This window comes from Fibrobacter sp. UWB5, assembly GCF_002210295.1.
Classification (GTDB): domain Bacteria; phylum Fibrobacterota; class Fibrobacteria; order Fibrobacterales; family Fibrobacteraceae; genus Fibrobacter.
The window spans coordinates 115,343-230,685 of sequence record NZ_MWQH01000004.1 but is presented as its reverse complement, the minus strand read 5'-3'; the positions used below and the strand labels follow the sequence as shown (position 1 = coordinate 230,685).

Below are 115,343 nucleotides of genomic sequence, written 5' to 3'. Positions count from 1 at the left end.
TTTTGAATTTTAGACCTTTTTTTCTATATTCCTCACTATGCTGGACCTCTATAACATTGTGGCGGAATTGTGTTCCGATATTGTAAGCTCCTGCTCGGAGAAATTTTTTGTTGAATACAGCTGTGTTTCTCCGGCCGAAAAATCCCGCATCGCAAAAGTCGTCCAGGCAGAAATTCCCGCGCTGTTTCAGGAATCCGACAATGGGGTGGGCGTTCGCGAACTTTCCTCCGAAAACCTAACCACGGAATTTCTTGAAAACTTGAAATCGCTCGTCAATCGGTTGAAAGCCGACCGCGATTATTACGCGCTACTGGGTCTTTTGCAAATTTTGGACCAGGCGATGGCTTCGCTGTTGAATCTGGCTATAGCGGAATTTGAACAGGAAAAATTTTCAATCGTACTGAATACCAACCGCGAATCGGTGGGGGTCGGGCTTTTGCCGCGTTGCTCTTGCATATGGGAACGCAAACACCGCCTGATTCACCGCTACAACAACCTCGAAAGTTTCCTGTACAATATCCTGCTCATCGAAAACTCGGTGCTCGGCGAACTGATTGACAAACATTACTTTTTGAAAGACGAATTGTTCCCGCATTTTAAGGAACGCAAAGCCGTAAAGATTGCGGCAACCCCTTTAAGGTTAGAACGGAATTTTAAAGTCCAGTTGACTGACAAGGATAAAATCCAGTACTTCAATATCGCTTACGAAAATCCTTCGTTTGAATCGGACAACGAACTCGTCTGGAAAAAGATTTGGACCGCCGCCGAAAACGAAAGCGATATCGTCGTGTTCCCGGAACTCCTCGGAAACGTGGAGACTACGGATTATGTGGCGAACAAAATCAAGTCGCTTTCGCCTGATGACGCCGCCAAAATTCCGTCGCTCATTGTGCTGCCCTCTTACTGGGAAAAGAACCGCAATGTCGTCACGGTCATGGACAAGTTTGGCAACGTGATTTGCAAACAGAACAAGCAAAACCCGTTCCGCAAGGAATTCAATGGTGTCGGCTACCTGGAACAAATCAGTTCCAATCTCGTGGTGAACATTTTGCACTACGAAGGCATTGGCCGCATCGCGATCATGGTCTGCCGCGATTTCTTGGAAACCGAGTACATGCAGCAACTCATGCGCTGCTTCAAGCTCACGCTGATAATCGTGCCGTCATTCTCGACAGGCTCCTACGATTTCCGCCGTTCGTTCGATTTGTGCGCCCACGAAGACTGCAACGTGGTCTGGGTCAATACCTGTGCCGCACTCATCAAAGGCAAAGAGGCAAACTTCCAAGACGTTGGCTACGTGCGCAAGCGAATCTCGCGCAACGAAGACGAAGCGCAAATGCTTTACAAGATGCCCATCTGCAGTGGCGCCTTCCATGGCGACTGCAAGCACGACTGCATTTACTACGAAACCATACAAAGGGTGTGATTATGGAATTTGAATCGATCGAAAAAATCCACCAGGGCAAATTCATTACCCGCTACGACATTCACTATAAAACCGTCAGCGGCAAGCCCAAGACTTACGAAATGATCAGCCGCAATCCCGACATTACGGGCCTCAAGGACATGCTTGAAAAGAAACCGCATGCGGTCGTCATGATTATGCACGACTGCACTGGCCAAAAACTCTTGCTTTGCAAGGAATACCGTATGGCCGTGGGCGAGAGCATCTACAATTTCCCGGCTGGATTGATTGATCCGGGCGAAACCTACGAAGAGGCGGCTGCCCGCGAACTCCGCGAAGAAACGGGCCTTTCTCTCATGCGCATCGACGAAGTCTGGAAACCGAGCTATTCCGCCGTCGGATTTTCCAACGAAAGAAATGTGGTCGTGGTAGGCGTTGCCGGCGGTGAAATCCGCCCCAGCGATTCCGAACTCGAAGAAATTCAGGCGCAGTGGTTCGACAAGAAACAAATTCGTGAAATCCTGAAAGACGAACGCCTCTCCGCCCGCACGCAGACCTATTGCGCCCTCTGGAGTAGACAATAGAAAGTGGTTAGTGATGAGTGATCTGGAATGTGAGATGTGAAATGTGGGATGAGTGATTATTCATTTCTCATTTGTCATTTCACATTACACATTGTTATGTATTTTCCTCTAAAACATAACCTTCGCTCTCATCGCCGCATGCAGCGGGTGCAACTCCTCATCAGCGGTTCGCCTGAATGTAACCGCCAACGATAACTGCAAAAAGTCATTCCCGACTTCGGCGCTGCTGCGTAATTGGATTTCACGTTTAGGCGCCCCCTTTGGAATCGTGACAGCAATGCCTGCGCTGTTGGCAGCATCCTGTGCGTAAGCGATTCCGGCTTCGTAAAGGGGCGTGCCAAATCCTTCGTCTCGCGTGTGCCTTGCGCGAACCTTTCCCGAAAATACCAGCTGCTCGCGGTCGACATTCCACGAAGACCTGATTTTTAGCGCCAAGTCATTTTGCCTGCAATGCTCTTCTGCCGAAAGGCAAGTGACGCTTGTGGCTGTCCTTAAAACGCCTGGGCCCGATTCTGCGCTCGCCTTGAGCCGAGTCTTACTTGTATCGCCTTCAAGCGGAATCATCGTCCGCGCATTGAGCGTCCATTTGCTTTTCCACGCATCGTGCGCCGTAACGCCAACGGTCTGGCTTCCCCAAAGTTTACTCTTTGCAATCGTCGCACTCAAGCGCGATTCCTCCGGCAACGAATCCCCATGTACGTAAGCGTCCGTCTTCCATGCAATTGTCGCATACTCCATCTTTTCGCGGTGCTGCAATTGCAATTTCATCAAGGGCAAATCGCCTGCATTTTCCGGGATCCACCAAACCGCAAAATTTCCCCAACTGCCTTTGGCCTGCGCCGAAACAGAATGCCTCTCCACGCTGTCGGCCGGGTGCCTGTGATTCCAGTAGGCAAGTTCCATTTCAAAGTCTTTTTCTTTTTTTGGTCCGCGGAAAGGCGTGAAGGCGAAACTCGGGCGGATCGTTTTCGCGGTATCCAGGAGTCCTCCAAATCGGAAGATTCCTATCGGGCTGTAAAGTGGATAGAATAAGGCGGTACCCCACAAGGTGTCAAGCGGAATCACGCTATGCAATTCCTTGGTCGAAATCTGGCCGAAGTGCGCTTCGCTGCCTTCATTCCGGTAAGTCAAGAGCGACTGCGTCCCAAGCCGTAAAGAATAGCGGTAAAAATTCAAGCGCAATTCCGTACGCCCGCTTTCCAAGCGCCCAAGCGAATCGGCGCGGCCTCGCCATTCAATATACCCATGCGGAACAAGGCTCGGCCGCGATTCCTTTTTCGTTTTTTTCTGTCGTGATTTCGCTTCCTTGCGCTTCGCTTTCTTCGGCTTGGGAACTTCTTCGCTCGCGCAACTTTCAAGCGCATACACCTCGGCGAGCATGCAGGCTTCTTGCTCGTTGCCTTCTTCAAGCAGGTCCAAGATTTCGCGGGCTTCGTCGCCGTCAATGATCCCGTCGTCCCACCATTCAAAAACTTGCGCCTCGGTAAGTCCATGCGCAGAGCCCGCATAGGCGGGCGTCAAATTTAAGGCGAACAGGATTAAGAAAACCGTTTGGTATGGGCGGTATAGAATTCTCATTTTTTTGGGGTCCTCTATATCTATACGCCAGATTCGCCGAAACTGTGAAAAATTGCCCCTAAAAAATTCTATTTTTGTTTTTATGGCAAACAACTGGTCTAAAAAGCCCTTCTCGAAGGCTCCTTCCCGCAATGCGTCCGCTGCCGGCCGCGACTTCGTGCCGCACCTCAAGGCTCCCCGTACCGACTTCCCGCTCTTTAACGGCAAGCGTGTCACGCCATCGCTCGCGGGCCTCGACAAGTTGCTGCATTACTACGGCGTAGAACTCCAGCCCGAAACCCTCAAGCAGATTTGGGAATTCCACCAGCTGTTGCGCGCCAATAACGACGACCAGGATCTGACGCGCCTCAATGCGTTTGAAACGATGGTAGAACGCCATTATGCCGACTGCACGCTCATCAATGCGTACGTGCCCAAGTGGCCCGCTCGCATGATCGATGTCGGTAGCGGCGCCGGTTTCCCCGGACTCCCGCTCAAAATCGTGAACCCTTCCATTCGACTCACGCTGTGCGAACCGCGCCCCAACCGAATCAACTTCTTGAATATGGTCATCGAAAAAATGGGCCTCAAGGGTATCGATGTGTTCGGCCACAAGGTCACTAGTCGCAGCATGACCATTCCGGTTGACGGCGTCATCAGCCGCGCCTTTGAACTGATGGAAAAGACGCTCCCGCGCATCGCCAATTCGCTGAAGGTGGGCGGCCGCGTGTTTTTCATGAAAGGCCCCGCCGTTGCCGACGAACTCAAGACTTTCCATCCCGAAGATTTCGGCTACAAGTTCGTGGGCAAGCATTTCTACACGATCCCGAACAGCACGCAAGAACGTGCCCTGATTATCCTCGAACGCGTAGAGTAGTTTTTTACAAAAATGCAAAAGAAAAAAGTCAGGCTTTTTCGCCTGACTTTAATATTTGTCGGATTGCGTTTTCACGCCTTGTGTGCGAACCTCTCCTAGAACTTGAACAGCATGCCAAAGCGCATCTGGCCGTCGCGAACGCCGTCGTTGTCGCCTACGTCCTTGATGGTGGCAAAGTCAAACTGCAACACGTCAGAGAGCATAAAGCCAAAGCCGAGATCGACTTCGTTACGCTTACCGGTCTGGTCGTAAAGGTAACCGGCGCGCAGTGCAATCGTATTGGCGTATACGAATTCAGTACCCAGGTTGAACACGCCCTGCATAATGGATTCCTTGACCTTGTTGCCGTCTCTTTCGGGGTGGATCAAGGACTTCCAGCTTGCAATGTAGAACGGTTCCGGATTACCCTTTTCGTCATCATAAACCACTTCGCGGTTGTAGTCGGCAACTACGGTCCACTTGTAATCAGCGAGGCTCAAAATTTCATAAGAAAGTCCCAAGCGCCATGTCAGCGGAATCGGGTCTTCGATCGTCTTGTCCACGTAGTAGACGCTCGGACCGATGTTGGTGAGAACCAAGGCGAAATTTAATTTGTCTATAAACAAGTTCTTCTTGAGCACGCCGATATCGAAAGCGTAACCGAAGGTAGTTGCTTCTTCTTCGCCTGCGGCCGCGCCGGAACTCAGGTCAGAATAAAAGAACTTGATCGAGAGGCCCAGGCCCCAGTCGTTCGGGAAGCGGGTGCCGTAGCTGAAGCCGCCCACGATTTCAGAACTGTTATAGGCAACCAAATCGTCGGCGTCCACATCGCCCGAGGCGACGGTCGAACCGAAGCTCACGAAGTTCACGAAGAATCCCAGCGTTCCCCAGTCATTCAGCGGAACCGTCATGCCTGCAAAAAGGTGGTACAGGTCCGGAATGTTCAGAATCGGCAAGAGCTTTTCGTAGAAGGCGGTAATCTGGTAGTCGGCATCCTTGAACTGCTCCATGCCGTTCGCGGTGCTGAACCAGACGTCGTTTCCTTGCGGGAGTACGGCCCAAACCTTGTTGGTGCTGAGGCCGTTACCGCTGTGGTAATGCACCCATTCGTCTTCGCTCTTGGTGGAACCTTCTTCTTCGGCGGCGGTACGTTCAAGTTCTGCCTTGCGGCCGCTTGCGGTGGCGTAGTCCGGCAGGTGGCGCCATACGCCCTTGTCGGTTGCAATCCAGATGCCGCCACGCTGGTCCACAGAAATGTCGTTCACCTTGTTGTCGGCGAACTGCACCTGTTCCCACTTGCGCAGCGTAAAGTGCGAAAGGCCTCCGTTGTGGGCGGCCCATACATGGCCCGAACTGTCGACGGCGAGTGCGGTCGGGTTCAAGTCCATAATGCCGTCTTCCTGGTTGAACAGGCTCCAACGGTCCTTGTCATTCACGCTCTTTTTCGGGATAAGTCTTGCAATGCCTGCGCCTTCGACCGCCACATAAAGTTCCTTGCGGTTTTCGGACCACACAAGTGCGCGGACCTTCTGGCTCGGGAGCACTTTACCTTTCTGTTCGAATTGACCGTTGCGGTAAACGAACAAGCCATCTTCGGTACCGATCCAGATCGAGGCGCCCTGGCTTTCGAGGGCGGTAATGCGGTGGTTGCCGAGTTCCTGGTCGTAGTTCTTCCAGGCCTTGCCGTCAAAACGGTACAGCGACTTGGGAGTACCCACCCAGAGCTTTTCGGTGCGGCTTTCGTAAAGGACTGCCGTAATGGTATCCTTCACGATCAAGTTCCAGGGCATCTTGACTTCGACCACGTGCTTTTCGTCGTCGGCGTTCTTGATGTCGTTGAATTTCTTCACCTGGCGGACGTATTCGTCGAGGCCATGTTCGGTGCCTACGTAAACCTTGACGGCATCGCGGACCTTGGCATTACCCTGCAGCGTAATGGAGTGGTAGTCGACCCACTGTTCGCCGTCGAATTTCTGGATGCCGTTGGCGGTACCTGCCCAAAGTTCGCTCTTGCTAAAGAAGCCGTCCTTGGAACGCGAAGCCATGCTCGTGAAGTAGGGGGCGTTCTTGGAATCGGCGGGGAAGCTCATGCGCCATTCGTCAGCCAGGGGGCCAAAGGCGAGACCTGCCGGGTTGTAGTACATGGCAGTCGGGTCGTCGGCGAGGGCGGCACCGGCTTCGCCCATACCCAGCTGGCGGGCGCCAACGGGCATTTCGAGCGTGATAATGGCAGAGCCAGCCGCAAAAGACAATGCGGGCGCAAAAACGAGAGCTGTAAGTAGAGATTTACGCAAGTTGCCTCCAATCGGGGACGTCGTAGTGGCTACCGTGCGAGGGCACAACTGCCTTCCAACCGGACTTGCTGGGGTTTTCCCAGGGTTGCTTGGGCAACAGCTTGCAATCGCAGCCTAAACAATAGGGCGGGAGAATTTCCGCGTGATTGCGGATCTGCTCGCGGGTAATAAAATTTTCGTCGCTCACGAACTTCACGTATTGCTTGCCCTTGGGGCCGAGCTCGATTCGGTAGGTGGCGGTGCCGTTCTTGTCGCCTTCGTCAATGGTGCGGATCGTTTCTTCCATGGTGGCGTTCCACCGGGCGATCAGTTCTTCCTTCTTTTCGGCGGTCAGGTCTTGAGTGTCGAGCCAGGACCTAAGGGAGGCTTCGGAAGGCTTTACGGCGTTGAGAGATTCGCGTGCGGGGCGGACTACTACGGCGTACTGGCCCGAAACGTCGATTACGCGCTTGGGCTCGTCCTTTTCGTCGGAACTGTGAATAATCACGTACGCGCCGATGGCGGCGAGTATCACGGACAACACAATTATCGCTATGACAATAATGACTGATAGCATATTTTATTCCATTTGGAATTATTCGTTACTCTCAAAAACTAGCATTTTCTAAATTGTGGGACAGGAGATTTTATGTTAAAATTGAAGATTTTTCTTGTATTGCTGATGTGTAGTGCCTGTTTTGCCATCCCCTTCAAGGTGGAAACGGTGAAGGAAGGCTCTGGAGACCCCATTAAGGCGGGTCAGCTCATCAGGGTGCATTACAAGAGCTATGTGTATTTGGACAGCGCTAGAATCTTGGCCGAAAAGGCACGCCTGGCCGATTCGCTCCGCATCGCAGATTCTTTGAGACTTGCTAACGACTACAATTCCGACCAGGTTGCCGGCGTGACGAAAGTTGACACGACTGCACTCCTGGACAAGTCTGCCAAAAACAAGAAGAAAAAGTCCAAGGACAAAAAGGAATCCAAAGCCGCAGTCGATACAGTGGCCGCAGCCCCTGTCGCAGAACCGGTAGCGCTTGCGACCTTCGTCGATTCAATTTCTCCGCTCCCGTTCGACAATCGATTCAGGATGTTCTCGGAATCCTATTCCGGCGGCGAACCGCTTGAATTCACGCTTGGCATGGGCCTTGTCATTGCAGGCTGGGAAAAGGGTCTTGTCGGCATGAAGCCGGGCGAAATCCGCAAACTCTACGTGCCCTATCAGATGGGCTACGGCGAAAATTCTCTCGAAGGCGTTCCTGAATATTCCGACTTATTCTTTATCGTAGAACTCGTCAGCGCCGACAAGCCGATGGAACCGGATGTATTCCCCAAGAATGTGGAAGGTCTCAAGTGGCGCGAAGCGGCCAAGGGCCTCAAGGTCTACGACGAAAAGGTCGGCACCGGCAAACCCGCCATGGTGGGCTCCGTGCTCAAGACGCATTACACGGGCTGGCTCCTTTCGGGCCGCAAGTTCGGTTCCTCTAAAGATATGGGTAAGCCGCTCTCGGTCGTGATGGGCGCCGGCAAAATGATCAAGGGCTGGGAAGTCGGTCTCGAAGGCATGCGCGAAGGCGGCGTGCGCTGGTTCCGCGTGTCTCCGGCCATGGGTTACGGCGCAACGGCCTACTCCATGATTCCTTCGAATTCGACATTGGTCTTCCGCGTGGAACTCGTCTCTTCCGAAGTAGACGACTCCGTTATCGCCAACATGGATTTCTTCCCCGATACCGCAACGCTTACGTTTGAAAACGGCCCCGAAGGTCTCCGCTATGCAATCATCAAGCAGGGCGAAGGCGAACCCGCCCAAAAGGGTAACGTGGCCAAGGTGCATTACACCGGCTGGCTCACCAACGGCTACAAGTTCGACAGCTCCCGTGACCGCGGCCAGGTCTTTGGCTTTACGCTGGGTGCGGGTCGCGTGATTCGCGGCTGGGAACTCGGCGTGCAGGGCATGCTCCCCGGCGAAAAGAGAATTCTGGTGGTCCCGCCCGGACTCGGTTACGGTGCTCGCGGTGCAGGACCTATCCCTGGCGGTTCAACTCTGATCTTTGCGGTTGAATATCTCGGAGAGTAATTAGTTATTATTTACCGGTACGAATAAAACTGGAGTTTTTTATGCAAATCAAATGGCTTAATCCCGATGCAAAATTTGACCGCCTCGTTCTGGCGGGCGATATTGGTGGTACCAACACGAACCTTGGCCTGGTGGGTTACAAAGACGGTAAGTTCACGCTGATTCTTGAAACCGATTGCCCGTCCAAGGATATTGATGGCCTGGATGCCCCGATTCGCGAAACGCTCAAAATCGCAGTCGAAAATCGCGCCGACTTGAAGCCCTCCCACATTTGCATTAGTGCCGCAGGTCCCGTGGCAAACAACAAGTGCGTCATGACGAACCTCCCGTGGAGTGTCGATGGCGATGCCTTGACTTCTGCTACTGGAATCCCGACGCTCGTCATTAACGACTTCATGGCCATCAGCTACGGCATTCCGACTCTCGATGTCGACGATCCGGCCCAGATTCACAAACTCGTGCATACCGACGGTAGCACGCCTGCTCCGCAGAAGACCACCAAGGCCGTGATTGGCCCGGGTACCGGCATGGGTGTCGGTTTCCTCGCTTTCGACGGTCAGAAGTACATTCCGGCATGCTCCGAAGGTGGCCACTCCACGTTTGCTCCGTTTGACAAGGATTCCCAGGAATTCCACGACTACATGGAAAAGAAGATTGGTACCGTGCCCGGCGTTGAACCGCTCGTTTCTGGCATGGGCCTTCGCAACATGTACGAATGGTGGAAGGAAACTCGCGGCGTTCCCGATAACGAAGCCTTCAAGAAGATCGAAGAAACTGAACCGAATGACCGCCCGAAGTACATCAGCCGCGCCAGCGATACCGATCCGGTCGCTGCCGAAATGATGCGCCTGTTCGTGAAGATGCTTGCCCGCTTTGCAAGCGACGCCGCAACGCTGTTCTTGCCGCTCGGTGGTTTCTACCTGGCCGGCGGTACCGTGCAGAAGGACCTTCGCTGGCTCGAACGCGACAACCTGTTCATGAAGTATTTCGAAAAGAACTACAATCCGAACATCCGTCCGCTCCTGAACAAGATTCCGGTGTACGTGATCAAGGATTACAGCATCAGCCTGTATGGCGCTGCCAACGCAAGCCTGAACTTGCAGAAGTGATGCCCATTCGACAAGCTCAGGGCTGGCTCCGCGTCATCCTGAGCTAAACGAAAAAAAACTCCGCCAAAGCGGAGTTTTTTTGATATCCATATTCTCGAGACTTATTCCCAGTCGTCGAAGTTGTCTGCGGCCGGAGCTGCAGGGGCGGGAGCCGGTGCCGGGGCGGGTTCAGGTGCCGGAGCAGGAGCCGGTTCGGGTGCCGGGGCAGGAGCAGGCTCAGGTGCAGGAGCGGGAGCCGGTTCGGGTGCCGGGGCAGGAGCAGGCTCAGGTGCAGGAGCCGGTTCCGGTTCAGGTGCGGGGGCCGGTGCCGGAGCGGGTTCGGGCTCGGGTGCCTGGGCCGGTTCATTATAAGTATTGGAATTAGAGTAAGAATTGTTCGAATAGTATTCGTCGCCGCCGGGGTTACCCACGTCGTCGTTCTTGCTCTTGTCTACCCACCAAGCGAAGTTGAGCGGGGTAAGGACTTGCTTGCCGTATTCCTGGGCGTTTGCGCTAGATTCGAAATAGCCCACGCGAATGCGGTAGTAGGTACCTTCGAGTTCGCCCGGGTTTTCCACTTCGGCAATGTATGCCTTCACGTTATTTTCGGCGAGTTTCTTCACGATGCCGTCGGCTGCCCTCTTGGAGGACTGGATGCTCACCTGGACGACGTATTCGCCCTTGGAAAGCGGCTGGATACCGCCAGCGAGTGCCGGCGCGGCGTTCTTTGCAGGTTCTTCGACCGCGGCGTCCTTGGAGTCGGCGTTTCCGGAAAGGGACTGGATCGGAACGAGTTCCGGTTCGTCGGCCTTGGCCTGTTCGGCGGGCTGTTCTGCGGGTTGTTCGGCAGGAGCCTGGGCGGTGGGCTTAGGCTGTTCCATCTTCGGAACCATTTCTTCATCTTCATTGCAGGCGACAAGCAGGGAGCTTGCGAGGGCAATGGCGCTCAGAGACAAGATTGATTTTTTCATCCAATTCTCCAATTTTTTAGAAAATAAGACAACAAAAGCGGTCTTTTATAACAAAAATATACATAAGTCTTTGATAAACCGCAAGTTAAATTGTAAAATTTATTCAAAAAAGGCGGGAAAACGGGCTTTTTATTATACCCTTGACGAATTTCCGTCAATTAAATATATTTGGCTATCCAAAAACGAATTTCTAATTTAACCAAAGGATAATCGTGATCGGCGTAATTGTTAAGTCCAACGAACCTTTTGAACGCGCTCTCAAGCGTTTCACCAAGTCCTGCGAAAAGAATGGCATCATTTCCGATGTCAAGAAGCGTCAGCGCTTCGAAAAGCCTTCTGAAGAAAAGAAGCGCATCGAAACTGCTGCTCGTCGCAAGCGCTTGAAGGAAATCGCTGACCAGAACCGTAAGCGCCTCTACTAATTTGCTCCCGGTTTCCGGGTCAAATTGGCAGTCGCCATCAAGGCATCGATTTTTGTAATGAGTCGTCGGTCTATGACCGGTGGCTCGTTGCGTGTTTCTAGAGAATTCCAACCGCGGATATGTCCGCAAAGGGTAAAACCATGAGCAGTGCATTGCTGACTAAGATTAAGGATGATATCAAGGCCGCCATGAAGGCGCACGATTCCGAAACTCTCGGAACGCTCCGTACCCTCCATTCCGACATCAAGAACGAAGCCATGAAGAACGGTGCCACTCCGGCCCAGATCGAAGAAACGATCACCGACGAAATGTGCGTCGACGTTCTTGCCCGTAGTGTCAAGCAGAAGCAGGAAGCCATCGACATCCTCACGAAGGGTGGCTTCATGGATAAGATTCCGGCCGAAGAAGCAATCATTGCACTGTACCGCAAGTACATGCCCGCCGAAATGACCGAAGACGAAGTCAAGGCCCTCATTGCAGAAATCAAGGCCGCGACGGGTGCTTCTAGCCCCAAGGACATGGGTAAGATCATGAAGGAACTTTCCCCGAAGGTCAAGGGCCGTTTCGACGCCAAGCGCGCCTCCGCTCTCGTGCAGGAAGCGCTGAAGTAAGAAGCCGCAACCTTGTGATTAAGGAGTCTTCCCCGACTTGGTCGGGGGACTCCTTTTTTATATCAAACAAAATGTTATATTGGTAATATGCTAAAAAGGTTAGGACTTCTTTTCATGTTCGTCTTTATGTCGTATGCTTCGGCGTCCGGCATTTCCTGGAAAACGGTTGACGTCAAAGTCGGGCCCTTCATTGGGGGCTGGAACGATGTCTCGACAACGATGACAGGCTTGTCGCTTTCGGTGGTGAAACCGGTAACGTCTTTCATCGGTGTTGGTGTTGTGGCCGAATTTGGAACATCGGCTTCGGAATGCGAAGATTGCATGGAATATGAGTTCAAAGAACTTTCCGAAGGGGTTCTTGTCAACTTTAATTACCCCATCTGGGGAGGCTTCACCATTGTCACGAACTTTATGTTCCTGGTTGATTTTCAGGACGGAACTTATGCCGGTATAGATGGTACCGTTAGGACCGAAGCCTTTGATGAAGAAGGAAATCGTTTCGAGGCATACCAATATGAGTATGACGAAGGGGATTATTACCGCGAATCCTTTATGTTCCGCTCGAGTTTGGGCTTTGCCTGGCGTACCAAGAAGAATGTTTTCGGATTGGAATTTTACCCGGTAAACTATGCCATAACAGAATATGATGCCTGTTTGGCTTTTGCGTTGAATGCGGTTTTCCGGATTTTTTAGGAGATAATCTTGCCTACCTCGCAATCCAAAATCCAGGAACTGGAACTGCTCTACAAGATCAGTTCCATTCTGAACCAGACGCTTGATTTCGAAAGCGTCGCGCATCCGATTTTGGAGGTGGTGGAATCTACGATGGGCGTGGAACACGCGACCCTCACGCTGTACAACCGCCATACCGGTGAAATCTCCATTGAAATTGCAGAAGGCCTTTCGAGCCGTCAGGCGCGCAAGGGCCGCTACAAGGTGGGTGAAGGTATTACCGGCCGCGTCGTGGAAACCGGTAAGCCGATTATCATTCCCTCGGTGGCAAAAGACCCGGACTTCTTGGATCGTACAGGGCGCGGTAAGACCGAAGACAAGGCCTTCCTTTGCGTGCCCGTGATTATGGAACACCAGGTGATTGGCGCCTTCAGTGCCGACGTCCAGAATCCGGTCGAAGAAGAACTCCCTGAAAAGCTCCGCCTGCTTGAAATTATCGCACAGATGCTTGCGGCGGCAGTGAAGCTCCGTCGCGAAGCCCGCGAAGAAAATGAACTCTTGAAGGCCGAAAACGAACGCTTGACCTTGGAGCTCAAGGACCGTTTTCATCCGGATAATATCATCGGTCGCTCTAGCGAAATGCAGCGCGTGTATGCGCAGATTGACCAGGTGTCCCGCAGCCCCCTGCCTGCGCTTATCGTGGGCGAGGTCGGTACGGGCAAGGGGCTCGTGGCCGAAGCTATCCATTACCGTTCCGACCGCAACATGGGCCCGTTCGTCCGCGTCCATTGCGCCTCGATGCCGGAATCCGTTTTGGACCGCGAGCTCTTCGGTAGCGAACGTGGCGCCTTGGTGGGTGTCATTTCCGAGACGCCCGGCCGCGTAGAACAGGCCGAAGGCGGCACGCTCTTCCTCGACGAAGTGGGCGAACTTTCGCCGAACCTTCAGGTGAAACTTTTGCGCTTGCTTCAGCATGGCGAAGTCGAGCGTATTGGCGCCCGCATTTCAAAGAAGGTGAACGTGCGCGTGATTGCGGCCACCACCAAGAACCTGCAGCAGATGGTCGAAGAAGGAACCTTCCGCGAAGACCTATATTACCAGCTGCATATCTTCCCGATTTACGTGCCGCCGCTTCGCAACCGCAAAACCGACATCGTGCTCCTGGCGGACCACTTCGTCGAACATTACTGCCGCATTGTGGGCAAGAACGTGCGCCGTCTCGCTCGTACGACCATCAACATGCTCATGAGCTACCCGTGGCCCGGAAATGTGCGTGAACTCGAAAACGGAATCGAGCGCGCTATCCTTGTGGCTGACGAAGACGTCATTTACCCGCACCATTTCCCGACCACGCTCCAGACCGCCGAAACCAGCGGCACTCCTGTGAACGGCAACCTGAAACTCATGGTGGAGGCCTACGAGAAAGACATCATCTGCGATGCCCTCAAGAGCAGCAAGGGAAAGATTGCTGCCGCCGCCCGCAGCCTTTCCACGACTCCGCGCATTCTTACATATAAAATAAACCAGCTTGGCATAGACCTCGCTGGTTTCGGCAAATAGTTTTGCGGGGCTACAGCCCCGTTTTTTAGTTGTATGTCGCGGAAAACCTTAGACTGATGGAAAGCGAAGATTCTCTAGCGTCGGCGAGATTTGTTTCAAAGCCGTACAAAAGTGCTGCTGTCGCACCGATGCCCCAGTTGTCGCTGACCCACCATTCCTTACCGGCTGCAATCTGGAATGCAAATCCGCTGCGGGAATATTTGTCTGGGTTAGTGACTACACGGGCATGGAAGGTAGAAATGTCGTCATAGACGCGGAATTGTCCAATGCCAAGGGATGCAGAAGCAAGATAGTTTCCCGGGAAATAGAGGGTGGTGCCGATGCCCAGCAGCGACAGGTTCGCTTTGACTTCGTTGTCATCGCGTCCTTCTCCAACGCTTTCTGTGGGGGTGTCTCCGGTTAAGGTGATGTGTACGGCAACCATGTCTGTTACGCTACAGCCGAGCTTTACATCAATATCGGTAGCAAGACCGGAATGACCGTAAGTGTCTTCGTCATAATTGTATGTAGTGTAGTCCATAGACTGGTAGCCCATGCCCATGGCGAAGTTCAAAAAGAACCCGTCGTGGACATGCGGTTCCGATGTAGCGAAAGAAAGTGATGCCGCAAGGGCTGTCAACATGAAGAGCTTTTTCATTTCGTTCTCCTTGAAAGGCTTATGTGTAATTAGTTGAATGTGAACGTGGCGCTAAGCGAGAACATGTTGGTGGTCGCTTCGTTCTTTTCGTTATCGTATTCGCCTTCAGCCGAGGTGTAGGTGTACGAGAATGCGATGCCGAGGCCAAGTTCTTCGTGAATCCACCATTCCTTACCGATTGTTGCGATGATTCCAAAACCGGAATCAAGATTCAGAAAATCGGCGGATTGGTTTCCGAAGGTTACGCTGTAAGTGGTGACACCGGCCGATGCGCCGAGGAATACGTTGCTTCCGCCAGGAATATAGAAGGTTGCGCCGCCGCCCATAAAAAGAATGTCGAAACCATCGTGCGACAAGCGGTCGTCTCTGCCGGTCTTGCTGGTGGCTTCCAAATCAGGATAGAGCTGGTTCATGGCGAATGTTGCATGAATGATAAGCCCATTAACAATGGCTCCGCCGATTTTGATAGAAGCTTCTGCTTGAAAACCGTTGGATTCAATTTGGGCAAAACCATCATCAATGTCGTCATTGAATGTTCCGTAACCTAGTCCGGAAGTGACGCTGAAAAAGAATCCGTCATGGGTGAAAGGAGCCGATACGGCAAAAGAGAGGGAGGCCGCAAAGGCGATTAGCGCAAATAGCTTTTTCATAGAGTTCTCCTTTAAACGGCAAAAAAGATAGAAATATGTTTTTCTATATTTGATTTTTGTAAAACAAAAGGAAATAAAATGCAATTCCGTCCTGTAAAAGAACAGCTTGATATTTTGATGCGCGGTGTTATTGACGTTGTGCCGCAAGATGAACTTGAAAAGAAACTTCAGAAGTCTTATGATACCGGTGTTCCTCTCCGTGTCAAGATGGGTGTGGACCCGACCGCCCCGGATGTGCATTTTGGTCATACGGTCGTGATGCGCAAGCTCCGTCAGTTCCAGGACCTCGGTCATACCGTCGTCCTCATCGTGGGTGACTACACGGCTCAGATTGGTGACCCGAGCGGCCGCAACAAGGCCCGTCCGCGTCTCAGCCATGAACAGGTTCTCGAAAACGCCAAGGAATACCAGGAACAGTTCTTCAAGGTGGTCCGCCGCGACCAGGTGGAAATCCACTACAATGGCGAATGGTTCTCCAAGCTCCCGTTCAGCAAGGTGACCGAACTCATGGGCCAGTTTACCGTGGCTCAGATGCTTGAACGCGAAGACTTCCACAACCGCTATGCCGCCAATACGCCGATCAGCCTACACGAATTCATGTACCCCATGATGCAGGGTTACGATTCCGTCGCCATCAACAGCGACGTGGAACTCGGCGGTACCGACCAGAAGTTCAACGTGCTTCGCGGTCGCGACTTGCAGCTTTTCGAAGGCATGGAACCGCAGATCGGTCTCTTCATGCCCATCCTCCTCGGTACCGACGGCAAGGTCAAGATGTCCAAGTCCATCGGTAACTACGTGGGCCTCAACGAACCGGCCGACGTGATGTACCACAAGATTTACAGCCTCGCCGACAGCATCGTCGAAAACTGGTTTGAACTCCTCACCAACATCCCGCTTGCAGAAATCAAGCAGATGATGGCCGACATTGCCGCAGGCAAGATGAACCCCAACGATGCCAAGCACCGCCTCGCTATTGACATCGTGACGCAGTACTACGGCGCAGAAGCCGCCGAGGCCGCCGCTGCCAAGGAACGCGAAATCCACAGCGGTAACGCTATCCCGAGCGATGCTGCCGAGTGTAATCTTGAACCGGGGAAATATGGCGTACTAGACCTGCTGGTAAAGATTAAGGCTTTTGCATCCAAGGGCGAAGCTCGTCGTATGGTCCAGAATGGAGGTGTTACCTCTATGGGCGAAGTCTTAATTCTCTTGGGAGATGGAGCTGTCGTAAATACTGAAGTGGTACCGATAGATTCTTTTGGAAATATTGATCCTTATCGAAATATGAAAGTTGTTAATAATGGAATTGAATGGAAAGTTGATGACTTGCAGGCTCAATTGGTTGTTGAAAAAGGATCTCAACTTGTTGTGAAGGTGGGCAAGCGCAAGTTCTTCAAGGTGAATTTCTAGGAAAGCCATGTCCCAGGAAGTCCTCATATTAGGTTTGAATCCCGCGTGGCAGCGCTTGTTCTATCTGGACAAGTTCACGCCCGGCGAGGTTCATCGCATCGAGCGCGTCGAAGAGTATGGTTCCGGCAAGGGAATCAACTGCGCCCTCGTGCTCCGCCTTTTGGGCGGATCCCCTCTGATGATGCATTTCTTGGGCTCTGAACACGGCTCCCGCATCTTTGATGAAATCTCCGCTTACGGTATTCAGCAGGCTCCTGTCTGGATCAAGGAACCGACGCGCATTTGCACGACGATTGTTTCTGGCGGCGATTCTACGGAACTCATCGAACCCTCGCCGGACCTCACGGAATACGAGAACGAAGATTTTATCCAGACCCTGAATGACTACTGGAGTTCGACCCAGTGTGTGGCTCTTTGCGGTACATTCCCGCAGGGCTTTAACATAGACCAGTTGAACGCCCTCGACTTTACGGGTAAAAAGATTTTTGTCGATGCCATCGAAGGTATCGATACTTGGCTCGAAAAGGGTGTTGAACTCTTGAAGATCAACATGCAGGAATACTGCAAGCTGCTCACGCGTCTTGGCCTTCCCATTGTCCTGTCGAGCCCGCAGTTCTGGAAAATGACTGCCACGGCGGTCCTTGAACGCTTGCCGATCAAGGCGCTTGTGGTAACCGACGAAGACGCTCCGGTTCGCGCTTTCCGCCTTGTCGAAAAGAAATTCCAGGGCGTGCAGATTCAGCCGCCCCAGATTCAGGTGAACAACCGTATCGGAGCGGGGGATTCCTTCTTTGCCGGCTGGCTTTATGCCGATGGCATGGGCATGGATTTTGAACAGTGCCTTATCAAGGCGACTGCGGTTGCGACGGCCCGTTGCGAAGTCGACCGCCCCTGTAACCTTAAGCTTGAACGCGTCGCCGAAGTGGAGGCGATGCTTGTTGATGCGGTGGAAAAACTGGAGTAAACCGTGCTTTTCCCCGACAAGAATAATTTGTTCGCGTTTGCAACGCCAATGGAATTTATTTCTTGTTTCCCGGAATACGCCGGTACTGCCGACAATATCACTTCAGACAAACTAATCGAACTCTCGGAAAACCGAGGCTACGCCTGCATTCTCGGAATGGGAATCTTGAGTTTTTCGACGAATTTGACCTACCTGATCAGCTCTGCCAAGCAGCAGGGAATTCATTTTACGGCAGTGTATATTCTCGGTGTCTGTGGGGCTTATCCCGGCCGCGGAATCGATGTCCTCGACGTTGTCCGTGTCGATTCCGAAAGCGTGGGGGATATGGGCTATCAAGAAAAGGACGGCTCCTTTTTCCCGTTCCCAAGTACCGTTCGCGCCACAGCCGCAGAACACGCTCCAACCCATTTGCAAAAGCTGAAATCGGCCGTAGGCCTTACGGTAAATTGCTGCACGGGCACAGAAGAGTTTGCCCTTTTGCGTTCCAAGACATTTGATGCCGATATCGAGAATATGGAAGGTGCGGCCGGAATTGCGGCCTGTATGGCCCACAACATGCCTGTTTTCGAAATTCGCGCCGTTTGCAATATGGCAACCACCCGCGACCGCGCTTCCTGGAAATTCCAAGAAGCCCTCTCGGCCCTTCGCAAAACGATTTTTGGGTAATTTCATGCGTCTCAAACTCGGAATTTCCACTTGCCCCAATGACACCTACATTTACGAAGCTCTTGTCCAGGGGCTTGAAAATTCGCCCTTTGAATGGGATGTCCACTTTGCCGACGTGCAAACGCTCAACGAAATGGTGCGTCGCGGTGAGCTCGATGTGGCCAAGGTAAGCGCCCAGGTATACCCCAAAATCGAAGCGGAATACGCCTGTCTTGGCTGTGGTGGCGCTATCGGGTATGGTTGCGGCCCGTTGTTGCTTTCGTCCGTGGGCAACGCTTTTTGCCCCGAAAAACCGGTCGTTTTGCCCGGTGCGGACACGACTGCTGCCCTTTTATTCAAGTTTTGGCATAAAAAAACGGGCCAATCCGAGCAGAAAATCGAATATGCCCTGTTTGACCAGGTGTATCGTTCCTTGCGCTCCAAAGAGGCCGTTCAAGGCGTTGTCATACACGAACACCGTTTTACCTGGAAACGTGACGGCCTTTATTTATTGCAAGATTTAGGCGCTTTCTGGGAAGAGAATACGGGTACGCCGATTCCGCTTGGAATCGCTGTAGCAAAGAAAACTCTTGGTGTCAACACCATTTTCCAGATCGAAGACGAAATCCGGAAAAGTCTAAATATTGCCCGCAAACGCGAAAATTTGGTCACTCCTTTTATCGATAAATTGGCCCAAATTGACGACCCGAATGTCATGGAAGCGCACATCCGGATGTTCGTAAATGACTTTTCCGAAGAGGTCGGAGAACGGGGTCGGGCCTCTCTCAGGTACCTTTGGACCCTTGTCAAGGGCTAAAATCGTGTTAAATTTTGGCAAAATAGGCGATTTTTGGCCTATTTTGAACATTTTTTTACAAAACGGCTAAATTTTAGGAATAACTTTAATTTATTTTCCATACTGCATATCTTTATATGGAGTTTGCTTATGAGCTTAGTGAACGATCTTGAACTGGAAGTCGAGAACTTCAAGCGCGAGTACGAAAAGTTCGAGCGCGGTAACAAGTCTGCTGGCACCCGTGCCCGCAAGGTTCTGCAGGACATCAAAAAGACCTGCCAAGAAATTCGCGTGTCTATTCAAGGCGCGAAAAAGGAAGAGGAAAAGGCCGAACCGGCATCCGCCGATTGACCTCGAATGGGCTAATAATACCTCGATGAACCGATTTATTCGACATTTTCTCAATAATTTTGGCATTTTTTGCGAAAAGCGTTTGACTAATGCCGTTTTTAGAGGTATATTCCCACTTGAATTTTGCATTTGCCGTTTTGGCAGGTGTATAGGTTTTAATTTCAAAGTGTTCTATGATTGGAGAAACGTAGCAGTATGACCCTAAAGAAACTGGTCTTAATCACGGCCGGGGCGATGCTTCTTTCTGGAACCGCCATGGCAAAGAATATCAATGTTCCTGGCGACTATCAGAAAATTGCAGACGCACTCGGTAATGCGGACGCCGGGGATACCATCCTTGTCAAACGCGGAACTTATAACGAAAACATCACCTTGATCATGGGTGTTGTTCTTAAGGGCGAGGATCCCCATACTACCATCATTGATGGTGGCCGCAGAGGTCCGACCGTCATGGGTACTTCGGGCGCCGAAATGTCGCACTTCACTGTGAAGAACGGTCTCGAAGGTATCCTTTGCGAAAACGCAGCCCCTTACATTCACCATTGCTACGTGCTTGATAACCACGCCACCGGTATCGGTGCGTTTATCTCGCTCCCGCATCTCCGCAACAACGTGGTGTACGGCAACCGCTGGTCCGGTATTCTCGCCTGGGGTGCAAAGTCCCTTGACGCCTTTATCGAACACAACGTCGTCCTCCGCAACGGCTACTCTGGCCTTGCATTGAAGGGACCGACCAACGTGACCGCACGCAACAACATCTTCATGGAAAACCACTACTACGGTGTGTTCGCCGACCCCGCTGCCGGCCAGACCAAGGTGGAATACAACAACATCTACAAGAACTACTATCCGTTCAACCAGTTCATCAAGGTGAACCGCACGAACGTTTCGCTCGACCCGAAGTTCATCAATCCTTCGCTGTCGCAGCCGAACTTCTACTGCCAGTCCACCTCGCCGATGCTCAAGCGCGGTAAGGGCAAGGCAGACATCGGTCTGACTGCCGCCGAACTGGTGAAGGAAGAAGAAGTGGTCGAAGAAACCCGTAACCCGGATACCGATGGCGATGGCCTTTGCGATCCGTGGGTTTCCGAAGAAGGCGTTTCCGACAAGTACGCAAGCGTCTGCACCGGCCTCGACAACTGCCCCGAAGAAGCTGAAGACTTCGACGGTTACCAGGATGACGATGGCTGCCCGGATGCCGACAACGACCGCGACGGTCTCTGCGACCCGTGGGTTGAAGCTAAGGGTATGCTCGCAACGTTCGCTCACATTTGTAAGGGCGTTGACCTCTGCCCGGAACAGGCAGAAACTCTCAACAGCTATAAGGATGAAGATGGTTGCCCGGACGAAGTCCCGCAGCCGCCTAAGAAAGTCTTCGTGTTGGAAGGCGTGAACTTCGAATCCGGTAAGGCTACGATTACTCAGGATTCCTACGTCTCTCTCATGAAGGTGGTAGACATTATGGAAACCTTCCAGGAAGCAACCTTCGAAATTGTCGGTCACACTGACAACGTCGGTAGAAAAGAATCGAACATGCAGCTCTCTGCAGACCGCGCCGCTTCCGTGAAGAACTTCCTCGTGGAAAAGGGCATCAACGAAAGCCGCATCGTTACGAGCGGTAAGGGTGACACCGAACCGGTTGCCACGAACAAGACCCCTGAAGGTCGTGCCCAGAACCGTCGTATCGAGTTTATCCGTACGGATATCAAGTAAAGGAGTAAGTGATGCGTACTAGTGTTATTAAAACAGCAGTCCTTGGACTCACGGTAGCCAGCACTTCCTTGTTTGCAGAAGCCACTTATTCTCCGCATAAGTATCAGCAGAATGACTGGTTTGCAGAATTTGGTGGCAATACTGCCATGTATGTGAACCCCGCAGGAATTTCTGAAACTGACCAGTTGGAATTCAGCGCCGCGTTCTTTAGCTCTATTAGTGGTGAAGCTAGCCAGGAATACGTTAGCTTGACTTTCCCGATGGATTACAAGCACACTCTCGGTTTCTCGTTCTTCGAAAACGGTGCTTCCATTGACGGTGGTAAGTCTTACGGCGAATACGCCTTCTTGCTCGGTTATGCCTACAGGCTCATGCATTGCATCGCCTTGGGTATCGACGTGTCCGTGCTCTACATCAACCAGTTCGACGATGTGAAGCAGGTGACGGTCGGTTCCGACGTGGGCTTGAGCTGGAACCCGCTCAACTCTTCTAAGTTCGGTTACCTCTTGGTGGGCGTTGCCCTCCAGAACATCGCTCAGCCGGGCGTTAGCATGGAAGATGACGGTGGCTTCGTTGCTCCGGGCTTCTTCGGCGGTGACCGCGATGACGCTTACAACATTCCGTCCAACTTGAACTTCTCCCTCTTCTGGCGTGGTTTCAACCGCGTGATCGAAGCTAAGGCAGAACTTTCTCTCATCGACGTGTTCCATTCCGACACCGAAGGTGGCGACGGTTTGAATCCGGAAATGAGCTTCACCTTGACCTACTACCTCTCTCCGCACCTTGGTGTCCGCCTCCGCTTCACGAAGGAAGGTTACCCGGTTGCCGGCGCTACGGTTAACGTCAAGGACGTGAGCATCTTCCGTTACCTCGCTCTCGACCTCGAAATGTCTCACGATGACCTTTACGCCAAGAAGAACCGTGGCTTCATCTGGGCTGTCAAGCTCACCAGCCGCTTCGGTGACACTCGTGAAGAAAAGATTGGTGAAGAACGTTATCGTCGTTTGAAGATCGAACCTGAAAACGACTACCGCGCCGCTATGCGTCTCTACTTGAACCGTCAGTTCTTGGAAGCTGCATACGCCTTCGGTAAGGTTCAGACCAAGTACCCGGCATTCCACCTTGTGGACCAGGCCGCCTTCTATAAGGCAAAGTCTTTCGAAAACCTCCGCATGCACAAGGCTGCAAAGTCTGTGTACGAAGACGCTATCAAGCGCTATCCGCAGAGTGACCAGCGCGCCAAGTACCACTTCCAGTTGATGAACATCGACTATAAGGAAGGCAAGTACATCGACGCTATGGCCAAGTACCAGAACATTGCTCAGAAGTTCGGTGAAAGCGACGTGAAGGCTGACGCTGACTACGTTGCCGGCCAGATCAAGTTCGAACAGGGCCTCTACCAGGAATCTGTCGACCTGCTCGCCGCCATCCTTCCGGGTAACGCCAACTATTTCTACGCCCGCTATACCATGGGTATCGCTTACAGCCGTCTCGGCAAGTTCGACGAAGCTGAAAACTGCTTCCGCGACATTACCGAACAGCCAGTGTCCAACCAGTCCGAACGTGACTTGCAGGACGCTGCCAAGGTGAAGCTCGGCCACATCTACTTCTCTGGCGAAAAGGCCGACATTCCGGCTGCCGCCCAGATGTATGGCCAGGTCCAGCCCGGTTCTCCGGTGTACGACGAAGCTATGCTCGGTATCGCTTGGTCCTTCCTCAAGGTGAACAAGCCTGATGAAGCTATCAAGCCGGCACAGTGGATTATTAAGAATATGCCTGAATCCTTCCTCGTGTCTGAAGCGTACCTCGTTCAGGGTTACTGCTACTTCATCAAGAAGGACTACAACAACGCTGTCAAGTCTCTGGAACAGGCTGAAAAGCGTACCGAACAGCCGGTCGTGACCGTCGCTGCTCGCGACAGTGCCCGTCAGGCCTTCGACGCCATGCAGGACGAATTCGACTCCGTGCAGGTGAAGGCTCTCGACCTCGCTCGCCAGCTCCCGACTCCGCGTGTGCAGAGCAAGCGCGAAGCCTTGCAGCCGAGCTTCGACAAGGCTAACGCCGCTATCGAAGACTACGCCGCCTTCACTCAGAAGGCTATCCAGAGTGACCGATTCGAATCCAACCGCAAGCGTATTTTGGATGACGCAGGCTTTACCTTGGCAACCGTCAAGACCAAGATGGGTCAGGGCGCTGCTAGCTCCGAAGCCGCTCAGGAACTTGAAAGCTTGGATGACGACTTAGACGAATTGGAATAAACAAAGAATAAAGTTAGACCTGGCTTTTAAAACCAGGTCTTCCCCTTTTTTATCTTAATAGGTGGAAAGAGAAAAATGAAAAAATTTTTGCTTGTTGGTGCAATCGTCTGCTCGCTCGTAGGCTCCTCCTTTGCAGCGTCGGATCCTTGTAAAGACAAAGTCAATGAAGCCAAGAAATTGGCGGCCAAGTGTAAGGCCATGCCGAAGGGCCCGGAAAAGACCCAGTGCGCAGGCTCCTACAAGGTTCTCAAGAACCAGGCCGAACAGGCTTGCCGTTCCGGCGGCCTCGATGAAAAGGGCATGGAAGATGCCATTCGTCAGTGGGAAAAGCAGGTAAATAACTGTAAGGGCAAGCAGAACAAGCGTTGCGCATCTGCTCTCCAGCAGTTGGGTCATTACCAGTTCCAGCTCGAAGAAAAGCACTTCCTCGATAAGAACGCCCAGTACGAAGAAGATGTAGCATGGTGCGCCGACCGCGACAACAAGCCGGCAAAGTGCGCCAACATCGACCAGCTCCCGAAGGCAGACCACCAGAAGTCTCTCGGTTACTTCCTTGAATATATCGACAAGTACCCGAAGGAAGACAAGACTCCGACCGTGATCTACCAGGCTGCCGCCGTGCAGGAAGCTAGCGGTGAAGACGACAAGGCATACAAGCTCCGTATGCGCCTCGTCGAAAACTTCCCGGACAACGGTCTCGTTCCGAAGGCTTGGCTCCGTATTGCGGAATACCACTTCATGAACCGTAAGTTCCGCGACGCTATCAAGGCGTACAAGAAGGTGACCGGTTTCGAATCCCTCACGGGTAAGGAAGCCGCACTCGCCATGTACCACTTGGCTGAATCTTACTACAACATTGCTGAATACGAAACTGCTGCTGTCAAGTACTACGAATACATCATCGGTGCTGACAAGGGTAAATATCCTGCAGACTTGCGCGCAGAAGCTATGGACTTCATGGCAGCCTCCTTCTCCGACCTCGAAGGTGGTGGTGTTGCCGAAGCTGAAGCATTCTTGAAGGACAAGAAGGTTCCGTTCAAGGATTCTGTGTACTATCGTATCGGTATGAAGAACAAGGACCACGACCGTAACGAAGAAGCCGTGCAATCCTTCAAGCGCTTGATGTCTATCAACCCGGACTACATCGATGCTCCGCTGGCTGACATTGCGATGATCGAAATCCTCATCATCCAGCAGAAGTTCGAAGAAGCCCAACAGCACCGCTACACTGTGGTGAAGCGTTATGACCGTAACTCTTCTTGGTACAAGAAGAACCAGAAGTATCCGGAATCTGTGAAGAACGCTGAAACCGCTATCCGTGGCGCTATGCTCGACATTCCGCAGTATCACCACGCTCGCGCAGCCAAGCTCACCAAGGAAGGTGACCTTGAAGCCGGTAAGAAGCAGTATGCCGAAGCTATCAAGGCTTACGAAGCATTCCTGAAGCGCTATGCCAAGGAACCGACCTGGGACGAATACAAGGTTCACATCAACCTCGCTCTCGTGTACCAGGAAATGGGCCAGTTTGCTAACGCTGCCAAGATGTTCAACTGGATCGTCGATACTGATACCACTCGTTACGGCCGTCGCCCGATGGGCTCCGAAGCTCTCCTGAAGAAGGAAGAAGCTGCATATAACGCCGTGCTCATGATGGACCAGTCTCGCGAAAAGGCCAAGAAGACCAAGTATGGCGATGACGCTGTCAAGGCTTATAAGTCCGAAGAAACCAAGGCTTACTTCGAACAAGTTAATAGGTACATGTCCAAGTACGGACAGAACAAGGAAGCTGCAGAACTTGCATACAACGCCGCTATCGTTCATTACGAAGCCAAGCAGTTCAAGGTGGCTGTGGGCGTGCTCCGCAAGCTGAAGCAGGATTTCCCGAAGCATCAGTACATTTTGCTCATCAGCCGTATGCTTGCCCAGTCTCTCTTGGAATCTGGCCAGTATGACGAATCCCTCACCGAATTCGAATGGCTGTACAAGCAGTATACCCAGGTCAAGGAAACTCGTAACGACTCCATGGCCAAGGAAATCGAAAAGGCTATCGCCTACGTGCTCTTCCAGATGGCTGAACAGTCCGTTAAGCAGGGCCAGTACCAGAAGGGTGCAGAAGCTTACCTCGCTCTCGTGAAGCGCTACCCGCTCATCGACATTGCTGACAAGGCCGTGTTCGAAGCCGGTGCCGCCTATGAAAAGGATCAGCAGTACATCAAGGCTGCCGAAACCTTCATGATCCTCCCCAAGCAGTACTCCAAGTCTCCGCTCACCATCAAGGGTATCGTCCGTGCGGGTGACGCTCACAAGAAGGCTGCTAACGCCAAGAAGAGCGACAAGAACTTCTACGAACAGGAATACCGCGAAGCTGCTCAGACCTACTTGTTCATCACGAACAACTTCCCGCAGGATTCCATGGCCTTCATGGCTATCGGTTCTGCAGCCCAGGTCTATGACACCATCGCCGACAAGAAGTCTGCTGCTGTGACCTATGAACTTGCTTACAAGCGTTATCCGAAGGATGAACGTACTCCGGGCTATCTCTATAGCGCCTGCTTGAGCTACGATGAAGCCAAGATGACCGACGAAGCAATCCGTTGTAACAAGGACCTCGTCCGCGACTACCCGAAGAGCTCCTACGCTCTCGACGCTGCATTCTCTATCCCGATGGCTTACGGTAACGCTAAGAAGTGGGATATCGCTGCTACGGAATACCACAACTTCATCAAGGCTTACGGTAACGATGACAAGGAAAAGCTGATTGCTGCCTACATCGGTGCTGCCCGTGCCTACATGGAACTTAAGGAAGAAGACAAGGCTGTCGAAGACTACCGCAAGACTCTCGAAGCCTACGACAAGTACGGTCTTCAGATCAAGAATGCTGACCCGGGTGTTCCGGCTGAAGCTGCCTTCTACCTCGGTGAATACGAATACCACAAGATGGATCCGTATGTTCTGAAGGGCAAGGAAAAGGAAAAGGCCAAGACCATCAAGACCTTGGTTGACATCCTCCAGAAGGCTATGAGCCAGTACTCCAAGTCTGCTACCTACGCATCTGAACGTTGGACCTTCAAGGCCACCAACAAGATGGGTATGCTCTTCGTGACCATGGCCGCCAAGATCCGTGAACAGGAACTGAACGGCAAGAAGGAAGAAGAAAAGTTTGCTGAACGTATCGGTATCGTGCAGCAGCTCCCGAGCTACTATGAACAGGCTCGTCCGATCTTCCAGAAGAACATCGACCTCGCTCGCGACCAGGGCTTCTACAACCAGGATGTGATCGAAGCTGAAGAAGGCTACATCGAAATGTACTACCAGGGTTGCGCTGTGTTCGTCGAAGTGGCTGACGCATTCGCTAACTCTCCGCTGCCGGACTCCGCTTCTATCGTGAAGGAATACGTCGAATACGAAGGCATGGCCAAGGAAGACGCTATCGAAGCTGTCCACGAAGACTTGGAAGCTTACCGCGAAGAATTGACCAACCGTTCTAACGGTGCTAAGGAACTCGCTATCCCGCAGTGCGCAACCGGTATTAAGGCTGCTGCTCACTACGGTATCGAAAACCAGTGGACCGAAAAGCTCTTCGAACTCCTCAAGAGCCTCGATGAAAACAATGAGACCTTGAACACCAAGATCGAAAAGTTTGACCCGTCCACCTTGTTCTCTGACCCGGCTTACTTCAAGACCAAGGCTCGCTTGGAACAGATTGCTAAGTCCGAAGTCATGACTCCGGAAGAACAGATCACGACCTACCGCGAAATCATCAAGGACGCCAAGGCTGAAAACGAAAAGCTGAAGGCTGAACTTGCTGACCTCCAGAAGCAGCTCGCTGGCGGTGCCGTCTCTACGTCCTCTTCTGCTGGCTCTTCTATGGATGAAGCCGACGACTCCGCTGAACCGGAAGCCGCCCCGGCTCCTGCCCCGAAGGCTAAGAAGAAGGCCGCTAAGAAGAAAGGCAAGAAGAAATAGCGGTAAAAACAATTTTACGGGGAACCTAGTTCATAGGGTTCCCCTATTCTATAAGGGTAAAAATGGCGTTTTTTGAGTAGTAAACAAGATTTTACCGGCTCGACTACACAATTTTGCCCTAAAAAAGATTAAATATGAACAAAGATTTTTCAAAATAAACCAAAACACTCAATCAAGGAGTACTCTAATGTCTAAAATGCTTCAATCCTTCAGCCCGGAATCTGATGGTTACCAGTTCATGTGGATCATCCTCGTGGTGTTCATGATTGGCCTCGGCTTCTCTGTTGAACGCTTCCTTTACATCATGGTGAAGAGCGCTAAGGGCCGTAAGGATTTCTTGGCCAAGTTCGGCACTCACATCTCTGCTCAGCGCTATGATGAAGCTCTCAGCTATGCCAACGCAACCAAGCTCCCGATCGCTCGCGTGATGGCTGCAATCGTTGCTGCCCGTAACGGTGGTCGCGAAACCATGTCCGCTGCTTGCGACGCAGTGTTCCTGACCGAAGCTCCTCGTCTTACTCGTTATATCAGCATCATTCAGGTTATGGCTTCCATCTCCACGTTGCTTGGACTTATGGGCACCATTTACGGTCTGATCTACACCTTCGATGCCGTGGCTAACAAGCCGGCTGCTGAACGTGCCAAGGCCCTTTCCGATGGTATTGCTATCGCTATGGGTACTACGCTCCTCGGCCTTCTCTCCGCTGTGCCTCTTCTGGTCATCGTCGGCCTCCTCAACATGAACTCCGAACGCCTCATCCAGGAAATGGAAGAAAAGGGCCTCAAGATTATCAACTCCCTCGCTTAATCGAAGATAGAGAGATAATTTTAACGGAGTTATAAAACATGGCAAGACAACTTAAGAAACCAGCCAAGCCTGAAGAACCGGACCTGTTGCCGGCGATGGGCTTGTTCACAATCCTGATTCCTATGCTGTTGTCTATGACCGCCTTCTCTAAGCTCGCTATCGTCGAAATCAACATGCCGGAACGCAGCATGATGAATATGGATAACGAGACTCCTCCGGAACCGGACCAGCAGGCTCTTAACCTCTCGCTCGCTATTACCAGTGAATATCTGGTGATCGGTGCCCGCGGTGGTTTCCAGCCGAACGTTTACTTCAAGGAAATGTGGACGTTCCGTTGCAAGTCCGATGCGCAGCTCATTACGTATGCGCCCGAAGATGTGAAGTCGGCCGTGGAAAGCGGTCATGGTCCCAAGTGCAAAGACGGATCCGAAATGGATAAAGAAAAGTATCTTTATGAAATCGAATCCATCGAACTCTGGGCCATCAACAAGGAATCCGAAGAAGACCCGGGCCGCGTGATTTGGGCCGTGTATTCTTCTCAGTCCGAAAATGTGCCTGACAGCGCATACGTGGACGGTAACAACGCATTCCTCGCTGCTCCTGGCGAAGGCGCTATGGGTCTGACCCCGCCGCCGATGCTCAAGAAGCCGAGCGCAGGCGCTGTGCTTGCAACCCTCACTCCGAACTCGGCTCGTACGCTGAAACCGGATGTGGCTGCAAAGAACATCATCTACCCGCTGTCTGCTTACGACTTGATTGCTAAGGACCTGATTCAGATCCATACGCAGTTCATTGACCTCGAAGACGTCGATAACATCATTATCGTTGCTAACGACGACACCCAGTTCGATAAGATCATTCAACTTATGGACCGCGCTAAAGAAGCCGGTTTCAGCAAGATCAACCTTGCTAAGCTGGGAGGTTAATCATGGCTAGAAGAACTCGTAAATTTAGCGAAGACGTACCTTTCTCTTTGACGTCCATGATGGACATGATGACCATTATTCTGGTGTTCATGATCAAGAACTTGGACGCTGAAGGTCAGCTTTTGACCCAGGCCGAAAACCTCATCCTTCCGGTGTCTACCTCCAAGGTGCAGCCGAAGGAAGTGGCTCTGACGGTCGTGGTCGATAACAACTACGTTGTGGTCGATAACGCAAAGATCGTTCCTACCGAAGACGTCTTGAAGCAAGAAGATCTTCTTGTGACCAAGGTGGACTCCGTTCTTAAGGAACGCCGCGCAACGGAACAGGAACACGCCCTCAAGATGGGTCTTCCTGCTGACGAAGCCGGTAACATCATTGTGCAGATCGACAAGAACATCCCTTACGATGCAATGTATAAGGTCATGGCCACTTGTGGCTTCTCTGGCTACACGCACATTGCATTCGCCGTTATGCAGAAGAACGGAGGGGAGGAATAATTATGGCTAAAAAGAATACTCCCGAAATGGATCCGTTAGTAGCGTCCCTGATGCCGGAATCCGACAAGAAGATGGGTGCTATTGCCGGTATCTCTTTAGTCGTAGCTTTGGCTATCTGCCTTTGGGCTTCCATGTACGAACAGGTGGTGGACGAAGTCGTGTTCGACGACTCTGCCGCTGCTGATCTTACTGCTTCTATGACCATCGATGAAAAGAAGGAAGAGAAGAAGGAAGAGAAGAAGAAGGAAGAACCCAAGAAGCCTCGTAAGAAGGCTGGTGGTGGTGGCAAGCCGCGTGGTAAGGGTCAGCCCAACGCTCCCCAGACTCGTGGTGTGCTTAAGCTCTTGACTGCTCAGACCAAGAATGCCTCTGCAGGCGCCTATGACCTCATGAAGAACCAGAAGTTCTCCAAGGACATCGACAAGGTGCTGAAGGACGTGGCTGGCCTCCAGACGACGGGTAAGACCGTTCTCGGTGGTCGTCGCGGTAAGGCTGATGGTGGCTTTAACGAAGGTTATGCCGAAGGTGGTTCCGGTGGTATCGGTGACGGCCTGGCAGGTCTTCTCGGCGGCGGTGGCGGTGGTATCGCTACCAAGGCTAAGGGCTCCATCAGGACTCCGTCTGAACGCGATATCGACATGGGTGCCGGTGGTGGATCTCGTTCCGCTGCAGACATCATGAAGGTTGTGCGTCAGCGTACTCCGGGTCTGCGCCACATCTACAACAAGTTCCTGAAGAAGAAACCGGGCTTCCAGGGTAAGGTTACCTTGAAGTTCACGATCGCTCCGGGTGGCGAAATCATCAGCATCTCCATTGCTTCTTCTACGACCGGTTACGGCGAATTTGACGGCGAAGTCAAGACCGCTGTGAGCCGCTGGAAGTTCAGCAAGGTGAAGTCTGGTAACACCACTGTTACGATCCCGTTCACCTTCTCCGAATAATTCGGCGAAAACTTGAAAAAAGACCGGACTACCAAGTCCGGCCTTTTTGTTATACGTAAACAACGAAATACGGGAACTCCAAAAGGATTAGTCAGTCGTTGTTTACCCTTCGCTCCGACAACAGGCTACAGGCCTGTTGCCTCTGCTCGGCCTTTTTTTGTATAAAAAAGTTGGCTTTTGTTTAAAATTTTGTTGCGTTTTTCGTTTAATTAAACTAACTTTAAAGCAGAAATTTCAATAGGAGTTTTCCAATGAACTTAAGAACAGCTGCCGCGGTTGGAGCCGCATTCGGTATTCTTGGCGTGGGTTCTGCTTTTGCAACCTTTGCACGTGTTGAATCCATGGGCAAGAACTCTACTTACATCATGGACGATGTGAGCATCTTCGATAACCCCGCAAACGTAAACCTTTACTCCAACTATTTGATCGGTGGCTTCGGTGCCTATACCGACAACAATATGTCTGCTGGCGGCAACGTTGATCCGCAGCACCCGACTTTTGGTGGCATCTTTGCAATCTCCTTCGGTGACGACAACAATCCCGATCCGAAGTTCTCGATCGGTGGTCTCTTTGGCCGCGTCAACGAAGACCTTGCCATGTACCTGCCTGACTACGTGCAGACCGGCAAGAGCACCTATGCCGTCGTTCCTGAAACGGTAACGAACTTTGACGGCTTCTTGGGCGGCACGTTCTCTAGCGGCGACGCTTGGGGCTTGCACATCTATATCGCTCACCAGGATGGTGGCGATCTCGATGAAAGCGGCACTTACCAGACCGACGACGACGCCTATGCATCTATCGTCCAGTTGGACGGTGGTTTGAACTTCCAGACGGGCAGCGGCACCTCTTACGAAGTGTCCGGCGGTATCGCCCGTGTGCAGTACGGCCCGGATCGCCACAGCTTCTTTGACGATGGCGACTTCACTATTCTAGCCAAGGCTCGCGCCTTCTTCACCATGGAAGCTATCGATGGTGAATTGGTCCCGGCTGCTTCTATCAAGCTTGCTCAGGCTCCTGGTATCGAAGACAAGCACGCTCAGGCTGGTATGGGCCTTAACGTCGCTATGGATCGCGGTTTCTTCTGGCTGGGTCTTGACTTCATCTGGAATCAGAAGAAGGCTCACGACTGGTTCTACGACAAGACCGTGAACGGTGGCGCATGGGTCTATGATTCCCGTGACGACGAAGATCCGCACTGGGACAAGCGTTCCGACGTTGGTGGCAAGATCAGCTTCGGTATCGAACGTAACATCTGGTGGGATTGGTTCGTTATCCGCGTGGGTGGCCAGAAGTCCATTCTCTATACCGATTGCGACGTGAATTCCAAGAACAACTACACCGATTCCCGCTATGGCATTTGCAAGGACGACGGTACGTTCTTCTCTACCAACCCGCTGGCTGACGGCACTGCCGACGACCACGTTGGATTCGGTTTCGGTATCAACATCGAAGAACGTCTGAAGATCGACGTGACCGTTGCTGAAGACCTGCTGTTCCGCAACCCGTTCCAGGGTGAAGGCCGCATCTTCTCTCGCCTCGATGCTACCTACTCGTTCTAATTCTTTTAGAATTGTTCGGACTTGAATACGAAGACGCCCCTCTTGGAGGGGCGTTTTTGTTGCTTTAGGCGCGCCGTTTTCTTGCGGCCGATTTTTCTACTTTATGGGTATGAGATTGCTTGTTTGTGTATTGGCATTTGCGGCCTTGCTTGTGGGCTGTTCCGAACCGACGGAACGAATTGAGAACAAATTAACAGACTACCTGCAGGATGACTTGAAGTTCATGGTGGCAGAAACCATGAAGGCTTCTAAATCGCGCGAAGTGCTCTTGGATACGCCTTACTACCGGGTCAAGGATTTCAGGCTTTTCGATGGCGCGGAGGCCCGCATTTACGCGGCCTATGCCGAGGTGGATTTCTTTATCTACAAAGACATCGCCATGCACGAGAAACGCAAGTATCGCTACGACGTGAACACGCGCGGTTGGGACCGCTACAAGAAAGAATGGAAGTTCGGCGCGGACACGTTGAAATGAAATAATCTATATTTTTTTACGGAAGTTAAATCTTAAAAAAGGATTGGATCTTGTTCGGCCTCTTTTCTTGCGATATCGGTATTGACCTCGGCACAGCGAATACGTTGGTCCATGTGGCAGGTCAGGGAATTGTCATTAATGAACCTACGGTTATTGCGGTGGACAGCAAAAATAACCGTGTTTCTGCCATCGGTTTCGAAGCGAAAAAGATGCTTGGCCGTACGCCTGGCGAAAGCCGTGCCGTGCGCCCGATGCGTGATGGCGTGATTGCCGATTTCGAACTGGTTGAAAACCTTTTGCAGACATTCATCAAGCGCGTGCAGAAGTACCCGCTGTGGATGGTGAAACCCCGCGTGGTGGTCGGTGTCCCGTCCGGAATTACCGAAGTGGAAAAGCGCGCCGTGATCGATGCTGCCAAGCAGGCCGGTGCCAAGGAAGTCCACCTGGTGCACGAACCCATGGCTGCCGCTATCGGTATGGGTATCCCTGTGGAAGACCCTGTGGGTAACATGATCGTGGATATTGGCGGTGGTACCTCCGATATCGCCGTGATCGCCTTGAACGGCACTGTCTGTAACGCCTCTGTGCGCGTGGGCGGTGACGAAATGGACGAAGCGATTGTCCGTTACTTGCGCACCATGTACAACCTTTGCGTGGGCGATAGCACTGCAGAACAGATCAAGATCCAGATTGGCTCTGCCAGCCCGCTTGAAGAAGAATTGACCATGGAAGTGAAGGGCCATGATTTCTTGGCCGGTATGCCGCGTACCACGACCATTAACAGCGCCGAAATCCGCGAAGCCTTGAACGAACCTGTGACGGCCATTATCGAAGCCGTGAAGCAGGCCTTGAGCATTACGCCGCCGGAACTCTCTGCCGATATTTACGACAAGGGTATCATCATGACGGGTGGCGGTTCTCAGCTGCGTGGCTTCGATGAACGTATCCGCAAGGAAACGGGTCTTTCGGTGAACGTGATTGATGAAGCTCTGACCTGCGTCTGCAAGGGTGCTGCTCGCATTCTCGAAGACTTGGATAAATATCGCCCGGTTTTGATTGCATCTTCGAACTAATTTGACAGGGCTCGATGCTTAGGGCGATTCGCTTTATTGTCGACTTGTTTACGCAAAGGCACGGTATCGTTGCCTTTGTCTTTTTCTTGGCTCTCGGCCTTTTGATGAGGCAGGCGCCGAACACGATTCGCGAGAGCATTGTCTCGTCGGCGGTGTCGACGCTGTATTTCCCGGCGCAGCGCATTGTGTCTGCAGTGGGGCATTACAAGGCTGTAGCGCTCGAAAACGAACAACTGAAAGAAGAAAACGCACGCTTGAGGCAAGAAACCTACCATGCCCGCGAAGGCTTGCAGGAACTCGCCCGACTGCACACGCTAGTCCGATTTGACGATAAATGGGATTTCCCGATTGTGACTGCCCGCGTGATAGGCCACAATCCCGGAAGGTTCCTTACGACGATGGTAATCAACCGCGGTACGGAACATGGCGTGAAAGAAAACATGCCTGTGTTTTCGATGAACGGCTTGGTCGGAAAAATTTCGAAAGCGAGCATGAGCCATTCGCGCGTGCAGCTGCTTGTAGACCCGAATCTTAAGTTGTCTGTAATGGATCGCCGCACTCGCGTGGTGGGCTTTTTGGAATCGATGGATGGCGTTCGCTTGACGGCGCTTGTTCCGACCCATGCGGGTGTGCACGCGGGCGATACGCTTGTGACTTCTGGCTTGGGCGGCATTTTCCCGAAGGGCATTCCCGTGGGTACCGTAAAAGAAGTCCGCAAGTCCGATCTCGATGTGATGCGCCAGATGGAAGTGAATCCGTTCCAGGATTTCTCGATTCTTGAAGAAGTGTTTGTGATGGAAAAGGAACCGGATTGGATAATCCAGGAGCTGCTCGATGAATAACTTGGGGTGGCTGAAATCGCTTTTTTTGTTTGTAATCGTATTTGCTTTGCAAATGACGGTTGCTGATTGGCTCAGTTTCTTTGACGTGGCGCCCGATTTCGTAATGATTTTCATTGTGGCGATGGCCATTAGAAGGGGGCCTACGGCTGGATGTTTTTGGGGCTTTGTTGCCGGCTTTACGCAAGATGTGTATGCGCCTGTGGAATGGCTCGGGGCAAATACGATTGCCATGACTGTGGTAGGCTATGCGGTGGGGCAGCTTGAAGAACGATTCCTTTCGCTCAATTTGCCTGCCAAAGTCGGCGTGCTTGGCCTTGGCTTTTTTGTGAGCGACATGATTTACTTTGCGATCACGGGCCTTTCTAAAGACGTTGTCACGAATTTATTCCTTACGAAATCGCTGCCCGAATGCATTTACACGATGCTGATTGGCGGCATATTCTTCTACCTGGATTTGGGCAGCAAAAAGAAGAAGCATGCTTAAGGGAATGTCCGAAAACGAGACCCTGCAAAACAGGAACTGGAATGTACTTGTTTACATGACAGGTGTCGTGGTCATGTTCTTCGTTCTTATTTTGCGATTGTTTTCGCTGCAGTTCACCCATTACGACGAAAACCTGCAACGTTCCGAAAATAACCGCCTGCGCAAAGTGGTCCTGGTTGCCGAACGCGGATACATTTATGATCGCAACGGCGAAGTGCTGGTGCGTAACCGCCCCTCTTACCAGATTGCCTTGACGGCAATCACCATGCCCCGCAAGAAAACGGAACGCGATTCCTTGTTCATGAGGTTGCTCGGCATCAAGGATGCTTCGGGCGAGCGTCTGTTCGATTCCCTTTCGCTGGATACGGCGTTCCAGCGTTCCCGCTGGATCAAGAACAGGCCGATTCGCTTGCTTGAAGATGCGACTGCCGAACAGGTCGCCATTATCGAAGAACGTTCCGAAGACTTGCCCGGTATCATCACGGTGATTGAATCGCGTCGCGAATATCCTTACGGTACGCTGGCCTCGCATGCGCTGGGTTACACCAGCGAAATTTCGGAAGAGCAGCTCAAGTTGCCGGAATACGAAGGCTATACGCAAGGCGACCGAATCGGGCAAAAGGGACTGGAACAGTTTTACGACAAGGAGTTCCGTGGCGTTAACGGCATGAAGCTTGTGGAAGTGAATGCCTCTGGCCGCGAAGTGGGCTCGCTTGACGGTGTCGAGGGCACGGAACCCGTGCCGGGACTTCGCCTGGTGTCGACGATTGATTTGCGCCTGCAGAAGGTGGCCGAAGAGGCGATTCCCGATTCGGCGAAGGGCGCGCTTGTGGCGATCGACCCGCGCAACGGTGAAATTTTGGCGATGGTTTCTTCGCCGCGACTGGACCCGAATATTTTCTCGCTGAAAAAGCGCGAGCGTAACAAGGGCTGGGCGCATGTGGCGCTCGATTCCATGAGACCGCTTACGAACCGTGCGATTTCGGGTACGTATCCGCCGGCATCTGTTTTTAAACTGGTGACGGCGGGCGCTGGCCTTGAAAGCGGAATTTTGACCGAGAACAAGTATTATTCCAAGCCCTGTACGGGTGGCTACCAGTACGGGGCGCGCTACCAGAAATGCTGGGGCACGCATGGCAGCTTGAATGTGGTGAATGCGATTCGCCTGAGCTGTGACGTGTTCTTTTACCAGGCCGGTCTCGATATCGACATGGCCCGCATTAATGAATTCGGCCGTCGTTTTGGCTTGGGCGAAAAACCGCTTGGAATCGACATTCCTGGTGAAAAGGGCGGCTGGCTCCCGGATTCGGCATCGTTTAACCAGAAGAACAAGCGCTTGGGCTGGCGCTGGGCTCGCGGCTTGATTTTGAACCTTTCGATTGGCCAGGGACAGATTGTAACGCCTTTGCAGCAGGCAACCCTGATTGGATCGCTTGCGACAGGGCGCGGCGTTTACAGACCGCACTTTATGAAAGAGCTCCGCGATATTGACGGGAACGTCGTTCGTCGTTACGAGCCCGAAATCGTGCGCCCGGGCAACATGAAACCGTATACACACCGTATTTTGCTTGCCGCCATGGATTCCGTGGTCAACCATCCGGGTGGAACGGGTAAGCGTGGTGCAATTCCTGGAATTCGCGTGGGCGCAAAGACCGGTTCCGGTGAATGGAAGAAGGGCGAAAAGACGCACGCTTGGTATGCCGCGGTGGCGCCGCTTTATGACCCGGAAATTGCCGTGGCCGTGATTATGGAAGCGGCCGGTGGCGGTGGCGCTGTTTCTGGCCCGATTGCCAAAAAGGTGATGGAAGCCTATTTTGAAAACAAGGAAAAGGAGGCGGGAAAGAATGAAACCAAATCGACTCCTTAGCCGTTCGCTTCGCTTTGACTGGATGTTCATCGCGCTTACGCTTGCCTTGATGAGCGTGGGTGTCGCCCTTGTGTATTCGGCAACGATTGCTGAAGATGCATCTGTGGTGGAATTGTTCTGGTTCAAGCAGATTATTTACTTTGTTTTCGGTAGCGTCTTTGCCGTGGCATTGATTTTTGTGCGTATTGACTGGTTGAAACGTGCTGCAATCCCGTTGTATGTGCTTGCGCTAGTGTTGCTTGTTGTGGTGCTGTTCTTTGCCGGCGATGTGGTGAAAGGGGCCGGTCGTTGGATCGACTTGGGTGTTTTCAAGTTGCAGCCTTCGGAATTTGCAAAGATTGCCTACTTGCTCATCATTTCGTATTGGCTCTCGAAACATCCGGTCAGCTTGTATAAACTGAAATCTTTCATCGTTCCGTTCTTCTTGTTCATTGTGCCTTTTGCCTTGGTGCTTAAGCAGCCTGACTTGAGTACGGCTCTCGTGTTTATCGCCGTGACCATGGTGGGATTCTTTTTTGCGGGTCTTACCCTGACTGACATGTTCCTGATCGTGAGCCCGGTGCTTTCGGTGTTTTTCTCCCATTCGCAGGCACTTTTGTTTGAAATCCTTTGGGGCCTTTTGATTTGCGTGGTGGTGTTTGCGCTGTTCCGCAGGAGACTCCCGAAGGTGTTGACGGCCTTGATCCTGATGGCGAACATTTTTGCGGGCTATGCAAGTTCCATGGCGTGGAATATGCTTGAACCGCACCAGCAAAAGCGCGTGAATACCTTCCTGGACCCGATGAGCGATCCCTTGGGCGATGGTTACCAGGTGCTGCAGTCCTTGACGGCTATTGGTTCGGGTGGCCTTGCCGGAAAAGGCTTTGGAAACGGTTCGCAGACAAACCTTGCCTTTTTGCCCGAAGAACATACGGACTTTATCTTTAGCGTGCTCGGCGAACAGTTCGGCTTTTTGGGTTGTGCCTTTGTGCTGACTCTTTATGCCTTGTTCTTGTGGCGCGCCACATCGATTTGCAGGCTGTCTTCTGACCCGTTCGTGACGCTCATGGTCATGGGGGCTTCGACGATTTTCTTGTTCCACATTATGGTGAACATCGCGATGACGGTTGGCCTTATGCCGGTAACGGGTTTGCCTTTGCCGTTCCTGTCTTATGGCGGTTCGTTCGCGCTGACTTGCATGGTGCTGGTCGGATTCTTGCTTTGCCTGCATTTCCAGGCTCGTCGCCGCTAGTCAAAGCGTCGTTGTCAGGGATCGATTTTCCCATTTTTCAGAAATCTGGCGTATAGATAAAGAGGGCCCTTTGCCTGGGCTCCGAGGAGTCTATATGCGCTGGATAGAAAATGTGGAACGTTTTGTTTTTGGGGCCGAGTGCTTGGGGTGCGGAAGCCCTTCGGGAACCTTGGACCCATGGCTTTGCCCGGAGTGTGTCAAGGAACTGGAACGTGAATCGACCATAGACGTGACTCCCGGGCCGGATACCTATAGTTTGTACCCCATGCGACCTTTGACGCGGCGTCTGGTGCATGCGCTCAAGTATAGGGGAATTTCCGGAATGGCAACGTATTTGGTCAAGCATTCGGCGTCGGTTCGGTGTGGGCTGGTGCGCGAGGAAATGTCCCTGTTTCCGAAGCCGCTTTACTTTGTTCCTGTACCGCTCCACAGGGCCAGGTATAGGGAACGTGGCTACAACCAGGCCGAAAAGATTTCGGTGGCGCTTTCGCTTGCCCTGGGCGGTAAAGTTTGCCGATGGTTGAAGCGAAAGACATTTGTGGTTTCGCAGACGAAACTTTCCAAGGAAGAACGAGAGCGCAATGTGGCGTTTGCGTTCGGCTGCGTGTTGAAAAAGCCTCCTTCATCGGGGACGGTTATCATTGTAGACGATGTCTTTACGACGGGGGCGACCACTTCGGCATGCCTAGCTGCTTTCGGGCGGGATTTCCCGCTCCCGGTCAAGGTGTGCACATTGCTTTACGACGAGCCTGCCTCGGCTGTTGCCGATTTTGTCGCCGACAACCGGATGGAGTGGGACGTTAAATAGATGTGGAATGTGTAATGTGAAATGAGGGGGAGGACAATAAAAAAAGCTCCCCAGAGGAAGCTTTTTCGCGGAGGAAGAGGGACTCGAACCCCCAAGCCTTACGGCGGCGGTTTTCAAGACCGCTGACTTACCAATTAGCCTATTCCTCCAAGGCTTCCCAAGGATAGAAAAATTCGTCTAATTCTGTCAAGCATAGTTGAGAATAATACAAGGTTTATCTAAATTTTACATAGTATGACGGAACTGGACGAAAGACAGGTTGTAGAATCCCAAAGGATACTGGAGCTGTTGTTCGCTTACATGCCGAAGATTGCGGCAGAGCGAAAGATGGACGGCTTGCTTATTCTGATGGCTGATTTGGGACGCTCCATTGTGGCGGCGGACCGCTGCTCCCTGTGGCTTGTCGATAACGATCGTGGCGAATTATGGACCAAGGTCGCACATGGCGTGAGCGAACTTCGCATTCCGCATGACGCTGGCTTTGTGGGCTATTCTGTCAAGACGGGCGAACCGCTCTTGATCAAGGATGCCTACCAAGACCCGAGGTTCGACCGTCGATCTGACGAAAAGACGCATTATCGAACAACGTCTGTAATGACCGTTCCGCTCATGAATTCGGCCGGCAACGTGATGGGTGTGTTCCAGGCGATCAACAAGCAGGGAACCAACGAACAGGGCGAAGCCGCCGTATTCTCGATACAGGACTTGGAACGCCTGAGCCTTACGGCTGTCTATTCTGCAAAGACGGTCGAATCCGCCATGTTGAACATGGAACTGGAAGCGACCCAGCGCGAAATCATCCACATTCTGGGTGAAGTTTCGGAATACCGCAGCCAGGAAACGGGCGACCACATCCAACGTGTCGCCGAGATTTCTTACATGCTGGCGAAGTTCCTGGGACTCCCGGAAGTCGAAGTGGAACGAATCCGCCTGGCCGCTCCGATGCACGATTTGGGCAAGGTCGGCATTCCCGATGCCATTTTGAACAAGCCCGGCCGCTTTACGGACGACGAATACGCCATTATGAAGACGCATTCCGAAATCGGCTACAACATGCTCCACAATTCCAAGCGCCAGTTGCTTCGCTTTGCTGCTGAGATTTCCCGTTCCCATCACGAACGCTGGGATGGCCGCGGCTACCCGAGAGGGATCGCCGGCGAAGAAATCCCCCTGGCAGGCCGCATTTGTTCCGTTGCCGACGTTCTGGATGCCCTTTCTAGCCCGCGTTGCTACAAGCAGCCCTGGCCCGAAGAAAAGGTCAAGGAAGAATTCCTGAAACAGCGTGGCGCCCAGTTCCAGCCGGAACTCGTGGACGTGCTGATGGAACACTGGGACGAGATTTACAGCCTTTATCGCCGCAATTCCGATTAAATTTTTCTAAACACACTGCGCTTTTGCTGCGCGTTTGAAAACAAAAATTAAAAAAGACCTCAAAATCGAGGTCTTTTTTTCGTGGCACCGGTCAGAGTTGAACTGACGACACGCGGATTTTCAGTCCGCTGCTCTACCAACTGAGCTACAGCGCCGACTTGGTAGGCCAAATATAGAACACTATGTGATACTTGTCAAGGGTAAATAGAATATTACTGATATTTTTCCCTTTTTTTTGAATAATCTTCTAAATTTAGTATCTGGGTGCTAAAGAATATGGCCCTGGAAAGTGGGATTTCCTGGGAAACGTTTTTAATAGGATAGCAGTGTGTACATATTCAACAAAGTAAATAGTCTTGCTTTGATGGGCGGACTAAGTTTGGTTTTTTCGGGCTTGGTTGCCTGTAACGACGACTCTGCATCGCATAGCCGTGCAAATGACGATCCTCCTGTAAAGATTGATACGGTGAAAAAGGTTGATTCGATTACCGGCGATACGATTACTCAAATTGTAGAAACCCCCGGGCAGAAGGAAACTGTTCGTACGATTGACCCGGTCTCTGGCGACACTGTGTACGAAGATAGGATTATCTATGTTCCGGCCGATACGACGGTTCGTTGGGTGGGTAACTCTTCTCTGGTGATTACCGAAATTTCTCCGGTGAATTTGGACTGGCTCGATGAAAACGGTGATGATCCGGGTTGGATTGAAATCTACAATGCCGGTGATGTCGCTGCTAACCTCATGGGCTATGCGCTTGTTGAAAACTTGGAAAAGCCGCGCAAGTGGGTCTTTGGCGATGAACTGATTGCTCCGCACTCTTTCCGTACCGTATTCTGCGACAAGAACGACGTGAACGCTGTGGCACCCTCTGCAGACACGACCGTGTATAAGTCGCGTACCCATACCAACTGGAAATTGAATAAGGATGGTGGAACGGTCTACCTGATTGACCAGTATTATTCTATCCGCGACTCGGTCCAGTACCCGGCACTTAGCGCTGGCATGAGCTGGGGCATTATCGATGGCGGTGCCTGGAAGTTCTTTGAAAAGCCGACTCCCGAACAGCCGAACAATGTGTCCGATGGCTATGAAGGTGTTTCTCCTTCTATCAGCTTCGGTGAACATGGCGGTGGATTCTACAATGGTTCTGTGACCTTGAACAAGCCGAACGTTCCGGAAGGCGTGTCCGTGCGTTGCACCAAGGACGGCTCTGTTCCGACCAAGAATTCCGAAAAGTTCGAATCGGACATGAAGATTGAAACGACCACGGTTCTCCGCTGCGCCGCATTCAAGGACGGGCTCCTTACGAAGGACATCACGACCAACACCTACTTTATCGATGAAACGGCCAACATGCCTGTGGTGGCTGTGAGCGTGGATCCGAGCTTCTTTGAAAAGTATTACAAGAAGACGAATGGTGGCGAACCTGATATGAAACACGATCAGATGTACGCTCCGAACGAATCTTATCCGAATGACTCTGGCGAACTCCCGGTTCACGTGGAATACTACGAAAAGGGCAGAAGCAGCAAGGGTAAAGCCTGGGAAGCCGATGGCGGCATTTCCTTGATGGGTGGCTGGAGCCGCATGGAACGCAAGAAGTCCGTCGCTATCGTGATGCGCGAAGAATATGGTGGAACGTGGTTGAAAGACTACCCGTTGTTCGAAACTCGCAAGGGTGTGAATGACAAGTACAAGGGCTTTAACCTGCGTAACAATGGTAACCGTTTTGTGAGCGACTACTTTGCCGATGCCGTTGGTGGCGCTATTCTTGAAGGTAGTGGCGTGGATTACCAGCGTAGCCGCCAGGTGGTGGTGTTCTACAATGGTAAGTATTATGGCATTCACGATATGCGTGAACGTTTCAACAAGAACTTTGTAGAAACGAATTACGGTATCGATGCTTCGTCGGTCACGTTCCTCAAGCATTTGGGTGTAAACGTCGAAGCAAGCAACGGTACTCCTGACGAATACCTTGCCATGCTGGAATATGCCGCTGCACACGATTTTGCTACGGACAATGATGCCTATACCTACATGACGCAGCTTATGGATATGGGCAACTTTGCCAATTACATGCTTGCCGAAATGTACGTTCATAACGGTGACTGGCCGAACAATAACGTGCGCGTCTGGAAGTCTCCGGAATCTCCGCTCTGGAAGTTCATGATCTATGACCTTGACCATGGCTTTGACTGGGAATGGGGCGTGTCTGGCTTTAGCGATGGCACGAATATGTTCAAGTGGGTTAAGCAGGGTGGCCGCGGTGATGATGGTGCTAAATGCCATACCAGCAGCAGCAAGGAATTCACTGGCGACAAGGCCCATTGCTTCCATGTGCTTTACACGAAGTTGGTCGAAAACCCCAATTTCAAGCGACTCTTCCTCAACCATGCCGCCGTGATGCTGCAGTCTTACTTGAACGCAGAAAACGTCAAGGCAAAGGCTAAGTTCCTTGCCGGCATGCTGAATTCCGAAGACGTTGCTAGGGATATGGACGTGGAAGCCTATAAGGAAAGAAGAGGCCAGTATGCACATAGCTTCGATGCATATGGCGAAAGGCTTGGCCCCTGGGCAGAAGAACGCGATGGCAAGTTCCTGTCTGAAATTCAGGAAGAATTTGGTGTCGGAAGCATGACTTCGGTCTCGATTACCGCCAACGGCAAGGGCTCCATCGTTATGGATGGCATGACGCTGCCGAGTGCAAATTATAAGGCCAAGTTCTTTGCTGGAAACGCAATGGTGCTGACGGCCGTTCCCGAAGCCGGTTCCGTATTCGGTGGATGGACGGGTTGCGAACCTGTGGCTGGCACGCCGGAAACGTGTGTTGCGACGGTTGCAGAAGGCCTGTCTATTACGGCATCCTTCAAGTAGTTGCAATTTGTAAGCATTTGGAAAGGAGCCTGTGGCTTGAAGCCTAGGCTCCTTTTTCTATATTTGGCGCCATGATAAGCCCTGTGCGCAAGATGTTCGACGAGATTGCCAGTCGCTATGATTTTTTAAATCATACGCTCAGTTGCTTTCAGGACATTTTGTGGCGCCGCAGTTGCTGTCGCGAACTGAAAAAGGTAAAGCCCGGCAAACGTCTCTTGGATTTGTGCGGAGGCACGGGCGATTTTGCGGTTACTTACGAAAAATTCAATGGCAAGCCCGATATCGCCGTTTTGGGCGATTTTTCTTATGGAATGCTGAAGGGCGCTGCAGGGAAGACGATGACGGCTATCCCCGTGCAGCTCGATGCCATGAAAATGCCTTTTGGCGACGCCTCGTTCGATGTGGTTCTGAACGGATTTGGAATGCGTAACTTGCCCGATGCCGAAGGCGGCTTGAAGGAATCAGCCCGCGTGCTCTCGAATGGGGGATACCTGCAGGTGTTGGAATTCTTTTCGCCGAGAAACGCATTCAACAAGTTTTTCTATAAGAGACTTGCACCGCTTTTTATTCCGGTGCTGGGGGCCTTTTTTAGCAAGCGGGAAGCTTACGAATACTTGGTGAATTCGGTGCTCCGTTTTTTGCCGGTGGCGGACTTTGTCAAGTTGGCGGAGTCAAACGGCTTTGAATTGGTGCACGTGAAGCCTTGCTTTTTCGGCGTAGCGTACCGCGTATTACTGAGGAGACGGACATGAGGTTCATTTTGGGGGTAACCGGTGCGAGCGGCGCCATTTATGCGACAAGGACCGCGATGCATTTGAAACGCTTGGGGCACCATGTGACAGCTTTGGTGACGCCGCCGGGCAGGGGCGTGGTGGCCTACGAAGGCCAGGACGAATTGTTCGATTACGTGGACGAAGCTCCCGACGTGAAAAACTTCTTTGCCGAATGCGCCAGCGGCTCTGCCGACTATGCCGGCATGGTTGTGGTGCCTTGTTCCATGGGAACAATTGGCCGCATTGCCGGCGGAACGTCGGACAACCTGTTGATTCGCGCTGCCGATGTCTGCCTCAAGGAACGCCGCCCCTTGATTGTGGTGCCGCGCGAGACTCCTTACAACTTGATCCACTTGGACAACATGACCCGTTTGACTCGCCAGGGCGGGATCGTGATTCCGGCATCGCCGCATTTTTATGATCACCCGAAGTCCATTGAAGAATTGGTCGATACGGTGGTCGCAAAAATCCTGATGCATTTGGGTGCGATGAGGGATGCCGCCGACATCGTGAAGCCATGGAAGGGAATTTCGATTCCTAAGGCGACAAAACAGAAGACTCCTTCTGTGAAGCACTTGGCCAAGGTGAGAGCGAAAAAGAAATAGGTATGCTTAAAAAGGTTCTTGAATTCGGGCACATGGTGCGCTTTAGTCATTCGCTTTTCGCGATGCCTTTTGCGATTGGCTCCATGTGGGTCGCGGCGGGCGGTTTCCGCGGCATGGCTGCCGCGGAGGCGGTCAAGATGATTGCGCTTATTGTGGGCTGTATGGTGACCGCCCGTAACAGCGCCATGAGTTTCAATCGCATTGCCGATGCCGATATCGACGCCAAGAACCCGCGTACTGCAAAGCGTCATCTGCCTGCAGGGCGCCTGAGCAAGGCGTCGGTGATCGCCTTCCTTGCCGTGAACGGTGTGCTGTTCGTGCTGTTCGCGGCGCTGTTACAACCGCTCGCCGGCTTGCTTGCATTACCCGTGTGGCTCCTGTTGCTTTCGTATTCTTACTGGAAACGCTTTAGCTGGCTTTGCCATTGGTTCCTGGGCTTTGCGATCGGCATGAGCCCGCTGGGCGCCTGGATTGCCATTCGCGGCGAGTTTGCCGTGTTCCCGATTTTCTTACTCGTGATTCTGATGCTCTGGATGGGCGGCTTCGATATTATTTATGCGACCCAGGACGAAGAAATAGACCGCCAGATGGGACTGCATTCGGTGCCTGCCCGTTTTGGCCGCAAACGCGCCTTGCAAATCGCTTTCTGGAGCCATGTCGCCATGCTTGCCTTGTGTGTGGTTTTCGGCGTGTTCTGGGGCATGGGAATCCCTTGGTGGGTGGTAACGGGCCTAATGACTGCCGCAATCCTCTACATCCATTTATTTCGCAAATCCGATGACCTCGATGCCATGAACCGCGATTTCTTTTTGGCGAACGTCGCCATTAGCGTACTCGTGATGGCGGGGCTCATCGTGTGGATTTGCTTGGGAGGCGATGTCAATGCCCTTTACTAACGGTCCGTTCAAGAAGCCCTTCACCATCGAAGATAAAATCAAGATGTTTGACCGCATGGGCGCTACCGCAGCCGTCATTGCGCTGATCATTATTATGCTCATTGAGTCGGGGCATGTGGGCGAGTACAAGAACCTCGCCGACATGGGCCTTACGGCGATGATCGTGGTGCTTGCCGTTTCGCTTGTGGGCAGCTTGTTCTACAAGACGAAAAGAAAATAGTCTTTCTCTAAATCTCTAGGTCGGCGCTGAATACGGTTTCGGTGGTGCCGTCGTCGCATTTGAATAACAGGCTTCCGTCTTCTTGCATGTCGAGGATGGTGCCTGTTTTTTTGATAGCGCCTGCGCCGCTGTCGCGGTTTTGGTCGGTGCAGTGGTTGTTGACTACGATGGTGCCGCGTGCGCCGATGAACTGGTCCATGCGTTTCCAGGCGGCAACCCACGGGCGAATGCCGAAAGCGCGGAATTGTCCGATGGCACGCTCGAGGTTTGCGATAAGCATTTGCAAGAGCTTTTCGCGATTGATCTTTTGACCGCAAATGTCTTTGAGCGTCGTGACGGGGCGGCCCAAGTACGCGTAATCGAGCGGACTGCTGTTGACGTTGATTCCCACACCCATGCTGACCGCTGGTTTCGGCGCCCCTGATGCAGACGGTGCGTATACAATCTCCGCCAAAATTCCGCAGAACTTGCTTTTGCCGCAAAGAATGTCGTTGGGCCACTTGACTGTGATTTTTCCGACGCGTTGGTTTCCGAGTCCTTGTGCGTTGGATTCGTCTTGCAGGCTCTTGAAAACTTCGGCAAAGGTGAGGGCCGCGACCTGCGTGACTTGCGGAGCCGATGCAAGCGGGATTCCGTCTAGCGGAATCAGGATGTTAAAGTAAAGGTTTAACCCAGAGGGGGATGCCCAGGTGCGTTCATGACGGCCACGCCCTGCTGTTTGCGTGTCGGCGACAAACAAGGTGCCAGGCTCGATTTCGCCGGCTGAGGCGCGCGCCTTCATTAAACTGTGAGTGCTTTCAATGCTGTCAAAAAGAATGGCGGGTGCGTTTCCGAATCCGCTTAGCTTCCAGTCGTTAAAGGTTCTTTCTTTGGAGAACATTTATTGGTCTTTTTGCGCGTCTTCGATCATCTTCAAGGCTTCTTCGGGGAAGATGGCGAAGTATTGCTTCTTCTTGTCTTCGAAGAGTTGCAGCAAACGTTCCTGTTCGAACTGTTCGCGGTCGATGTTCTGCATAAAGAATTCGTCGCGGGCGAAGTCGCGGGTGGTCATCTGTTTCTTGATGTCTTCGGAAAGGTCGACGTCGTCCCACAGAATGTAGTACGACCCGACAATTCCGTCGGCAAAGATGTCCACGTTCAAGGTGACGGAATTGCTCTTGGTCGAATCGACCAACTGCACTTTGGTGTCGCGCTTTTCGGGGCGGAACACTTCAACATCGTTCACGGGTTTGTCCAAATCCTGCGACCAGCAGAAAGCTGCTGCGCACAACAAGAACATCACCTTATGCTTGAACGAAAAAATCATAGCTACAATATACAATGAAAACGCCCCAAATAAAAGGGGCGAGCAAAAAAGCGTGATAAAAAGTGGCTTAAAACTTGAATTTGCGGCATTTGGGATCAAACCACGCCGTATTGTTTCCACTTACCGCCGCGCCAACGGATGTAGTTGACAATGGAGCGGTAGAATTCGTCGGAGGCCATGCCGAGCCAGATGCCCACGAGGCCGAGGTTGAGGCCGAAGGCGAGCAGGAGGGCGGTGCCCAGGCCGCAGGTCCACATCATGGCCGAGCCTACGATGGCGGGGAACTTGGAATCACCTGAGGCGCGGAGGGCCGAGGTGATGACCATGTTCGCGGCCTTGAACGGTTGCAGAATCACGTCGCACCACAGGCAGAGCCTGCCGAGGCGAATGACTTCGGGGTCGCTGGTGTAGAACGAAAGCAACTGGGTGCCAAAGAAGGCCACAATAATCGCCACAACGAGTCCGCTTGCGCTTCCGGCGATCAGGCTCTGGTGGAGCCGGCGGTTCGCCTTGTCGAAGTCGTGGGCGCCTACGAGGTGGGCCACGAGAATCTGGTTTCCGCTGCTCAGGCCCACGCTCAAGATGACGGCGAGCATGGCGAAATTCGCACTGAAGATGCGGGCGGTCATGGCGATAATGCCCAAGTGCACCACGATGGCTGTCAGCACCACCTGGAAAATCTGGAAGCTCACGGGCTCGACGGCGGCGGGGAATCCGATGCGGATCCAGTCCGGCAGAATCACGCGGGAACGCTTGAAGTCGGTACGGCGAATCTTATGGTGGACTTTGACGCGCAAGATGACGAACAGGATGCTTGCGGCAATCAGCCACGAAAGCATGGTGGCAAGCGCTACGCCCTTCACGCCCATCTGCGGGAACCCGAGGTATCCGTTCAAGAAGATCACGTTCATGATGGCGTTCGAAATAATCGTGATGATGTTTCCGAACAGGTTCCATACGGTAAGACCGTGGGTCGCGATCAAGGACGTGAGGGTGGATTGCAGGGCACGGAACGCAAAACCGATAGAGACGATATGCAAGAAGTCGCGGGCGTGGTGGGCGGCATCGCCGGTAAGCCCCATCCAGCTTACAATCTGGTTGTTTAGGGGGATTATAACCAGCGTGATTGCAATGCCTAACAAGAAGCTACCCAACAACACCATAGTCTGGGTGGTGCCTGCTTGCCTGGGGCGTTCTGCCCCAATGAATTGCGAGGCGATGCTCGCCCCTGCCTGGGCGAATGCGTTGATGGCCATAAAGAGCGCGCCCAGCACGGGCATTAATGCCCCCACGCCCGCCGCTGCCGATTCCGACGTACGCGACAGGAACCAGCTGTCCATCATGGGCTGGCACGTGGCGATGCCGAAGGTAATGAACAGCGGCCACGAAAGGCTTAATAGGGAACGGTCCTTGACTTGCACCTGCATACGGCGCCAATGTTAGAAAAGCCCCAACCTAAAGGCTAGGGTTTTGAAATTATTTCTGTATACAACTGTATCGGATGAATCACTTTTTAGGGTGACTTTGCCGGATTTTACTCCCCACGGTTCTTGGCGGCAACGTCCTTATACTTGTTGTGGTCGGCCAAGTTGGAGCTAAAGAAATGCGTCATGGAACCGTCGTCTTTTGCAACAAAGTAAAGGGCGTCGGTCGTGGCCGGGAACAGCGCAGCTTCAATTGCCTTGCGGCCCGGGTTCGAAATCGGACCCGGCATGAGTCCCTTGAATTTGCGGGTGTTGTAGGGGCTGTTGCTGTTCAGCTGGCTCTTGTAAATTGGGCCGGTCAGGTTCCTGAAAATGAACCGCACCGTGGGGTCTGCCCCGAGCGGCATGCCAATGCGCAGGCGGTTGTGGAACACCCCTGCAATCAGCGGGCGTTCTTCGGGAATGCCGGTTTCTTCTTCGACCACGCTTGCAAGCGTGAGCACCTTGTGCCAGCTGCCGAGGGTCTTCCACATGGAGCCCGGGCGCTTTTCCATTTCGTCGCGGACCTTGAGGTTCGCGGCCACCATGTGCTTCAGGATGGTCTCTTCGTCGGCGTCAATCGGGAAGGGGTAGGTGTCGGGGAGCAGGTAGCCTTCCAGGGAGTTGGCCTCGACTCCGAGCGAGCGGGCGAACTTCGGGTCTTGGACGAGCTTGTTCCAGCGGTTCTCGTCAAAGTCGGGGTAGGCCTTCTTTATATAGGCCGGGATTTCCCACGAGGCGCGACCCTCGGGAATGGTCACGCGGCGTACGGCGACCTTGCCGCTTTCGATAATGGCGAGTACCTGTGGCAGCGTGAGGCCTGCGGGAATTTCGAACCAACCGGCCTTGAGGCTCGGGTTCAACCTTTTCATGGTCAACCGGAAGGCGAGGTCGTCGCTCCAAATTCCATTCTGTTTTAGGATCTGGAAAACTTTAGAGGGGGAGCTCCCTTTGGGGACCTCGATGAGGGCTGTTTGGGCGTTTTCAGCCGTTGCACCCATCCTGGACTTGAGGTTTGCGGTCAAAAAAGTGCCCAAAAGTGCCAAAATGATGGCCAAAATAAGTAAAATCTTCTTCATATCGCAAAAATTTAAAAGAAATTGTGACGAAAGTCAAAAATAAAAGGTATATTCGTACTTGCATTGTCAAGTTTTTAACCTGTTTCTGAGGAAAGATATGAAAAAGGTGCTCTTAATTGCTCTTGCTCTCATGGTTAGCGTTTCTTTCGCTGCTGGCAAGAAGGTGAAATCCAAGATCGGTGACGTGGACCTGACCAAGGAAAAAGATGGCGGTTCCGTTGTTTGCACGGCTGGTTTCAATGATGAACTTACGATCCTTAAGGATGGCGAAACTGAAGTGCTCGTGAAGGGTCCTTGCGGACAGGGTTGGGTACAGAAGTCTAAGATTGAATACGTTGCACAGGCTGCAGGCGACAAGTCCATGAAACTCGATCAGGTGGACGTGGTCGGCTGGCTCGATAACCCGAGCGCCGTGTTCGTGTTGGAAAACGATGACCTCGACCTCGATGGCGTGAACATCGACCGTGACTTCAAGGAATACTTGCAGCACACGATGGACCGCGAACAGATGGAAATGCACAACAACGAAAACTAATTCGTTTCGCGACATCTCGCTTTCTAGTTGCCTGGCCTAAAAGCCGGGCTTCTTTTTTTTGCGGAACTTGTTGTGCCGCATTTGCGGTGATTAGTCTACATGCGTAAACATTATCAATTTGTTATGTGCGAGAAATCACGTGTAAAATAAGGCCTAATAATCTAAATTTGGTTGCGAAAATTGGTGTATCAGAGGATATATGGCAATCAGATTTAGTGCAAAAATGCTTGGCTTGAGTGTGCTCGCTGCAGGTCTTATTTCTACCTCATTCGCAGTGGCTCCGACTCGTGTGGGTCCGGTGAGCCAGTACGGTCAGTTGCAGACCGGCAAGAACTCGAATGGTCATGGCCGTATTTATGGCTCTTGTCCGACTTATAGTACATCTGGAAACGAAGTCCAGGTCAAGGGCATGAGCCTTTATTGGAGTTCTGCAGATGCCTCCGCTACGGATTTTTATACGGAGACAGCAATCAATACGATGGTGAAGGAGATGAAAATTGAAATCGTCCGCTTTGCTATGGGTATTAGCGAATCGTGGGATTATGGTAGGGGCTATCTGACAGGTGCAGCTGAAAATCAAAAGAAAATGTTGAAAGCCGTGGTAGAGGCGGCTGTCAAGAATGATATCTATGTGATTATCGACTGGCATTCTCATCAGGCTGAAAATGAGAATCAAAAGAGTAAAGCCGTTGACTTTTTTGGTTGGGCTGCGCAAACTTATGGCGGCTACGACAATGTGATTTTTGAGATTTACAACGAACCGATTGGCAGTTGGGGTGAAGGCTCCGCGTCTTCATATTGGCCGTCGATCAAAAACTATGCGGAAAATGTTGTTAAGGCTATCCGTAAGTATTCCGATAACCTGATTGTTGTGGGTACCCCCTATTACGATCAATATCCGAATGTGGTGACTCCCATTGATGACTCTAACGTTGCTTATACCTTCCATTATTATGCGGGGAGCCATTCTGTGTATACAGAAGGTGGTAATGCGGATAAGGCTATGCAAAAGGGCCTCTCTGTTTTCGTTACCGAATGGGGCACTGGAACTGCTGATGGAAAAGGCACTCCTAATGAGGGCTCGAATAGCCCTTGGCAACAATGGATGAACAATAATAAGCTTTCGTGGGCAAACTGGTCTGCATCAAGAATTAGCGAAGGCTCTGCTGCATTCAGTGGTGGAAGCTCCGCTGGAAACCTTGGCTATACGGACTCGGGTAGAATGGTGAAGGGCTATCTTGCTTCGAATCCGAGCTCCTACAAGGCCTGCGCTGCAACGCCTGCGTCGTCTAGTTCCATTCAGTCCTCGTCGAGTGAGGCGTCTAGCAGCTCTGTAGTTTCTTCGAGCTCTGTCGCTTCGTCTTCAAGCGTTGCTTCTTCTTCCAGCATCGTATCTTCTAGCTCTGTCGCGTCCTCAAGTTCTATTCTGTCTTCCAGCTCTGAGGTTGTGTCCTCTAGTTCTGAAACGCCGTCTTCCAGTTCTGTTGAATCTAGTTCTAGCGAAGAATCTAGCAGCAGTGAAGTGGTGGTGGAAAGTTCTTCCAGTGTCGAATCCTCCAGCTCCGAAGACGTTTCTTCAAGCTCTGTCGAATCTAGTTCTAGCGAAGCATCTTCTTCTAGTGAAGAAATCTCTAGCTCTAGTGTTGAAGATTCCAGCAGCTCCGAAGAATCCAGCAGTAGCGAAGAGGTGTTGGAAAGTTCTTCCAGCGTAGAATCTTCTAGCTCTGAACCGGAATCGTCGAACAGCAGTGTCGAATCTAGCTCTAGCGCTGAATCCAGCTCCAGTTCCGAAGAACCGATGGAGTCTAGCTCTAGCGCATCGTCTGTCGTAAGCAGCAGCTCCGTAGAATCTAGCAGCAGCGAAGCGGTTGTAGAAAGTTCGTCTAGTGTAGAATCCTCTAGCTCTGAGGTGCTTGTTTCTTCAAGTTCCGAAGAGGTGCCGAGCAGTTCGTCTGCAGTACCCGCAGTCATTGTGGTGGGTGAATTGATTCAGCAGGTTGTCCAGGGCGGTGACTTTGAAATGGTTACCTTCAATGATGTCGTCTCTTACGTCCGCAAGAGTTGGAATCTCCACTTCTTGAAGATGGAACAGTCGGGCAACCAGGTGACGATTTCGGGTTCTGTACCGAGTTACATTCAGCCCGGTTCCTACAGCGAAACTATTGAACTCAATGGCGAAAAGTATGAAATCAAGCTCACGGTTGAAAATACCACAACCGTGATGGCGCCTGTGTCGAATTCGATCTTGCTTTCTGTCGAAGGTCGCGTGCTCCATGTGGGCGGTGCAACTCTGGCCGATGTCAATGTGTTCGATATGCAGGGCCGACCGGTTGTTGGCTTTAAGCAGGTGAGCGGCTCTGTCGCACTCGACATGCTTCGTCAGGGCAACTACATCGTGCGTGTGCGTTCGGGCTCCAATAGCTTGACCCGCCAGATTTCGATCAAGTAATTAGACTCCTGTAGTGTTGAAGCCCCGCCTTATGGCGGGGTTTCTGTTTTGTATGCATAAATTTATATATCTGCATAATTTTGCCTTAAAGTTTTTCTATATTTGCGCCCATGAAATTTTCAAATGGTGTAAAAGACGGACTTCCGATTGGGCTCGGCTACTTTGCCGTGTCCTTCTCGTTCGGAATTGCCGGCTCCAAGTTGCTTTCTTGGCCGCTGGTCACCTTTATTTCGATGACGAACTTGACCTCGGCGGGGCAGTTTGCAGGATTGCAGATCATGTCCGAAGCCGCGGGTACTTTTATCGAGATGGCGATTGCCACGTTTTTTATCAATTTGCGTTATAGTCTGATGGCGATTTCTTTGTCGCAAAAGGTGGCGCCGTCTTTCGGCACCTTCAAGCGCCTGATGCTGGCAACGGGAATCACCGACGAAATCTATGCGCTTGCTGTAAGCCAGAGTGAACCTGTGACGGCGCGTTATTTTGCTGGCCTCATGGTTCTCCCGTATATTGGCTGGTCTTCGGGTACTTTGTGCGGTGCCATTTGTGGCGAAATTTTGCCTGGCGTTGTGACGAATGCTTTAGGCGTTGCCTTGTACGGAATGTTTGTGGCTATCGTGGTGCCGCAAATGAAGGCGCACCGCCCGACTTTGGTCGCCGTGTTGATTGCAATTGCTTGCAGCCTTGCGTTCAAGTACGTTCCTGCGCTGAGCGGTGTGACGGTCGGCTTTGCGATTATTATTTGTGCACTCGTAGCTTCGCTTTTGGGTGCGGCATTCTTCCCGGTTAAAGACGAGGAGGAATCATGCACTTAAGAGATTACTTCTTGTTCCTGCTCGTGATGGCAGGCGTAACCTACTTGCTGCGTGCGGTGCCGTTCGTACTCTTGAAGGGTAAAATCAAGAGCCGTTTCTGGCGATCCTTCTTGGCGTATGTGCCGTACACGGTGCTTGCCGCGATGACCGTGCCTGCGATTCTCTATTCGACCGACAGCAAGCTTTCGGGTGCGTGCGCCCTGGTGGCGGCAGTCGTCGCTTCGCTCCTTGGCCTTGGGCTGGTGGGCGTTGCCGTGGTTGCCTGCGTGACTGTCCTCGGCGTCGACGGCATTATGCTGTTGGTGTAATTTCTACATTTGCGCTATGCAGCCCGAATTGTGGAAAAAAATCCAGGACGTCTGCGATAAGTTGTCCAAGGTCACCTACGAGAACCTGACGAAGATTATCCGTCTGGAAGCTACGGGGAGTTCCTCTGCCGCGCAAAAGCTGGACGACAGTTTTCAGAATGATGTAGATGCCTGGATGGGCGGCGGCACCTGCTTTAGCATGACATGGCACTTGTATCAGGTGTTCAGGGACATGGGGCTAAATCCGCGTCTCGTCATGGGCCACAAGCGCAAGGAAAAGAACATTCACTGCGCCCTAATTCTCCCCGATCCGGATTCTCACTCGTCTCTCGTCTGTAGCGAGTTTACGAGCGTCCTCTCGGCGACAGAATATCTTTTCGACCCCGGTTACCTGATTTTTGATCCGCTCCCGATTCCCTTGCCGCCTCCGCAAGGCACGGGAACAGCCTTTTTCCCGCTGGTCCCGAATACGGTAAGGCTGGACCGCCCGACAATGGACAGCATGGCCTTGTGGACGGGCGGTGCGGGAGCTCCCATGAAGCTCCGCTTCGAATATCCTGTCGAGGGCGTGTCGGTCGAAGAATTCAAACTGCACTGGAACGAAAGTTTTTACCGCGAAATGATGACGTACCCTGTGCTAAACCGCCTGGACCGCGAGCGTGGCGTGCAGTATTATTACCAGAAGGGGAATCTCGTTACCCGCGATGCGAACGGTTCCCGTATCGAAAAAATCGAGGAATCGGCACGTGTCGAGACCCTGAGCCGCGTTTTTGACCTAAAACCCGAGCTCATTGAGCGTGCAATGCGCATTTTACATAAATAAATTATATATTAAAGGGCGGAATACTGGCGTTGCCCCTTGCAATGCCGAAAGGAGAAAACATGAAGAAACTTGCCCTTATGGCCCTTGTCTCGTTTTCGCTTGCCTTTATGGCCTGCGGCCCTTCCAAGCTCGAAATCCAGGAAGCTTCGTCTCAAAGCGACATTATGTTCGAAGTGCGCCAGGTGCTGAACGACTCCATTAGTTTGTTCGTGGGCAATGTCTTCTACTTGAACTCCAAACAGGCTGTTGCCGACAATATGTACCCGTTGCTGGTAAGCACGCGCGATCCGTCGGAACTTGAAAAGCCGACCGCGACCGACATCATCAATAGCGACGAAGACCTGTTGAATTACCTGCGCCGCAAATCTCCCGACATGGTGAATATCGGGCTTGTCATTGGCGAAACCGCCTACAACGAAATCGGTTTCGAAGAAGCCGATGCCGTTGCAAAGCTTACGGCCATATTCAAGAAAATGGAAGGTGGCTCGCTGGTGCTTTTCCATGAAAAGGGCGGTGAACTGACTGACATGAAGAAGTTGTACTAATAGGGACTTTTATAAAACGGGAAAAGATGTAACAGATGTTACATCTTTTTGCATTTTGGATTATTTTGTAAATAATAACTTGCGTTATGTAAGTTTTTCATATATATTTAGCGTGTTCATTATTGGATAATTAGGAGGTCCGTATGAAAAGATGTTTGTCTGTTATGGCTTGTGCCGCTTTGGCGTGTTCTGCGGCATGGGCTGGTCAAAAGCATTTCTTTATGTTGGTTCCACCCGATATGGAAGAATGGGTGGCATCGGCTCCCATGATCAGTACCGATGGTGGTGTAACCGGTAAGCCGATGACGGCTTACGGATATCTGTGCGGCTGGTACGAGTACACGTTTGCCGACAATGAAGCTACTGATAACGTGGTGATTTTCCGCGATGATGATGCAACGCGCGAAGATATGCTCGGTGTGAACGGCAACTGGGAAACTGGTTCGGCGGCAACCCCGATTTCTTTGAAAACGATCTTTAGTATGGTTGATTCTCTGTTTTTTGTGCCGGATGAATCACAAAAGACCAATGCAGACGGTTTCTATTATAACGTAAGCGAAGTGACTTCGATAGAGGGTATCTGTTCGTATGAATTGTCTTGGATTGTATACGATTCCGATGCCAAGTTGCACCCGGCATTCTCTTGCTATTCGGCCGGTGGTGAAGGTTGCCAGTTTGGTGCACAGGATGTCGATACGACGGCAGCTGTTAAGGCTGTGAACGATTGTATTGGAGTGACTCCGGGAATCGTGGAATCGACGCTTGATGCGACGACTAAGAAACCGAAATTGACTGCAGAAGGCAAGAAATGCTTTATTGACGAAAAGTATTTTAACCAGCTGTTCAATTATACTGAAAATGTGAACGAAATGAGCTGCTACGACATGCCTATTTTGCACATGGAACGTGGCGGTTGGTGGGAATTCAGCTCCGATTACTATATAGCTCCCGGAACACAGGCTCTCGGTGGATTCTTCCCGGTAGAAACAACGACGGATGAGACTGTGAAACTTGCCGGCCCGGACCAAACTCCTGTTGCGGCAGCCCGTACCAAGCGTGATGCCGAGGGTCCGGTGTTCTACGGTCCTTCGCTCAGAAAACTCGACTCTCTGGAAGGCGTTCCTGTAATGGATTTGTTGTGCAATGGCCCAGGTTGGAACAAGGGACTTGACTGTGAAGGCATGTTTGCCGATGGTGGAACCACCGAAGCATTTGTCCAAACGGCCTTTAATTTGCCGAAAACGTATCCGGACAATTGCGTACTTGGTTGGAGCTGCCCCGACGCAGCTCCTGAAGGTTGGCCATTCTTTGAATATGGAACAGATAAACAGGTGCAGAAAGGGGCGATACAATCAGAATACCGCTGGGTATCCATGGTTAAAACCGATGGAACTGGTGGACGCAACCATCATTTCTGCTATGAAACACATGCCAAGTTTACCTACAAGCCGGGACTTCGCTTAGCTCTTCGCGGTAGCGATGACATTTGGGCGTTCATCGACAATAAGCTTGCAATTGATTTGGGCGGTGTCCACCTGGATGCTCCGGGTTACGTGAGCCTTGATGCGTTCAAGGGCGCGAGCGGAACGCTTGTGGATGGTAATATGTATGACGTAGATATTTTCGCTTGCGACCGTCGTACTACCATGAGCAACCTCCAGATTAGAACGAATATGTTCATGCAATCCTTGAACGATGTTGCTATTCAAATCAAGTCTGCCAAGAACGCGGAAAAGCCGGCGGAATCGGAATATGCCATCTGCTATACAAAGATGACTGGACCGTGCGGCATCAGTGGAGAACCGGAGACAATTTGCATTGACACTTCCACGGTTCATAAGTTCACTCAGGTTTCCTACACGCTTGTCAATGGAGTTTCTCTGACGGATTCGATTGTTGATGGCTTTAAGGATCTCTCTACTCCAGGCGTCTATCACGGAGGTATTGACCTTACGAATCTTACGTCGCCTGTAGTTGACAAGTCCAAGATTAATCTGCCTGCAGGTCGCTACACCTTGTTTGTCAATATTGAAGGCAAATCGGCAAAGATTATGACTTTCCGTGTGGGAACCGAAGATGACAGCGCCATCAAGCCTGTTGCCCGTATTGCTGGCGCAAGCTTTACCGTGAAGAACAGTCTGCCGCAGGCCCTTACGATTACCGTGACCCAGTCGGCTCCGGCCAAGTTTGCGGTTATGGATTTGCAGGGACGTGTGGTGCGCCAGGGCGCGCTCGCTGGTGCTGAAACGGTGGTGCCGAACCTCAAACCTGGTTCATACATCGTGAAGGTCGCCCGCGAAACCCGCCGCGTAAATGTCCGTTAATGCAGTTTCTTTAGTTCATGCCAAAGCATGGCCAACCCAATGAAAGCCGCACCTGTGTCGGCAATGGGCTGCGCCATGAATACGCCCTTGAGTTCAAAGAAGTGGGGCAGTATCAGCAAGAACGGAATAAGTAAAATCACTTGACGACAAGCGTTCAGGAACATAGCTCTGAACGCTTTTCCTGTACCTTGGAAAAAGTTCCCCGACACCATGCCGAAGGGAATCATAAAGAAGGCTGCCGCAAAAATGCGCATGGCCCAGGCCGACAGCTTGATGAGTTCAGGATCGTTCGGTGCGAACGGTGCAACGAAGGTTTCTGCCTGCCACATGAGAATGCCCCAAGTCACGAACATGAATCCGCCCGCGTAAATGAAGGCGAACTTGAGCGTTGCCTTGACGCGGTTGTTCAGGCGTGCGCCGTAGTTGTAGCCGATAATTGGCTGCGTGCCGTGAACGAATCCGAGAAGCGGCAAAATGATAATCGAAATAATGCTGTTGGTGATTCCGAAAGCGGAAATTGCCATGTCGCCTCCGGAAAGCGCACCCGTCGTCTTGACGCTGATGTTTCCGTAGGTGGTCAGGCTCCAGGCGAGTATCGCGTTCATCAGGCTGTTGCAAATCTGCATCATGGAAGGCGGTAAACCGAGAATATAAATCTTACGCACGTAGGCGGCGTGCAACTTCATATGGCGCCAGCGAATCTTGATCGGCGATGATTTCTTGACAAAGAACTGCGTAATGAGAGCCGATGCTACCAGCTGCGATGCGATGGTTGCCCAGGCGGCACCCTCGATACCCCAGTGGAATTTCATGATAAAGAGGTAGTCGAGGATGATGTTCGTGACAGCACCCGCGATTTCGCGGAACATGGCCGTTTTCGGGTGCCCCATCGAACGGATAAAGTGGTTCATGCCCGGGGCGATTGTCTGGAAGATTGCCCCGCACAAAATGATGCGCATGTAGCTGCTGGCCACAGGCAAGGTTTGCTCGCTTGCACCGAACAACTTTAGCAGGGGCTCCATGAAGATTTCGCCCAGCGTGAATGCTCCAATCGCCATCAGGATTAACAGCGAAAAGGAGTTGTTCAGAATGATGCTTGCCTGGATGTACTTCTTTTGCCCGAGGCGGATGGCGAAAAGCGTGTTGCCGCCCACGCCCACCATCATGGACATGGCCATCATGAACAGGAAAATCGGAAAACAGAGCGTAATGCCTGCAATGCCGAGACTGCCCACACCCTGGCCCACAAAGAAACGGTCCACTACGTTGTAGAGGGCGTTTACCAGCATGCTGATAATCGCGGGGACCGAGAACTGCAAGACCAGTTTCGGGATACTTGCAGAACCAAAGGAATTAAGGCGCTCGGAATTCAAACTTGACATTTCGGCGCCCAATTTAGAAATTTTCTTTACAATTTAAAAGGCTACCTGATTGCGGCCGCCTTCTTTGGCGACGTAGAGCAGGCGGTCGCATTCGGCAATCAAATCCTCGATTTTGCCGATATTTTCGCCCTGACGGCTAGCAAGCCCCAAGGAAATCGTTACCGGGATAATCGTGTCTTTCCATGAAAAACGGTGGCTTTCCACTGCCGAACGCAGGCGTTCGGCGCTCTTTTTGGCGTCTTCGGGCCCGATTCCGCCCAAAAGCAGCACGAATTCTTCGCCGCCGTAACGGGCGAGCAGGTCGGATTCACGCTTTTCTTCTTTGAGAATGCGGGCGATTTCTTTAAGCACCATGTCGCCGCACTGGTGACCCCAGGTGTCGTTCACGCGCTTGAAGTGGTCGGCGTCGACCATGATGGCGTGAACGTAATAGTTGTTGCGGCGGGCCAGGGCCAGTTCGCCGAGGCTTCGGTCTATAAATGTACGGCGGTTGCTGATCTTGGTGAGCGGATCCATGGTCGCGGCTTCGTACAGCTCGCGGTCAAAAGCTTCTTCGCTTGCATCCTTGAAGTCGATTTTCAGGACCATCTTGCCAATTTGCAGGCGGTTGTGGTCCTCGAGCTTGCTGTCGCTTACGGGGGAGCCGTCGACAAAGGTGCCGTTGGTGCTACCCAGGTCCTTGACGGTGACATCGACGCCGTCAAAAGTCAAGGCGCAGTGCCTGCGGCTTACCAGTTCGTCATCCAGGCGGATGTCCGCATCTTGCCCACGGCCCAGCACCACAGTCCCTTTTTCCAGGGGAATCTGCTTGAATAGGTGTTGCGGGTACAGCACGATCAGGTGGGGCCTCATCTGGGCGATGGGCAACTTGATGGTGTTTCCGCTGGCAATTGTTCGGTCCATGTCCTGCATAAGCACTCCGTGTTGCCCTAAAATGTAATAAAAAACAAGCCCGCCTTGTCCATGCATTTTTGCGTGATTTGCATATCGGTTTTTTGCCTGTTTTTGAAGGGCCTTTTTGGTAAACGTCTGTTAACAAAAGTACCCGAAATGGCGAAATTCGGCAATTTTAAGGAGGTTTTTCGCTTGTCTGCAACATTACGGGCCGTGAAATGAAAAAAAAAGTAAAAAATGTGCTTTTTTGTAAAGAAAAGGATATTTTTACGTAGGTTGTGGTGTCCCAAAAAGGCCGGTCTTTTTGGTGTACCCAGCTTTAAGGAAGTCATATGAAGAGAGATACACAATTTTCTTTGTGGAAAATGTCGTTGTGGAAATATGCCCTGGGCTGTTGCCTGCTCTTTGCGGGGGTGCAAGGGGTTTGGGCTCAAGGGCAACAGAGCCAGAACCCGATCACCTGTAAAGGTACGGTGTACTTTAAGGCTCCGGATGACTGGACTACAGCTTATATTGGCGGTAAAAATGTCCAGTTTACTCGAAAAATGACATTGAATGCCGATGGTTTCTATGAATATGACCTGGAAGGACTGGGTATCACGGATAACCAAAGCCCCTTTTTCGCTATAGGAAATCAGGCTTCGGTGAATGCAACTTTTCAAGGTGTTACCAGTACTGCGTTTGCTGTTACGCCGCTGAATACAAACGATAACAGTTGGTTTATCAATAACGCCTCTCTCCGTTGCCCCGGTGAAGGCGAACATGTATATGTGACCGAAAATCCCAATAGCCCGGGCAAAACCTTTACCGGAAAGTATCCTCCTGGTGCAAAGTATTTCTTCGTGATGATTCCGCCTGAAATGGAAGACTGGATGTCTGCCGTTCCGATGATCAGTTTTGATGGGGGCTTGACCGGCTCTCCCATGACGGCTGTGAACGATATGTGCGGTTGGTATTCCTATGTGTTTGTGGGTCAGGATATTTCTGACAATGTGGTGCTTTATCGCGATGATGACCTTGAACGTGCAGATATGATTGGTGTGAACGGCAACTGGGAAGAAGAGGATCAGGCCCAGCCGATACCTTTGGGATTCCTTTTGAACATGGTTGACTCCTTGTTCTTTGTTCCGGACGAAGAACAGAAAGGCGATAGCCCGGATGGCTATTTCTATAGTAAGGCTGAAGTCGGCGGTATCGAAGGAACTTGCTCCTATACCATGGCTGCTATTATTTACGACTCCGATGCCAGCTTGCACCCGGCCTTCTCTTGCTACAAGGATGGTGGTGGCGAAGGTTGCCAGAATGGCGCCTTGGGCATTGCTGCGACGACGGCTCAGCAACTTGTAAACGCCTGTATTGGCGTGACTTCGGGGCTTGTCGAAAGCAAACTTGATCCGTCGGTTCCGCAGTCCCAGAGAAAGCCCAAATTGAGTACGAAGGGTAAGAACTGCTTTATCGATGACTCTTACTTTGGCATGCTGTTCAACTATACTCCGGGAGTGAACGAAAAGAGCTGCTTTGACATGCCGTTCAAGCGAGCAAAGGATGGCAAGTGGGAATTCGACTCTGACTATTATACCAGCCCGGGACTTACCGTGCCGGGAGGTTTCTACCCGGTAGAAAATACGACGGATGCGTCCATTCTTTTGGCTGACCCGAATCAGGTGCCCGTGGCTGCTGCCCGTACCAAGCGTACGGCCGAAGGCCCGGTGTTCTATTCTTCGCCCCTTCGTAAAATTAATGCGGCGGAAGATATGCCGGAAATCGATATTCTTTGCAATGGCCCGGGTTGGAACAAGGGCAGGGATTGCGAAACCCTCTTTGCGGATGGTACCGGAACGGATGCGGAACTTTCGCCTAAGTTTGGCCAATGCATTTTTGGTTGGAGCTGCAAGGCAGATGCTCCTGAAGACTGGGCCTTCTTTGTGAGTGGAACAGAAACTCCGGCTGCAAGAAGTGATGCCAATGAACCTCGTTGGAAATCTGTAGAAACGGCGAACGGCAAGGGAGGCCGTAACCAGCAGTTCTGCTTTGAATCGCATGCCAAGTTTACATTTAAGCCGGGCTTGAAGTTCAACTTCCGCGGTGACGATGACATTTGGGTGTTTATCGACAATACCTTGGCTGTGGACTTGGGCGGTACGCATTTGGCTGCTCCGGGTTATGTGGACCTAGACAGCTTCAAGGGCTATAATGGCCAGAATTTGGTGGTTGGCAACACGTATGACTTGGATATCTTCTTCTGCGACCGTCGTACGACCATGAGTAACGTGCGTATCAAGACGAACATGTACATCATGCAGAAGACCGCTATCGAAGTGAAGGGTAAAAAGAATCCGACGAATCCCGCCGAAACGATTTACGACCACCTTTGCTTTACGGTGACAAGCGACGGTTCTTGCGCCGCTGCCATGACGGGTACCGAAGACGGTGCCACCTATTGCGGTATCGAAATTCTTGAATCGGGTAGAATTCCCTCTTACACGCTCGTGAACGGTAAGAAGATTACCGAAAACGTTGTCCCCGGCTTTGAAAATGTCAATGTCCAGGGCGTGTACAAGTGCGGTATCGACTTGACGAACCTTGTAGAACCGAAGGTTGACAAGTCCAGCACCTGCTTGCCGGGCGGCTATTACACCTTGTTCGTGACCATCGATGGCAAGTCCCAGAAGGTCATGAGTTTCAAGACCACCGGTGAAGTGGATGTGCTCTACAAGAATGGTAACGCCATTTCTGTGGATGAAGAAACCGGCGACGTCGTTCAGAAGGGTAAGTACAATGTGGAAACCATTGCCATGGGTGGCGAAATGATTCCGATCTATGTGTCGAACGTCGCTCCTGGTACCGATTCCGATGACCTCGAAATCTTCCCGGATGACGCTGCCGGCATGGAATATACGCTTGCCTATAACAATATGATGACCGTGTACAGAAAGGTTGTCGATCCGACTACGGGTGCAGAAGCATACCAGAAGCTCCATTCCGGCGAAAAGCAGACGATTGGCCCTGCCGGTATCGATACGCTTTATGCGACGGTTGATATGGAAAACCTGCAGCAACCGATTACGCCGTTCGAAATCAGCGTTTCTGGCAGACCGACTCCGCTGACACTCTACTTCTACCTGCCGCAGATTACGTTCATCGAGAGTATTCCGGAAACCGAAGACGAAGTCGCAGTCCCTGTCAAGGGCCAGACTCCGAAGGCTGACGGTTCTTACGATGAAAACTGGGTCGGTACCATTTACGATATGTACTTGGCAATCCTGGTCCCGGATTTGGATGGAACCTACAGCATTTGTACTGAAAAGTGCAATGGTGTCGCCATCCATAAGGGCTCTGAGACCTCCCCGAAGATTGACTTTATGTGGGATGAAGGACAGACAGAAGCATACTTTGTAAATGGTTATACCAAGATATCGATTCGCTCGGTGACCAAGTACCGCTGGGATACGGATCCGTCAATCCACAGCCCGGCATCGATCGTGGCTGAATACAATGACTTCGTGAAGGCCGTGTATAGCCCGATGTACTTCCGCGATCCGCCGGTACCGTTCCCGGTCTTGGCAGACGTGTTCGATGCCCGCGGTTCATTGCCGACCTTGGAACATGCTATTCCGTCTCCGTACTTTAGCATGCAGCAGGAATACCTGGATGGTATCGGCGACTCCGTGGCCATTTACTACGACCGCCGTATTCACAAGGACTCCTTGCCGTCCAAGATTTGCGTGATGTGGGATTCCACTACGGCTGAATTCCATAACCCGTACCAAGAAAAGATTTCGACGATGCCGAAGGATTCCGCTATTACCTGTAACGCACTCGTGTCGCTTGATGCAAGCAACATTGACTGTTCTGCACCGTCTGATAGCGGTTACTGCACCAATATTATTATGGTGGGCGGCTTGACCCTGTCCGAAAAGGTGAAGACGTCCGGTATTGGCATGGTCCATTCTTTCGCGGCATTCGAAGACAAGGGTAAGGCGGTGAAGCAGGGCTTTAGCGGTAAACTTACGGACCGTATGGCGCCTGTGCCGCTGCGTGCCGAAGTACGTACCCTTAAGAACGGTGACGACTTGACCGACTACGATAGCCTTGTGGTGGTGATGTCTGAACCGGTTAAGTTGGTAACGTCTTCCAACAAGAAGCAGGCTTTGGACTTCTACTTGAATTCTGCCATTGAACTGGCCGAATCGAACCGCTATGTATCTGCCTTGGGCGACGGCTCTTCTGTGGTGACTGCCCAGAGTGATCCGGCTTTGGGCACTGATGCCAAGACGGGTGAAGGCCGTATCAAGTATATGTACCTGCGTGGCAGCGTTTCTCCGCATGTGGGTGACTATGTGCGCCTGGCTGGTGATATGTCGAATGTCTTCTGGTCTGATACGACTGACATCAACGCGCTTGCCGCCGATGCCGCTTCGATGCGCTCTGCCGATGACGCTGGATACCATTGGAATTCTCCGACGGCATACAACGAAACCAAGCGCGTGCCCTCGATGTGGGTTCCGGTGGTTGGCGATGCCGAAATCGCCGTGGACGAAATCAAGTATGCTTCTACAGCAAACGTCCCGAGCAGCGAAAAGACTCCGGCCGTGTCTGTGAACGTTTACCGCACGACCAAGACCAAGGCTGAAATTTGGGCTGAAGAAGGTGGTAGGCCCGGTCACTTGGTCAAGGCAGATATGTATGCCTTGTACAATGGCCTTACTCCGGAAGAACGTGCCTCGATCTTGCCGCAGGATGTGTTCTTCTACTTTGAAGTCCAGTACTATACCAACCTGGGTAACTTTGTAGCGAGCAAGACCGCGAAGATTTACTGCGATGACAATAAGAATACCGAAATCAATCCGGAAACGGGTGAACGTATCCAGTACTTCGGTGGCGGACTTTGTACCGATGCCGGTAACGACCGTAACTTCTACATTGGTTGGAACATGCGTTCTGACAATGGTCGCCAGGTGGGTACGGGTGCTTACATCGTGAAACTCAAGTCTTACGTGAGACTCGGTTCTGCCGGTAAGCGTGCTAAGCAAGAAAGTACATCCGTGTGGGGCGTCAGACGTTCGCCGAAACCCGATACGGGATACATGAAGGCTGTTGCCGAATAAATTAATCGATTTATGGCTAATAAAAGGAATGGAACGAATCCATTCCTTTTTTATATGGATCAGGCTTGAAACCCGTGTGTTGAAAACATAATTTTACACTAGCTGTTTTTCTTGTGACAAAACTCACGCTGTTTCGTTTTTATAAGTTTTTGTACACAAAAGGAACTAAAAATTCACAAAAAATCAGAAAAAATAAATTGGCTTTTTCCGCAAAAAAGAGTAAATTTGAGGGCGGTCTATGGCATTTCAAAAAAGGATTGCCTTTTTGCCATTCTATGTTGGAAGGAAAACCATCGATGGAAACTAAAATGAAAATGAACAAAATGAACCTCCTGGTCAAGTGGGCGTTGGGTGTTTGTCTGCTTTTCGCTGGAGTGCAGAGCGCATTTGCGTTGAACGGTCAGGTTTGTGCCGAAGGTACCGTTTATTTGCAAGCCCCTGCATCTTGGACAGAAGCTTATGCCGCCGGTGGTGGCAAGTTTGTTCCCTTTAAAAAACAAGCCGATGGCTGGTGGACGGTTTCGTCCTCCCTTATTGCTCAGGGACAAGACACCACATTCTTTATTGCCTCGGCAAACAACGACTACTGCCAGAAGCCAGGCATTACGGGCATTGAATACGACAAGGCTAGCTGTACTCAGAATGCCGGTATTCCTTGTAGCAAGACGGGCGACCTTTACATCTTCCCGAATCCGACGGATCCGGAAAAGCCCGTGATTAGCGAAAACCCGCCTGACGCAAAATATTTCTTTATAATGATTCCGCCTGACTACGAAGAGTGGATGTCTGCCGTGCCGATGCTCAGTACGGATGGCGGCCAGACCGGTAAGCCGATGAAGGCCGTGGATGGCATGTGCGGATGGTATTCCTACGTGTTCTTCAACGAAGAAATCACGGACAACGTGGTGCTCTTCCGTGATGATGATACTGATCGCGAAGACATGATTGGCGTGAACGGCAACTGGGAAACCGCTGCCACGGCCCAGCCGATTGCCTTGAACATGATTTTTAACATGGTGGACTCCTTGTTCTTTGTCCCGGACGAAGAACAGAAGACCAATGACGACGGTTACTACTATAGCGCCGCCGAAGTGGATGGCATTGAAGGCAACTGCTCTTACACCATGGCTGCTATTATTTACGATACCGATGCGGATTTGCATCCGGCATTCTCTTGTTGGTCTCAGGGTGGCGAAGGCTGCCAGGCTATGAGTGGTACTGCTGCTCAGGGCGTTGACAAGACGACCGCTATTGCGGCTATTAACGCTTGTATTGGTGTAACTCCGGGTATTGTGGAATCAACTCTTGATGAAACGGTTCCGCAGTCTATGAGAAAGCCGAAATTGACTACGGCAGGTAAGAAGTGCTTTATGGATGACAAGTACTTTAACCAGTTGTTCAACTACACTCAGGGCGTGAACGAAAAGAGCTGCTTCGATATGCCGTTCCATCGTTCTTCTGATGGTAAGTGGGAATTCGACTCTGACTACTACACCAGTCCGGGACTTTCGGTTCAGGGTGGTTTCTACCCGGTCGAAGCTACGGATGATGCTTCTATTCTCGCTGCGGACCCGACTCAGACTCCGGTTGCCAAGGCACGTACCAAGCGTACGGCTGAAGGTCCGGTGTTCTATGGTCCGGTTCTCCGTGCCGATGATCCTGACGAAGGTATTCCTGCAATTGATGTTCTTTGCAGTGGTCCGGGTTGGGATGGCGGTATCAAGTGTGATGGCCTCTTTGCTGATGGTGAAGGAACTGAAACTGTTGTTAGGGAACACTTTAGTATGGCGGCCCCGAACGATTGTGTTTTCGGATGGAGCTGCCCGAACGACGCCCCGAAGGGCTGGGCATTCTTTAGTGATGGAACAGAAAGTGCCCCTCCTGCAAATCAACAAGGCTCTCCGCGTTGGACGTCTAAGGAAACTGCGAATGGTAAAGGTGGCCGTAACCAGCAGTTCTGCTTTGAATCTCACGCTAAGTTCACTCATAAGCCGGGTCTGAAGTTCAATTTCCGCGGCGACGATGACATTTGGGTGTTCATTGATAACCAGTTGGCTGTGGACCTGGGTGGTACTCACTTGGCCGCTCCGGGGTATGTGAACCTGGATAAGTTCAAGGGCAAGAGCGGCGAACTTGTTGCCGGTAACCAGTATGACCTCGATATCTTCTTCTGCGACCGCCGTACCACCATGAGTAACGTGCGTATCAAGACGAACATGTACATTATGCAGAAGACCGCTATCGACGTGAAGGGTACCAAGAACAAGCAGAATCCGGCCGAAACGTCTTACAATATCTGCTACACCAAGTCGGGTGACGGCTCTTGCGCTGCTGCCATGACGGGTGACGACAAGGAAGAAACCTATTGCGGCGACAAGATGATTTCTGAAGGAAACCTGAGCATTTCCTATACCCTTGTGAACGGAAACCTTCCTTCTTCTGAACCGGTGCCGGGCTTTGAAAATGTCTCTACTCCGGGAGTGTACAAGTGCGGTGTCGACCTGACCTCTATCACTGCCCCGAAGGTGGACAAGGATAAGATGTGCTTGGGTGGCGGCCGTTACACTTTGTTCGTAAACATCGATGGTAAGTCCAAGAAGGTGGCAACCTTCCGTATGAGTGGCGAAGTCGACGTGATTTACGCAAACGGTGTCGCCAAGGATACGAACGGTGTCGATATTCCGGGCGGTAAGTACAACCTGCAGACCACCGCTATGGCTGGCGAATATATTCCGGTCTATGTGTCTTCTGTGGCTCCTGGCGAAGGCAATACGAAGGGTGTCGAAATCTTCCCGCAGGATGCTGCCGGTGTTGAATACACGCTCTCCTACGACAAGGTGCTGGAACTCTACTACGATTCTACCTTGGCCGATGGCTCTACGGCTCGCGTAAGACTCACCTCTGGTCAGAAGCGTGTTATCGGTGAATCCGGTGTCGATACTCTCTATGCGACGATTGACATGGACAACATGACCAATTCGATCCAGACCTTCAAGGTGGGTGTGACTGGCCGTGAAAATACCGTGTCGATTAGCTTCTATCTGCCGCAGATCACGTTCATTGAACAGATTCCGGAAGAAGGTGCTAACGCCAAGTCCGTCAAGGGCCAGACTCCGAATTCGGACGGCGCTTACGATGAACTTTGGGTCGGCTCTGTGTATGACTTGTACCTCGCCGTGTTGAAGCCCAATGAAGACGGTAGCTATAGCGCTTGCTTGACTGAATGCGATGGCCTCGCGATCCACATGGGGTCTCAGACCTCTCCGAAGATTCAGTTCATCGACAGTGTTTACACCTTTGAAGGTGGCTATGCCACGATTTCTGTGCGTGCGCTGACCAAGTATCGTTGGGATACGGATCCTTCTATCAACAGCCCCGCAACGATCGTTGCCGAATACAACGACTTTGTGCAGGCCGTTTACAACCCGATCTACTTCCGCGATCCTCCGGTTCCGTATCCGGTCTTGGCTGACGTGTTCGACGTGAAGGGAAAGACTCCCTCTCTGGAACTCAAGATTCCGGACCCGTACTTCAGCATGTCTCAGGAATACCTCGATGGTATCGGCGACTCCATTGCGATTTACTATGACCGTCCGATCCACAAGGACTCCTTGCCGACCAAGCTTTGCGTGATGTGGGATTCTGCTTCGGCTGAAAACCATAACCCGTATAAGGAAGGCTATTCTACCATTACGAAGGATACCGCCATTACCTGTAACCAGTTGATGGAAGTGTCTACGGACAATATCGATTGCTCTAACCCGGTTGAATACAACGGTAAGGGCGGCTACTGCACCAACTTGATTACGATTGGTGGCCTCACGCTCTCCGAAGCCGTCAAGACGGCTGGTGTGGGTAAGGTTCATTCTTACGCTGTCTTCGAAGATAAGGGTAAGAACATGAAGCAGGGCTTTGCCGGTGCTTTGACCGACCGTATTGCTCCGGTGCCGCTGCGTGCTGAAGTGCGAACCATTAAGAATGGTGACGACCTGACAGACTACGACAGCCTCGTGATCATTATGTCTGAACCGGTCAAGCTCGTTACGACCTCTAACAGGAAGGACGCTCTGGACTTCTACTTGAATTCTGCAATCGACCTGCCGGAATCCAACCGCTTCGTGTCTGCTTTGGGCAATACCTCTGCCAAGGTGACTGCTCAGAACGAACCTGCTTTGGGCTCTGCCAAGGGCGAAGGCCGTATCAAGTACATGTACTTGCGCGGCGACATTTCTCCGCACGTGGGTGACTATGTCCGCTTGGGTGGCGACCTGTCCAACATCTTCTGGTCCGATACGACTGACCTGACGAACTTGGGTGGTGACACGCTCCGTGCTGTTTCCGATGCGGCTTACTACTGGAACTCTCCGACGAGTTACAACGAAACGAAGAGACTCCCGTCTATGTGGGTGCCGGTCACGGGTGACGCTGAAATCGCCGTGATTGAAAACAAGTTCGCTTCTACGGCTAACGGCCCGTCTGGCGACAAGGTGCCGGCTGTGACTGTGAACGCCTACCGTACGACTATGACCAAGAACGAAGTCATGGCTGCTGAAGGTGGCAAGCCTGGTCACTTTGTCAAGGCTGACATGTACGCTCTGTTCAACGGTCTCGACGAAGAAGAACGCAAGAAAATTGAACCTGGTGACATCTTCTTCTACTACGAAGTCCAGTACTACACGAACCTCGGTGGCTTCGTGGCTGGCCAGAGCCAGAAGATCTACTGCGACGACAGCAAGAACTCTGAAAAGTACTTCAACGGTGGACTTTGCACCGATGCTGGCAACGACCGTAACTTCTTCATCGGCTGGAACATGCGTTCCGACAAGGGCCGCATGGTGGGTACCGGTGCTTACATCGTCAAGCTCAATTCTTACGTGAAGCTCGGTTCTGCCGGTAAGGAAGCTAAGCAGGAAAGCACATCTGTCTGGGGCATCAAGCGCTCGCCGAAGCCTGTGACGGATTACCTGAAGGCTTCTAGCAACTAGGAATCTGACGAACAGATTTGAAAAAAGGAACGGATAAAATCCGTTCCTTTTTTTATATTTAGGACATGCGAAAGATTTTAGCTGTTATTTGTTTTTGCGCTTTGGCCTTTGCCGCCGAACCGACCGATTTGGATACCCTTTTCCGCGGCAAGGAATACAAACCTGTTTTGAACGCCTCCCTGCGCGATAGCGCTAGCACCAAGAATGATGCTATGCCGAAGGCCGCTGCCAAGGCTTCCAAGTCTGACGGCTACTACATGCTCCAGTTTGAATCGGTGGCTGATTTCGATGCCGCCCAGCGTCGCCGCGCCCAGCTTTCTGCAAGCACTGGCTATGCGGTCCAGGTGGTGTTCGACGCCCCGTTCTACAAGCTCCGTGGCGGTGGCTGGGGTAACAAGAAAGCCGCCGAAGACAAGGCTCGCGAACTGTCCGCCTACAACATTACCGCTTTCGTCGTGAAGGTGAAGTAATTACAATGTGGGATGTGAGATGTGTAATTTCACATTTCACACTTCACATTACACATTGCGGCGAAGCCGCACGCACATTTCACATTATTCTAACAGTCCCATTGCCTGCTTGATGGCGTGTTCATCCATACTCTGCGGCATGAGGGAGCGTTCTTCGGGCGCCACGTAAGCGAGCTTGCGTTCAAAGTCCGGACGGTTTGCGCGGTTGCGTGCCACCGGTTCCTTGGCCTTGAGCGAGTAGTAGAACGGTCCGGTCTTGATAAAGCGCTTCTTCTGCAAGCCTTGGAGGATCGCTTCGGTAAGTGCCTTCTGGAGCACAGGGCCCGCTCTGTCGACATGGTGCAGTTCCAGAACGCGCTGCTTCAGGATTTCTTCGTGAATCGGGGCTTCCGAGTCTACGTAGAACTTGAGCTGCGTAATGAGTGCTGCAGTCGGGAGTTCCGCAATGGGCTTGTCGTGGGCCGTGCCTTCGATTTTCGGATGCTGGACCACGTAAGGTTCTGTCATGGGCTTCGAGGCGGCGTCAAACACTTCGGAACCGTCGTCCTCTTCGGCGTCGACGGTGGGCGGGGGAGCCACACTCTGCTCGATGGCGAGCGTTGCGAGAAGGTGCCCGACTTCGTCCTTGTTGGACATGTACCAGAACGGCAACCAAAGGTTCATGACCTTCCAGCCGAGCTGCTTCAGAATCTGCGGACGCACGTAGTCGCGGTCTTCGATAGAATCGCGGAAACGTTCCGTGGTGCAGTCGTCTTCGACAAGCGCCAGGAAATGCGTGGGATTGTTTGCGTCGATAACGACCGGGCCCACGGGAATGCCTCCCTTCGAGGAGTATTCCTGCACCAGGATGTTTTCGTTCTTCAAGGCGTCGATGACTTCGCTGCGGAGCGGAGAATCTGCAGGTTCGATGTCGACCACGGGGTCATATTGTCTGGACTGCAAGAAGTTGAGCCATTCGCGGAAGAGCGAATTCTTTTGCGACGCGATTTTAGCAAGGTCGGCTTCGGTAATGAAGGCGCGGAGTTCGCGCTTGGCAAGTGTCGAGCAGACTGCAATCTTGTGGTCGAGACCGCCTGCGCCTTCGGCTTCCATGCACAAGAGAATGGTGTCGCGGAACTGGTCTACGGCGCGTTCGGGCGTCTTGACGTAATAGCGGATATCAGCATTCGGCCTTGCAAAGAAGGCGGCTGCAGGTGTGCCTGCAGAAAGTCTTGCCCGAATAGCGTCTTCGATTTCTTGACAGGTAGACTGGTGGAAAGCGATGATGCCGAGAGTCTTTTCGGGATGGCGCTCTGCGTGGCGGATTGCCGTAAGCGCAATCGTTTCGATCTTGTCGGAGACTTCCTTGATCGAAATGCCCTTGAAGATTTCATTGTTCGGGGGCGGTAACTGCTTGATCCCGTGATTGTAAATGCGTTCGTTGGCGAACGTGACGATTGCCGGGTCGCTGTACTGCGAGGTGAACCAGAGTTCCCTGGTCGGAGCACCTTGGCGCAGTGCCGCCGTCAGAATGCTTTCTTGGAAGAAGGCGCTTCGTGTGATGGCTTCTTCGTGGAAGGCGTCGATCGGCAGGTAGTCGTGACTCGGGTTGTGCGGGTCGCCAATGAGAATGGTCTTGGGGGCTGCAAGCAGGACCGGCAATGCTTCGACCATTGAGATGGCGTCGGCGTCGAGAATAATCGAAATGTCGAAGGTCTGCTTTTCGGGAATGTTGAGCGCGTCGGAAAGTTCATCGACGACGAGAACGCTTGGGTCGGCATCGACGGCGTTGTGCAGTTCCTTGAAGTTTGCGTTGCAGAATTGGTCCAGGAGCGTGCGGTATTCCTTGCTCTTTTGCGCCTTGGTCTTCGGGGATTCCGAGAAGAGCACGGGGCATTCCTTGGTGGCCGCCTGAATCTGGGCGCCGGTCCAGTAATGGGCGAGTGCGCTGCTGAAGTCGGCGTCTGCGTTTTCGGGATCCTTGAGGTATTCGATGAGGGCCGTGTTGCAGTAGCCTTCCATCTTCTTGAGGTGCGCCGTCAGCTGCAGGTGGACGTCGAGGTGGCTCCAGTTGTCATTCCATACCTGGATTTGGCCGAGCCATTTTTCGATGCTCAGGCTTTCGAGCGGGGTCTCGAGATCCAAGTCTTTGTTGATTTGCTTGATCGATGTCTGGAGTTCGATGACGGAATTCCAGAGGTTTGAAAGTTCCGGCTGCAGGTCCTTGAAGTTGTGCCACTGTTCCAGCAGCTGCAGCAGCAGATCGAGTCTAGGATCGTCTTGATGCTTTTCGCGGAAGGCGTAAAGGAATTGAATTTTCTGATTCAGTTCGACCCAGTTGGAACCTTCGAAGTGCCAGTCGCGTCCGAGCAAGTGATTGCCGAGGACAGCACTTTCCTTGTAAGTCTTCTTGTTGGCTTGCAGCTCGAGGAGCGTGTCGATCAAGTCCAGAAGCTTGGCGTCGGAGTCGACGGTCTTGGGCTTGCGGATGACCTGCATCAGGCGCTTGCGCGAAGAGCGGTAACGTTCCGAAAGGCCCTTGAGCGAAATATGCTGGCATTCGGCAAAGTCGTCGCGTGCATTCTGGATGTTTTCGTCGACGGCGTTGTCGGTGTAAATGTCGGAGGTCTGCCTGCGGTAGCGTACCCACTTGTCGCCCGCTTCGGGCAGGTACATGAGGGTGTCCTTGTAGGCGTGCCAGTTGTGGCTGCGCAGCTGCCAGTCTTCGAACGTCGGCGTGTTTTCGTCAAAGTTATCGCGCAACAGTTCGAGAATGTCGATCATGCTCGACAGGAATATGCCTGTGGGGAAGAGCCCGGTCGATTCCATTTTCTGGATAATCGGTGTGAGCTTCTGTGCGCTTTCTGCAGCGCAGCGGAGTTCTTCGGAAAGGACTTGCTGCTGTTCGGTAGAAAGGCTTGAAATCTTTACGCCACGGAAAGCCTTGCGGGCTTCGACACCCTTCTTGTCGAAATAGAGTTCCGACAGAACCTGGATATCTTTCTTGAGCTCCTGGTAGCCGTCAAAATCCAGCTGGCCGATGCCGCGGAAAATGCGGTCGGGGAACTTCTTCTTGGGCGGCCTTACGTCCTTGAATTCGCGCAGCAAGTCCGAAAGCACCACGTTGGTGGGCGGAATGGGCTTGTTGACCGCGTTGTAGTATTCCAGGAATCCGTTGCGCATGGCGCGGACTTTCTGTTCAAGGGCATTGCGGTCGCAGTCCGGGAAACTGCGGAAGGCGGGGCGCCAGGCGTTCTGGAAGGCGCGCTTGGTAACGGCACGCTTGTGGACGACCAGAACTTTTTTGCCTTGGGCGATTTCGTCGGCGACAATGTTTGCGGCCACCTTCATTTTTTCGGTGCCGGGGAGCGTCTGGATTGCGTAGGCACAGGCGTTCTCGTTTTCGGCATCCACCGTCACTTTATTCGTATGCGAATCGGTGGTGTAAAGGAAGTGGTGGTCGGCGGGAGAAAAGACGTTGTCGAAATCCTTCTCTTCGAAAAGGGATTCCTGGGTCTGGAAGCCTTCCTTGCAAAGGAGGGATGCCAGGATGGGGTTCCCGTCGATGGATTTGTCGGAGAAACCCTTGCTGAACCGCTTCTTGAGGGCGAGCAGGTTGGTATTGAAAAATCCGAGGCAGAGCCCGTGGCGGGTGAATCGCCAGTTGCGTTCGCCGGCTATGGCCTTTTCAAATTGTGAAAAATACAGGAGCAGGCTGAACTTGCCGTTGATGATGGCATCTTCGGCGGTGGGGAGCGCGACGGTGTCTTTGAGGCGTTCGCGCAAAATGATGTTTTCGATGGGGGTACGCTTGGAAATGGAAACCGTGCCCTTGGTGGCGTCGTAGTCGAGCGGAACCAAAAGGCTCGGGGCCAGGGCGTTGCCGTCCCACTTTAAAAAGCCGAGGAGCAGGTAAAGGTCGGTCTCACCGAGATCGTCGAGCTTTTGACGGAGTACCGCCGAAATGGAATCGAGGGCGGTAATCTTTTGCTGCGCCGTAAAATTCTGGGAAACCTGGAAAAAGGATTCCAGGGGAAGCGGCCCTTGAGCCTGTACCCATTTTTCGTAGAAGAGGTCTCCGGCTTCGGTAATCAGGGGAGACTGAAAGTCGTTCTTGGTCGAAAAACTGAGTAAACGGTCTTTGGAATCAAAGAGGGCGGCTTCTTGCCGAATTTTGGCGACAATAGCAGAAGGTGAAGACATACCTTGAATATACCTAATTTATTGCTGGTTGCGGAATTAGGTTATTAAAAAGGAGTGTAAATGGCGTGTTTATAGGCGCCCTGCGATGGTTGCGATCGCCTGTTCTAACGTTGTCGGGGTATTGTCGGACAAAAATCCCGCTTTGTAGAGGATTTGGCCCAAGAGTTCCTGGGGCGATTTACCCCGGTCCTTGTCCTGACGGAGGCTGTAGGCGTGCTCGCGCTTGGAAAGCTTTTTCCCGCTGGAATCCACAATGAGGGGGTGGTGCAAATACAGCGGTCGCGTGTACGGGGGAAGGGGAACGTCCGGGTCGCCTTGGCAGGTGTCGGCGATTAACTGGGAAAGCGCAATTTGGCGGGCGGTGGAATTGCGGATGTCTTCGCCGCGGACAATGTGGGTGATGCCTTCGGCGAGGTCGTCAATGCAGACGGCGAATTGGTAGGTCCAAAATCCATCGCGGTCGCGGATAGGGAAGTCGCCGCACTGATTTTTCGGATTCTCGGCGAAATCGCCGAGACGCTCGTCGTGCCAGTTGATTACTTTGTCTGGAATAACGACGCGCAGGCTATGGGGGCCGCTACAAGGTGCCGCTTGCGTGCGGCACTTGCCTTGGTAAATGACTTCGCCGGTTTCGCTTACGGGGTTTTCGGATTGCAACTGTTTACGGCTGCAAGTGCAAGGGTATACGAGGCCCTTGGCGGTGAGCTTGTCGAGAACCTTCTGGAAAAAGTCAAAGTGCGAACTCTGGATGCTTTCGCTGTCGTACTTGAAACCGAACCAGGCGAGATCTTCGCGGATGCCGTCAATATATTCTTTGCGGGCACGGCCTTGGTCGTGGTCTTCGATGCGCAGGTGAATTTTGAGGTCCCATTTTTTTGCGGCGGCGCACACGTAAAGGGCGGAAAGAAGGTGCCCTTCGTGTAAAAAGCCCGTGGGGCTCGGCGCAAATCGGATGATTCCTGGCATACGTGGAAATTTAGAAAAGAATTATATTCTGATTTACTATCTTTTTTTATGATGAAGTTTGATTTGAAAGTTCTCTTTTTGACGGCGACGTCGGTAGCGACAGTGTTTGCCTTGAATGCTTGTTCGGGTTCTCCGGAACCGCAGACGGAGCCGGCTCCGGCTGTTGCGCAGGCTGATTCGGTGGCGGCTCCCGCCGTTGAAGAAAAGGCTGAACCTGCTGTTCCTGCAAGCTACAAGGATATCCAGTTTCCGGAGTACAAGTATGTGGCCCCGTATCCGAAGGATTACCGCGTAGAAATCGCTCCGGGCATTTCGGGCTATATCGTGAGCGACAGGAGCTTGCCGCTGGTGAACTTCACGGTTTATTTTGAACAGCCTCGTGTGCCGCTTGCACTTAAAGACGAGGCCGCCTCGTCGATGGTGGGCAGCATGCTTCGCCGTGGTGGCGGTGGCGGCATTTCGGCCAAGGCTCTGGACGATTCTCTGGAATTCATCAGTGCAGGAATTACGTCGTCGGTCGGAACGTTTACCTCGACATTCGATATCGATTGCCTGTCCAAGGATTTTGCGAACATGCTTTCGCTTTCGAAGCAAGTGCTGACGGCGCCGGCCTTCGATAAGGAACAGTTCGAAATTCTGCGTGCGAATTACTTGACGGCCTATGACCGCCGCTATGACACTCCGGCAAAGGTGCTTTCGGCGCTCCGTTCCAAGGTGAACTACGCTCCGAACCCGAGACTTTGGGATGCCAATGCGGCCGACTACAAGAAGGTGACGATTGCCGACCTGAAGCGTTTTGCCCAGGGCGTGTATGCGGATTCCCGAATCATGTTCGCCCTTTCGGGCGATATCGACAAGGATTCTGCGGTGACCATGCTCAAGGAATTCTTTGAAAGCTGGAATGCCGCGGTTGCCAAGAACGTGAAGAAGAACGCAAAGCCTGTGGTGCAGGAACCGACTCCGCTTACCTTTGTGAGAAAGCCGGGAATTTACGTGGTCGACAAGGACATTACGCAGGCCAACATTTCGATGAACCAGCCCTTTGTGCGCAGGCCCCATGCGGATTACTATCCGGCGGCGGTGGCGAACTTTATTCTGGGTGGCGGCAGCTTTACGAGCCGCCTGATGAACCGCGTGCGTAGTGACGAAGGCCTTGCCTACAGCGTGTATAGCTCGGTGGGTAACGACTACCGCGACACGGCCATGGTGACTATTGCTTTGCAGACCAAGGTGGAATCGGTCGAATTCGCCTTGAAGCTGATCCGCGAAGTGGTGAATGAATTTGCGGAACAGGGCCCCACTGAAGAGGAACTTGCCCAGGCGAAGAAATCCTTGATCGAAAGCCTGCCGAGCCTGTTCGATAGCCCCGAAGCGATTGCCGTGATTTTTGCCAAGGGTGAACTGTTGGGCAAGTCTTACGACCACTACCTGGAATACGTGAAAGAAATCAATGCGGTGACTGCCGACCAGGTGAAGGCGATGGTCAAGAAGTATTTTGACATGGATAAAATGACCACCTCGATTGTTGCTCCCGTTTCAAAATTGGAATCCATTAAACCCTTTACCGTTATTCCTCAGGACAGTCTGGAGTTTAGATAATGTCGTGGCTAAGCCGTATTGCAGGGGGTGTGCTTGCGGGAATGCTCTTGAGCATTTCGGCGTCTTTTGCTGGTGACAATGCAGCATCGAATTATGGCGTGTCGGTAGACCCCATGGTTAAGGTGCATATGCATGACAACTTGCGCAAGAAACTGGGCGGCAATGATGATTTGCGCTCGCTATGCTCGGGGCTCAAGATATGCATGAACCAGGTGTTCGAAGGCTGTTTCGAAGACGATATGAAGCCTTGGCCCAAGGTCAAGTACGACGACGAATTCTGCAAGCCCTACAAGGAGCTGGCAAATCGCGGCTACAAGGCTGACCCCAAGGCTCCGATGGTTCCCGAAATTTATGCGAGACTGGGACGCCAGTACCGTGTGGAATACAGCTACGAAGGAACGCTTCCGCTGGATGAAAACGTAATCAAGTACTTGTTTGACAACATGCCGTTTACGGCGCAGTTGATTAACGCCTATCTCGACGAAAACTACGTGCTTGAATACACGCACCCGAATAGAAGATTCTTTAACGGCAGTAACGGCCGTAGCCTTTCGGGCGAATTCTACTGGGCCTTGCAGGACAGCGCCGGCCAGAAGCTTGGCATGAGAGACTTGTTCTTTGGGTATGGCCATGCGAAAATTTTGAAGTGGGCCCTCCATGGAACGGCGATTGCCTACCTGGACATGGACCCGATGCCGGGCAAGATAATTAAGTACAAATTAACCGCTATCGTGTTCCCGGGCAACTCGGTGCTCAATTCCATTATGCAGATGAAGGTGTTCAGGAGTGTGGTGAACACGAAAATCGAGCAGATTGTGAACGATATCAAGAAAGCGTCGGGTATGTACTTTAGCGGCAATAAGGAACCCATGCTCAAGAGCGCAACGCTCAAGTCCGCAGAAAACGTGCAGTACGTTTTGGATTTCGAAGAAGTCGTAAACGGCGCTCATTGGGAACTTGGCGATTTTGAACGCTTGCAGAAGGCACGTAAGCAAAAGCGTGAACAGGATATGCAGGCGGTGCCTATCATGGTAAAGGACCTTCAGGTTATTAAGGAAAAGAAATGACGAACGAAACTTTGGAATCCCTTTTGGAACGTGTGACGGAACGCCGTCGTGAACTTTTGACGTCTGTGGTGGATCGCCGTACGAGACATTTTTGCATGGTGCTCGAAGATTTGTTCGACCCGCACAATATTTCTGCCGTGATCCGTACGGCCGAAGTGTTTGGCTTGCAGGATGTTCACATTATCGAAGAAGACAATGCCTACAGCGTGAACAAGTCTATTCTGAAAGGTAGCTACAAGTGGATGAGCCTGTACCTTTACAAGAAGCGTATGCTGTGCATGGAAAAGCTGCGCGCCAAGGGCTACAAGATTGCCGTGGCCAGCACGAATACCACCAATTCTGTTCTGGATTTGGACCTGAGCCAGCCTACCGCTTTTTACCTGGGTAGCGAATTCCACGGGAATCACCCCGACACGCTCGCCCATGCCGATTACGAGTTCAAACTGCCCCAGTACGGCATTACCGAATCCATGAACGTGTCGGTGGCCGGCGGTGTCTTGATGACCTATCTGGACGTGTTCATGCAAAAGGAAGGCCGCGAAAAGTTCCTGCTCCCGAAGGAAGAGCGCGACGCCCTGCTTTTGGACTGGCTGGACCGCCATGTGAACGGCATCGAGAACAACAGCCCGATTGTTCGAATCGACGAATAACCCCTATAATATGGCCTTAAAAAGCTCTCTTTAAGAGGGCTTTTTCTGTATTGTATACAAAAATATGCTAGATTAAAACCCAAATGAAAAAGTATTCGGCTCTTTATTTTTCAGTAGGCTTGGTGGTCATCCTTGCCCTGATTATTCTTGTTTTTGGAATATTCTTCTTAAACGAGAAGGACCCTCGCGAAACCTTTAACACCTATTATCTGCGGTTTACCCAGGTGAGTACCCTGGTGCTTGATGACCCCGTCAAGGTGAACGGTGTGAAGCTTGGTAAGGTCGAGTCTATCGATTTGGCCGGCCACCGCGTGGTGGTGACCATTAGACTCCGCACCGACGTGAAAATCCCCAAGGATTCCGAAATCCGCGTGCAGAATATCGGTATCATGGGCGAACGCCAGATCGGTATGATCTTGGGCGATTCGACAAGCTACTTTGCCCCGGGCGATACCATTACGGGCCAGTTCGATGCCGGTATCGCCGAAGCTCTTGGTCTTGTGGGCGAGGTCTGCGACTCGACGAAGGTTCTTCTGGAATCGGTGAAGCAGGCCTTGAACCAGACAATCGTGAACCCGGAATTCCAGGAACGCTTCAGGACGCTGCTCGTGAAGGCCGAAAAGCTGGAAGACCGCGTGCTCGTGATGCTGAATACGGCTGACCCGCAGCTTAGGAAGAGCCTTGAAGGCTTGAACCAGGTGACGGTCAAGGTGAACAACTTGATTGATGGCGTGAAACCGCCGATTGACAACATGTTCGCGAACACCGAAAAGGTGATGGGCAATGCCGACAAGTTGCTGGGTGAATTGGAAGAAGTGACTAGCCATTTGGATGAACTCGTCGTGAAGGTCCAGAAGAAAATCGAATCCAAGGACAACACGGTGGGTATCTTGCTGAACGACCGCACCCTGCATGACGACTTGGTCAAGACGGTTCATTCGGCGGATAGCCTGGTTCGCATTATTTTGCAAGATGGTCTAGACATCAACGTGGATTTTTTCTGAGGAAAACAATGATCGAAAAAGCATTGGTGGTAACAAACAAGTTGGGAATACACGCAAGGCCCGCCGGAATGATAGTGGATATCACCGGCCAAGCCAAGAGCGATATATCCATCGTGTTCGAAGGCTCGAAGGCTAATGCCAAGAGCATCTTGAACGTGATGATGCTTGCTATTCCCGCAGGTTCCGAAGTAAAATTCGAAATTGATGGCGAAGACGAAGAACAGGTCGCGTCGCAGTTGGAAAGTCTGTTTAATGACCACTTCAACGAAGAACCCTGTTAAGAAGCCGGAACACGTCCGTACTGTCTTGACGGGCGTTCCTGCATCCCCGGGCTTTGCCATGGGGTGTGTTTTTCCGGTCACGAACCGGAAGATTTCGGTGGTGGAGGAGACTCTCCCCGAGAGCCGACTTGCGGATGAAGAACAGCTTTTCTTGAAAGCGGTCCACAAGACGGTCAAGGAAGTTTCGCAGATCAAGGAACTTTCTGAAAGTCGCACCGGGATGAAGGACAGCCTCATCTTTGCGACTCACCTGATGATTTTGCAGGACCCCACTTTGATTAATGGGGTAATCGACAAGGTCCGCAAGGAACACAAGAATGCCCGCTGGTCGGTGCATGTGGTCTTGGGGGCCTACATTGACAAGTTCGAACAGATTGACTCGCCGGCTATGCGCGACAAGGCGGCCGACCTGAGGGACGTGTACAACCGCTTGATGGCGGCCATGGAAGATTCCGGACCGGTGCTCGAGGATGTGGCTACCGAAGACGGAGTGGTGCTTGTCGGGCACGAACTTTTACCGAGCCTTTTGATGTCGATCAAGCCCGGCCAGGTGGCGGGGCTTGCGATGGATACCGGTGGCCGCACGAGCCACGTGGCCATTTTGGCTCGCTCACTCCAGATACCGTTGGTGTCTGGCCTTAGAAATTTTGCGGCCCAGGTCAAGACCGGCGACACGGTGATTGTCGACGGCTCGAGCGGTCAGGTCATTATCAATCCGAACCAGGATGACGTCAAGGATTTCCACGAAAGGCAAGAAGTCTTTGAAAGGCAGCGCCGTGAATTGTTCACGATGCGCCAGCTGGAGCCGATGACCCGCGACGGCAAGTACATTACCCTGCACGCCAACATTGAACTTCCGTCGGAATCGGAAAAGGTGACCGACTTCGGTGCGACGGGAATCGGCCTGTACCGTTCTGAATTTTTGTTCTTGCGAAACGACGCTCCCACTCAGGATGAACAGCGCGACGCGTACCGCTACATTCTTGAAACCATGTACCCCTGCCCGGTGACAATCCGTACCCTGGATGCCGGCGGCGACAAACTGGTAAGCGGCATTACGGCCGTGAACGAATCGAACCCGTTTATGGGTTGGCGTTCCATTCGCGTGTGCCTGGACCGCGAAGATATTTTCTGTACACAGCTCAAGGCTTTGCTCCTTGCCAACACCAAGGAAAACTTGCGCCTGCTGTTGCCCATGATTTCTGGTATGGGGGAATTCCGCCGTGCCAAGGCTTGCATTGTCAAGTGCCGTAAGGAACTGGAAGCGGCCGGTAAGAAAGTCGCGAAGGTAAAGATCGGCGTCATGATCGAAGTGCCTGCCGCCGTGATGATCGTCGACAAGCTCGCTAAAGAGGTGGATTTCTTTAGCATCGGTACGAACGACCTGGTGCAATTTACGCTTGCCGTGGACCGCACGAACGAATTGATTACGGACATGTTCCAGCCTCACCATCCGGCTGTGCTCAGCATGATTTACCAGACGGTTCAGGCGGCTCACCGTGAAGGAATCCCTGTGGCGGTTTGCGGTGAAATGAGTGCGGACCCGTTGAGCGTGCTGTTGCTGGTTGGCCTTGGTGTTGACGAACTCTCGATGACCCCGTGGAGCGTGATGTCCACGAAGAAAATCATCCGCTCGATCAACTTCGAAGACGTGCGCGATTCTGCGCTGACGGTGTTGCAGATGGATGATGCTGAAAGCGTGAACTCCTTTATGCGTGGCAAGTATGCCCAGACGATTCGCGACTTGGGCATCTCTAGCTTTGTGGGTCAGGTGGACAGCAGTAAGAAATAGAAGGAATGGGCGATCGCAGAATTGTTTTGCGGTGACGCTCCCTGCTAAAGGAACCGAAGGTTCTTGACGGCAGGCTTTAGGAGAAAATATGTGTAGGATTGTTTTGTTGGTTGTGTTTTTAGGCGTGTGCGCATTCGCTGGCTCTACGTCTGTGGCGCCGAGTCCGCTTCCGTCGCAAGCGACTGATAGCTTGATTGCGTCGATGCCGTTTACGCCTCCGAATCCGTACGAGTCTTTGGAACAGATTCCGCCTTCGCAGTTCCAGGATGTGGTGGTGCGCTATGACCGCCTGAAGGCTTTGAGCGAAGACAAGGCACAATCCAAAAACGTCCGCGACTTTGCGCGTGCGGCCCAGTTCTTTTACAAGGAACAGTGGGATAGCGCCTATTTTGCTTATGATTCCCTGCGTGGTCGCGATGCCCTGTTAGACGGCTCCGTGATTTTGAGAATGGCAAAATGCCTGTTCAAGCTTCGCGACTACAAGAATATGCGCGTGGTTCTGGGACTGTACAAGAATTTGGACCAGGACGCCTCTTTTGACAGGGTGGCCTCAAGACTTAGAATTGAAGCCGCCATGGCGGATACGACGCTAAGCGACCGAGCCCATGCGGATTCGTTGAAGGTCTTTGTGGAAAAGTACCCGAAGTCCGACGATGCGGCGGCTTTGCGTTACCGTTATGCCCAGTACTTGGAACAGTTCAAGCAGATGAAAGAGGCGAAGCGCATTTACCTGAGACTTTTGACGAGTGCCTCCAATTACAAGGATTCCGCTTTCGCTGCCATTCGTAGACTCCGCAAGGTGCGAGGCGCTCCCGAGACTCTGGAAGAGAAGGTGGCCTATGCCAAGATGGCCTGCGCCAAGGATAACGCAAACGAGTGCCTGACACTCCTGGATTCCATTCGCATTCTGGATTCCGTGCTTGTTTCGCTTTCGCCGGAGGCGGCGCTCCCGCCGCCGGAAGATTCGCTGCAGAAAAAGCTTGCGCCGAGCTCCTTAGATATGGGAACCCGTATTGCCTTGTGGGAAAAGCGCGCCGTGACGTTGCGTACGCTCAAGCGCGATGACGAATCTATTAAGCAGTTCAAGTTCTTGCTTGATTCTGTGGAAGCTCGCCCCTTGTGGATGCAGTCGATCTTGCGCTTGTATCGCAACAACGCTGGCCGCTACGAAAAAGAAATCCGCAAAATGGATGCCACCCTGCAAGATGCCAACCAGTTCAGCAAGGAAAACGCCAACAACTTGTGGGTGAAGGGATTCGAATACGAACAGAAGGAACAGTACGATAGTGCCATTGTCTGCTACAAGACTCTTTCGCACAAGCGTTTCAAGAATAATATCAAGCGCCAGTGGGCAAAGTTCCGCATAGGCTTCGTGTACTTTAAGCAAGAAAAGTGGAACGAAGCGATTCCGGCGCTGATTGAGGCGACCAAGGAACCGTTCCTGTGGAGTGGAAGTGGCGCCCGCATGTTCTTGGGCGATGCCTACATGAAGGTCGGAAAGGATTCCCTGGCCCGTGAAGCTTACCTCGATTGCATTCGCGATTTCCCGCTGGCCTACTATGCTCACCGCAGCCGCATGAAGTTGGTGGAATACAAGCTGATGGCTGAAAAGGATGTACCGTATGCACACGGCGTGCGCATGGCTCCGGAACAGACGCTTGCCTGGGTGCGCGCCTCGCAGAAGGTGGGCAAGCCTGATACGACTTATAACCAGGAACGTTACAATCGCATTCGCACGCTGTTCCAGTACGGCTTTAGCGAACAGGCCTTTGCTCTTTACGACGAAGCTCGCAAGAAGAATGCGAAGCGTCTGGACTTCTTGTATGAATACGGCAAGCTCTTCTATGAAATGGGCGAAACCGCTGCCGGGTATCGCCTTGCCCGCCAGTTCCAGAACAATATCGATCGCCGCCGCCTAATGGCGCCGCCTATCGATGTGCTGCATTACTTGTTCCCCGTTCCCTACATGGACCAGGTCAAGTTCCATTCGGGCGACCGTATCGATCCGTTCTTTGTGTACAGCGTGATGCGCCAGGAATCGATTTTCAACTTTGAAATCATGTCGCCGGCAGGGGCTTGCGGACTTTTGCAGATTATGCCTGCAACGGGCAAGATGCTTGCCGAAAAGGAAAACTTGCCGACGTTTGAACCGCGACAGCTGTTTAATGCCTACATGAACATTCGCCTGGGTATTCGCTACTTGGTTGACTTGAAGGCTGAATACAATGACGACTACATGTATGTGCTGGGTAACTACAATGCAGGCCCCAAGCCCACCAAGCGTTGGCAGGCGGCAGGCGAGGGCAAGTCTTGGGACGTGCGTGCCGAAGACATTAGCTATTGGGAAACCCGCGACTACGTGAAGCGAGTCATGGGCAACTACTGGATTTACCAGGAAATCTACGACGGAATCTAGCCGATGCTTTTCTTGTTGCTGACAATCGGGCCGGCGTTTCTTTTTGCCTGCGGAAACATTCTCGAGAAATCGGGCGTGTCTACGGTGGGCAAGCGCACGGGCGGTACTTCGAAACCTTGGGAATTTTTTAAGGGCGTTATCACCAATAAGTTCTGGTGGCTTGGCATTTGCTGCTCGGGGCTTGCCACGCTTGGTTACTACATTGCCATGGCCCGCTATGACTTGAGTCAGGTGCAGCCGATGATGGTCTTGAATCCGGTGCTTACCGCCCTCATGGGTTTTTGCATTTTGAAAGAGGCCTTGACCAAGCGCATTGTGATTGCGATTTGCTTTGTGGTGGCGGGCCTGTTGTACTCTGTCGAAAATCTGGGCGAATCGACGGCGGTCCAGAATGTCGGAATGCTGTGGGCGTATGCCGGCGGCCTCTCTGCCGTGACGCTGGTAGCGCACTTGTGGGTCAAGGACCGCGAAATGGTGGACTCCTTGATTATGGGCGTGGGCTTTGGGCTTTCCGCCGCATTCTACAAGAGCCTCGCCATGGATTTCGATTTGGACCACATCGAGATCTCGTCCGTAGCGAACCTGCTTTTGGATTTTAGGACGCTGGGCTATATTGCGACTTACAGTATCGCTTTCCTGTATTCGCAGGTGTCGTTCTCCCGCGGTCGCGCCCTGTTCATTATTCCGTTCAGTGCGGCGGTGGGCGCTGCGGTGCCGACTTTGGCCGGCGTGCTCGTGTTTTCGGAGTCGTTCCCGGTGGGCAAGGTGATTTCGGTGAGCCTCGTGCTGATTGGCGCCTGCCTCTTTATTGTGCGCCGCCCCAGAAGAAAGAATAAACAACAGCTTTAAGAATATCTTACAATTCGCCGATTGTAGGCGATTTAATATATATTCAATACATGGTGTGTTGGCGTTTTTTCTCGTCTTTAGTTCGTAAGGCCGGAGGGTCGTTCTCTTGCATATTGTTGCTGTCGTTTTTGGTGTTCTCGGCATGTTCCGATGATTCGTCGAGTTCTTCCAAGTCTGAACAGGATGTTCCTGCAAATGATTCTACGGCTGCCGATAGTGTAACGCTCCCGTTTGTGGGTGGCCCGGTCATGTTTACCGAGATTGACCCGATCAATATCGTTTATGAAGACCACGAGGGTGGCGATGCCGGCTGGGTGGAACTTTTCAATACCTCGGCCGATACGGTAGATTTGTCGGGCCTGTATTTGACCGATTCGAAAACGGAACCGTTCAAGTGGAAATTCGGGAATGTGAAAATGGCACCAAATGCGTTTCTGCTGGTGTTCATGTCGGGCAAGAATTACCCTGATTACGTATTGCCGCATGATTCGCTTGACATGATTGGACCTGGTTGCTGGACATGGACTGATTCCCAAAGCGACCCGCCGGGTTATAGCTATGCGGATCCCTTGCCTGGTCAAAAAAAGAACTGCTTTAAGGAAAATGGTGAAAGTCGTTTTGGAGCCGTGATGCGATTGGGCGAGAACGAGGAACTTGGCTGGTCTTCGATTGCAGTGTTCGTGGGCACCGGAAGTTCCGACAAGGACGATGTGCTCGACATTTCGGCGGCGAATGAAATCCTGATGCAGGCTTACATTACCAAGGACCGCAAGGTGTCCTTTAGACTCACGCAGCCCGATATCGATGACTGGAAGGGCTATGAAATGGTGCTTACGGGAACCGGTGATTCTTCGACGGTTTACCGTATGCCACTCCCGACAGGGACAACGTTCCCGGACCTCAAGAATATTTACGGCACGCGCATGAGCCCCGAGGCGAACGAATCGCAAGAAGTGACTGTCAAGGTTTTCAGCTATATTGCTCGCAATCGCGGGCATGAACCGCATGCGGGTTTCAAGATCCCGCAGTCGGGCGGTCGCCTGTATCTGGTGAATGCCGATACGGCAATTGTAGATTCTGTCGCTTACCCCGAAATGATTGTCGGGAAAACTTGGAATTTCGGCACGCTTGCCGATGGCACGACGGGCTTTGGCTTTGGCGAAGCTTCGCCCTATGGCCTTGTGACACAGCCGGTGGTGCAGTCGCGCTCGCCGGCGGTGGATACGCTAGCCGAAATCCCGCCGTCGGGTTTTTATGCGGAGCCTTTTGTGATTGCCTTGCCCGAAGGCGCGAATGTGCGTTGCGAAAAAGGAGGCTTGGCGCCTACGGCGGAGTCTGCCGTCGCGACCTTGTTGACGGTTGAATCAACAACGACGATTCGTTGCGCCGCCTTTGAGGCGGGAAAGTTGCCTGGCGAAGAAATGGTGCGCACCTATGTCTTGGGCGAAAAGCATTCCTTGCCGGTGGTGTTCTTGACGACCGATCCGAATTCCCTTTTTGATCCTGATTCGGGCATCTACATGGAAGGAAATTTCGCGCAGAGCAAGCAACCGCATTATGGCGCGAATTACTGGCTCGACAAAGAGGTTCCCGTGACGGTGGAATTCATGGAGCCGGGCGTGAATGCGCCTGCTTTCGTGAAGCGCGCGGGCCTCAAGATTTTCGGAAATTACAGCCGCCAGAACGACAAGAAATCGGTCGCGATTACCTTCCGCGAAAAGTATGGCGACAAGCGCTTGCATTACAGCCTGTTCCCGGAGTTTCCGGAACTGAACAAGTTCAAGGTTTTCATTTTGCGCAACAACGGAAGCAATTTCGGCAACGACTACATTCGCGACCGCCTGGCCAGTTCGATTAGCGAAGGCCTGGGCGTGGATTACCAGCGTGGGCGATTCGCGGTGGTGTACTATAACGGCGAATACTATGGTATCCATAGCATTCGTGAACGTTCGACCGAATACTACTTTGAAACACATTACGGCTTGAACCCTGACAATATCGACTTGCTCAAGGCGGACAATTCGGTGTCGGCGGGTTCTGCTGTCGATTACGTGGCGCTGATGGATTGGCTTGAATTGAATAGCCTTGAAAACGAAACGAATTACGCCTACGTGTCGTCGCAAATAGACGTTGACAATTTTATCAATTACATGCAGACCGAAATGTATGCGAATAACCGCGACTGGCCTGGCAACAACTTGAAGAAATGGCGCAACAACAATCCGAAAACGCCGTGGAAGTGGTTCTTGTACGACATGGATTTCGGAATGGGTAACGGCTATAGCGAATACACGAACAATATTTTCGAATTTGCTGCGGCAGAAGATGGGGAGTCCTGGCCGAACGGCCCCGAATATACGCTCCTGTTCCGGAGTCTGCTTGAAAATCCCGGATTCCGTACGGCATTTGTGAACCGCATGGCGGTGCTGTTGAACATGAATTTCTCGAGTGCGCGCGTGCTGGCCCGCATCGAAAGCATGATGTCTGAGATCGAATCGGAAATCCCGCGCGATCAGGAACGCTGGAATTTGAGCGCTTCGAGAATGGACCGCCAGCTTGAAGACATCAAGAGCTTCGCGAAGGACCGCCCGGAAGTCGTGTACGATGAACTGCGCGAATACTTTGAACTGGGGCGCCCGATTGCGTTGTCACTTTCGGTAAGCGGACCGGGTATCATCAAAGTTCACGGCCTGAAAATAGATTCGTATCCGCTGACGGTGAATTTCTTTGAAGGGCTCCCCGTGACGCTCGAAGCCATGCCGACCGATGGTGGCATTTGGGCGGGTTGGAGCGACGGTGAGATGGAACAGGTTCGCTCGGTCAATCCGGGTGAAATAGATGCCCTGACTGCCGTTTTCAAGTGAGCTTTTTTAACTCAATTTTACATTGAGGCTTTGCGGTCTGTGTGAGCAACAAGCACCTCGTATTAACGAGGTGTGGTTGCGAGAGCAAAGCCTAGTCACAATTTTATTTTACATTGAGGCTTTGCGGTCTGTATAGCGAACACCCCGTGAACGGAAAGTTCTAATATAAACCTTACGAATGTACACAAGGACGCCTTCTTTAGTTATAATCAAGGTCAGGAATCGCGTAATTTTCTAAATTTGGGCACACTATGAGTTACAATACCAAGATTCTTTGCATTGGCGCGGGCTATGTCGGTGGCCCCACTATGACCGTTATTGCCGATAAGTGCCCCGATGTGAAAGTGACCGTGGTTGATATCAACCAGGCCCGTATTGACGCTTGGAACAGCGACAACCTCCCGATTTTTGAACCCGGCCTCGACGACGTGGTGAAACGCGCCCGTGGCCGTAACCTCTTCTTCAGCACCGATATTCCGGCAGCCATTAAAGAAGCGGACATTATCTTTGTTTCCGTGAACACCCCGACCAAGACGTTTGGCCACGGTGCCGGTAAGGCCTCTGACCTGCAGTACTGGGAAAAAACGGCTCGCAACATCCTGGAAATTGCCGACGAAGGCAAGATTATCGTGGAAAAGTCCACGCTTCCGGTGCGTACCGCTGCTGCCATGGAACGAATCTTGAACTCTAACGACAAGGGCCTGCACTTCGAAGTGCTTTCGAACCCGGAATTCTTGGCCGAAGGTACCGCCATCAACGACCTTTTTGAACCGGACCGCGTGCTCATCGGTAGCCACCAGACGGAATCGGGCCTTGCCGCATGCCAGAAGCTGGTGGACGTTTATGCCCACTGGGTGCCGCGCGACCGCATTCTGACGACGAATCTTTGGAGCTCTGAACTCACGAAGCTGACCGCTAACGCCTTCTTGGCACAGCGTATTAGCTCTATTAACTCGATTAGCGCCCTCTGCGAAAAGACGGGTGCCGACGTGGATGAAGTTGCCTACGTGATGGGCAAGGACCGCCGTATCGGTCCCAAGTTCCTGAAGGCCTCTATCGGCTTTGGCGGTTCTTGCTTCAAGAAAGATATTTTGAACCTCGTGTACCTGTGTGGCTACTATGGACTCCCCGAAGTGGCCGCCTACTGGGAATCGGTGGTGAAAATCAATGAATGGCAGACCCACCGCGTGGTGGACCGCATGCTCGAGACCATGTTCAACACGATTGCAAGCAAGAAGATTGCCGTGTTCGGTTTCGCCTTCAAGGCTAATACCGGTGACACTCGCGAAAGCCCTGCAAATCTTGTTGTGCGCGACTTGCTCGCCGAACATGCACTGCCGGTCGTTACCGATCCGAAGGCTATTCCTGATGCCAAGCGCGATTTGAAGGACGTGCTTGACCAGGTTCAGTTCGAGGAGGATCCGTACAAGGCTGCCGAAGGCGCTCACGCTGTGGTGGTCTGCACGGAATGGAAGTGCTTTGCTGAACTCGATTGGAACCGCATTTACAAGGGCATGGCCAAACCTGCCTTCGTGTTTGACGGTCGCAATATCCTGGATGCAGAAGCACTCAAGAAGATCGGTTTCGAAGTGTCTAGCATTGGTAAGGGGAAAGCGGAGTAGCCATGGGGCTTGATTCAAAAACAAAACAGCCTGTGCCTCTTTCGATGGCACAACTGTCTATTTTGAATATTTTCAAGGAAATTAAACCGTTCCTGGAAAAGAGTTCTACACCCTATTATCTTTTAGGGGGTTCCTTGTTGGGCGCTGTACGCCACAAGGGCTTTATTCCTTGGGACGACGATATCGATATCGGTATCGTTCGCGAAGATTACGAACGGTTCCTGGAAACGGTGTCTAAAAATCTGCCGGAACACCTGGAGTTGCGTTCTTACCGCGACGAGTCCGATCACCATTACTATTTCTCCCGAATCGTGGATACCCGCTATGTGCTGAGCCGCGAAGGGAGTCTGGTGTCGAGAAAGGAAAATCTCTGGGTTGATATTTTCCCGCTGGACGGCATGCCGAATAACTGGCTCCTGCGCCATATTCACATGCTTAGGCTCCTGTGGGTGCGCTTCTGCTACCATGTCGCCTGTTTTGACAAGGTGAACCTGAAACGCCCGAACAGACCTCTGTCTGAACGCATTATCATTGCGATTGTCAAGAACGTACACTTGGGCGGCCACCGCGACTACAAGAAGTGGCTGGTTAAACTCGACAAGTTGCTCCGCAAGTATAAAGTGAAGGATTCGAACTGGATCGTGAACTTTATGGGTCAGTACAAGTTCAAGGAAATGTTCCCGAAGTCCTATTACGGCAACGGCAAGCTTTACACCTTTGAGAACATGCAGTTGATGGGCCCTGAAGATTATGACAAGGTCTTGACGCAAATGTATGGCGACTACATGAAGGAACCTGAAGATTGCGACAAGAACGTGCATAATGCCTATTTTGAAGAGCCTCAGATCGAGCTAGCTCATGGCCGAATCGCTTAGACAGTTGCAGCTGAAAGAACTGGAACTCTTGAAGTTCTTTCAGAAGGTTTGCAAAGAAAACAATATTGAATACTTTGCCTTGGGCGGTACATTGCTTGGTGCAATCCGCCACAAGGGCTTTATTCCTTGGGACGACGATATCGATGTCGGTATTCCGCGTCCCGATTACGAACGCCTTTGCAAGATTTTGGAAGGCTTGCCGGAATCGAGCAACATCAAGTTCCGCTCGTATAAAAATTCCGAAGATTGCATCCGTTACTTTGGTCATATTGAAGACACGACTTTCAAGGTCGTGCGCCATGACAAGTTGAAGGCCGAAGAGACTTTTGCCTGGATTGACTTGTTCCCGCTGGATGCCATGCCGAACAATGGCCTGCTTCGCAAGCTGAAAGTCTATGAAGTTTTGTTGCTGCGCGCCATGTACCGTTTTTCTTGTTTTGACCGCTTGGTCGATGTGAACAAGAAAGGGCGTCCGCTGCACGAACGTGTTTTGGTGTGGATTGGGCTCCATACGCCTATCCAGAAACTATTTGATACCAAGAAATGCCTTGCCCGCATGGAACGCGCGCTGACGTCGACTCCGTACGAAAAGTCGGACTATCTGGTGAATGCCATGGGCGCCTACAAGTTCCGCGAGATGTTCCATAAAAAATATTATGGCAAGGGCAAGATGTATCCGTTTGAAGATACCGAAATTTGTGGCCCCGTAGATTATGACTTTGTCTGTACGCAGCTTTACGGCGACTACATGACGCCGCCTAAGGCTGATGACCGCAATCATCACGCTTTGCAGACGGTGAACGATGACGCCTAAAGTCAGCATTGTCATTCCGGTTTATAATTCCGCGAAGTATTTGTGCGAATGCCTGGATAGCATTGTCGCGCAAACATTTTCGGACTGGGAAGTTGTCGCTGTCGATGACGGAAGCTCGGACGAATCGCCGGCGATTCTTGACGGGTATGCCGCCCGCGATGAGCGCTTTAAGGTAATTCACAAGGTAAACGGTGGCGTGTCTGCAGCCCGAAACGACGGGCTGGATGCTGCACGCGGCGAATATGTCCTGTTCGTAGATTCAGACGACTGGCTGAGTGCGGACGCGCTGCGCGCGCTGTCTGAGGCGACTTCGGACGGTGCTGTAGATGTGGCCATTGCTGATCACTGGCTGTGGAAAGAAAACGGTTGCGAAAGCGTGCATCGTTTTTTTGCAAATGAATTTTCGACGGATTCCGCGGATGTAATTCGAGATATACAGCGAATGGTCTTGTATAAGGGCTATTCGCCGTTCCCTTCGCCAAGTTGTAGCTACATGTTTTCGGCGTTGTGGTCCAAACTGATTCGCCGCACGCTGCTTGTCGATAACGGAATCCGCTTTTCGGGCGCGTTGAAACTGTACGAAGACGGCTTGGTGGCCCTGCAGGTTTTTGAGCATGCCAAAACGGTTGCTTACAAGCAGGAGCCCGTTTATCATTACCGTGTTTTGAACAATTCGCTTTGCCACATCAATGAACAGCGGCTGGTAACAGACTGCGCCAATATTGTTCGCGAAATCGAAGCTTTTATCCAGGCTAATGGAAACGATGTGGCTTTGCGCGATGCTTTTATGGCCCGTGTTCTTTTCTTGACAAAAAAAATGGCTTTGCGCAGTTTCTTCAGCAAGGATGCCCAAGGTTCGTTCTTTGGCAGATTCAAGGCTTTCAAGAAAATTTTTGCGACGGAGCCGTATTGCTCGGCGGTAAAGAATGCCGCCAAGTTGAAACTCTGCGGCAACGAAAGGACCTATGGCAAGTTGGTTGGCCGCGGTCTGTTTTTTGCGACCGCTTTAATGTACGAATTGCGAACTAAGATTCGTCGCTAAGTTCTTCGCCGACGGATTCGGTTTCTTCATCGACTTCATCTTCGTCGCTGACTTCAGTATTGTTTTCGTAGGCAATCTGCTTGTATTGGGCGATGTAGCCTAGCTGAAGGCCTGTAAACAGGAACAGGAATGAAGAACTGTTTCCGATGGTGCCGGAAAGCGTCAGGAACAAAATTCCGCCTGCCATTAAGGCGTAACCGCCGTTGATCCCCTTCAGCCGATTCCTGTAGCGGAACAGCAGGATGAACATCCATAATAGGAGCAAGTAATGGGTGAACAACCCGAAGAAACCTCTATCGATGAGCAGCGAAAAAATGATAGATTCCAGCCCGCCCAAGTCTCTGCCGCTACTGTCGGATGCTCGTGCGTCTTCAGCAAAAATGACATGGGATGTGTACTTGTTCCCGTTGCCAAAAATTGGGGAGTTGTAGATGGCTGCGATAGAGAAAAGAAGCTGCCTTTCTCTGAAGTCGAGCGAAGATCCACCGTGTTCTATATTGGTCTGGAAATTCTGCAGGAATACGGCGAGAATGGCGGAGGAGGCAAAAAGGACAAAACCCGCAACTAGAATTTTCAGGAAAGGCTTAAGTTTGAAGTAAATGTAAAGGCCTACACCAAGGGCTACGCAAATCATTGCTGTTCTTGAACCGCAAAGATATAAGTTCAATGCGAGTAGGGCTAGTACTAGCACGATTTTCTTATGCTCTGAACATTTCCTTTTGAAATAGGGAACGTAGAACAGGAACAAGGTCATGAGCAAAGTTCCGAAAGCGGTGGGGTGCTTTGTCGTAAAGCAGGTTCTGAATCGCCAATGCTCTATGAAACTTACGGTGGAATTTAAATTAAAGTCTCCTTCGTAGTAGGGAAATGCCGAATGGATTAATTTGTAGGGGTAGTTGTCGCCCAGAAGAATTTCTGCAATTCCAAAAATGCAGATGACGATAACGAAGGGAATCAGTTTTTGAGCGAGTTGAAAAACGTCTGTTTTACGTCCGCAAATGATTGCCGCGTAAATATAGCCGAAACCGTCGATAACATCGCGAATGCCGTAATACATGTCCTTGGAGGCGATACCGGAGTTGTAGATGGCCGTGAACACGTAGCTGATAATGCTAATGCCGATTGGAATGAGCAGCAGGTTCCCAAAAAGGCTTTTGTTGAAATTTTCGCGATCCTTGAAAAATTCAATGAAAAAAAACGCGTATAGAAAAATATGTTGCGGAGAAATAGAGGGGTTCTTGATAAAGAGAGCTGTAGTCGGGAAAAGTACAGTTCCCATAAGCAATGCTAGAAATCTTCCTTGGGCGTCCGTCAGGAACATGTAGGCCAAAAGCCCGAAGAAGAATAGCATGACAATATAGCTCATTTCTCAAATATACTAAATGTCGAAATCGTTAATCGTTGCCACCAATGAAAAAGCGAATCATCAGGGGCGAGTGATCGGAGGGGTAGCGGAATTTTTCTCCGTCGTAATAGGTCTCGTTGAGAATGCCAAAACGTTTCACTTTTGTACCGGGGGCGACAAAGATATGATCGAATTGCCATTCGCTGAATTTTGATGGGTCAAAGTAATTGTAGCTACCGTTGGGGGCGATTGAAACTTCGGCAATTTTTTTTGCGTCGTTCATAATGCGCGTGTCTAAATTCTGGTAAGATTTGGAACCTGGAATGAAATTCAGGTCGCCGGCAAAGATGAACGGGGATTTGTTTGCCATGGTGAAAATTTTACGGTTCATCAGCTTTGCGCTTTCTGCCTGGGCGTCTTTACCATGATAGTCGAAATGTACATTGAATATGTATAACGAGTCCTGGCCGAACTTGAGCTTTGCCCAGGTGCAGTAGCGGGCGTGTTTGGAATCCCAGCTTTTGCTTTTCTTTTCGGGCGTTTTGGAGAGGTAGAACCTTCCGTGATCTGCGACGGTGAACATTCCTTTCCGTATGGCGATGGGGTTGAATTCCATGGTGTCGGAAACAATGAATTCATAATCCGGGAGGAGCTCCATCAAGTCCCTAAGGCGAGGAGGGCTGCCCTCTTGAAAACCGATGATGTCAAAATCGTGAAACTTGATGATATTGGCGATGGGGTCCCTTCGCTTGTCCCACCCGTTGCCTCCGTCTATGTCTTCTTGACTTTCCCAGCGAATGTTCCAAGAGGCGTAGCTGAGTTCGCTTCCGAGGGAAGGAACTTGAAGGCAAATTAGCAGGACCGCAAGAACTGTAAGGAACTTAGCCATGTATTTTCTTGAATAATTCCTGCTCGATATGGGAAATGTCAAGCCCTTTATAAAGGTTTCTTGATTTTATTAATCCCAATTTATCGAAAAGGGTGCGAACTTCGTATTTGATATGGCGGAATCCGGTGTAGCGGTAAGCCAGCTTTTTGTTTTTCCATTCGGTCTTGTTGTAGAAATGACGCCAGATGGATTTTAAGGGGTTGACGCATTCTCTATGCCAGGGTTTCTTGAATCCCGTGTAGTGAATTAGGGCCGCGTTTACCTTGGCATCTTCCATGTCCTTGAGGTAGACCTTGTCTATGAACTGGTTTCCGAAGGGCTCGAAGAAATGTTCCTGGAGATTGAACCGGATGGACAATGTCTGAATGGTTCCGTGCAAAACGACGTTTAGGGCGTCCTGGTCGTGGAATTGGCATATATCCCGATTTTCGGAAATGAACTTGATGGACTTGTTCTGTATGTCGTTTTTGCGCCACCAGTCAAGATTGATGAGCATGACTCCGGCGTTGAAATAATCGTCCGCGCGATTGAAAGAAAGCCTGTTTAAAACTCGTATGTCGTTGCAGCGCATGTCCGGTGCTGCTGCCGCAGAGAAATTTTCCAGAGGCGTTTCCCATAGTTCCTTGATGGAGTCCAGGCAGATAATGTCGCCGTCCATGTAGAGAACTTTGTCTATTTCCTTGGGCAGAATTGTCGGGAGCAGCAAGCGGAAATATGTGGCGATGGAAACGTGCTCGCCTCGGCGAATAGGGCAATCCTTCAGGTAGGATTCATCGATGGTGTAGAAGGATATGCCGAAAGAAGGATTTACGAGATGCCTTGAAAGGGCGTCTTTTGATTTCTGGCTGAGTCCCGCTGAAATGATATTGTAGTGAACTTGCTCATCTGGGTTGGATGCAGCAATAGATGTCATCAGCACCGCTGTGGGCATGACATAATTGTCGTCGGTACAGAGTACAATTTCTATCATAATTTGCCTTTAGGGAACAATCCAGTATTTTTCCTGGGCCTGCTTGTTGCGGGGCTTGGATATGAAGAATCCCAGTTCGCGTTTGATTTTGATTCTGTAGTAGTGGAGCAGGTCGGCGATGCCCTTTTTTTGTGCGGCGGGATTCTCCGTATAGACGAAGTAATTTAGGCTTACGGTCTTGTAGTGGTTGTGCAGAACCCACAACGTGAACAAACGTTCGGACATGAACCCGAAAATGCGCTTCTGGTAGGAATCGTATTTTTCAATGTTCGTTCTTTTTTCGACTTCGAAGAGAATCTTGAACAGCCATTCGCAATATTTCTCAAATTCGTCGATAGGCATGATGAACATGTTGCAATCGTAAAAGAAATTGTTGCAAATGAAAAAGTTGTTAAAATCGTCCAGAAATTTCGGGGACAGTTCTTTTATTACATCGTGGAGGTGCCGGAGATCCACGCTGATGTGGGCGTGTTCATAAGCAGAGGCCACCGAAGTCTTGAGGTATGCCTTTGGGGGAATGATGATTTTCCCCTGGGAAAGCCATTGTTCAATCTTTTCTTTGTCGAGATTGTACTTGTCGAGTTCGCTGATGTTCTTGGCGATGCCGCTGCCAGTGGAGCGGTGTTCGTCGAATGCAAAGTAGCGACGGTAATGGTTTAGGCCTATATACTGAATTTCCGGGTAGATTTTACGAATGTTCTTCCATGCCCAGAACAAGGCGGTCAGTTCGCAGTAGTTGGGGTTCTTGTCGCTGATGTTCTCGCAGGGCTCCCCGTTGGCGAGATTGTCCTTTTGAAAGCCGAGATCCTGTTTGGACAGCGCCGCTCCGACCTGGATGGGCAAAAACCAGTCTTGATTCGGGACGGGACACGGCTTGTGACAGCAAACGAGAATTTTTATTTTGGATTCGTCGAGCATACGGAAAAAACTAGAAATTATCGATGTCCAACACCTGCTCGATTACAGGTGCCATGTCGTAATACTTGTACTGTGCGAGGCGGCCCCCGAACATGACATCTTTTTCCTGTGCGGCGAGTTTGCGGTATTTTTCGGCAAGCGCGTTGTTGCGTTCGTCGTTCACCGGGTAGTAGGGCTCCATGCCTTCCTTGTATTCGGTGGAGTATTCTTCCGACACGACGGTTTTGGGGACGTTGTAGACGTCGGCGCCGAACATCTCGAAATGCTTGTGCTCGATAATGCGTGTATAAGGCTGGTCGTGCGAAGTGTAATTGACGACGGCGTTTCCCTGATAGTTCGGCGTGTCTTCGATACGCGTCTTGAAGCTGACGGTGCGCCAGTCGAGTTTGCCGAGTTTATAGCCGAAATATTCGTCCAGGGCTCCCGTGTACACGAGCTTTTCGGCAATTTCGTGCCAGCGGTCTTTGTATTCGGCGAAGAAGTCCGCGCCTGTGCGCGTTTCGATACCATCCAGCAATCCTTCGATGAGCTTGTTGTAGCCGCCTTCGGGAATGCCTTGGTATTTGTCGTTGAAGTAGTTGTTGTCGAAAACGAAGCGTACAGGCAGCCGCTTGATGATGAATGCTGGAAGGTCTTTGCAACTGCGTCCCCATTGCTTTTCGGTGTATTCCTTGATGAGCTTTTCGAAGATGTCCTTCCCGACGAGAGTGAGCGCCTGTTCCTCGAGATTCGCAGGCTCGCGGCCATTCAGTGCGGCGGTCGCTTCAGCCTTTTGCTCCTCGATTTTCGACTGCGCCTCTGCCGACGTCGTTACGCCCCACATCTGGTAGAACGTGTTCATGTTGAAAGGCAGGTTGTAAAGCTTGCCTTTGTAGTTGGCGACGGGACTGTTCGTGTAGCGGTTGAATTCTACGATTGAATTGACAAAATCCCAGACTTTCTTGTTGGATGTGTGGAATATGTGTGCCCCGTATTTGTGGACGTTGATGCCCTCGACGCTCTCGCAATAGACGTTACCGCCAAGGTGGTCTCGCTTGTCGATGACGAGACAGCGTTTTCCGGCCTTTGTTGCCTGATGGGCGAATGTAGCCCCAAAAAGTCCGGACCCCACGATGAGATAATCAAAATGTTCCATAGCACAAATATAATTTTTTAAAATAATGTTTGATGTGCTAGGCCGGTTTGGCTGTTCAGGAATATGCAAGATTCTTTTGTGGAATTTTAACGCCCAGTATTTTGCAAATTTTTCTCTGAACTCTAAATAAAAAACTCTTGATTCTATGCCGTTGCAGTTGCTTTTTTATGAACTTCTCGTCAAAACCATATTTTTGGGCTTCTGCGACACAGCGCTTGTAAACATCGTTTTTGTGATTTTTTTGGCAATATTTGAACGGCCAAAGCATCATTTTGTCGATGAAATCCACATGGTTGTCTTGTAAAAAACGGTTCTTTCGTGCAAAAACGCTTACGCGTGTCAGGAGCCTGTCGTCGGAAACGATCCTTGAAACGCTTCCTTCGCGGATGGTGTAATTGTAAATGGGGTGGTCGCAAACGGCCAATTTTTTTGCATGGAAACCGACAAGGTAGGAGTATTGCGTGTCGTTGTGAACCTTGGTTTCTTCGAAGCGGATTTTATTTTCTTGGATGATTGAGCGTCGAACCATCTTGCACCAAGGCTCTCCAAAATAGTAGCGTAAAAGTTTTTCGCCCTTTTCTGGAGCTTTTTTGTATATGTTGATGATTTCGGCTACATGGTTTGGAATCTTTGCAGGTTCTCCGGTGTCGGTGTTGACAAAGTTTGCGTTGAAATAGACAATGTCGTTTTCTTGGGCACTGTACTTGTCCAGAAGAAACTCGAAACCTTTGCAAAAATAATCGTCGGCATCGGAGAATAGGATATAGTCACCTTTGGCTTCGTCGAGGCCTCGGTTGCGTGCTGCTCCCCCTCCGCCATTTTTTTCGCAAAACACAAATTGCACGTTCGGGAATGTACCCTGCATTTCCATGAGCTTTCGGCGGTTTTCTTCGCTGCTCATATCATCGACGACTACGACCTGAATGTCATCGCGTCTAGGAATGCTTTTTAGGCAGCGTTCCAATAAGGCCGGAAGATTGTAGTGGGGGATGATGATGGAATATGACATCTAGCCACCTTCATTTGCAGAATTCGCAAGATTGTCAAAAAAAGCCTGAAGTTGCTTGATGTAGGTCTCGTAGTATTCTTCGTTGTAAACAACAGATCTATTTTTATTCTGGATGTCTTCGTCAAGAACGCTGTCGAAAATAGTTGGCTCTAAATCATTTTCGATAGAGAAGATTTTTGCGCCTGCATTGCAGAAATGCTTATATGCAATGGAATCTTTGTATAGGAAAATTTTGCGCCCTTCGCAAAGCATGTGAAGGATGTTTCCGACGGCTTGTTGCCTGATATGGCCGAAGAATGCGATTGAACATTCGTTGATTATGGCAAAGTATTTTTCTCTGGGAATGAACTCTTCCAAGAAAATCGGCGTGACATGCTGGAGGCGCTTCGCGAATTCCTTTAGCCTTTTTTTATAGGGCCCGGGAACGTCCGGGTAGCTGATCGGAATATAGACCTTGCAATTGACTTTTAGGTTTTCTAGTGATTGAAGAATGTCAATATGGTTGTTTGCTGGGTCAAGGCTGTTCCCTAGAAGGATTGATTTTGTGGGCGATAGAATGTTGTGATTGAGAGCGCCGTTGTCTTTATCGACGTATCGGAATGGATAGAATTTCAGTTGATTGAAATTCTTTTTTACCATTTCAAATTCTTCGGGCAGCACGACGGATAAGTACGAGATTTTTTTCAGGAAGGCATCGTGATGTTTTTGCCACGAAGATTTATACCCGACTTTTAGAAGAGCGTATTTTATTTTTTCTTTAAAAGTTCTTTGTTGCGGTCCGAGAGCTTTTCTTGTTAGCGGCTTGAACAAGTCTAGAACTACGGGTCTGCGCTTGGCATTCTTCTTGTCGGAATAAATGTCGTATCCCCAAGAACTCCATAAGATAGGCATTTGCAACTTGGACAGGATTCTAGGAGAAAGACAAAGGGAATGGAGAACCGCATAGTCAAAATGGTTCCCGTTTGCATAGTTTACAATTTGTTCCGATGTATGGAAAATTCTGATGTTGGGCAATTTTACCAGTTTTGCCTTGTCCCCTGGAGCGCATACGCAGAATTCTGATTCCACGCCATGTAGATCGGAAAATTGCTCTATGGCGCAGTCTATGAATTTTTCGTCAAGGCTAATATGGACTATTCGCATAATATTAAATATTGAGTTTCTTGTTGATGATCGTGGGCAAAATTTCCTTACAGGCGGAAACACCAGTCTGGATGTGAAGCAAATCCCAATTTGTATCCTTTCCGTTTAACCAGTTTATTATTTGCTGCGGGACATCAACGCCGGCAACATGGGTGAATGGATACTGCCCGCCAAAGCGACAATTCATTTCGAGTACGAAAATTTTCCCGTCATTGTTTTTGAAACAGTCTACGTCAAGGAGTGCCATATGTTTTAAATGAACAGAAATGTTCTTAGCGATATCTTCGAATTCTTTTATGTCTACAGTTTCAGCAATGTCTGTTTCGCCTGAACGCATGGCAATTTTTTTCTTGGCAAAAGTGGTAACGTATTTGCAGTCTAGGTCGTTCAGAATCTCAATACCGTATTCTTGTCCCTTTATGGCTTGCTGGATAATGACGCTTTTTTCTGCGTCTGCGGCAGATTCGTATTTCAGGTATGTGTCGAAGATTTCACGATGGAGCTTTTTATAGAGCACATCGAGCTCCGCATCGTTCTCGGCTTTGTAAATGCCGATGGAGCCCATGCCCCAACGTGGCTTGAGATAAATTGGATAAGATATTTCCCCATTGGAAAGCGCAGCCTTAGCTTCGGCAATTGTAATAAATGATGGCGTCTGGTTTATGCCTATGCCTTTCAGGAAATTGTATGTTTCCCATTTGTCGTTGCAAATCAGGGTCGCCTCGTAGTTGGAAACGACAAGTTTGATGTTTTCTTTTTCAAAAACCGAGCGGTTTTTAGACAGAACGGGAAGATCAATATCAAACAGTGAAATGATGGCGTTGATGCTCTTTTGCTTGCAGTATTCGACCAAGAAGGAAATGTATTGGTCGTCGTAGATGTTCGGCGTCAAAACGTATTCGTCTGCTTGCAGAAGCGTGTGCGTGAGAACGCTGTTGGAGGCGAACACTTTGCCGGAGCCGTTAAGTGCCGTCTTGAAATATTCGACCATGTAGGTCCTGCGGCCTGCAGATGTCAGGAGAATGTTCATGTTTTATTCGCCTTGCTTATTTTTCCAGCATGTTTAATAAATCCGATGCATCCTGTCGATTCTTGAGGATGTTTATATGGCCTGAGGAAGTCACTTCGACGACCGGACTCCAGGGGATGATAAAGAGAGGGGACAGATTCTGCCTGTAGGCACCGACTGCTCTGAACAGCAGGTAATCTCCGTGGGAGTAGTGCTTTAGCGAAACGCCCTCGGCAATCTTGTCGACTTCCATGCAAGTGGCACCTACGACATCCGTTATGATTTCGGGTTGTTCTGGGTTGTCACTGTGTTCTGTGAACGGAAGATTCATCTTGGTGAGGAAAGGGCGGACCTGAAAATAGCTAGCATCGGCAAAGACGAAATCTTGACCCTGGATATTCTTGTGCTGGTGAATTTTTGTTACCAGTTCAAAAACGTTAGAGACTACAGAGGCGCCGGGTTCGATGACGATGTAAGGTTTGCGCTCGCTGAACCATTTGTCGGCAAGGAGAGTTTCACAGATTCCCTTGGCATAGTCTGTGTATTTTGGTTTTTTCGAAACATCGATTCCTTCGGGGGCTGCGCCAAAGAACCCGCCACCAACATTGATGTACCGGATGTCATTTAAATCAAATTTCGCACGGATCTCCATTAGGCGATTTGCAATGTGCCGGTAGTTGTCTACGATACGGTCCGAAGAGGATGTATGCCCGTGGAGCGAAATGATTTTGATGTTGGCTTCTTTTAGCAACGGGATGACTTTTTCCAGCATGCTCGTAGTGAAGCCAAAACGGCTCTGACGCAGGCCACCTTGGAGTGCTATGCTGCCGGAGCCGACTTCCATATTTATGCGGAGCCCGATTTTAATTTCTTGTCCCGGATTTTCTTTTTGCAGTTTCAGGACATGTGTAATTTCGTATTCACTGTCCAATTGAACGATGGACTTGTTTATCAATGCTGTCTTGATGTCTTCAAAGCTCTTGATGGGACCGTTAAAAATAATCTTGTCCGTTGCAAAGCCTTTTTGAACAGCAAGATTGTATTCCATCGAGGATACAGTCTCTGCAAAGCAGCTTATTTCCTTTGCTTTCTGTAATAGGACAGATGTGTAGTTGGTCTTGAACGAATAGGACAGGATAAAATTGGGGTATATATCGGTAAACGCCTTGCGGAACGATTGCAAATTGTTGACAAATCGTTCCGGATACACAAAGTAAAATGGCGTGCCGCATTCGTTGTCGACTTTCTTAATGAGCTCAAGCATTGCAGATTATTTCTTGTTAGTAATGACTTCAATCACCCTATTAACGCCTTCGTCATCGAGGGTGGCAAACATCGGTAGGCAAAGTACCTGGTCTGCAAGCTTGTGGGCGATAGGCAGGTTTGCTGGATTGGCAGAATCCAGCCCCTTGTAGGCGCTGAAAGTGCTGATAAGCGGGTAGAAATAGCGACGTCCGTAAATGTTGTGCTTTTGCAGCAATGCGTAAAGTTCATCGCGGCTAACGCCGTATTCTTCGCTAATGAAAATCGGGAAGTAAGCGTAGTTGTGGCGGACGCCTTCGATATCGGGGAGGAAACGAATGCCGGCAATGTCTTTTAGCGCGGCTCTGTACTTGTCTGCAACCGCCTTGCGTTTTTCGATGGCGCTGTCGACTTGCCTCAAGTTTAATAGTCCGTATGCCGAGCGAATTTCGTCCATCTTGCTGTTGATGCCGGGAGCGACGACTGTCGTTTCATCTGCGAAGCCGAAGTTCTTCAAATAATCGATACGTTTCTTTGTTGCCTCGTCATGGCAAACAAGAGCTCCGCCTTCAACCGTATTGTATACTTTGGTGGCATGAAAACTGAGCGTACTCATGTCGCCTGCTTTTAATACGGATTCTCCGTTCACCTGCACGCCAAAGGCATGCGCGGAGTCATAGATGACCTTGAGCCCGTAGATGTCGGCGATTTCTTGGATGCGCTTCGTATTGCAAGGTGTTCCGTAAACGTGTACGGGCATGATGGCTGTTGTGCGCGGCGTAATGGCGGCCTCGATTTTTTCGGGGTCGATATTGCCGGTGTTTTCGTCAACATCGACAAAAACAGGCTTAAGGCCGTTCCACCAGATGGAGTGGGTGGTCGCCACAAAACTATAGGGTGTGGTAATTACTTCCCCGGTAATTCTCATTGCCTGCAGTGCAGTAATCAGCGGCAAGGTTCCGTTGGTAAAAAGGCTGATGTACTTTACACCGAGATATTCGGCAAGTGCTTTTTCCAATTCCTGGTGGTAGTGGCCGTTGTTGGTCAGCCATTTCCTGTTCCAAATATCCTGAAGCATGGGAATGAATTCTTCTAGCTTCGGAAAGAGTGGGGAGGTAACTGTAATAGTTTTATTTTCGCTCATGATAGGTAATTTACATTTTGTTTTTCTTTTTGTTCAAAAGCTCCAGCAGTTCCTTGACCGTTTCCCTGTTAAATATCCAGTTGCTCGCCACATAATATAGGGCTCCTGCGGCAATGCCTAGAACAAGTTGAAGCGCATACTCTTTTTCTGGAAGAATCTTGGTTACGCCTACGCTTATGGCTCCCATGATTAGGGAGTTCAAAAGTGTGGGAATATACATTTTCATTTGGCTTAAAAGGCCTGCGTTCAACAACTTCCCGGAATAGTACGTGTTTACTACAAGGCCAAAGCAGGTGTCGACCCATTGGCCGAAGCACATGGCGATGATGCCATAAGGAAGCGTGACGCAAAGTATGATGATGCCTGTAATTTTCTTGATGATTTCCAGTTTTAGGAATAAGTCGGATCGCCCCATGACTTGCAGTACGTTCAGGTTGATTGCGTGTACGGGGTGCCACATATGGGCGATGCAGATAATCTGTAGTATCAGGATGACGTTGGCCCATTTTTCAGTAAGGACCAGGAGGATAAACGGTTTTGCCAGAGCTGCTAGGCCAATCATGAGCGGGAATATGACCAAGGTGGACATGTTGAGAAACTTTAAATATCCTTTTCTCAACTTTACAGGGTCATCTTGAATTTTGCTCAGAACAGGAAAGGTGACTCTCTGGAAAATCCCTGTGATGTTTGACGAGGGAAAGTTTGCAAAATGAGATGCCCTGCTGTAGTTACCCAAGGTGGAGGCAGAAAAAAACTTGCCAATAATCAGGTCATAGATGTTTTCGTACAAGGTGTTCAACAGGCCGGAGGCTAAAAGCTTGGAACCGAAGCCGAACATGTTCTTGAAAGACGTCTTGTTGAAAAATGTCTTGGGACGCCAGTGAACAAGAGTCCAGAACAGAACCACTCTCGTAGAAGTCGTGACCATTTGCTGGATAACCAGCGACCATACGCCAAGTCCATTGTAGGCGCTGATAAGGCCTGCCGTGCCGCCCACGATGGCTCCAATCAGGGAAACCTTTGCCAGCGTTTTAAAATTCAGGTCAATGGTCAGATTCAATCGCTGAATTGATCCGAAGGCCTGAATAATCAGGTTGATGGCGAGAATCCGGAGAATATCCGAAAGTTGCGGCATCTTGTAGAACTGGGCTACAAAGGGCGCTCCCAAGAAGATTATGCCATAGCAGGCCGCCGCCATAAAGATATTGAAGAAGAATACGGTGGCCTTGTCGGCTTCGTTGCGGTCCGGCTTTCGAATGAGTGCGTTTCCAAAACCGCTATCAATGAAAGTTTGGCTCACCGCCATAAAGATGGTGAGCATGGCAATCATGCCGTAATCGTTAGGCGTCAGAAGTCTAGCTAAAAGAATACCGAACAGGAACTGAACGCCCTGGGTAGAAAATCTTTCTACAGCACTCCAAATGACGCCTTTGAAAGTTTTTTGCTTCAAAGACATTTTCGGGGCATAATATAGAATTATATGTTCTCGTCAACCCACTGGATTCGCGCTTCTATCCAGGATTTTAGAGCGTCTACGGCGTCCTGGTAGCTGTCGAATTTTTCATGGAAGGGCCACCTGGAGTCGTTTTCCAGAATGGGCCATTTTTTGAATTCGTTTGCCGAAGCTCTCTCCAGTTTTTCGGACATGGAATCAATGGAATCCAGGGTCGCGACAAATGCGGAACGGTTCTTTTTCCAGTATTCCCTTACCCGCGATTCGTAATCCTTGTTCTTGAACAAATAGCGGTCCCACCCGTATTTGCGAATCAGCCATTCCTCGGGTCCGCTTTTCACGTCTGCCGAACTTCCGTAGCCCAAGTCAAAATCCCATACGGGTCCCATTTTTAAGGCACTGTCCGTTTCCCAAGTGATAAAAATGCTTCGCCTGTGGCCATCGATGTTCTTGGAGAATTCTTGAATCCAGTAGTATCTTACAAAATCATCGATGTTGATCCATTTGCCAATGCTGTCCAGTTTGTAAATGCTTTTGGATTGCAGAAAATGCTCGAAATCGTTGATGTGATTTTCGAGGAGTTCCTTGGACTCTTCGCTCGGTTCCTTGGGCTGGCGGAACTTGAAAATATAGCCGAGACTAGACGTGAACAATGCCCCGTCTGTAGTGGTGGCAGAGGTCTTTTCAAAAAGAAAACTGGAATCGCTTTTGGGAATGTCTACGCGGTTCTTGGAAACCTTGACGTGTTCGACTAAGAGATAGATTCCCAAGTATTGCCGGTTCAGGTAAAGTTCTATGAATTCGCATTTCGGAAAGTATTCGTCGCCGAGGATTCCCGCGAGCTGGTAGGTGATGTAGTTTCGCAATAGGGACCTGTCGCGAAAGTTGGAAATCAAGTCCCATTCCTTGTCCTTGGACATTCCGAGCAGTGAATCTTTTTCGGCTAGCTTGATCTTGTAACCGTATTTGGTCATCACGAAGCTGGAATTGCCTCGTCCCTTGATCGTGAGGTCCAGAATTTCGCTAGAGGGCTTGTTTTTGCCGTAGAATTGCAGACGAGCCGGGACTTTCGTCTCCTTGTTGTTAATTTGCCTGAAATTCTCGGTTTCAATTACCAGGCGCGGCAATCCGGCATAAGGGTATTCGGAATCGTCTAGCGGTAAATACGCCGAATCGGCAGCTTGCGACGAATTTTCGCCCCAAGTGCCGCAAGAATTGACAATAAATGCTAAAAAAAGAAGAACGAAAAACAATAGAAGCTTCTTGGACTGACGCTTCATTGTAAGTCTACTATTTCTTTAAAGTTTCCAGATCTTTTTTGATTTGGGTCGTGCTGATTTCCGGCGTGCGGGGCAAATAAACCACCTCGCAGGAATCTTTAAGGAAATCGAATTTTCCTTTCCAGTCGTCGCCCATCACAAAAGTATCTACGTGGTATTCCTTGACGTCCGTTTTCTTCTGGTCCCAACTTTCTTCGGGAATCACGAGGTCCACGTAGCGCACGGCTTCCAGGAGCTGTTTACGCTTCTCGTAACTGAAGTAGCATTTTTTCTGCTTTTGGTTCCAGTTGAATTCGTCAGTGGAAAGGGCTACAATAAGATAATCGCCTAAAGCCTTGGCGCGCTTCAGAAGGTTAATATGTCCGTAATGTAAAAGGTCAAAAGTACCGTATGTGATTATCTTCTTCATGATGAGCCCTAATATAGATAATCGTTATGGAATTTCCAACCAACCAAGCCTGCAGGATTGTCTTTTTTGTTAAATTGTAGTCATCTAGCTGTGAAACGATATCTTTCTTTAAGAATAATTCCCTTTTGTGTTCTTGTCTTGGCGCTTTTTGGCCATGCCCGCGAATCGATTTTGCCGGTGCGTGCCCCCGAAAGCTATGCCTTGTTTGGCGGCCTTGCCGAGCTCCGCGACGATGTTTACAGCGCAGACCTGAATGTAGTGGGGGAGTTCGCTCCTTGCCATTGCTTTAGCGTATACGGCGACTTTTCTTACCGCATGGTCAGCTACCAGTGGGAAACGCAATTCCATGATCAGGTTCACGAGGCGCTAGACTTGCATGTCAACGGCCTGAATGAATCTTACCTAGGCGTAAAGGCTCGCCCGTTCCCGTTTTTCGGGGTGGATTTCAACTGGCGGCTTCCACCTCGCGACGGCTCGCAAGTCAATCGGTTCTATCGCTTGGGCGTTTCGCCCTTCGGCCTTTACGAATTTTCCCGAAACATGACGCTCGGGGCCGCGCTAGAATACTATACATTTCTCGAAAAACAGAATTATCAGCCGGGCGATGAGCTGGGCGTAAAGGGCTCCATCTCGTGGAAACTCCTCTGGGACCGCGACGATTATTCTGGCTGGAAATTCGATTATGTTTTCTTGTACCGCTGGCGCATTCAGGAATCCGAAAACCTGAACATGCAAAAGCCGTATCGCAAAATGGATGACCTGGACCAGGGTTTTAGAATGCGCGTCGATGCCGCCCGCTATTTTGCCGTGTTCAAGAATTCTTTAGGAATCGCTTTGTTTTACGAAATGAATCGCGGCTACCTGTTTGGAATGGAAACCGGCCACACATTAGGACTCTATGCAAAATACATGTTCTTATAAGGCAGTCCTGATCGGCAACGGAACCATGGGGCAGCGGCACAAGAGGCTGTTCGAAGAAGATGGCGTTGAATTTATCGGAGTCGCCGACACTTCGGCCGAGGCTGCAGCCTTGTTCAAACGAATTAAAACCGGCGAACTGGCTCCCGATTTTGCCGTCGTTGCATCTCCTGCCGTAACGCACGACGAATACGTCAAAAAATGCATCAAGATGAAGCTCCCGGTGCTTGTGGAAAAACCGGTGTCGGTATCTGGGGAGGATGCCCTGGAGTACCAGAAAAAAGCCTTGAAGCGTAACGCGTTTGTCTTTGTCGGGCATTCGGAACGCTACAACCCGGCCATCGAAGAATTTGCAAAGACCGACTTCTGCAAGGAAATGCAGGATTGCTTAAAATCCTGGTTTCTCCAGAAACAAGATGTTTTTCCGGTTAGGTTCAAGTTTACGCGAACGCACGGTTTTTCGCCGCGCAACCGCGATGTTTCCGTGGAATACGATCTGATGATCCACGACATGGACCTGCTTTGTCTCTTTGTCGACAAAAACGCCATGATGTACAGGTCGCTTCAATGCGAGGAATTGTCGGATGACCGCGTTCATGCCGTCTATGACTTCAGTACGATAACAGCGGAATTTATTGCCGACCGTAATTGCGCCTGCGACAGTCGCACGGTAGAAATTTCGATGGGCGCTCGCTCGGTCAAGCTGGATTTGGGGGCCTATCGCCAAGGCAATCCGGCGTATGCGCTACAAAAGGAACACGAGGCTTTTCTAAATTATTTAAGCTCTTATAAGAAAACGGCGCAAAATAAAGATCCTGACTACGATTGGTATAGAGGCTTTTACGACGCCTGCTATGCGGTCGTACTGGTTTCTTTGATTGGTGAAATGTTCAAAAAGGGGAGAGCGAATGAAATTGATGCAAAATAAGTTTGTACCGGCGCTTTTTTTGTTCTGCGCAGCGTATGCCCTTGCCTATATTCCCGGCGAGTCTGATTTTGTATCGCTCGAAAATGAACACGGCATTTGGGGCAACCCGGCCGGCCTTGCCGCCTTTGATTCCAAGGGCGCGCTCATTAGCTACGATTATGACAAGTCCATCAAGGATTTTCGCGTTGGCGGTAATTTAGAACATTGGGCGGCCGGTTTTGAATATACCCAGGGCCCGCACCATCTTGATTTTTCTCGCTGGAGCCTCACACACGGCAACGCCCTCTGGAACCGCACGATTTTTGTGGGCGAACGCGTTAACGCCATCCGCACTGCAGAATTTACGGGTACGGAATGGAGCGTGGATTTGGGCCTCATGATTCGCCCGCTTTCGTTCGTTTCGCTCGGCTATTCCTGCGATAACGTGCTTTACGCCGGCCCGCAAGCGCCCGAACGCGTACAGAACTTGGGTGCAACTTTGCGCCTCGGCCCTCTCTTCAGCGTGAGTTACGACGTCGAAGATTTCGAAGACCACCGCTTGCTTTTTGAACTCGGCCTTTACGGCGTCCGTTGGGGATTCCGCATGCCGTTGCATGGCGATGACGAATATCGCCTTACGTTCTCTACCAGTTTTGGCGGCTACAACAATGTGGCCTTGCATGTGTACGACGATCTTCTGCCCAAAGGTGGCGCATGGGGCTATCATAGTGCCCGCAACCCGAACGCCTCTTTGAGCGCGCAAATCATTCGTGTGCCGCTCGATATGCAAATCTCTGAAACCGAAGACGAATTCTCGTTCTTCCGCAAGAGTTCCATTTGCATTTGGCATGTGCGCAACCTGTTCGAACATATGTTGCGCGATCCGGCCTGTGGCCTCGTGATTCTGGACTTTTCGGGCTACAAGGGTAACATCGGCGTCTCGAGCGAAATCGACCGCTACGTCAAAAAACTCAAGGCCCGCGGAAGCAAGGTGGTCGCCTACATGGATGACATTCGCCCCGCTGTGTTGTTGGCGTCTGCGCATGTGGACCGTATTGCAGTGGAACCTTCTGCTCACATGAACTGGCGCGGTCTCGGCGGGAACATTCTTTTCTATAAGGGTCTGTTTGACAAACTGGGCGTGAAGGCGGAATTCTTACGTCATGGGGCGTACAAGTCCGCTGTAGAACCCTACGTGGCAGACTCCATGTCGGCAGAGGCACGCTCCAATTTCGACACGCTGTATCATGATTTGTGGACCGCTTTGCAAACCTACATTTCCATGCGCGGCGTAGGTCCGCAAATGTCGTCCGAAAAAGCCTACAAGCACTTGGATTCCTTGGCGGGCGAGCCTTTGGTGACGGCGTCTGCGGCAAAACGCGCGGGCCTTGTAGACACCTTGCTTTACTTGGATCAAGTGCCTTCTTACGCGTTAAAGACTTTCTTCGATATCGACTACCCGAATGCGGCGTTCCGCACATGGTCGCCCACGGACAAGAAGATTTTCAACGAAAGCTGGGCTCCGCGAGCAAAGATTGCCCTCTTGAATATTGACGGTACCATCGATTCCCGCATGGAACGCTCGGTGCTTGAATCAATCCGCAAATTGCCTTCGACCGGTGCCGAGGCCTTGATCGTACGCATTTCTTCGCCGGGTGGCTCTGCCATCGCTTCTGACAAGATTTGGGCAGCGCTTCGCAATATCAGTGAAATCGGCATTCCGGTGGTCTCTAGCATCGGCTACATGGGGGCCTCGGGCGGTTACTACATCGCCTGCGCCGGCGACAAGATTCTTGCAGAACCGATGGCCATTGTGGGTAGCATAGGTATCTATGGCGGTAAAATCGACGCCTCTGGCCTCATGGACAAAATCGGGCTCAAGGCCGAAACTGTCAAGACGCACGAATATGCAGACGCGACGACCTTTACGCGCGCCTGGACGGACCGCGAAAAGGCCGCCTTGCAGGCGTACATGGATGAATTCTACGACCGCTTTACTGGAGTCGTTTCTAAAGCTATGGGAATCCCGCAGGCGACCGTCGATACCGCCTACGGTGGCGGCCGCGTCATGATCGGCATCAAGGCGCTTGCCGCAGGACTCGTGCACGGCCTCGGCGGAATCGACGACGCCATCGCCGTCGCCAAGCAACTTGCCGACATCGGCGAAAACACCGACGTCGATTTGCAAGTGCTCGGCTCCGGCCATTCGCTCACGCTCCCGACGCCGGGCTCCAAGATGCTTTACCAGCTTTCCGACTGGACCGAATACATTTATGACTTGAGCCGCCCGCAACTTTGGGCGGTCGAGCCCGCGCTTTTTGAGCCGGCTTTGTTAGGTATTGAATAATGTTTTATATCGTCCTTACGGTTCTAGGTTGCCTTGCCATCTCGGCGTTCTGTTCGGTGACAGAAGCGTCATTTTACAGCATGCCGCCCGCAACCATCGAGCAACTGCAAAAGCAGAAAAAGTTTACCGCCCGCTACATTGTGCACGTCAAGGAAAATATTGATCGCTACATCGCCTCGGTGCTGGTGGTGAATACGATTGCAAACACCGTGGGCGCATCGCTTGCTACGGCCCTTGCGGTCAAGAATTTGCCGCCCCTCGGGCAGGTGTCGCTCCCGATTATTCTCACCGTGCTCATTCTCCTGTTTGGCGAAATTACGCCGAAAACCTTGGGCGTCAAGCAGGCAAAAATTGCGGCCCCCTTGGTCGCGGTGCCTTTCTATTACATCACGATAGTCCTTTCGTGGACAGGCATCATCTGGCTTTGCCTCACGCTTACCAAGCACTGGACTCGCGAAAAAGAAGACAAGAAAGACGTGAGTATCGATGACATCAACAGCTTGGTAAGTCTCGGGCTCCGCGAAGACGTCATTGACCGCCAGCAGTCTGTGGTCATCAAGAACATTCTGGCCCTAAAGTCGGTGCCGGTGCGTAAAGTGATGACGCCGCGTCAAGTGGTGTTTTCGCTCAAGGCCGATTCTTCTATCGGCGAGACTCTCGATGAACGCGGCAATTGGCCGTTCTCCCGCGTACCGCTTTACGAAAAAGAAAAGGATAACTGGATCGGGATTGTGCTTCGCCGCGACGCCTACAACAAGCTTGCCGAAGGCATGCGCGATGTCAAGCTCCGTCAGATGATGCGCCCGCTGCAGCTCATTCCCGACAGTCTTACGTTAGACAAACTTTTGCTCCGCTTCTTGAAACAGCGCGGGCATATCGTGGGCGTTGTCGACGAATGGGGCGCCATTGCCGGCATCGTCAGCCTCGAAGACGTCCTCGAAGAAATCCTCGGCCGCGAAATCGTCGACGAATACGACGAAGCCATCGACCTCCAAGAAACCGCCCGCCGCCGCTCCAAAGCCCTTGCCCGCATCCGCCAACAAAGCAAAATGCAAAAGGACCTTGAAAAATAGATTCCGCTATGACTCCTGCAAAACCGAATTATTTCCCGGCTCTTGACGGCCTTCGACTCCTCGCAAGCATTAACATCGTGATGCTGCACTTGGGTTCCTCTTCGGCCCTCAATTACATGGCCGACTACAAGTGGATCATGCCTATCATTAATGCGCCCGCCTTTGCCGCCGGCATCTTCTACGTGCTCGCCGGTTTTCTTTTCGCGAGCAAGTTTAGCGATCCGGAACGCCGTATTCCTGTAATCCCCTTCATGTTCGCCCGCATCTCCAAGCTTTACCGCCTGCACTTCTTCATGACCATCCTCATGTTCCTGGTGCTCGTCTTCAAGTTCAGCGGTTACACGCACCTGCCCGGACTCTCTGAAATCGGCGACTGCTTTGCCGCCGGCCTTGCAAAAATGACCCACCCGTGGCGAAGCCTCCTTTTGCATATCACGCTTACTTGGTCCATTGTGCCCGATTTGGGCATGAAACTGAATGAACCGTCGTGGTCGCTGACGAGTTTCTTCGTATGCTACGCGGTGACTCCCTGGTTTAGCCGCTGGCTATTCAAGCAAAGCAATCGCACGCTCTGGGTGCTTTTCGGAACGCTCTTCATTCCGGGCATTCTCTGGGCAACCTTCTTTGGCCTTTCCGACAACCTTTGGTTCGAAAGCTACGATGCCAAGTACCGTTTCTTCCATATCTTTGCTCCTGTCCGTATTTTTGAATACCTGTTTGGCATGGTGCTTTTCAGGCTCTTCAAAGAAGGCCATTTCGACTTTCTCAAGCGAAACTTTGCAAGCGGTATTGCGCAATTTGTCATGCTCGCCGCTATTTACGGCAGTCTCTTCCTGATGCGTCCGGAACTGAATCCTGGCTTCAATTATTTCTTCCATCATTCGCTCCCGATTTTATTGTACGGCCTTTTCCTGGTTTCGCTTCTGACCGGCAAGGGTTTTGTCGCGAAGTTCTTCTGCATTGGCATTGTCCGCAAAATCGGCCGTGCTTCGTTCTACCCGTACCTGATTCATTTGCCCATCATCACGATTGCCTGGGGTATTTGCAACTTGAACCAACCTAAGAATACAATCCTGCTTTTGATATTCATCTATACGGTCAGTACGCTGTATAGCGAGTTCAAAGTTTGGCGTCGCAAGAAGGCAAAAGCCAAGTTGCAGCAGAATTCTGCAAAGTAACTTGCTGTTAACATTTTGTCGGGACGTAAATTCCCACAATTTTTTGAGAACGTTTTGCGAACAAAAAGTGAAATTCGGGGTGTGAACAAAATCACTAGATTCCTAGAAATTTACGTAAAAACGCCACTTTTGCAACTGAATTATTACAATTGAAACCTTTCCCAAAAAAGGTCTCTATTTTATATTTAAGAGTGGGTGTAAAAGTCATCAATAAGGAATAATTATGAAGAACACTTTCAAAATCGCTGCTGGTGCGCTTGCCCTTACGGCCGCCGCTGCCTATGCGGGTCAATACCCGTTCCCGCAGAACATGAAACATCCCCACGGCACGACTATTGAATATGCCGATACGGACATGATCAAGGAACATTACAAGCTGTGGAAACAGGCTTGGTACCAGGCTAGCAATGGTTGGGTGCTCGCTCCGGAAGGAACGTGTTCTACCGTTTCCGAAGCTATTGCATATGGTATGTTGATTACCGTCTACATGGATGATCAAGATGTTTTCAAAAATCTTTATAAGACTTGGACGGGCAACAGCGTCAATGGCGGCGGTATGAACTGGCGTATCGGTTGCAGTGGTGGCACCGGTACTGCTTCTGATGCTGACTTCGATGCCGCTCTCGCTCTCGTGATGGCTTCCAAGCAGTGGAATGATGCTTCTTACCTCTCTGCAGGCAAGTCCCTCATTTCTTGGATTGCTTCCAACGATATCGCTAGCAACAAGATTAAGCCGGGTAACCAGTGGAATGACGGTTTCAACCCGAGCTATGCAACGACTGCCAACTTCCAGCTCTTCCAGGATGTTGCTGGCGGTTCTTGGTCTAGCGTCATCTCCCAGGCTTATACGGACTTGAACGGTTGCCAGGATTCCAAGACTGGTCTTGTTCCGGACTGGTGCGACTGGAACTCCCACAAGCCGATTTTGACATCTGCAGCCGTTTCTAACGATATCGGTTTCTACGATGACGCCGCCCGTACTCCGTGGCGTATGGCTTGGGCTTATTACTGGTACGGCGATACCAAGGCTCAGGCTTTCAACAAGAAAGTCGTTGATTGGCTCATTCCGTCTACTCATACCGCTAGCGGTGTGAACTCTGGCTATGCTTATAAGAGCAACTCTTATGAAGCCGATATAAGTGTGAAGCGTAACTTTGTTTCTTCTACTTTCTCCGGCGGTCTCGGCCTTGCAACGTCCTCTATTTCTAGCGACGAAGCAAAGTCCTATCTCGGCACCGTTTACAGAGTTCTTAAGGAAAAGAAGAGCTGCACTACCGCTCAGGGTTGCGGTGAAGGCTCTGTCGAAGGAGAAAAGTACTATCCGGCTACTTTGAACATGCTCTACCTCCTCCTCTTGACTGGTAACATGCCTAACCTCTATAATACGACTGGCTTTGAAAAGTTCACTCCGGATCCGACCAAGGCTCCGTCTGTTTCCGACATCGAAGGTCAGCAGATGGCTTCTCGCGATTCTACTGTTGGTCTCTCCGGCTTCTGGAACTGGGGCGCCTACCACGACAAGCTTGGTATCGGTACCAAGATGGTTCCGGACTCTGGCTCTTCTCCGCTCTATCTGAAGGATGGCGCTATCTACGCTGAAGCTTCCATGGAAATCGGTCCGGAACCGGAATGGACTCAGGAAAAGGCTGATGCAGGCCTCCTCAAGTATCCGTCTGCCGGTATCGCCATGTCCTTCCTTTCTAACGACAAGAAGGGTGTTGACTTTACCAAGCTCAACATCAAGTCTCTCCGCGTGACGATGAAGGCTTCTGGCCCGATCCGTATGGCAATCCTTAACGAATTCACGGGCGAAGCTGGTGCAGAACCGGGTATCTACGTTCCTGTGAGCGGTGACTATGTCGCTACGACTTACGATCTGACTCCTTGCGATATGGGCTTCCTCGGTCGTGACAAGAGCTGCTCTTCTCCGAATCCGGATAGTTTGATCAACATCCTTTCTTGGGTCGACCAGGCTAAGGCTCCGGAAGGCTCCCAGATTCTTAAGGGTGTTACCGGTATCAAGTGGGAAGTCAAGGACGCTAAGGGCGGCATTGGCGAACTCTCTATCAAGGCTGTTGAATTCCTCGATGCTAGCGGCAACGTTGTTGATCCGGAAAAGATTACTGGCATCAAGATTTCTGACACGCCGAAGACTGGCATCCAGGCTGTTGCAGCTCCGGCCGCAGCAAAGATTACCGTTGCCGGTATGAACATCTCTGTTGAAGGCGCCAAGGCTGGCTCCAACATCGCTGTGTTCAACATGCAGGGTAAGCTGGTTGCTTCTGGCAAGGCTATCTTTGGCAACGCTGCCGTGTCCGTCCCGAGCAAGGGACTCTACATGGTTCGCGTTGGCAACAAGCTCAGCAAGGTTTCTGTCAAGTAACTCTGCTGAATAGCGAAAGATTATAAGCGAAGGTCCTCGGCAATGCCGAGGACCCTTTGCTTTTTATTTCAATCTAAATAAAAAGAGCAGCGTTAAACGCCGCTCTACTATCAATAATCAGTTGAGTTATGAGTCACAACTCATACCTCATACCTACATTTCTTCCAGTTCCTTGCCCTTCGTTTCCTTGATGAACTTGGCCACGAAGAAGATACTGAAGATTGCAAAGAATGAATACAGGGCGTAAGTCGGGCCGACGCCAATGCCGTCTTTGCCGGTAAGCACCGGGAACGTCCAGGTGACCACGAAGTTCGCGAACCACTGGGCCAGACCGCAAATAGCGATTGCGATGGTGCGGA

Annotated in this window: 92 protein-coding genes and 2 tRNA genes (1 of these 94 cut by a window edge); 64 read left to right on the top strand and 30 right to left on the bottom strand. The window is 51.3% G+C overall.

Annotated elements, in window-relative coordinates; genetic code table 11:
* Positions 1–37: 37 nt before the first annotated feature.
* Both B7989_RS08185 and B7989_RS08180 read left to right on the top strand, forming a co-directional pair.
* Positions 38–1,426, top strand: a complete 1,389-nt coding sequence (locus B7989_RS08185) for a hypothetical protein (protein ID WP_088628031.1) — start codon at positions 38–40, stop codon at positions 1,424–1,426.
* A gap of 2 nt (positions 1,427–1,428) precedes the next feature.
* Positions 1,429–1,989, top strand: a complete 561-nt coding sequence (locus tag B7989_RS08180) for an NUDIX hydrolase (RefSeq protein ID WP_088628030.1) — start codon at positions 1,429–1,431, stop codon at positions 1,987–1,989.
* Between the two features lie 108 nt (positions 1,990–2,097).
* Here the strand turns inward: B7989_RS08180 and B7989_RS08175 are convergent, their stop codons facing one another.
* Positions 2,098–3,567 (bottom strand): hypothetical protein, encoded by a 1,470-nt coding sequence (locus B7989_RS08175; protein WP_144264998.1) that lies wholly within the window; start codon positions 3,565–3,567, stop codon positions 2,098–2,100.
* Positions 3,568–3,649: 82 nt separating this feature from the next.
* Here B7989_RS08175 and rsmG point away from each other — a divergent pair, with 82 nt between their 5' ends.
* On the top strand, positions 3,650–4,423 hold the full coding sequence (rsmG, locus tag B7989_RS08170) for a 16S rRNA (guanine(527)-N(7))-methyltransferase RsmG (RefSeq protein WP_233144321.1): 774 nt from the start codon (positions 3,650–3,652) through the stop codon (positions 4,421–4,423).
* 95 nt (positions 4,424–4,518) lie between these two features.
* Here rsmG and B7989_RS08165 read toward each other — a convergent pair whose 3' ends face one another.
* Positions 4,519–6,696: a PorV/PorQ family protein gene (locus B7989_RS08165; RefSeq protein WP_088628028.1), complete on the bottom strand. Its 2,178-nt coding sequence runs from the start codon at positions 6,694–6,696 to the stop codon at positions 4,519–4,521.
* Positions 6,689–7,252, bottom strand: coding sequence for a hypothetical protein (locus tag B7989_RS08160; RefSeq protein WP_144264997.1), 564 nt, complete (start codon positions 7,250–7,252; stop codon positions 6,689–6,691). Before B7989_RS08160 ends, B7989_RS08165 begins: the two co-directional genes overlap by 8 nt.
* Positions 7,253–7,324: 72 nt before the next feature.
* On the opposite strand from B7989_RS08160, the gene B7989_RS08155 reads away from it, so the two are divergent.
* Positions 7,325–8,752: an FKBP-type peptidyl-prolyl cis-trans isomerase gene (locus tag B7989_RS08155; protein WP_233144320.1), complete on the top strand. Its 1,428-nt coding sequence runs from the start codon at positions 7,325–7,327 to the stop codon at positions 8,750–8,752.
* Positions 8,753–8,793: 41 nt separating this feature from the next.
* Entirely contained in the window at positions 8,794–9,861 is a 1,068-nt protein-coding gene (locus tag B7989_RS08150; RefSeq protein ID WP_088628026.1) for a glucokinase, read from the top strand.
* Positions 9,862–9,962: 101 nt separating this feature from the next.
* Here B7989_RS08150 and B7989_RS08145 read toward each other — a convergent pair whose 3' ends face one another.
* Entirely contained in the window at positions 9,963–10,811 is an 849-nt protein-coding gene (locus tag B7989_RS08145; protein WP_088628025.1) for an SPOR domain-containing protein, read from the bottom strand.
* A gap of 212 nt (positions 10,812–11,023) precedes the next feature.
* On the opposite strand from B7989_RS08145, the gene rpsU reads away from it, so the two are divergent.
* From rpsU to B7989_RS08120, 4 genes are all read left to right on the top strand, one after another.
* Complete coding sequence (gene rpsU, locus B7989_RS08135; protein ID WP_014546541.1) at positions 11,024–11,233, top strand: 30S ribosomal protein S21; 210 nt, start codon at positions 11,024–11,026, stop codon at positions 11,231–11,233.
* A gap of 140 nt (positions 11,234–11,373) precedes the next feature.
* The gene (locus tag B7989_RS08130; protein WP_088628069.1) at positions 11,374–11,844 is read left to right on the top strand and encodes a GatB/YqeY domain-containing protein; all 471 of its coding nucleotides are present in this window, start codon (positions 11,374–11,376) and stop codon (positions 11,842–11,844) included.
* A gap of 87 nt (positions 11,845–11,931) precedes the next feature.
* Entirely contained in the window at positions 11,932–12,537 is a 606-nt protein-coding gene (locus B7989_RS08125; protein WP_144264996.1) for a hypothetical protein, read from the top strand.
* Positions 12,538–12,546: 9 nt separating this feature from the next.
* A complete protein-coding gene (locus B7989_RS08120) occupies positions 12,547–14,076 on the top strand; it encodes a sigma-54-dependent Fis family transcriptional regulator (protein ID WP_088628022.1) in 1,530 nt (509 codons plus the stop codon).
* A 25-nt stretch (positions 14,077–14,101) separates the two neighbouring features.
* Here B7989_RS08120 and B7989_RS08115 read toward each other — a convergent pair whose 3' ends face one another.
* Together B7989_RS08115 and B7989_RS08110 are read right to left on the bottom strand one after the other, a co-directional pair.
* On the bottom strand, positions 14,102–14,713 hold the full coding sequence (locus B7989_RS08115; protein ID WP_088628021.1) for an outer membrane beta-barrel protein: 612 nt from the start codon (positions 14,711–14,713) through the stop codon (positions 14,102–14,104).
* Between the two features lie 29 nt (positions 14,714–14,742).
* Positions 14,743–15,363, bottom strand: coding sequence for a hypothetical protein (locus tag B7989_RS08110; protein WP_088628020.1), 621 nt, complete (start codon positions 15,361–15,363; stop codon positions 14,743–14,745).
* A gap of 78 nt (positions 15,364–15,441) precedes the next feature.
* Here B7989_RS08110 and tyrS point away from each other — a divergent pair, with 78 nt between their 5' ends.
* From tyrS to B7989_RS08010, 20 genes are all read left to right on the top strand, one after another.
* Complete coding sequence (gene tyrS / locus B7989_RS08105; protein ID WP_233144319.1) at positions 15,442–16,776, top strand: tyrosine--tRNA ligase; 1,335 nt, start codon at positions 15,442–15,444, stop codon at positions 16,774–16,776.
* Positions 16,777–16,783: 7 nt separating this feature from the next.
* Positions 16,784–17,740 (top strand): 1-phosphofructokinase family hexose kinase, encoded by a 957-nt coding sequence (locus tag B7989_RS08100; RefSeq protein WP_088628019.1) that lies wholly within the window; start codon positions 16,784–16,786, stop codon positions 17,738–17,740.
* Between the two features lie 3 nt (positions 17,741–17,743).
* Complete coding sequence (locus B7989_RS08095; protein ID WP_088628018.1) at positions 17,744–18,406, top strand: futalosine hydrolase; 663 nt, start codon at positions 17,744–17,746, stop codon at positions 18,404–18,406.
* Positions 18,407–18,410: 4 nt separating this feature from the next.
* Positions 18,411–19,202 (top strand): 1,4-dihydroxy-6-naphthoate synthase, encoded by a 792-nt coding sequence (locus B7989_RS08090; protein WP_088628068.1) that lies wholly within the window; start codon positions 18,411–18,413, stop codon positions 19,200–19,202.
* A gap of 129 nt (positions 19,203–19,331) precedes the next feature.
* Positions 19,332–19,532 (top strand): hypothetical protein, encoded by a 201-nt coding sequence (locus B7989_RS08085; RefSeq protein WP_072801029.1) that lies wholly within the window; start codon positions 19,332–19,334, stop codon positions 19,530–19,532.
* A gap of 195 nt (positions 19,533–19,727) precedes the next feature.
* Complete coding sequence (locus B7989_RS08080) at positions 19,728–21,245, top strand: OmpA family protein (protein ID WP_233144318.1); 1,518 nt, start codon at positions 19,728–19,730, stop codon at positions 21,243–21,245.
* Between the two features lie 11 nt (positions 21,246–21,256).
* Positions 21,257–23,503: a tetratricopeptide repeat protein gene (locus tag B7989_RS08075; RefSeq protein ID WP_233144317.1), complete on the top strand. Its 2,247-nt coding sequence runs from the start codon at positions 21,257–21,259 to the stop codon at positions 23,501–23,503.
* A gap of 75 nt (positions 23,504–23,578) precedes the next feature.
* Positions 23,579–27,469: a tetratricopeptide repeat protein gene (locus B7989_RS08070; RefSeq protein WP_088628015.1), complete on the top strand. Its 3,891-nt coding sequence runs from the start codon at positions 23,579–23,581 to the stop codon at positions 27,467–27,469.
* A 187-nt stretch (positions 27,470–27,656) separates the two neighbouring features.
* Complete coding sequence (locus B7989_RS08065; protein ID WP_088628014.1) at positions 27,657–28,277, top strand: MotA/TolQ/ExbB proton channel family protein; 621 nt, start codon at positions 27,657–27,659, stop codon at positions 28,275–28,277.
* A gap of 38 nt (positions 28,278–28,315) precedes the next feature.
* A complete protein-coding gene (locus B7989_RS08060; RefSeq protein WP_088628013.1) occupies positions 28,316–29,203 on the top strand; it encodes a biopolymer transporter ExbD in 888 nt (295 codons plus the stop codon).
* Between the two features lie 2 nt (positions 29,204–29,205).
* Complete coding sequence (locus B7989_RS08055) at positions 29,206–29,700, top strand: biopolymer transporter ExbD (protein WP_088628012.1); 495 nt, start codon at positions 29,206–29,208, stop codon at positions 29,698–29,700.
* A gap of 2 nt (positions 29,701–29,702) precedes the next feature.
* A complete protein-coding gene (locus tag B7989_RS08050) occupies positions 29,703–30,641 on the top strand; it encodes an AgmX/PglI C-terminal domain-containing protein (RefSeq protein WP_072801022.1) in 939 nt (312 codons plus the stop codon).
* Between the two features lie 251 nt (positions 30,642–30,892).
* The gene (locus B7989_RS08045; RefSeq protein WP_088628011.1) at positions 30,893–32,200 is read left to right on the top strand and encodes a hypothetical protein; all 1,308 of its coding nucleotides are present in this window, start codon (positions 30,893–30,895) and stop codon (positions 32,198–32,200) included.
* A gap of 109 nt (positions 32,201–32,309) precedes the next feature.
* The gene (locus B7989_RS08040; RefSeq protein ID WP_233144316.1) at positions 32,310–32,675 is read left to right on the top strand and encodes a hypothetical protein; all 366 of its coding nucleotides are present in this window, start codon (positions 32,310–32,312) and stop codon (positions 32,673–32,675) included.
* A gap of 50 nt (positions 32,676–32,725) precedes the next feature.
* Positions 32,726–33,748 (top strand): rod shape-determining protein, encoded by a 1,023-nt coding sequence (locus B7989_RS08035; protein WP_073319386.1) that lies wholly within the window; start codon positions 32,726–32,728, stop codon positions 33,746–33,748.
* A 14-nt stretch (positions 33,749–33,762) separates the two neighbouring features.
* The gene (gene mreC, locus B7989_RS08030) at positions 33,763–34,590 is read left to right on the top strand and encodes a rod shape-determining protein MreC (protein ID WP_088628009.1); all 828 of its coding nucleotides are present in this window, start codon (positions 33,763–33,765) and stop codon (positions 34,588–34,590) included.
* On the top strand, positions 34,583–35,074 hold the full coding sequence (mreD, locus tag B7989_RS08025) for a rod shape-determining protein MreD (protein WP_088628008.1): 492 nt from the start codon (positions 34,583–34,585) through the stop codon (positions 35,072–35,074). The genes mreC and mreD overlap by 8 nt, the downstream gene beginning before the upstream one ends.
* Positions 35,067–36,941: a penicillin-binding protein 2 gene (mrdA, locus tag B7989_RS08020; protein ID WP_088628007.1), complete on the top strand. Its 1,875-nt coding sequence runs from the start codon at positions 35,067–35,069 to the stop codon at positions 36,939–36,941. Before mreD ends, mrdA begins: the two co-directional genes overlap by 8 nt.
* A complete protein-coding gene (rodA, locus tag B7989_RS08015) occupies positions 36,919–38,172 on the top strand; it encodes a rod shape-determining protein RodA (RefSeq protein WP_088628006.1) in 1,254 nt (417 codons plus the stop codon). Before mrdA ends, rodA begins: the two co-directional genes overlap by 23 nt.
* 94 nt (positions 38,173–38,266) lie before the next feature.
* Positions 38,267–38,980, top strand: a complete 714-nt coding sequence (locus tag B7989_RS08010) for a ComF family protein (RefSeq protein WP_088628005.1) — start codon at positions 38,267–38,269, stop codon at positions 38,978–38,980.
* Between the two features lie 68 nt (positions 38,981–39,048).
* Here the strand turns inward: B7989_RS08010 and B7989_RS08005 are convergent.
* A tRNA-Ser gene (locus B7989_RS08005) sits at positions 39,049–39,129 on the bottom strand.
* Between the two features lie 85 nt (positions 39,130–39,214).
* Between B7989_RS08005 and B7989_RS08000 the strand changes: the two genes are divergently transcribed.
* Positions 39,215–40,351 (top strand): HD domain-containing phosphohydrolase, encoded by a 1,137-nt coding sequence (locus B7989_RS08000; RefSeq protein ID WP_088628004.1) that lies wholly within the window; start codon positions 39,215–39,217, stop codon positions 40,349–40,351.
* Between the two features lie 82 nt (positions 40,352–40,433).
* On the opposite strand, the gene B7989_RS07995 is transcribed toward B7989_RS08000, so the two are convergent.
* Positions 40,434–40,506 (bottom strand) — tRNA-Phe (locus tag B7989_RS07995).
* Positions 40,507–40,715: 209 nt separating this feature from the next.
* Here B7989_RS07995 and B7989_RS07990 point away from each other — a divergent pair.
* The 5 genes from B7989_RS07990 (at position 40,716) to B7989_RS07970 (ending at position 45,723) form a co-directional block, all read left to right on the top strand.
* Positions 40,716–43,229 carry a CotH kinase family protein gene (locus B7989_RS07990; protein WP_088628003.1) on the top strand — a complete coding sequence of 838 codons (2,514 nt, stop codon included), beginning with the start codon at positions 40,716–40,718 and terminating at the stop codon, positions 43,227–43,229.
* Between the two features lie 71 nt (positions 43,230–43,300).
* Complete coding sequence (locus tag B7989_RS07985; RefSeq protein ID WP_088628002.1) at positions 43,301–43,981, top strand: ubiquinone/menaquinone biosynthesis methyltransferase; 681 nt, start codon at positions 43,301–43,303, stop codon at positions 43,979–43,981.
* Entirely contained in the window at positions 43,978–44,607 is a 630-nt protein-coding gene (locus B7989_RS07980; protein WP_088628001.1) for a UbiX family flavin prenyltransferase, read from the top strand. Before B7989_RS07985 ends, B7989_RS07980 begins: the two co-directional genes overlap by 4 nt.
* 2 nt (positions 44,608–44,609) lie before the next feature.
* Entirely contained in the window at positions 44,610–45,503 is an 894-nt protein-coding gene (locus B7989_RS07975; RefSeq protein ID WP_088628000.1) for a 4-hydroxybenzoate octaprenyltransferase, read from the top strand.
* Positions 45,490–45,723 (top strand): hypothetical protein, encoded by a 234-nt coding sequence (locus B7989_RS07970; RefSeq protein WP_088627999.1) that lies wholly within the window; start codon positions 45,490–45,492, stop codon positions 45,721–45,723. The genes B7989_RS07975 and B7989_RS07970 overlap by 14 nt, the downstream gene beginning before the upstream one ends.
* Before the next feature lie 7 nt (positions 45,724–45,730).
* Here the strand turns inward: B7989_RS07970 and B7989_RS07965 are convergent, their stop codons facing one another.
* From B7989_RS07965 to mltG, 4 genes are all read right to left on the bottom strand, one after another.
* Entirely contained in the window at positions 45,731–46,603 is an 873-nt protein-coding gene (locus B7989_RS07965) for a biotin--[acetyl-CoA-carboxylase] ligase (protein ID WP_088627998.1), read from the bottom strand.
* Positions 46,604–47,029: a hypothetical protein gene (locus tag B7989_RS07960; protein ID WP_088627997.1), complete on the bottom strand. Its 426-nt coding sequence runs from the start codon at positions 47,027–47,029 to the stop codon at positions 46,604–46,606. It lies immediately after the preceding gene.
* Between the two features lie 95 nt (positions 47,030–47,124).
* A complete protein-coding gene (locus B7989_RS07955; RefSeq protein ID WP_088627996.1) occupies positions 47,125–48,456 on the bottom strand; it encodes an MATE family efflux transporter in 1,332 nt (443 codons plus the stop codon).
* A 107-nt stretch (positions 48,457–48,563) separates the two neighbouring features.
* Entirely contained in the window at positions 48,564–49,571 is a 1,008-nt protein-coding gene (gene mltG / locus B7989_RS07950; RefSeq protein ID WP_088627995.1) for an endolytic transglycosylase MltG, read from the bottom strand.
* A gap of 97 nt (positions 49,572–49,668) precedes the next feature.
* Here mltG and B7989_RS07945 point away from each other — a divergent pair, with 97 nt between their 5' ends.
* From B7989_RS07945 to B7989_RS07915, 7 genes are all read left to right on the top strand, one after another.
* Positions 49,669–50,106: a hypothetical protein gene (locus B7989_RS07945; RefSeq protein ID WP_088627994.1), complete on the top strand. Its 438-nt coding sequence runs from the start codon at positions 49,669–49,671 to the stop codon at positions 50,104–50,106.
* Between the two features lie 199 nt (positions 50,107–50,305).
* The gene (locus B7989_RS07940) at positions 50,306–52,555 is read left to right on the top strand and encodes a cellulase family glycosylhydrolase (RefSeq protein ID WP_088627993.1); all 2,250 of its coding nucleotides are present in this window, start codon (positions 50,306–50,308) and stop codon (positions 52,553–52,555) included.
* A gap of 110 nt (positions 52,556–52,665) precedes the next feature.
* On the top strand, positions 52,666–53,370 hold the full coding sequence (locus B7989_RS07935) for an AzlC family ABC transporter permease (protein WP_088627992.1): 705 nt from the start codon (positions 52,666–52,668) through the stop codon (positions 53,368–53,370).
* Complete coding sequence (locus B7989_RS07930; protein ID WP_088627991.1) at positions 53,361–53,678, top strand: AzlD domain-containing protein; 318 nt, start codon at positions 53,361–53,363, stop codon at positions 53,676–53,678. Before B7989_RS07935 ends, B7989_RS07930 begins: the two co-directional genes overlap by 10 nt.
* Before the next feature lie 16 nt (positions 53,679–53,694).
* On the top strand, positions 53,695–54,501 hold the full coding sequence (locus B7989_RS07925; RefSeq protein ID WP_088627990.1) for a hypothetical protein: 807 nt from the start codon (positions 53,695–53,697) through the stop codon (positions 54,499–54,501).
* Between the two features lie 59 nt (positions 54,502–54,560).
* The gene (locus tag B7989_RS07920; protein WP_088628067.1) at positions 54,561–55,046 is read left to right on the top strand and encodes a hypothetical protein; all 486 of its coding nucleotides are present in this window, start codon (positions 54,561–54,563) and stop codon (positions 55,044–55,046) included.
* Between the two features lie 143 nt (positions 55,047–55,189).
* On the top strand, positions 55,190–57,370 hold the full coding sequence (locus tag B7989_RS07915) for a fibro-slime domain-containing protein (protein WP_088627989.1): 2,181 nt from the start codon (positions 55,190–55,192) through the stop codon (positions 57,368–57,370).
* Here B7989_RS07915 and B7989_RS07910 read toward each other — a convergent pair.
* Both B7989_RS07910 and B7989_RS07905 read right to left on the bottom strand, forming a co-directional pair.
* Positions 57,367–58,752 carry an MATE family efflux transporter gene (locus tag B7989_RS07910; RefSeq protein ID WP_088628066.1) on the bottom strand — a complete coding sequence of 462 codons (1,386 nt, stop codon included), beginning with the start codon at positions 58,750–58,752 and terminating at the stop codon, positions 57,367–57,369. The genes B7989_RS07915 and B7989_RS07910 overlap by 4 nt on opposite strands.
* A 33-nt stretch (positions 58,753–58,785) precedes the next feature.
* Complete coding sequence (locus tag B7989_RS07905) at positions 58,786–59,655, bottom strand: GGDEF domain-containing protein (RefSeq protein WP_233144314.1); 870 nt, start codon at positions 59,653–59,655, stop codon at positions 58,786–58,788.
* 356 nt (positions 59,656–60,011) lie between these two features.
* On the opposite strand from B7989_RS07905, the gene B7989_RS07895 reads away from it, so the two are divergent.
* From B7989_RS07895 to B7989_RS07885, 3 genes are all read left to right on the top strand, one after another.
* Positions 60,012–64,754, top strand: coding sequence for a fibro-slime domain-containing protein (locus B7989_RS07895; RefSeq protein WP_233144313.1), 4,743 nt, complete (start codon positions 60,012–60,014; stop codon positions 64,752–64,754).
* A gap of 308 nt (positions 64,755–65,062) precedes the next feature.
* Positions 65,063–69,739, top strand: coding sequence for a fibro-slime domain-containing protein (locus tag B7989_RS07890; protein WP_158212882.1), 4,677 nt, complete (start codon positions 65,063–65,065; stop codon positions 69,737–69,739).
* A 65-nt stretch (positions 69,740–69,804) separates the two neighbouring features.
* Entirely contained in the window at positions 69,805–70,209 is a 405-nt protein-coding gene (locus B7989_RS07885) for an SPOR domain-containing protein (RefSeq protein ID WP_088627986.1), read from the top strand.
* Positions 70,210–70,293: 84 nt separating this feature from the next.
* On the opposite strand, the gene B7989_RS07880 is transcribed toward B7989_RS07885, so the two are convergent.
* Positions 70,294–74,391, bottom strand: a complete 4,098-nt coding sequence (locus B7989_RS07880; protein WP_088627985.1) for a hypothetical protein — start codon at positions 74,389–74,391, stop codon at positions 70,294–70,296.
* A 69-nt stretch (positions 74,392–74,460) separates the two neighbouring features.
* Positions 74,461–75,357, bottom strand: coding sequence for a glutamate--tRNA ligase family protein (locus B7989_RS07875; protein WP_088627984.1), 897 nt, complete (start codon positions 75,355–75,357; stop codon positions 74,461–74,463).
* A gap of 48 nt (positions 75,358–75,405) precedes the next feature.
* Here B7989_RS07875 and B7989_RS07870 point away from each other — a divergent pair, with 48 nt between their 5' ends.
* The 13 genes from B7989_RS07870 (at position 75,406) to B7989_RS07810 (ending at position 92,232) form a co-directional block, all read left to right on the top strand.
* Positions 75,406–76,956 (top strand): pitrilysin family protein, encoded by a 1,551-nt coding sequence (locus tag B7989_RS07870; protein WP_233144312.1) that lies wholly within the window; start codon positions 75,406–75,408, stop codon positions 76,954–76,956.
* Positions 76,956–78,023 (top strand): hypothetical protein, encoded by a 1,068-nt coding sequence (locus tag B7989_RS07865; protein WP_088627983.1) that lies wholly within the window; start codon positions 76,956–76,958, stop codon positions 78,021–78,023. The genes B7989_RS07870 and B7989_RS07865 overlap by 1 nt, the downstream gene beginning before the upstream one ends.
* Complete coding sequence (locus tag B7989_RS07860) at positions 78,020–78,673, top strand: RNA methyltransferase (protein WP_088627982.1); 654 nt, start codon at positions 78,020–78,022, stop codon at positions 78,671–78,673. Before B7989_RS07865 ends, B7989_RS07860 begins: the two co-directional genes overlap by 4 nt.
* Before the next feature lie 83 nt (positions 78,674–78,756).
* Entirely contained in the window at positions 78,757–79,677 is a 921-nt protein-coding gene (locus B7989_RS07855) for an MlaD family protein (protein ID WP_088627981.1), read from the top strand.
* A gap of 8 nt (positions 79,678–79,685) precedes the next feature.
* Positions 79,686–79,958, top strand: coding sequence for an HPr family phosphocarrier protein (locus B7989_RS07850; RefSeq protein ID WP_073319470.1), 273 nt, complete (start codon positions 79,686–79,688; stop codon positions 79,956–79,958).
* Entirely contained in the window at positions 79,930–81,750 is a 1,821-nt protein-coding gene (gene ptsP, locus B7989_RS07845) for a phosphoenolpyruvate--protein phosphotransferase (RefSeq protein WP_088627980.1), read from the top strand. Before B7989_RS07850 ends, ptsP begins: the two co-directional genes overlap by 29 nt.
* Before the next feature lie 88 nt (positions 81,751–81,838).
* On the top strand, positions 81,839–84,166 hold the full coding sequence (locus B7989_RS07840) for a lytic transglycosylase domain-containing protein (RefSeq protein ID WP_233144311.1): 2,328 nt from the start codon (positions 81,839–81,841) through the stop codon (positions 84,164–84,166).
* A gap of 3 nt (positions 84,167–84,169) precedes the next feature.
* A complete protein-coding gene (locus B7989_RS07835) occupies positions 84,170–85,015 on the top strand; it encodes an EamA family transporter (RefSeq protein ID WP_088627979.1) in 846 nt (281 codons plus the stop codon).
* 50 nt (positions 85,016–85,065) lie between these two features.
* Positions 85,066–87,879, top strand: a complete 2,814-nt coding sequence (locus tag B7989_RS07830) for a CotH kinase family protein (protein ID WP_088627978.1) — start codon at positions 85,066–85,068, stop codon at positions 87,877–87,879.
* A gap of 251 nt (positions 87,880–88,130) precedes the next feature.
* Positions 88,131–89,501: a nucleotide sugar dehydrogenase gene (locus B7989_RS07825; protein ID WP_088627977.1), complete on the top strand. Its 1,371-nt coding sequence runs from the start codon at positions 88,131–88,133 to the stop codon at positions 89,499–89,501.
* A gap of 2 nt (positions 89,502–89,503) precedes the next feature.
* The gene (locus B7989_RS07820) at positions 89,504–90,376 is read left to right on the top strand and encodes a phosphorylcholine transferase LicD (RefSeq protein ID WP_088627976.1); all 873 of its coding nucleotides are present in this window, start codon (positions 89,504–89,506) and stop codon (positions 90,374–90,376) included.
* On the top strand, positions 90,360–91,190 hold the full coding sequence (locus B7989_RS07815; RefSeq protein WP_088627975.1) for a phosphorylcholine transferase LicD: 831 nt from the start codon (positions 90,360–90,362) through the stop codon (positions 91,188–91,190). The genes B7989_RS07820 and B7989_RS07815 overlap by 17 nt, the downstream gene beginning before the upstream one ends.
* On the top strand, positions 91,180–92,232 hold the full coding sequence (locus B7989_RS07810) for a glycosyltransferase (protein ID WP_088627974.1): 1,053 nt from the start codon (positions 91,180–91,182) through the stop codon (positions 92,230–92,232). Before B7989_RS07815 ends, B7989_RS07810 begins: the two co-directional genes overlap by 11 nt.
* Here the strand turns inward: B7989_RS07810 and B7989_RS07805 are convergent.
* The 13 genes from B7989_RS07805 to tagD all read right to left on the bottom strand — a co-directional run bounded on the left by B7989_RS07805 (position 92,216) and on the right by tagD (position 106,178).
* Positions 92,216–93,598, bottom strand: coding sequence for an O-antigen ligase family protein (locus tag B7989_RS07805; protein WP_088627973.1), 1,383 nt, complete (start codon positions 93,596–93,598; stop codon positions 92,216–92,218). The genes B7989_RS07810 and B7989_RS07805 overlap by 17 nt on opposite strands.
* Before the next feature lie 28 nt (positions 93,599–93,626).
* Positions 93,627–94,466 (bottom strand): endonuclease/exonuclease/phosphatase family protein, encoded by an 840-nt coding sequence (locus B7989_RS07800; protein ID WP_088627972.1) that lies wholly within the window; start codon positions 94,464–94,466, stop codon positions 93,627–93,629.
* Complete coding sequence (locus B7989_RS07795; RefSeq protein ID WP_088627971.1) at positions 94,459–95,436, bottom strand: glycosyltransferase family 8 protein; 978 nt, start codon at positions 95,434–95,436, stop codon at positions 94,459–94,461. Before B7989_RS07795 ends, B7989_RS07800 begins: the two co-directional genes overlap by 8 nt.
* Before the next feature lie 9 nt (positions 95,437–95,445).
* A complete protein-coding gene (locus tag B7989_RS07790) occupies positions 95,446–96,354 on the bottom strand; it encodes a DUF4422 domain-containing protein (RefSeq protein WP_088627970.1) in 909 nt (302 codons plus the stop codon).
* Positions 96,355–96,364: 10 nt separating this feature from the next.
* Positions 96,365–97,489: a UDP-galactopyranose mutase gene (glf, locus tag B7989_RS07785; protein ID WP_088627969.1), complete on the bottom strand. Its 1,125-nt coding sequence runs from the start codon at positions 97,487–97,489 to the stop codon at positions 96,365–96,367.
* Between the two features lie 55 nt (positions 97,490–97,544).
* Positions 97,545–98,498 carry a glycosyltransferase gene (locus B7989_RS07780; protein WP_088627968.1) on the bottom strand — a complete coding sequence of 318 codons (954 nt, stop codon included), beginning with the start codon at positions 98,496–98,498 and terminating at the stop codon, positions 97,545–97,547.
* Positions 98,499–99,389: a TDP-N-acetylfucosamine:lipid II N-acetylfucosaminyltransferase gene (locus B7989_RS07775; RefSeq protein WP_233144325.1), complete on the bottom strand. Its 891-nt coding sequence runs from the start codon at positions 99,387–99,389 to the stop codon at positions 98,499–98,501.
* A 256-nt stretch (positions 99,390–99,645) separates the two neighbouring features.
* Positions 99,646–100,671: an ATP-grasp domain-containing protein gene (locus tag B7989_RS07770; RefSeq protein ID WP_088627966.1), complete on the bottom strand. Its 1,026-nt coding sequence runs from the start codon at positions 100,669–100,671 to the stop codon at positions 99,646–99,648.
* A 16-nt stretch (positions 100,672–100,687) separates the two neighbouring features.
* On the bottom strand, positions 100,688–101,914 hold the full coding sequence (locus tag B7989_RS07765; RefSeq protein ID WP_088627965.1) for a hypothetical protein: 1,227 nt from the start codon (positions 101,912–101,914) through the stop codon (positions 100,688–100,690).
* Between the two features lie 6 nt (positions 101,915–101,920).
* Positions 101,921–103,036 (bottom strand): DegT/DnrJ/EryC1/StrS aminotransferase family protein, encoded by a 1,116-nt coding sequence (locus tag B7989_RS07760; protein WP_088627964.1) that lies wholly within the window; start codon positions 103,034–103,036, stop codon positions 101,921–101,923.
* Between the two features lie 10 nt (positions 103,037–103,046).
* Positions 103,047–104,492, bottom strand: coding sequence for a lipopolysaccharide biosynthesis protein (locus tag B7989_RS07755; protein ID WP_088627963.1), 1,446 nt, complete (start codon positions 104,490–104,492; stop codon positions 103,047–103,049).
* 20 nt (positions 104,493–104,512) lie between these two features.
* The gene (locus B7989_RS07750) at positions 104,513–105,769 is read right to left on the bottom strand and encodes a CotH kinase family protein (RefSeq protein ID WP_088627962.1); all 1,257 of its coding nucleotides are present in this window, start codon (positions 105,767–105,769) and stop codon (positions 104,513–104,515) included.
* A 10-nt stretch (positions 105,770–105,779) separates the two neighbouring features.
* Positions 105,780–106,178, bottom strand: a complete 399-nt coding sequence (tagD, locus tag B7989_RS07745) for a glycerol-3-phosphate cytidylyltransferase (RefSeq protein ID WP_073319545.1) — start codon at positions 106,176–106,178, stop codon at positions 105,780–105,782.
* A gap of 138 nt (positions 106,179–106,316) precedes the next feature.
* Here tagD and B7989_RS07740 point away from each other — a divergent pair, with 138 nt between their 5' ends.
* The 6 genes from B7989_RS07740 (at position 106,317) to B7989_RS07715 (ending at position 114,984) form a co-directional block, all read left to right on the top strand.
* Positions 106,317–107,099 carry a hypothetical protein gene (locus B7989_RS07740; RefSeq protein WP_088627961.1) on the top strand — a complete coding sequence of 261 codons (783 nt, stop codon included), beginning with the start codon at positions 106,317–106,319 and terminating at the stop codon, positions 107,097–107,099.
* Positions 107,077–108,024, top strand: coding sequence for a Gfo/Idh/MocA family protein (locus tag B7989_RS07735; RefSeq protein WP_088627960.1), 948 nt, complete (start codon positions 107,077–107,079; stop codon positions 108,022–108,024). Before B7989_RS07740 ends, B7989_RS07735 begins: the two co-directional genes overlap by 23 nt.
* Positions 108,005–110,350, top strand: a complete 2,346-nt coding sequence (sppA, locus tag B7989_RS07730; RefSeq protein WP_233144310.1) for a signal peptide peptidase SppA — start codon at positions 108,005–108,007, stop codon at positions 110,348–110,350. The genes B7989_RS07735 and sppA overlap by 20 nt, the downstream gene beginning before the upstream one ends.
* Positions 110,350–111,423 carry a hemolysin family protein gene (locus B7989_RS07725; protein ID WP_088627959.1) on the top strand — a complete coding sequence of 358 codons (1,074 nt, stop codon included), beginning with the start codon at positions 110,350–110,352 and terminating at the stop codon, positions 111,421–111,423. Before sppA ends, B7989_RS07725 begins: the two co-directional genes overlap by 1 nt.
* Before the next feature lie 8 nt (positions 111,424–111,431).
* Complete coding sequence (locus B7989_RS07720) at positions 111,432–112,601, top strand: acyltransferase (RefSeq protein WP_088627958.1); 1,170 nt, start codon at positions 111,432–111,434, stop codon at positions 112,599–112,601.
* Between the two features lie 223 nt (positions 112,602–112,824).
* Positions 112,825–114,984 carry a glycosyl hydrolase family 8 gene (locus tag B7989_RS07715; RefSeq protein WP_088627957.1) on the top strand — a complete coding sequence of 720 codons (2,160 nt, stop codon included), beginning with the start codon at positions 112,825–112,827 and terminating at the stop codon, positions 114,982–114,984.
* 153 nt (positions 114,985–115,137) lie between these two features.
* Here the strand turns inward: B7989_RS07715 and B7989_RS07710 are convergent, their stop codons facing one another.
* Positions 115,138–115,343, bottom strand: the final stretch of a protein-coding gene (locus B7989_RS07710; RefSeq protein ID WP_369829053.1) for a sugar porter family MFS transporter. It continues 1,216 nt past the right edge of the window; the window shows 206 of its 1,422 coding nt (coding positions 1,217–1,422); its start codon lies off the right edge, out of view; its stop codon occupies positions 115,138–115,140.

What these genes read in the sequence shown, in the direction of transcription:
- B7989_RS08075 (WP_233144317.1), top strand. Translation starts at nt 21,257, where the DNA reads ATGCGTACTAGTGTTATTAAAACAGCAGTCCTTGGACTCACGGTAGCC.
- B7989_RS07975 (WP_088628000.1), top strand. Translation starts at nt 44,610, where the DNA reads ATGCTTAAAAAGGTTCTTGAATTCGGGCACATGGTGCGCTTTAGTCAT.
- B7989_RS07910 (WP_088628066.1), bottom strand. Translation starts at nt 58,752, where the DNA reads ATGTCAAGTTTGAATTCCGAGCGCCTTAATTCCTTTGGTTCTGCAAGT.
- B7989_RS08130 (WP_088628069.1), top strand. Translation starts at nt 11,374, where the DNA reads ATGAGCAGTGCATTGCTGACTAAGATTAAGGATGATATCAAGGCCGCC.
- mreD (WP_088628008.1), top strand. Translation starts at nt 34,583, where the DNA reads ATGAATAACTTGGGGTGGCTGAAATCGCTTTTTTTGTTTGTAATCGTA.
- B7989_RS07790 (WP_088627970.1), bottom strand. Translation starts at nt 96,354, where the DNA reads ATGCTCGACGAATCCAAAATAAAAATTCTCGTTTGCTGTCACAAGCCG.
- B7989_RS07840 (WP_233144311.1), top strand. Translation starts at nt 81,839, where the DNA reads ATGTGTAGGATTGTTTTGTTGGTTGTGTTTTTAGGCGTGTGCGCATTC.
- rodA (WP_088628006.1), top strand. Translation starts at nt 36,919, where the DNA reads ATGAAACCAAATCGACTCCTTAGCCGTTCGCTTCGCTTTGACTGGATG.
- B7989_RS07940 (WP_088627993.1), top strand. Translation starts at nt 50,306, where the DNA reads ATGGCAATCAGATTTAGTGCAAAAATGCTTGGCTTGAGTGTGCTCGCT.
- B7989_RS07970 (WP_088627999.1), top strand. Translation starts at nt 45,490, where the DNA reads ATGCCCTTTACTAACGGTCCGTTCAAGAAGCCCTTCACCATCGAAGAT.
- B7989_RS07925 (WP_088627990.1), top strand. Translation starts at nt 53,695, where the DNA reads ATGCAGCCCGAATTGTGGAAAAAAATCCAGGACGTCTGCGATAAGTTG.
- B7989_RS07990 (WP_088628003.1), top strand. Translation starts at nt 40,716, where the DNA reads ATGGGCGGACTAAGTTTGGTTTTTTCGGGCTTGGTTGCCTGTAACGAC.
- B7989_RS08155 (WP_233144320.1), top strand. Translation starts at nt 7,325, where the DNA reads ATGTTAAAATTGAAGATTTTTCTTGTATTGCTGATGTGTAGTGCCTGT.
- B7989_RS08090 (WP_088628068.1), top strand. Translation starts at nt 18,411, where the DNA reads ATGCGTCTCAAACTCGGAATTTCCACTTGCCCCAATGACACCTACATT.
- B7989_RS07815 (WP_088627975.1), top strand. Translation starts at nt 90,360, where the DNA reads ATGGCCGAATCGCTTAGACAGTTGCAGCTGAAAGAACTGGAACTCTTG.
- B7989_RS07760 (WP_088627964.1), bottom strand. Translation starts at nt 103,036, where the DNA reads ATGAGCGAAAATAAAACTATTACAGTTACCTCCCCACTCTTTCCGAAG.
- B7989_RS07890 (WP_158212882.1), top strand. Translation starts at nt 65,063, where the DNA reads ATGAAAATGAACAAAATGAACCTCCTGGTCAAGTGGGCGTTGGGTGTT.
- B7989_RS07720 (WP_088627958.1), top strand. Translation starts at nt 111,432, where the DNA reads ATGACTCCTGCAAAACCGAATTATTTCCCGGCTCTTGACGGCCTTCGA.
- B7989_RS07805 (WP_088627973.1), bottom strand. Translation starts at nt 93,598, where the DNA reads ATGAGCTATATTGTCATGCTATTCTTCTTCGGGCTTTTGGCCTACATG.
- B7989_RS08085 (WP_072801029.1), top strand. Translation starts at nt 19,332, where the DNA reads ATGAGCTTAGTGAACGATCTTGAACTGGAAGTCGAGAACTTCAAGCGC.
- B7989_RS07880 (WP_088627985.1), bottom strand. Translation starts at nt 74,391, where the DNA reads ATGTCTTCACCTTCTGCTATTGTCGCCAAAATTCGGCAAGAAGCCGCC.
- B7989_RS08070 (WP_088628015.1), top strand. Translation starts at nt 23,579, where the DNA reads ATGAAAAAATTTTTGCTTGTTGGTGCAATCGTCTGCTCGCTCGTAGGC.
- tagD (WP_073319545.1), bottom strand. Translation starts at nt 106,178, where the DNA reads ATGAAGAAGATAATCACATACGGTACTTTTGACCTTTTACATTACGGA.
- B7989_RS07985 (WP_088628002.1), top strand. Translation starts at nt 43,301, where the DNA reads ATGATAAGCCCTGTGCGCAAGATGTTCGACGAGATTGCCAGTCGCTAT.
- B7989_RS07715 (WP_088627957.1), top strand. Translation starts at nt 112,825, where the DNA reads ATGAAGAACACTTTCAAAATCGCTGCTGGTGCGCTTGCCCTTACGGCC.
- B7989_RS07795 (WP_088627971.1), bottom strand. Translation starts at nt 95,436, where the DNA reads ATGATAGAAATTGTACTCTGTACCGACGACAATTATGTCATGCCCACA.
- B7989_RS07915 (WP_088627989.1), top strand. Translation starts at nt 55,190, where the DNA reads ATGAAAAGATGTTTGTCTGTTATGGCTTGTGCCGCTTTGGCGTGTTCT.
- B7989_RS07960 (WP_088627997.1), bottom strand. Translation starts at nt 47,029, where the DNA reads ATGATTTTTTCGTTCAAGCATAAGGTGATGTTCTTGTTGTGCGCAGCA.
- B7989_RS08160 (WP_144264997.1), bottom strand. Translation starts at nt 7,252, where the DNA reads ATGCTATCAGTCATTATTGTCATAGCGATAATTGTGTTGTCCGTGATA.
- B7989_RS07770 (WP_088627966.1), bottom strand. Translation starts at nt 100,671, where the DNA reads ATGAACATTCTCCTGACATCTGCAGGCCGCAGGACCTACATGGTCGAA.
- B7989_RS07920 (WP_088628067.1), top strand. Translation starts at nt 54,561, where the DNA reads ATGAAGAAACTTGCCCTTATGGCCCTTGTCTCGTTTTCGCTTGCCTTT.
- B7989_RS07885 (WP_088627986.1), top strand. Translation starts at nt 69,805, where the DNA reads ATGCGAAAGATTTTAGCTGTTATTTGTTTTTGCGCTTTGGCCTTTGCC.
- B7989_RS07830 (WP_088627978.1), top strand. Translation starts at nt 85,066, where the DNA reads ATGGTGTGTTGGCGTTTTTTCTCGTCTTTAGTTCGTAAGGCCGGAGGG.
- B7989_RS08080 (WP_233144318.1), top strand. Translation starts at nt 19,728, where the DNA reads ATGACCCTAAAGAAACTGGTCTTAATCACGGCCGGGGCGATGCTTCTT.
- B7989_RS07965 (WP_088627998.1), bottom strand. Translation starts at nt 46,603, where the DNA reads ATGTTCTCCAAAGAAAGAACCTTTAACGACTGGAAGCTAAGCGGATTC.
- B7989_RS07780 (WP_088627968.1), bottom strand. Translation starts at nt 98,498, where the DNA reads ATGTCATATTCCATCATCATCCCCCACTACAATCTTCCGGCCTTATTG.
- B7989_RS08185 (WP_088628031.1), top strand. Translation starts at nt 38, where the DNA reads ATGCTGGACCTCTATAACATTGTGGCGGAATTGTGTTCCGATATTGTA.
- B7989_RS08145 (WP_088628025.1), bottom strand. Translation starts at nt 10,811, where the DNA reads ATGAAAAAATCAATCTTGTCTCTGAGCGCCATTGCCCTCGCAAGCTCC.
- B7989_RS07835 (WP_088627979.1), top strand. Translation starts at nt 84,170, where the DNA reads ATGCTTTTCTTGTTGCTGACAATCGGGCCGGCGTTTCTTTTTGCCTGC.
- B7989_RS08110 (WP_088628020.1), bottom strand. Translation starts at nt 15,363, where the DNA reads ATGAAAAAGCTATTTGCGCTAATCGCCTTTGCGGCCTCCCTCTCTTTT.
- glf (WP_088627969.1), bottom strand. Translation starts at nt 97,489, where the DNA reads ATGGAACATTTTGATTATCTCATCGTGGGGTCCGGACTTTTTGGGGCT.
- ptsP (WP_088627980.1), top strand. Translation starts at nt 79,930, where the DNA reads ATGACCACTTCAACGAAGAACCCTGTTAAGAAGCCGGAACACGTCCGT.
- B7989_RS07810 (WP_088627974.1), top strand. Translation starts at nt 91,180, where the DNA reads ATGACGCCTAAAGTCAGCATTGTCATTCCGGTTTATAATTCCGCGAAG.
- mreC (WP_088628009.1), top strand. Translation starts at nt 33,763, where the DNA reads ATGCTTAGGGCGATTCGCTTTATTGTCGACTTGTTTACGCAAAGGCAC.
- B7989_RS08065 (WP_088628014.1), top strand. Translation starts at nt 27,657, where the DNA reads ATGTCTAAAATGCTTCAATCCTTCAGCCCGGAATCTGATGGTTACCAG.
- B7989_RS07860 (WP_088627982.1), top strand. Translation starts at nt 78,020, where the DNA reads ATGACGAACGAAACTTTGGAATCCCTTTTGGAACGTGTGACGGAACGC.
- B7989_RS08045 (WP_088628011.1), top strand. Translation starts at nt 30,893, where the DNA reads ATGAACTTAAGAACAGCTGCCGCGGTTGGAGCCGCATTCGGTATTCTT.
- B7989_RS08040 (WP_233144316.1), top strand. Translation starts at nt 32,310, where the DNA reads ATGAGATTGCTTGTTTGTGTATTGGCATTTGCGGCCTTGCTTGTGGGC.
- B7989_RS08010 (WP_088628005.1), top strand. Translation starts at nt 38,267, where the DNA reads ATGCGCTGGATAGAAAATGTGGAACGTTTTGTTTTTGGGGCCGAGTGC.
- B7989_RS07765 (WP_088627965.1), bottom strand. Translation starts at nt 101,914, where the DNA reads ATGCTTGAGCTCATTAAGAAAGTCGACAACGAATGCGGCACGCCATTT.
- B7989_RS08115 (WP_088628021.1), bottom strand. Translation starts at nt 14,713, where the DNA reads ATGAAAAAGCTCTTCATGTTGACAGCCCTTGCGGCATCACTTTCTTTC.
- B7989_RS07980 (WP_088628001.1), top strand. Translation starts at nt 43,978, where the DNA reads ATGAGGTTCATTTTGGGGGTAACCGGTGCGAGCGGCGCCATTTATGCG.
- B7989_RS08000 (WP_088628004.1), top strand. Translation starts at nt 39,215, where the DNA reads ATGACGGAACTGGACGAAAGACAGGTTGTAGAATCCCAAAGGATACTG.
- mrdA (WP_088628007.1), top strand. Translation starts at nt 35,067, where the DNA reads ATGCTTAAGGGAATGTCCGAAAACGAGACCCTGCAAAACAGGAACTGG.
- B7989_RS08175 (WP_144264998.1), bottom strand. Translation starts at nt 3,567, where the DNA reads ATGAGAATTCTATACCGCCCATACCAAACGGTTTTCTTAATCCTGTTC.
- B7989_RS08180 (WP_088628030.1), top strand. Translation starts at nt 1,429, where the DNA reads ATGGAATTTGAATCGATCGAAAAAATCCACCAGGGCAAATTCATTACC.
- B7989_RS07905 (WP_233144314.1), bottom strand. Translation starts at nt 59,655, where the DNA reads ATGGACCGAACAATTGCCAGCGGAAACACCATCAAGTTGCCCATCGCC.
- B7989_RS08055 (WP_088628012.1), top strand. Translation starts at nt 29,206, where the DNA reads ATGGCTAGAAGAACTCGTAAATTTAGCGAAGACGTACCTTTCTCTTTG.
- rsmG (WP_233144321.1), top strand. Translation starts at nt 3,650, where the DNA reads ATGGCAAACAACTGGTCTAAAAAGCCCTTCTCGAAGGCTCCTTCCCGC.
- B7989_RS07945 (WP_088627994.1), top strand. Translation starts at nt 49,669, where the DNA reads ATGAAAAAGGTGCTCTTAATTGCTCTTGCTCTCATGGTTAGCGTTTCT.
- B7989_RS07955 (WP_088627996.1), bottom strand. Translation starts at nt 48,456, where the DNA reads ATGCAGGTGCAAGTCAAGGACCGTTCCCTATTAAGCCTTTCGTGGCCG.
- B7989_RS08060 (WP_088628013.1), top strand. Translation starts at nt 28,316, where the DNA reads ATGGCAAGACAACTTAAGAAACCAGCCAAGCCTGAAGAACCGGACCTG.
- B7989_RS08125 (WP_144264996.1), top strand. Translation starts at nt 11,932, where the DNA reads ATGCTAAAAAGGTTAGGACTTCTTTTCATGTTCGTCTTTATGTCGTAT.
- B7989_RS08150 (WP_088628026.1), top strand. Translation starts at nt 8,794, where the DNA reads ATGCAAATCAAATGGCTTAATCCCGATGCAAAATTTGACCGCCTCGTT.
- B7989_RS07775 (WP_233144325.1), bottom strand. Translation starts at nt 99,389, where the DNA reads ATGCCTATCTTATGGAGTTCTTGGGGATACGACATTTATTCCGACAAG.
- B7989_RS08050 (WP_072801022.1), top strand. Translation starts at nt 29,703, where the DNA reads ATGGCTAAAAAGAATACTCCCGAAATGGATCCGTTAGTAGCGTCCCTG.
- B7989_RS07820 (WP_088627976.1), top strand. Translation starts at nt 89,504, where the DNA reads ATGGGGCTTGATTCAAAAACAAAACAGCCTGTGCCTCTTTCGATGGCA.
- B7989_RS07895 (WP_233144313.1), top strand. Translation starts at nt 60,012, where the DNA reads ATGTCGTTGTGGAAATATGCCCTGGGCTGTTGCCTGCTCTTTGCGGGG.
- B7989_RS07935 (WP_088627992.1), top strand. Translation starts at nt 52,666, where the DNA reads ATGAAATTTTCAAATGGTGTAAAAGACGGACTTCCGATTGGGCTCGGC.
- B7989_RS07870 (WP_233144312.1), top strand. Translation starts at nt 75,406, where the DNA reads ATGATGAAGTTTGATTTGAAAGTTCTCTTTTTGACGGCGACGTCGGTA.
- B7989_RS07800 (WP_088627972.1), bottom strand. Translation starts at nt 94,466, where the DNA reads ATGGCTAAGTTCCTTACAGTTCTTGCGGTCCTGCTAATTTGCCTTCAA.
- B7989_RS07855 (WP_088627981.1), top strand. Translation starts at nt 78,757, where the DNA reads ATGAAAAAGTATTCGGCTCTTTATTTTTCAGTAGGCTTGGTGGTCATC.
- B7989_RS07755 (WP_088627963.1), bottom strand. Translation starts at nt 104,492, where the DNA reads ATGTCTTTGAAGCAAAAAACTTTCAAAGGCGTCATTTGGAGTGCTGTA.
- B7989_RS07865 (WP_088627983.1), top strand. Translation starts at nt 76,956, where the DNA reads ATGTCGTGGCTAAGCCGTATTGCAGGGGGTGTGCTTGCGGGAATGCTC.
- B7989_RS07825 (WP_088627977.1), top strand. Translation starts at nt 88,131, where the DNA reads ATGAGTTACAATACCAAGATTCTTTGCATTGGCGCGGGCTATGTCGGT.
- B7989_RS08100 (WP_088628019.1), top strand. Translation starts at nt 16,784, where the DNA reads ATGTCCCAGGAAGTCCTCATATTAGGTTTGAATCCCGCGTGGCAGCGC.
- mltG (WP_088627995.1), bottom strand. Translation starts at nt 49,571, where the DNA reads ATGAAGAAGATTTTACTTATTTTGGCCATCATTTTGGCACTTTTGGGC.
- B7989_RS07875 (WP_088627984.1), bottom strand. Translation starts at nt 75,357, where the DNA reads ATGCCAGGAATCATCCGATTTGCGCCGAGCCCCACGGGCTTTTTACAC.
- B7989_RS07750 (WP_088627962.1), bottom strand. Translation starts at nt 105,769, where the DNA reads ATGAAGCGTCAGTCCAAGAAGCTTCTATTGTTTTTCGTTCTTCTTTTT.
- B7989_RS07930 (WP_088627991.1), top strand. Translation starts at nt 53,361, where the DNA reads ATGCACTTAAGAGATTACTTCTTGTTCCTGCTCGTGATGGCAGGCGTA.
- B7989_RS07850 (WP_073319470.1), top strand. Translation starts at nt 79,686, where the DNA reads ATGATCGAAAAAGCATTGGTGGTAACAAACAAGTTGGGAATACACGCA.
- tyrS (WP_233144319.1), top strand. Translation starts at nt 15,442, where the DNA reads ATGCAATTCCGTCCTGTAAAAGAACAGCTTGATATTTTGATGCGCGGT.
- B7989_RS07735 (WP_088627960.1), top strand. Translation starts at nt 107,077, where the DNA reads ATGCAAAATACATGTTCTTATAAGGCAGTCCTGATCGGCAACGGAACC.
- B7989_RS07725 (WP_088627959.1), top strand. Translation starts at nt 110,350, where the DNA reads ATGTTTTATATCGTCCTTACGGTTCTAGGTTGCCTTGCCATCTCGGCG.
- sppA (WP_233144310.1), top strand. Translation starts at nt 108,005, where the DNA reads ATGAAATTGATGCAAAATAAGTTTGTACCGGCGCTTTTTTTGTTCTGC.